78 protein-coding genes, 1 tRNA gene, 5 pseudogenes and 1 riboswitch are annotated in these 86,733 nt (G+C 64.1%); of the genes and pseudogenes, 40 read left to right on the plus strand and 44 right to left on the minus strand.

Annotated features, from left to right (window positions below; all coding sequences use genetic code 11):
• Window positions 1–277, plus strand: a 277-nt coding sequence (locus HDG37_RS38885; RefSeq protein WP_221312216.1) for a hypothetical protein, incomplete at its 5' end; no start/stop codon positions are given.
• A 136-nt stretch (window positions 278–413) separates the two neighbouring features.
• Here HDG37_RS38885 and HDG37_RS32320 read toward each other — a convergent pair.
• On the minus strand, window positions 414–1,154 hold the full coding sequence (locus tag HDG37_RS32320; RefSeq protein ID WP_184054773.1) for a CbtA family protein: 741 nt from the start codon (window positions 1,152–1,154) through the stop codon (window positions 414–416).
• Window positions 1,155–1,165: 11 nt separating this feature from the next.
• On the minus strand, window positions 1,166–1,387 hold the full coding sequence (locus tag HDG37_RS32325) for a CbtB-domain containing protein (protein ID WP_184011521.1): 222 nt from the start codon (window positions 1,385–1,387) through the stop codon (window positions 1,166–1,168).
• A 41-nt stretch (window positions 1,388–1,428) separates the two neighbouring features.
• Window positions 1,429–1,576: riboswitch (cobalamin riboswitch) on the minus strand.
• 70 nt (window positions 1,577–1,646) lie between these two features.
• On the opposite strand from HDG37_RS32325, the gene HDG37_RS32330 reads away from it, so the two are divergent.
• Entirely contained in the window at window positions 1,647–2,267 is a 621-nt protein-coding gene (locus tag HDG37_RS32330; RefSeq protein ID WP_184054775.1) for a histidine phosphatase family protein, read from the plus strand.
• Between the two features lie 13 nt (window positions 2,268–2,280).
• Here HDG37_RS32330 and HDG37_RS32335 read toward each other — a convergent pair whose 3' ends face one another.
• The gene (locus HDG37_RS32335) at window positions 2,281–2,721 is read right to left on the minus strand and encodes a hypothetical protein (protein WP_184054777.1); all 441 of its coding nucleotides are present in this window, start codon (window positions 2,719–2,721) and stop codon (window positions 2,281–2,283) included.
• 197 nt (window positions 2,722–2,918) lie between these two features.
• Between HDG37_RS32335 and HDG37_RS32340 the strand changes: the two genes are divergently transcribed.
• The 7 genes and pseudogenes from HDG37_RS32340 to HDG37_RS32370 all read left to right on the plus strand — a co-directional run bounded on the left by HDG37_RS32340 (window position 2,919) and on the right by HDG37_RS32370 (window position 11,966).
• Window positions 2,919–4,436 carry an ATPase domain-containing protein gene (locus HDG37_RS32340; RefSeq protein ID WP_184054779.1) on the plus strand — a complete coding sequence of 506 codons (1,518 nt, stop codon included), beginning with the start codon at window positions 2,919–2,921 and terminating at the stop codon, window positions 4,434–4,436.
• 3 nt (window positions 4,437–4,439) lie between these two features.
• Window positions 4,440–6,097 (plus strand): annotated as a pseudogene (locus HDG37_RS32345) (ATP-binding protein).
• Window positions 6,098–6,303: 206 nt separating this feature from the next.
• Entirely contained in the window at window positions 6,304–7,008 is a 705-nt protein-coding gene (locus HDG37_RS32350; protein ID WP_184054781.1) for a MarR family winged helix-turn-helix transcriptional regulator, read from the plus strand.
• A gap of 6 nt (window positions 7,009–7,014) precedes the next feature.
• Window positions 7,015–9,117 carry an FUSC family protein gene (locus HDG37_RS32355; protein ID WP_184054783.1) on the plus strand — a complete coding sequence of 701 codons (2,103 nt, stop codon included), beginning with the start codon at window positions 7,015–7,017 and terminating at the stop codon, window positions 9,115–9,117.
• Between the two features lie 70 nt (window positions 9,118–9,187).
• Window positions 9,188–9,397 (plus strand): DUF1656 domain-containing protein, encoded by a 210-nt coding sequence (locus tag HDG37_RS32360; RefSeq protein WP_090808477.1) that lies wholly within the window; start codon window positions 9,188–9,190, stop codon window positions 9,395–9,397.
• Window positions 9,394–10,401, plus strand: coding sequence for an HlyD family secretion protein (locus tag HDG37_RS32365; RefSeq protein WP_184054785.1), 1,008 nt, complete (start codon window positions 9,394–9,396; stop codon window positions 10,399–10,401). The genes HDG37_RS32360 and HDG37_RS32365 overlap by 4 nt, the downstream gene beginning before the upstream one ends.
• A complete protein-coding gene (locus HDG37_RS32370; protein WP_184054787.1) occupies window positions 10,398–11,966 on the plus strand; it encodes an efflux transporter outer membrane subunit in 1,569 nt (522 codons plus the stop codon). Before HDG37_RS32365 ends, HDG37_RS32370 begins: the two co-directional genes overlap by 4 nt.
• A gap of 214 nt (window positions 11,967–12,180) precedes the next feature.
• Here HDG37_RS32370 and HDG37_RS32375 read toward each other — a convergent pair whose 3' ends face one another.
• From HDG37_RS32375 to xylA, 6 genes are all read right to left on the minus strand, one after another.
• Window positions 12,181–12,642, minus strand: a complete 462-nt coding sequence (locus HDG37_RS32375) for a (2Fe-2S)-binding protein (RefSeq protein WP_090808471.1) — start codon at window positions 12,640–12,642, stop codon at window positions 12,181–12,183.
• A 55-nt stretch (window positions 12,643–12,697) separates the two neighbouring features.
• A complete protein-coding gene (locus tag HDG37_RS32380; RefSeq protein WP_184054789.1) occupies window positions 12,698–14,968 on the minus strand; it encodes a xanthine dehydrogenase family protein molybdopterin-binding subunit in 2,271 nt (756 codons plus the stop codon).
• Window positions 14,969–15,258: 290 nt separating this feature from the next.
• The gene (locus tag HDG37_RS32385) at window positions 15,259–16,458 is read right to left on the minus strand and encodes a sugar ABC transporter permease (protein WP_184054791.1); all 1,200 of its coding nucleotides are present in this window, start codon (window positions 16,456–16,458) and stop codon (window positions 15,259–15,261) included.
• Window positions 16,455–18,014, minus strand: coding sequence for a D-xylose ABC transporter ATP-binding protein (gene xylG, locus HDG37_RS32390; RefSeq protein WP_184054793.1), 1,560 nt, complete (start codon window positions 18,012–18,014; stop codon window positions 16,455–16,457). The genes HDG37_RS32385 and xylG overlap by 4 nt, the downstream gene beginning before the upstream one ends.
• Before the next feature lie 93 nt (window positions 18,015–18,107).
• The gene (gene xylF, locus HDG37_RS32395; protein ID WP_184054795.1) at window positions 18,108–19,136 is read right to left on the minus strand and encodes a D-xylose ABC transporter substrate-binding protein; all 1,029 of its coding nucleotides are present in this window, start codon (window positions 19,134–19,136) and stop codon (window positions 18,108–18,110) included.
• Between the two features lie 131 nt (window positions 19,137–19,267).
• Window positions 19,268–20,590 carry a xylose isomerase gene (xylA, locus tag HDG37_RS32400; protein WP_184054797.1) on the minus strand — a complete coding sequence of 441 codons (1,323 nt, stop codon included), beginning with the start codon at window positions 20,588–20,590 and terminating at the stop codon, window positions 19,268–19,270.
• A gap of 270 nt (window positions 20,591–20,860) precedes the next feature.
• On the opposite strand from xylA, the gene HDG37_RS32405 reads away from it, so the two are divergent.
• The 3 genes from HDG37_RS32405 to HDG37_RS32415 all read left to right on the plus strand — a co-directional run bounded on the left by HDG37_RS32405 (window position 20,861) and on the right by HDG37_RS32415 (window position 23,713).
• Window positions 20,861–22,081: a DNA-binding transcriptional regulator gene (locus tag HDG37_RS32405; RefSeq protein WP_184054799.1), complete on the plus strand. Its 1,221-nt coding sequence runs from the start codon at window positions 20,861–20,863 to the stop codon at window positions 22,079–22,081.
• 33 nt (window positions 22,082–22,114) lie between these two features.
• Window positions 22,115–23,209, plus strand: a complete 1,095-nt coding sequence (locus HDG37_RS32410) for an aldose epimerase family protein (RefSeq protein ID WP_184054801.1) — start codon at window positions 22,115–22,117, stop codon at window positions 23,207–23,209.
• 195 nt (window positions 23,210–23,404) lie between these two features.
• Window positions 23,405–23,713, plus strand: a complete 309-nt coding sequence (locus HDG37_RS32415; protein ID WP_018424216.1) for a DUF4148 domain-containing protein — start codon at window positions 23,405–23,407, stop codon at window positions 23,711–23,713.
• A gap of 187 nt (window positions 23,714–23,900) precedes the next feature.
• On the opposite strand, the gene HDG37_RS32420 is transcribed toward HDG37_RS32415, so the two are convergent.
• Window positions 23,901–24,212 (minus strand): hypothetical protein, encoded by a 312-nt coding sequence (locus tag HDG37_RS32420; RefSeq protein ID WP_184054803.1) that lies wholly within the window; start codon window positions 24,210–24,212, stop codon window positions 23,901–23,903.
• Between the two features lie 261 nt (window positions 24,213–24,473).
• Between HDG37_RS32420 and HDG37_RS32425 the strand changes: the two genes are divergently transcribed.
• A complete protein-coding gene (locus tag HDG37_RS32425; RefSeq protein ID WP_184054805.1) occupies window positions 24,474–25,295 on the plus strand; it encodes an oxaloacetate decarboxylase in 822 nt (273 codons plus the stop codon).
• Window positions 25,296–25,492: 197 nt separating this feature from the next.
• Window positions 25,493–26,128 (plus strand): helix-turn-helix domain-containing protein, encoded by a 636-nt coding sequence (locus tag HDG37_RS32430; RefSeq protein WP_090808454.1) that lies wholly within the window; start codon window positions 25,493–25,495, stop codon window positions 26,126–26,128.
• Between the two features lie 28 nt (window positions 26,129–26,156).
• Here the strand turns inward: HDG37_RS32430 and HDG37_RS32435 are convergent, their stop codons facing one another.
• Together HDG37_RS32435 and HDG37_RS32440 are read right to left on the minus strand one after the other, a co-directional pair.
• Window positions 26,157–29,078, minus strand: coding sequence for an FAD-binding and (Fe-S)-binding domain-containing protein (locus HDG37_RS32435; protein ID WP_260335186.1), 2,922 nt, complete (start codon window positions 29,076–29,078; stop codon window positions 26,157–26,159).
• A 123-nt stretch (window positions 29,079–29,201) separates the two neighbouring features.
• The gene (locus tag HDG37_RS32440) at window positions 29,202–30,239 is read right to left on the minus strand and encodes a DUF1338 domain-containing protein (protein ID WP_184054807.1); all 1,038 of its coding nucleotides are present in this window, start codon (window positions 30,237–30,239) and stop codon (window positions 29,202–29,204) included.
• 124 nt (window positions 30,240–30,363) lie between these two features.
• Between HDG37_RS32440 and HDG37_RS32445 the strand changes: the two genes are divergently transcribed.
• Window positions 30,364–31,296 (plus strand): LysR substrate-binding domain-containing protein, encoded by a 933-nt coding sequence (locus tag HDG37_RS32445; RefSeq protein WP_184054809.1) that lies wholly within the window; start codon window positions 30,364–30,366, stop codon window positions 31,294–31,296.
• Window positions 31,297–31,353: 57 nt separating this feature from the next.
• Here HDG37_RS32445 and HDG37_RS32450 read toward each other — a convergent pair whose 3' ends face one another.
• Window positions 31,354–32,481 carry a 4-hydroxyphenylpyruvate dioxygenase family protein gene (locus HDG37_RS32450; RefSeq protein WP_184054811.1) on the minus strand — a complete coding sequence of 376 codons (1,128 nt, stop codon included), beginning with the start codon at window positions 32,479–32,481 and terminating at the stop codon, window positions 31,354–31,356.
• Window positions 32,482–32,645: 164 nt separating this feature from the next.
• On the minus strand, window positions 32,646–33,599 hold the full coding sequence (gene pcaQ, locus HDG37_RS32455) for a pca operon transcription factor PcaQ (protein WP_090808443.1): 954 nt from the start codon (window positions 33,597–33,599) through the stop codon (window positions 32,646–32,648).
• Window positions 33,600–33,711: 112 nt separating this feature from the next.
• On the opposite strand from pcaQ, the gene pcaH reads away from it, so the two are divergent.
• Together pcaH and pcaG are read left to right on the plus strand one after the other, a co-directional pair.
• Window positions 33,712–34,416, plus strand: a complete 705-nt coding sequence (gene pcaH / locus HDG37_RS32460) for a protocatechuate 3,4-dioxygenase subunit beta (protein WP_184054813.1) — start codon at window positions 33,712–33,714, stop codon at window positions 34,414–34,416.
• 3 nt (window positions 34,417–34,419) lie between these two features.
• Window positions 34,420–35,007 (plus strand): protocatechuate 3,4-dioxygenase subunit alpha, encoded by a 588-nt coding sequence (gene pcaG, locus HDG37_RS32465; RefSeq protein WP_184054815.1) that lies wholly within the window; start codon window positions 34,420–34,422, stop codon window positions 35,005–35,007.
• 96 nt (window positions 35,008–35,103) lie between these two features.
• On the opposite strand, the gene HDG37_RS32470 is transcribed toward pcaG, so the two are convergent.
• Window positions 35,104–35,370: an H-NS family nucleoid-associated regulatory protein gene (locus HDG37_RS32470; protein ID WP_090808437.1), complete on the minus strand. Its 267-nt coding sequence runs from the start codon at window positions 35,368–35,370 to the stop codon at window positions 35,104–35,106.
• 489 nt (window positions 35,371–35,859) lie between these two features.
• Between HDG37_RS32470 and HDG37_RS32475 the strand changes: the two genes are divergently transcribed.
• A complete protein-coding gene (locus HDG37_RS32475; RefSeq protein WP_184054817.1) occupies window positions 35,860–36,498 on the plus strand; it encodes a LysE family translocator in 639 nt (212 codons plus the stop codon).
• A gap of 81 nt (window positions 36,499–36,579) precedes the next feature.
• On the opposite strand, the gene HDG37_RS32480 is transcribed toward HDG37_RS32475, so the two are convergent.
• Entirely contained in the window at window positions 36,580–38,214 is a 1,635-nt protein-coding gene (locus HDG37_RS32480; protein WP_184054819.1) for an acyl-CoA synthetase, read from the minus strand.
• Window positions 38,215–38,357: 143 nt separating this feature from the next.
• On the opposite strand from HDG37_RS32480, the gene HDG37_RS32485 reads away from it, so the two are divergent.
• On the plus strand, window positions 38,358–39,137 hold the full coding sequence (locus tag HDG37_RS32485; RefSeq protein ID WP_409260259.1) for a Crp/Fnr family transcriptional regulator: 780 nt from the start codon (window positions 38,358–38,360) through the stop codon (window positions 39,135–39,137).
• Between the two features lie 18 nt (window positions 39,138–39,155).
• On the opposite strand, the gene HDG37_RS32490 is transcribed toward HDG37_RS32485, so the two are convergent.
• Window positions 39,156–39,512, minus strand: coding sequence for a transposase (locus tag HDG37_RS32490; RefSeq protein ID WP_184054823.1), 357 nt, complete (start codon window positions 39,510–39,512; stop codon window positions 39,156–39,158).
• A 191-nt stretch (window positions 39,513–39,703) separates the two neighbouring features.
• Between HDG37_RS32490 and HDG37_RS32495 the strand changes: the two are divergent.
• Window positions 39,704–40,825, plus strand: a pseudogene (locus tag HDG37_RS32495) (porin).
• Window positions 40,826–40,977: 152 nt separating this feature from the next.
• Here HDG37_RS32495 and HDG37_RS32500 read toward each other — a convergent pair.
• The 7 genes from HDG37_RS32500 to HDG37_RS32530 form a co-directional block, all read right to left on the minus strand.
• Window positions 40,978–42,120 carry a porin gene (locus tag HDG37_RS32500; RefSeq protein WP_184054824.1) on the minus strand — a complete coding sequence of 381 codons (1,143 nt, stop codon included), beginning with the start codon at window positions 42,118–42,120 and terminating at the stop codon, window positions 40,978–40,980.
• Between the two features lie 1,099 nt (window positions 42,121–43,219).
• Window positions 43,220–43,307: transfer RNA gene (locus HDG37_RS32505), tRNA-Ile, on the minus strand.
• 153 nt (window positions 43,308–43,460) lie between these two features.
• A complete protein-coding gene (rpoD, locus tag HDG37_RS32510) occupies window positions 43,461–45,851 on the minus strand; it encodes an RNA polymerase sigma factor RpoD (RefSeq protein ID WP_184054826.1) in 2,391 nt (796 codons plus the stop codon).
• A gap of 91 nt (window positions 45,852–45,942) precedes the next feature.
• Window positions 45,943–47,826: a DNA primase gene (dnaG, locus tag HDG37_RS32515; protein WP_184054828.1), complete on the minus strand. Its 1,884-nt coding sequence runs from the start codon at window positions 47,824–47,826 to the stop codon at window positions 45,943–45,945.
• 117 nt (window positions 47,827–47,943) lie between these two features.
• A complete protein-coding gene (locus HDG37_RS32520) occupies window positions 47,944–48,390 on the minus strand; it encodes a GatB/YqeY domain-containing protein (RefSeq protein ID WP_090808418.1) in 447 nt (148 codons plus the stop codon).
• 235 nt (window positions 48,391–48,625) lie between these two features.
• Entirely contained in the window at window positions 48,626–48,838 is a 213-nt protein-coding gene (gene rpsU / locus HDG37_RS32525) for a 30S ribosomal protein S21 (protein WP_090808416.1), read from the minus strand.
• Window positions 48,839–48,887: 49 nt separating this feature from the next.
• Window positions 48,888–50,123 (minus strand): NAD(P)/FAD-dependent oxidoreductase, encoded by a 1,236-nt coding sequence (locus HDG37_RS32530; protein WP_184054830.1) that lies wholly within the window; start codon window positions 50,121–50,123, stop codon window positions 48,888–48,890.
• 145 nt (window positions 50,124–50,268) lie between these two features.
• On the opposite strand from HDG37_RS32530, the gene tsaD reads away from it, so the two are divergent.
• Entirely contained in the window at window positions 50,269–51,297 is a 1,029-nt protein-coding gene (gene tsaD, locus HDG37_RS32535; RefSeq protein WP_184054832.1) for a tRNA (adenosine(37)-N6)-threonylcarbamoyltransferase complex transferase subunit TsaD, read from the plus strand.
• Window positions 51,298–51,391: 94 nt separating this feature from the next.
• Here the strand turns inward: tsaD and folE2 are convergent, their stop codons facing one another.
• The 4 genes from folE2 to HDG37_RS32555 form a co-directional block, all read right to left on the minus strand.
• Window positions 51,392–52,198, minus strand: a complete 807-nt coding sequence (gene folE2, locus HDG37_RS32540) for a GTP cyclohydrolase FolE2 (protein WP_184054834.1) — start codon at window positions 52,196–52,198, stop codon at window positions 51,392–51,394.
• Between the two features lie 196 nt (window positions 52,199–52,394).
• Window positions 52,395–54,302, minus strand: a complete 1,908-nt coding sequence (gene dxs, locus HDG37_RS32545) for a 1-deoxy-D-xylulose-5-phosphate synthase (RefSeq protein ID WP_184054836.1) — start codon at window positions 54,300–54,302, stop codon at window positions 52,395–52,397.
• Between the two features lie 87 nt (window positions 54,303–54,389).
• Window positions 54,390–55,271 carry a polyprenyl synthetase family protein gene (locus HDG37_RS32550; protein WP_184054838.1) on the minus strand — a complete coding sequence of 294 codons (882 nt, stop codon included), beginning with the start codon at window positions 55,269–55,271 and terminating at the stop codon, window positions 54,390–54,392.
• Entirely contained in the window at window positions 55,268–55,576 is a 309-nt protein-coding gene (locus HDG37_RS32555; protein ID WP_184054840.1) for an exodeoxyribonuclease VII small subunit, read from the minus strand. Before HDG37_RS32555 ends, HDG37_RS32550 begins: the two co-directional genes overlap by 4 nt.
• A 320-nt stretch (window positions 55,577–55,896) precedes the next feature.
• Between HDG37_RS32555 and HDG37_RS32560 the strand changes: the two genes are divergently transcribed.
• Window positions 55,897–57,003: an aromatic ring-hydroxylating dioxygenase subunit alpha gene (locus HDG37_RS32560; protein WP_184054841.1), complete on the plus strand. Its 1,107-nt coding sequence runs from the start codon at window positions 55,897–55,899 to the stop codon at window positions 57,001–57,003.
• A 149-nt stretch (window positions 57,004–57,152) separates the two neighbouring features.
• Window positions 57,153–58,022 carry a sulfurtransferase gene (locus tag HDG37_RS32565; protein WP_184054843.1) on the plus strand — a complete coding sequence of 290 codons (870 nt, stop codon included), beginning with the start codon at window positions 57,153–57,155 and terminating at the stop codon, window positions 58,020–58,022.
• Between the two features lie 50 nt (window positions 58,023–58,072).
• Here HDG37_RS32565 and HDG37_RS32570 read toward each other — a convergent pair.
• The 3 genes and pseudogenes from HDG37_RS32570 to polA form a co-directional block, all read right to left on the minus strand.
• Window positions 58,073–58,946: pseudogene (locus HDG37_RS32570) on the minus strand (dienelactone hydrolase family protein).
• 90 nt (window positions 58,947–59,036) lie between these two features.
• Window positions 59,037–60,392: an NAD(P)/FAD-dependent oxidoreductase gene (locus HDG37_RS32575; RefSeq protein WP_184054845.1), complete on the minus strand. Its 1,356-nt coding sequence runs from the start codon at window positions 60,390–60,392 to the stop codon at window positions 59,037–59,039.
• 157 nt (window positions 60,393–60,549) lie between these two features.
• A complete protein-coding gene (gene polA, locus HDG37_RS32580) occupies window positions 60,550–63,291 on the minus strand; it encodes a DNA polymerase I (RefSeq protein WP_184054847.1) in 2,742 nt (913 codons plus the stop codon).
• A 1-nt stretch (window position 63,292) separates the two neighbouring features.
• Between polA and HDG37_RS32585 the strand changes: the two genes are divergently transcribed.
• Window positions 63,293–64,036 (plus strand): TIGR00730 family Rossman fold protein, encoded by a 744-nt coding sequence (locus HDG37_RS32585; protein WP_035471771.1) that lies wholly within the window; start codon window positions 63,293–63,295, stop codon window positions 64,034–64,036.
• Between the two features lie 276 nt (window positions 64,037–64,312).
• Window positions 64,313–64,825, plus strand: a pseudogene (locus tag HDG37_RS32590) (chromate transporter); the annotation flags it as partial.
• 137 nt (window positions 64,826–64,962) lie between these two features.
• Here HDG37_RS32590 and HDG37_RS32595 read toward each other — a convergent pair.
• Entirely contained in the window at window positions 64,963–66,489 is a 1,527-nt protein-coding gene (locus HDG37_RS32595) for an AMP nucleosidase (protein ID WP_409260260.1), read from the minus strand.
• Window positions 66,490–66,680: 191 nt separating this feature from the next.
• On the opposite strand from HDG37_RS32595, the gene HDG37_RS32600 reads away from it, so the two are divergent.
• From HDG37_RS32600 to HDG37_RS32630, 7 genes and pseudogenes are all read left to right on the plus strand, one after another.
• Window positions 66,681–67,076 carry a hypothetical protein gene (locus HDG37_RS32600; protein WP_184054849.1) on the plus strand — a complete coding sequence of 132 codons (396 nt, stop codon included), beginning with the start codon at window positions 66,681–66,683 and terminating at the stop codon, window positions 67,074–67,076.
• Window positions 67,077–67,290: 214 nt separating this feature from the next.
• Window positions 67,291–68,286: a homoserine kinase gene (locus tag HDG37_RS32605; RefSeq protein WP_184054851.1), complete on the plus strand. Its 996-nt coding sequence runs from the start codon at window positions 67,291–67,293 to the stop codon at window positions 68,284–68,286.
• Complete coding sequence (locus HDG37_RS32610; RefSeq protein ID WP_184054853.1) at window positions 68,277–69,083, plus strand: BPSS1780 family membrane protein; 807 nt, start codon at window positions 68,277–68,279, stop codon at window positions 69,081–69,083. Before HDG37_RS32605 ends, HDG37_RS32610 begins: the two co-directional genes overlap by 10 nt.
• 157 nt (window positions 69,084–69,240) lie before the next feature.
• Window positions 69,241–69,693 (plus strand): MarR family winged helix-turn-helix transcriptional regulator, encoded by a 453-nt coding sequence (locus HDG37_RS32615; RefSeq protein WP_090808388.1) that lies wholly within the window; start codon window positions 69,241–69,243, stop codon window positions 69,691–69,693.
• 171 nt (window positions 69,694–69,864) lie between these two features.
• Window positions 69,865–70,284, plus strand: coding sequence for an organic hydroperoxide resistance protein (locus tag HDG37_RS32620; RefSeq protein WP_184054855.1), 420 nt, complete (start codon window positions 69,865–69,867; stop codon window positions 70,282–70,284).
• Window positions 70,285–70,470: 186 nt separating this feature from the next.
• A pseudogene (locus HDG37_RS32625) lies at window positions 70,471–71,542 on the plus strand (cryptochrome/photolyase family protein).
• 28 nt (window positions 71,543–71,570) lie between these two features.
• Window positions 71,571–72,068, plus strand: a complete 498-nt coding sequence (locus HDG37_RS32630) for a TspO/MBR family protein (RefSeq protein WP_260335187.1) — start codon at window positions 71,571–71,573, stop codon at window positions 72,066–72,068.
• Between the two features lie 155 nt (window positions 72,069–72,223).
• On the opposite strand, the gene HDG37_RS32635 is transcribed toward HDG37_RS32630, so the two are convergent.
• A complete protein-coding gene (locus HDG37_RS32635) occupies window positions 72,224–72,403 on the minus strand; it encodes a DUF3563 family protein (RefSeq protein WP_184054857.1) in 180 nt (59 codons plus the stop codon).
• 109 nt (window positions 72,404–72,512) lie between these two features.
• Window positions 72,513–73,691 carry a PHB depolymerase family esterase gene (locus HDG37_RS32640; protein ID WP_184054860.1) on the minus strand — a complete coding sequence of 393 codons (1,179 nt, stop codon included), beginning with the start codon at window positions 73,689–73,691 and terminating at the stop codon, window positions 72,513–72,515.
• A 358-nt stretch (window positions 73,692–74,049) separates the two neighbouring features.
• Here HDG37_RS32640 and HDG37_RS32645 point away from each other — a divergent pair, with 358 nt between their 5' ends.
• From HDG37_RS32645 to HDG37_RS32660, 4 genes are all read left to right on the plus strand, one after another.
• Entirely contained in the window at window positions 74,050–74,751 is a 702-nt protein-coding gene (locus tag HDG37_RS32645; protein ID WP_184054862.1) for a phosphatase PAP2 family protein, read from the plus strand.
• Window positions 74,752–74,941: 190 nt separating this feature from the next.
• Window positions 74,942–75,715 carry a molybdate ABC transporter substrate-binding protein gene (gene modA, locus HDG37_RS32650; RefSeq protein WP_184054864.1) on the plus strand — a complete coding sequence of 258 codons (774 nt, stop codon included), beginning with the start codon at window positions 74,942–74,944 and terminating at the stop codon, window positions 75,713–75,715.
• Window positions 75,716–75,737: 22 nt separating this feature from the next.
• Window positions 75,738–76,412, plus strand: coding sequence for a molybdate ABC transporter permease subunit (modB, locus tag HDG37_RS32655; protein ID WP_184036157.1), 675 nt, complete (start codon window positions 75,738–75,740; stop codon window positions 76,410–76,412).
• A gap of 1 nt (window position 76,413) precedes the next feature.
• Entirely contained in the window at window positions 76,414–77,124 is a 711-nt protein-coding gene (locus HDG37_RS32660) for a sulfate/molybdate ABC transporter ATP-binding protein (RefSeq protein WP_184036143.1), read from the plus strand.
• A gap of 37 nt (window positions 77,125–77,161) precedes the next feature.
• Here the strand turns inward: HDG37_RS32660 and HDG37_RS32665 are convergent, their stop codons facing one another.
• Both HDG37_RS32665 and HDG37_RS32670 read right to left on the minus strand, forming a co-directional pair.
• Window positions 77,162–78,007 (minus strand): TOBE domain-containing protein, encoded by an 846-nt coding sequence (locus HDG37_RS32665; protein ID WP_184054866.1) that lies wholly within the window; start codon window positions 78,005–78,007, stop codon window positions 77,162–77,164.
• Between the two features lie 84 nt (window positions 78,008–78,091).
• A complete protein-coding gene (locus HDG37_RS32670; protein ID WP_184036122.1) occupies window positions 78,092–78,796 on the minus strand; it encodes an SDR family NAD(P)-dependent oxidoreductase in 705 nt (234 codons plus the stop codon).
• A gap of 144 nt (window positions 78,797–78,940) precedes the next feature.
• Between HDG37_RS32670 and HDG37_RS32675 the strand changes: the two genes are divergently transcribed.
• Window positions 78,941–79,189: a hypothetical protein gene (locus HDG37_RS32675; protein ID WP_184054868.1), complete on the plus strand. Its 249-nt coding sequence runs from the start codon at window positions 78,941–78,943 to the stop codon at window positions 79,187–79,189.
• A gap of 59 nt (window positions 79,190–79,248) precedes the next feature.
• On the opposite strand, the gene arsH is transcribed toward HDG37_RS32675, so the two are convergent.
• From arsH to HDG37_RS32705, 6 genes are all read right to left on the minus strand, one after another.
• A complete protein-coding gene (arsH, locus tag HDG37_RS32680; protein ID WP_184054870.1) occupies window positions 79,249–80,010 on the minus strand; it encodes an arsenical resistance protein ArsH in 762 nt (253 codons plus the stop codon).
• Window positions 80,007–81,104, minus strand: a complete 1,098-nt coding sequence (arsB, locus tag HDG37_RS32685) for an ACR3 family arsenite efflux transporter (protein ID WP_184054872.1) — start codon at window positions 81,102–81,104, stop codon at window positions 80,007–80,009. Before arsB ends, arsH begins: the two co-directional genes overlap by 4 nt.
• Complete coding sequence (locus HDG37_RS32690; RefSeq protein ID WP_184054873.1) at window positions 81,091–81,612, minus strand: arsenate reductase ArsC; 522 nt, start codon at window positions 81,610–81,612, stop codon at window positions 81,091–81,093. Before HDG37_RS32690 ends, arsB begins: the two co-directional genes overlap by 14 nt.
• Complete coding sequence (locus HDG37_RS32695) at window positions 81,609–82,079, minus strand: ArsI/CadI family heavy metal resistance metalloenzyme (protein ID WP_184054875.1); 471 nt, start codon at window positions 82,077–82,079, stop codon at window positions 81,609–81,611. Before HDG37_RS32695 ends, HDG37_RS32690 begins: the two co-directional genes overlap by 4 nt.
• Window positions 82,076–82,408: a helix-turn-helix transcriptional regulator gene (locus tag HDG37_RS32700; RefSeq protein WP_184054877.1), complete on the minus strand. Its 333-nt coding sequence runs from the start codon at window positions 82,406–82,408 to the stop codon at window positions 82,076–82,078. The genes HDG37_RS32695 and HDG37_RS32700 overlap by 4 nt, the downstream gene beginning before the upstream one ends.
• Window positions 82,409–82,499: 91 nt before the next feature.
• On the minus strand, window positions 82,500–82,892 hold the full coding sequence (locus tag HDG37_RS32705; protein WP_184054879.1) for a tautomerase family protein: 393 nt from the start codon (window positions 82,890–82,892) through the stop codon (window positions 82,500–82,502).
• Between the two features lie 99 nt (window positions 82,893–82,991).
• Here HDG37_RS32705 and HDG37_RS32710 point away from each other — a divergent pair, with 99 nt between their 5' ends.
• A complete protein-coding gene (locus HDG37_RS32710) occupies window positions 82,992–83,843 on the plus strand; it encodes a LysR substrate-binding domain-containing protein (RefSeq protein ID WP_184054881.1) in 852 nt (283 codons plus the stop codon).
• Window positions 83,844–83,887: 44 nt separating this feature from the next.
• Here the strand turns inward: HDG37_RS32710 and HDG37_RS32715 are convergent, their stop codons facing one another.
• Window positions 83,888–84,562, minus strand: coding sequence for a hypothetical protein (locus HDG37_RS32715; protein ID WP_184054883.1), 675 nt, complete (start codon window positions 84,560–84,562; stop codon window positions 83,888–83,890).
• Window positions 84,563–84,749: 187 nt separating this feature from the next.
• On the opposite strand from HDG37_RS32715, the gene HDG37_RS32720 reads away from it, so the two are divergent.
• Together HDG37_RS32720 and HDG37_RS32725 are read left to right on the plus strand one after the other, a co-directional pair.
• Window positions 84,750–85,112 carry an MbcA/ParS/Xre antitoxin family protein gene (locus HDG37_RS32720; protein ID WP_018424156.1) on the plus strand — a complete coding sequence of 121 codons (363 nt, stop codon included), beginning with the start codon at window positions 84,750–84,752 and terminating at the stop codon, window positions 85,110–85,112.
• On the plus strand, window positions 85,109–85,810 hold the full coding sequence (locus tag HDG37_RS32725) for an RES family NAD+ phosphorylase (RefSeq protein WP_090808353.1): 702 nt from the start codon (window positions 85,109–85,111) through the stop codon (window positions 85,808–85,810). Before HDG37_RS32720 ends, HDG37_RS32725 begins: the two co-directional genes overlap by 4 nt.
• A gap of 37 nt (window positions 85,811–85,847) precedes the next feature.
• On the opposite strand, the gene HDG37_RS32730 is transcribed toward HDG37_RS32725, so the two are convergent.
• Window positions 85,848–86,585 (minus strand): metallophosphoesterase, encoded by a 738-nt coding sequence (locus HDG37_RS32730; protein WP_184054885.1) that lies wholly within the window; start codon window positions 86,583–86,585, stop codon window positions 85,848–85,850.
• Between the last annotated feature and the right edge of the window lie 148 nt (window positions 86,586–86,733).

Here is an 86,733-nt window from a genome sequence, read left to right on the forward strand (position 1 = left end):
GTTAGTTTTTAAAGATCGGTCCGCCAAACCCGCCGCGCCTGAACCACCACTACCCGGCACTGCTTCGTTTGCGTCGCTGCGTCTGCAGCAGAGAAACGAGATTATGGAGAGCGGTCGACAACACGTCAATACCCGTCTCACAATTTATTTTAAAAAGTTGAAGAGCTTAAAAATTGAGCAGCGCCGCGTGCAACCTGAATTAGTTAGGCTTCCAATTGAATTCTCCGGAGCGCCGCGGCGAAAGGGAGAGATGAGTGGAGTTGCGAAAAGCCGTTAAGCAGCTTTTCCACAGAAAATGTTTGCAAGGCTGTGGATAACCGCTCCACAACCGCGGCAAGTGCTTGATCCAAAACCATTCTCGCGCGTTGCGCGCGAAGCATGGCCGCTTGCGCGGCCACGCGTCACCGTCACAATCAGGCGGACTTCATCGTCACCCGCGCATTCGTACGCATAAAAGCGCTGCGCTCGACCATCGCGCCGAACAGCAGCCCGATCGTCGTCCACATGACCACCTGCATGCCGATCGCCGCGACGCGGAACTTCCACAGCAGCACAGCCGGGAACGCGGCCGGCACTTCATTGATGACCGGCATCGACAGTTGCACGGCCGCGATGACCACGACGAACAAGAGCCCCGCGACGATCGAACCATTCCACGCACCCAGCTTCGCCGCCGCGCGACGCCGCACCTTCAGCGAAAACACCATCGTCGCGAGCGAAATCGCGATCATTAGAAAGAACAGGCCCGTGCGCGTGCCGATCGTCTCCGGATCACCGACCGACGGCGGATTGGCCGGATACTTGATATTCGGCACGATCACGAGCGTGATGAACGCGCCAAGCGCGAGCCACGCGGACAGCGCGCGCACGCTCAACGTACCCGCGCGTCCATACGCATACGCAAACACCAGCGAGAACAGGCCGCCAAATGCCGCGCCATACGTGACCACGCCAGTCAGCAGGCCGAGGCCAGCCTGCGTCTGACGGCTCACGATTTCGGGCTCGGGCGCCTCGCCGCGCGCGGCGGCCGCTTTTTCTTCGAATGAAATGGCCTGATCGACCTGTGGTTCGCCGACGATTCGCGCGAACGCGAACGTGAGCAAGCCCGCGACGATGCCCGCGAGCATCCCGCGCACCAACAATTTACCTACCATGTCGAACTCCGTTAGTGGCAGGGAAAGCCGAGCAGATGACGGCCGTCGTGCACGAACTCATGCACGTACATGCCGGGCACGAGCGACGTCGCGCCCTGTTCCGCACCAACGAAGTAAAGCGCGAGCAACAGCAGCAACCCACCGAACACGACCCACGGCAGCAGTTCGCGCAAAGGTATGGGAGTGGGCTGGGCCGCCGGTTGCGCGGCGCGATCAAGAACAGCTTCGGTCATGATGGACATCTCCTGGGGTGACGCGCCCCGAAAGTCGATTGCAGAGGAATGGTGCGAAGTTCAGGTCTGGCTTTCGGCTCTTGTGGATTGCAATGCCGATTACAGTGGCGCGACCGCGCCGGGCTCTCACCGGCTTCCGTGCTTCGCAGTGTCAGTATTCTACGCGCTAAACTGCGGCTTCCGTGACGGCGAGGGCTACCTCGCAACGCGCGCCGATGAAACCTCGCAGGCAAGTGCGAATGGAGCGCCAACGCAAAGAATGGATACGCGACTATTACTGCTGAGCCACGCGGCAACGGCCGCGCAGCGCGCGGGCCGCTTCCCTGCCGACGATCCGCTCGACGCGCGCGGTCGCGCCGAAGCCGAAGCGGCGCGACCGCGTCTCGCGCTTCCCGCCGACGGCGCCGTGTTCACCAGCCCCGCCGCCAGCGCGCGCGAAACGGCCGCCGCTCTCGGTCTGAGCGCCACGCCTGTCGACGCATTGGCGGATATCGACTATGGCAAATGGCGCGGCCAGCGCCTCGCTGACATTGCCGACGCAACGCCCCGCGAACTCGCCGCCTGGACACGCGAGCCCGACGCCGCGCCGCCCGGCGGCGAATCGTTCGGTCAACTCGTGCAGCGAGTTGGAGAGTGGCTCGACGCGCAGCAGGCAGACGTGCGTTCATGCAATGCCGTCAACGAAGCAAGCTTCGCGGCCTTTGCGCACAGTCGAACCATCGTCGCCATCACCCACACGACTCTGCTGCGAGCGGCAATCGTGCACGCCCTCGGCGCATCGCCAACCGTGTTCTGTCGCATCGAGATCGCGCCGCTGTCGGTCGTCGAATTACGCCACTCGCGACGCGGCTGGTCGTGGTGGCCGGCCGCCAGCGCCTGAACGGCACCGCCGCTTACCTGCCCGACACCACGAGCCGCAACCGGTTGGACCCCTCGGGCGTCAGGGCGATTTCGGTGCGTCGATCCTTCGCGCCGAGATAAAAGTGCTGACGTCCCGGCGAATTCTGATCGTGCGTTGCATCGGGCAGGCACGACGCGACGTCGGCCGCGACCGCTTCCAATGCATCCGCGTTCGAGCCCGCCGCCTGATGCGGCGTCCACGTGCACTGGAAACTTCGATGCGCGGCCGAACATTGCGCGTCATCGCCATCAGGTTGCGCAACGCCTTTGCCGTCGTCGGGTGTCAGCGAGGCGAAGCCGTCCGGCGCCGCGGCCACGATCCGTTTGAGCGCACCGCAAGGTGTGGGGCTATCGTCGGCGGATGCACTGACCGGCAGCAGCGCAACGAGCGATGCCGCGGTAAGCGCGATAGCGGAAAGTCGATAGGTTTTCATGGTGTGCGTGAAGCTTCCCAAGTGCTGCTGAAGAAAAACTCGCAGGGAGCCACCTTTAACAGCACGCTTCATGCCCATGCGCACGAGGCCCGAGCACGCAGGCAATGCACGACGGCACACAAATTGCGTAGCGCCATACCGGCCGCGACATCGCGCCCGTTTCGATCAAAGCCACTGCCGACGTCATTTCAACCATCATGTCGACCACTACCGCCGCCCCTACCCCCGCCCGCATATCGTCGGGCATCGAAGGCATCGACGACATCCTCGGCGGTGGCCTTACGCCGAACCGCATGTACCTCGTGGAGGGCGTGCCAGGCACGGGTAAGACCACCCTCGCGTTGCAATTCTTACTCAAGGGCCTGCACGAAGGGCAGACCGGCCTTTATGTCGCGCTGTCCGAAACCCGTGCTGAACTGCTCGCGATCGGCGCGAGCCATGGCTGGGATCTGAGCCGTTTCGCGATACTGGAGCAACTGCCCGAAAAAGGGCTCGAACCGCAATACGAACAGACCGTGCTGCACCCGGCCGAGGTCGAACTCGGCGAAAGCGTGCGCAACGTGATCGAGCACGTCGACGAACTGAAGCCGGCGCGCGTCGTCCTGGACAGCCTGTCCGAACTACGTCTGCTGGCGGAGAACCCATTGCGCTACCGTCGGCAGATTCTCGCGCTCAAGCACCATTTCTCGACGCGCGAATGCACGGTGCTGCTGCTCGACGACACGTCGGCCAGCACCTCCGGCATTCAGCTTCACAGCATCGTGCACGGCGTGATCAGCCTCGAAAACGTCGCTCATGATTACGGCGGCAATCGCCGCCGTCTGCGCATCGCGAAGATGCGCGGCATCAAGTTCCGCGAGGGCTATCACGACTTCACGCTGAACACCGGCGGTCTGCGCGTCTATCCGCGCCTGGTCGCCGCCGAGCATCACAGCGAATTCGGCACGAGCCCGATGAGCACCGGCACGCCCGGCCTCGACGCGCTGCTCGGCGGTGGCCTCGTCCCCGGCACCAATTCGCTGATCATCGGCCCGTCGGGGGTCGGCAAAACCACCACCGTCGTGTCGTGCCTGCTTGCCGCACTCGAACGCGGCGAGCGTTGCGCGTGCTACGTATTCGACGAAACGCTCAGCACGCTGTTCACACGCTGCGCGACGCTCGGCATGGATCTCGCGCCGCACGTCGAAAGCGGTCTGCTGATGCTGCGCCAGATCGATCCCGCGGAAATCTCGCCGGGCGAGCTGTCGAGCGACGTGCGCAACGCGGTCGAAAACGAGCACGTGCGCTATGTCGCGGTCGACAGCCTGAACGCCTATCTGCAGGCGATGCCCGGCGAGCGCTACCTGCTGCTGCACATGCACGAATTGCTCGGCTATCTGAATCAGCAGGGCGTGGTCACGATGCTCGTGCTCGGGCAGCACGGCATCATCGGCGAAGTGCAGACCGAGGTCGACGTCAGTTATCTGAGCGACGTGGTCGTGCTGTTCCGCTATTTCGAGCACCACGGCGAAGTGCTGACGGCAATAACCGCCGTCAAGAGCCGCGCGAACGATCATGAACGCACGATCCGCCAGTTCCGCCTCGGCACCGAAGGCGTCGAGGTCGGCGAAGCACTGCGCGACTTCGAGGGCGTGCTGTCGGGCCTGCCCTTGTATCGCGGCAGCACCGCGATGCTCGGCGCGACGAACCATCTGATCGATACGTCAGGACAGTGAGCGATGGAGCAGCGTGTCCTCATCCTCGCACCGTTCGGCCGCGACGCCGAAGTGATCACCGCCGTGCTGCACAATGACGCACGCGCCTGCGTGAGCTGCGACGACGCCGACGCGCTCACCACCGAGCTCGACGTCGGCGCGGGCACCGCGCTGCTCACCGAGGAAGCGCTCGCGAACGGCCACGGTTCGAGCCTCTATGCGTGGCTCGAACGGCAGCCCGCATGGTCCGACTTCCCGTTCATCCTGCTCGCCGCCCGCAGCATCGGCCATCGATCCGCGCGCGGGCTCGAAGTGCTCGAACGGCTCGGCAACGTAGTGGTGCTCGAACGTCCGCTCAATTCGGAAACGTTGCGGCGCGCGATCGCGTCGTCGTTGCGGGCCCGCGGACGGCAATATGAATCGCGAAGGCTGCTTGCCGAGCGCATCGAGGCACAGGACGCGCTGGAGCAGCTGAACGATTCGCTGGAAAGCCGCATCGCCGCGCGCACGCACGAACTTGCGTCAGCCAACGACCGGCTGATGGCCGAGATCCACGAACGCGCGAAGGTTCAGGCCGTGCTCGTGCAATCGCAGAAGATGGAGGCGCTCGGTCAGCTGACCGGCGGCATCGCGCACGACTTCAACAATCTGCTGAACGTGATCATGGTCAACGCGGAACTGATCGCGCGCGTGAGCGGCGACGAACGCCTGCGCGGCATGGCGGCCACCGTCAAGCGCGCGACCGAGCGCGGCGCGAAACTGACTGGCCAGTTGCTGACTTTCTCGCGCAACAGCAACCCGAATCTGCAAGCGATCGACGTGGTCGCGCTGCTGCAGGGCATGCGCGACATCATCGCGGTGTCGCTCGGCTCGAGCATCCGCTATGACAACCACTTCGAGCGCACCGAAATGTGGACCCAGGCCGACGCAAATCAGCTCGAGCTCGCGGTGCTCAATCTCGCGATCAATGCGCGCGACGCGATGCCGGCCAGCGGGCGCCTCGACATCCACGTGACCCTGCGCGACGCGCCCGACCAGACGCTGAAGCATGGCCGCTACGTCGTGATCGAAGTCGCCGACACGGGCGAGGGCATTCCGCCCGACGTCGTGTCGCGCGTGTTCGATCCGTTCTTCACGACCAAGCCGATCGGCAAGGGCACGGGGCTAGGCCTGAGCCAGGTGTATGGCATCGCGAGGCAGGCGGGCGGCGCCGCGCGCATCTTCAGCGAAGAAGGTACCGGCACCACGGTGCAGATCTGGCTGCCGATGCGCGAGCGAGTGGCCGCGCACAGCGAAGCGGAGTCCGATGCGGAAGCGAACGCGGTCGGCGACAAGCGCGTGCTCGTGGTCGAGGACGACAGCGAAGTGCGCGCGATGCTCGTTGAATCGTTGCGCATGCTCGGCTACACGGTGACCGAGGCCGCCGACGGCCAGGCCGGCCTTGACCGCCTCGTCGACGATCATCCCGATCTGCTGATGGTCGACTTCGCGATGCCGGGCATGAACGGCATCGACGTGATCGCCGCGGCGCGCAAGCTTCGTGCCGATCTACCGTGGTCCTGGCAACCGGTTATGCGGACGTCGACATTGCCGATCTCGCGGTCAAGCATTGCACGATCCTGCGCAAGCCGTTTCAGCTCGACGATCTGGCGCGCACGGTGCGGATCGGGCTGCTCGCGTGAATCAAGCTCAAGTGAATCAGGTAGACCACCTGCATCAAAATGCCCATTGAATCGCGGCGCACCGCACACCCAACGATTCTGTAAGCCCACCTCCTGGCCACCGATTTAATGCCGCTGTCGCATTCGCGCCGCAGACTCCTCCGGTTCGGCCACGATTTCCAATTCAATAGTTTGCTAACGAATATTTTGGAAATACAATACCGGCCATGTCGAATCTCGATGCCCTGCGCCGCACCGTCAGCAGCACGCTGGTCGTCGCCGCCAGAAAGTGGCGGCGCACGAGTCATGGCGTGCTCGCGGCCTTCAACGTATCCGAAGCGTGCGCGACGCCGCTTCTGACCGCGAGCCGGCTCGGCTCGGCGGTGCGTCAGGTCACGCTCGCCGATCACATCGGCATCGAGGGGCCGTCCCTCGTGCGGCTGCTCGACCAGTTGTGCGCGGCCGGCCTGATGCGCCGCGACGAAGATCCCGAAGACCGCCGCGCGAAGACCGTCGTACTGACCGACGAAGGCCGCGCCGTCACCGCGAAGATGGAAGAGGAGCTGGTCACGTTGCGCGCGCAGGCGCTCAAAGGCGTATCGCGCGACGATCTCGAAGCCGCCCTGCGCGTGCTCGGCGCATTCACGGCCGATGCCGCCGGACGCGCCGAAGCGGGAAGCGTCGAGCGCGACACGCGTCACGAACGCGCGCAGCCGGTGCGCCCGGAATCCGTCAGGCACGAGGCGACGAAGCGCACCTCGTCGGCGAAGCGCGAGCCCGCCAAAGGCGAGGCGCTTGCCAGCAAGGTCAAACGGACGAGCGGCAAAAGCGCTGCCAAAACGGCCGGCAAATCACGCGGCACCGCCAAGGCGCGCAAGTCCGCGAGGAGCGGCGCGCGAGCCACCGCGCCGCACAACGCCGATTCCGCGTAACGGTTCATGGTCTATCCCACTCTCCGCGACTGGCTGTTTTCCGTCAAAACGTTCGCCGCGGCCATGCTCGCGCTTTACATCGGCCTCGCGTTCGAACTGCCGCGGCCGTACTGGGCGATGGCGACCGTCTACATCGTGTCGAACCCGTTCGTCGGCGCGACCCGCTCGAAGGCGATCTATCGTGCGCTGGGCACTGCGCTCGGCGCGTCGGGCGCGGTGCTGCTGGTGCCGCCGTTCGTCGAATCGCCGTACCTGTTCAGCGTGGTCGTCGCGGCGTGGATCGGCACGATGCTCTACCTCGCGGTGTCCGACCGCACCGCGCGCAGCTACGTGTTCATGCTGGCCGCCTATACGATGCCGATCATCGCGCTGCCGTCGGTGACGAATCCGACCGGCGTCTTCGATCTCGCCGTGAGCCGGACCGAAGAGATCATTCTCGGCATCGTCTGCGCGAGCATCGTCGGCAGCGCGGTGTTTCCGAGCCGGCTCGCGCCGACGATCATCGAGCGCACCGACGCATGGTTTCGCGACGCCGCGTTCTACGCGACCGAAACGCTGTCGGGCCGCATCGCAAGCTCGGCGATTTCCGGCGCCCGGCAACGACTCGCGAGCACGATCAACGGTCTCGAACTGCTGCTGAGCCAGCTCGCCTACGATCACACGCGGCCCGACGTCCTCGCGCGCGCGCATGAACTACGTGGCCGCATGCAACTGCTGCTGCCGATCATGTCGTCGCTCGCCGATCCGCTGCTCGCGCTCTACAACAACGGCCCGCAACACTGGCCCGAAGGACTTCAGACGCTGATCGACGACGTCATCAAGTGGTTCAACCAACCGCTGCCCGCGCCGAGCGAGGGCTATCACGCGGACGAGACCGCCAACGCGCTGCGCGCGCGCGTCGCCGCGATGCATCCGCCCGCCGCCGCGCTCGCGCATTGGGACGGTGCGCTGCTGTCGAATGCACTGTGGCGCCTCGCGCAAGCGATCGACGTGTGGCAAGACTGCCGCTCGCTGCGCATCATCATCACGCGCGAGGAAGGTTCGTGGCGGCCGCATTTCCGTCACTGGCGGCTCGGCGGCACCGAGCGCTTCTACGATCGCGGCATGATGCTGTTCGCGACCGTGTCGGCGGCCGCGGCTGTGGTGCTCGCGTGCGCGCTTTGGATCGGCTCGGGCTGGAACGACGGCGCGAGCGCGGTCACGCTCGCGGCGGTCGCCTGCTGCTTCTTCGCCGCGCTCGACGAACCCGCGCCGTTCGTGTTCCGCTTCTTCCTCGCGACTGGCGTCGCCGTCGTGGCCGCGGGTCTCTATCTGTTCGTCGTGCTGCCGCAGGTGCACGACTTCGCGATGCTGGTGATCCTGTTCGCCGCGCCGTTCATTCTGGTCGGCACGCTGATTCCGCGCCCGCAGTTCAACATGGTGACGGTGCTGGTCGCGGTGAACACGGCCACCTTCATCAGCATTCAGGACGCGTACGACGCGAACTTCCTGACGTTCCTGAACGCCAACCTCGCGGGCCTCTCCGGCCTGCTCTATGCATACCTGTGGACCCGTGCAACGCGCCCATTCGGCGCCGAGCTGGCCGCGGCGCGCCTGTTGCGCTCGAGCTGGGCCGACGTCGCGCTGAGCGCGTCGACGCGGCCGATCGAAGATCCGCGCAATCTCGCCGCGCGCATGCTCGACCGGCTGATGCAATTGATCCCGCGCCTCGCGGCCACCGACGACCACCGCCACCCGTCGATCGAGAGCTTCCGCGATCTGCGCATCGGGTTCAACGCGCTGGACCTGCGCCGCCTCACACGCAAGCTCGGCGGCGAAGCGGCCGGCGCGATCGACCATGTTCTCGATGGAGTGCGTACATACTACGAGAGCTGCATCGATCGACGCCACCGCGTTCCGGTGCCGGACAGCCTGATGTCGTTGATCGACGTGGCCGTCGCGCGCGTCACCGCGCAGGGGCTCGCCAATGCCGCGGCGCCGACCGAGACCTCGCAGACCTCGGCGCGTCAGTTGCGCGATGCGCTGCACGCGCTGGTCGGCTTGCGTCTTTCGCTGTTTCCGGCGACCCTCACGAAACCAACGCCGACCGAACCGGAGGCCGCCGCGTGATGCACCCATTCTTGCGCCCCTGCTTGCGCCCGCCTGCGCGCCCCGCCTCCCCCTTTTCCCAGTTCCCGCGATGATCGGTGAAATCGATATCTTCGGCGTGTTCGTACCGTCCGTGCTGGTGCTGATGTTGATCGCGTATCTGATCAACCTCGGCATTCGCACCGCGCTCGATTACACCGGCTTTTACCGCTTCGTCTGGCATCGCTCCATCTTCGATCTCGGCGTCTATGTGCTGGTGCTGGGCCTTGTCGTCGTCGTTTCGCACAGACTAATAACGTGAAAAAAACCTGGTTCTCCGTCGGTCAGATCCTGCTGACCCTGATCGTCGTAGTGGTCGCAGCATTGGTGCTGTGGAAACTCGTCAACTACTACATGTTCGCGCCGTGGACCCGCGACGGGCGCGTACGCGCCGACGTGATCCAGGTCGCGCCCGACGTGTCGGGACTGATTTCGTCGGTCGAGGTCATGGACAACCAGCAGGTCAAGCAGGGCCAGGTGCTGTTCAGGATCGATCAGGCGCGCTACACGCTCGCGTTGCGTCAGGCCGAGGCAACGGCGCAGCAGCGCCGCGCGACGCTCGATCAGGCCCGCCGCGAATACGCGCGCAATCGTCAGCTCGGCAACCTCGTCGCCGCCGAAGTACTCGAAGAAAGCCGCTCGCGCGTCGAGGCGGGCGAAGCCGCGCTCGCCGACGCGAACGTCGCGATCGACACCGCGAAGCTGAACCTCGAACGCTCGACGATCAAAAGCCCGGTAGACGGCTATCTGAACGACCGCGCGCCGCGCGCCGGCGAATTCGTCGCGGCCGGTCGCGCGGTGGTCGCGGTGGTCGACATGCATTCGTTCCGCGTCGACGGCTACTTCGAGGAAACCAAGCTGCGCGGCATCGACATCGGCCAGCCGGTCGACATCATCGTGATGGGCGAGCCGAAGCCGCTGCGCGGGCACGTGCAGAGCATCGTCGCCGGTATCGAAGACCGCGACCGCACGCAAAGCGCCAATCTGCTGCCGAACGTGAACCCGGCGTTCAGCTGGGTGCGGCTCGCGCAGCGCATTCCGGTGCGGGTCGCGCTCGATGAAGTGCCCGCTGATTTCCGCCTGATCGCCGGGCGTACCGCGACGGTGTCGGTGCGTGACCTGTCGCCGCTCAGGAGACGAGCCGTGTCGGGCACGGGTGGCGCATCTGGCACGCTCGCCGCTTCGGCTGCGCCGGTGGCGCCGGGTTCGTCGGTGGCGTCCGGGTCCGCTGGGTCGGGCACCGCACCGTCGGGCGCGTCGCAATGAAGTTCGTGCGTACCTTGTCCTTGCTGGCGCCGCGCTTGCCGCTGCTGCCGCTGCTGCCGTTATTGCCGCTCACCATTGCGCTGAACGGCTGCATCAACGTCGGGCCGAACTACACGCTGCCGAAACAGGCGCTCGTCAATGCCCCGCTCGCGAACGGAGCGATCGAGGGCGCCGATCCGGCGCTGACGTCAACCCTCAATCTGCCGACCGTCTGGTGGAAGCTGTACGACGATCCGGTGCTGAACGGTCTGGTCGACCAGGCGTTGAAATCGAATACCGACCTGCGCGTCGCGACCGCGAATCTCGCGCGCTCGCGCGAGGCGCTGGGCATAGCGCAAGCGCAGGGCGGTTTTTCGGGCAACGCGTCGGTGGCGATCCAGCGCGCGCAGGAATCGGCCGAGCAATACCTGCTCTTCGAGAAACTGCCGGTCGCCAACCTGGGTGACATGGGCATCAACGTCTCGTACGAAATCGACCTGTTCGGCAAGCTGCGCCGCGGCGTCGAAGCGGCGGCGGCAGACACCGAGGCCGTGGAAGCCGCGGGCGACCTCGCGCGCATCACTGTCGTCGCGGACGTGGTGCGCTCGTACGTCGAACAATGCTCGGCGGCCGAGGAGCTGCGCATCGCGCAGCAATCGCTCGCGCTACAGAAGGAGCGCGTGGACGTGTCGCGCCGTCTGCGCGACGTGGGACGCGGAAACCAGACCGCGGTCACGAGCGGCCAGACTCAGGTCGAGACTCTGACGGCCGACATTCCGCGCTACACCGCGCGCCGCAAGATCGCACAATACCGGCTCGCGATGCTGCTCGCCCAGGCGCCGTCGCAATTGCCGCCGGCCGTGCTCGCCTGCGACCGGCTGCCGCAAATCCACCAGCCGATTCCGATCGGCGACGGCGCCGGGCTGCTGCGGCGACGCCCGGACGTGCACGAAGCCGAGCGTCGGCTCGCGGCATCGACGGCGCGCATCGGCGTCGCGACCGGGGCGCTCTATCCGAGCATCAGCATTGGCGCGTCGGCGGGCTTCACCGGCATTCTGGAAGACATTCCCACCTCGCCGACGGCGCGTTGGGCCTTCGGTCCGCTGATCAGCTGGACCTTCCCGGCCAATGGCGCGCGCCAACGGGTCCACGAAGCCGAAGCGTCGAGCCAGGTCGCGCTCGCGAAGTTCGACGGCGTGGTGCTGACCGCGCTGCGCGAAACCGAGACCAACCTCGCGACCTACGCGTCCGATTACGCGCGCGCCGAATCGCTGCGCGCGGCGCTGAAGTCGGCGGCGCAATCGGCGGATGAAACGCATCGGCTGTATCGCGCCGGGCGCGAGTCGTTCATCTCCGATCTCGACGCGACGCGCACGCTGACGGCCGCGAAGTCGCAGCTCGCGGCGGCGGAGGGCCAGGTGGCGATCGATCAGGTCAATCTGTTCCTGTCGCTGGGCGGCGGGTGGGAAGTTGGCGGGCAAAGCACGCCGGGTGAAACGCGGCCGCAGTTGAAGGCAACACCTGTCGCGGCCAAGCCGTCCGCGAAGTCGGGAGCGTCGACGGCCGCAACTGCGAAAGCGCCTTGATCGGCCGTCTTACGATTTATTTTTGACAATCTTTCTTTTTTCTTTCACTTTCGGTTAAATACGTGACACCACTTCACGCTACGGGGTCTCGTATGTCGCCATTCATGCAGGGTGCAGTCACGTTGGGCGGATGCATCGGTATCTTCACCGCGGTGGTCGCGGTGGTCGAAATGTTGGCGAATTGAGTTGGGCGGGCGGCGGACCGAAAGAGTGGCTAGCTGTTCCGCACTTTCGCCGCCGCCTGATGTATCGCCGCCCGTACCCGCGGATACGTGCCGCAACGGCACACCACCGGCGTCATCGCCTCGTCGATGTCGGCATCGGTCGGATCGGGCTTGTGCTTCAGCAACGCGCAAGCCGCCATCAATTGCGCGCTCTGGCAATAACCGCACTGCACCACATCGAGTTCGATCCACGCGGCCTTCAGCGCCTGCGCCTCGCGTCCCTGCAAACCCTCGATCGTCGTGATCTTCTGCGTATGCAGGCTCGACATCAACGTTTGGCACGCGAAGCACGCGGCATCGTCGAGATTGATCGTGCACGCGCCGCAGATGCCCACGCCGCAGCCGAACTTGGTGCCGGTCATGCCGAGATCGCAGCGCAGCACCCATAGCAGCGGCATGTCCGGGTCGGCATCGACCTTCACCTTGCGTCCGTTGATATTCAGTACCGCCATGCTTGCCTCCTGAGTCGCCGCGCTACACCGCAAGCTGTTGTTCATCCACCGTCCGTCATGCAAGCCGCAACGGCAGGGTCCGCAAACGCTGCCCCGTCAGTGCGAACACCGCATTGCCCACCGCCGGCGCGATCGGCGGCACGCCCGGCTCGCCGACACCTTGCGGGTGCAGCTGGCTCGGCATGATGTCGACTTCGATCGCAGGGCACCCGTTCATCCGCACGACCGGAAAGTCCACGAAGTTCTTCTGCTGCACCTGGCCGTTGACGATCGTGATCTCGTTCTGCAACGCGCTCGACAGCCCGAACACGATGCCGCCTTCCATCTGCTGACGGATCAAGTTCGGATTCACCGGCAAGCCGCAATCGATCACGCACACCACCCGATGCACGCGAATCTGCCGGTTCGCGCCGATCGACACCTCCGCGACCTGCGCGACCACGCTGCCGAACGCCTCGTGCAACGCGACGCCACGAGCGCAACGCGCGCCATCGGCGGCGGGTTTTAGCGGACGCCCCCAGTCGGACAACTTCTCGACACGCTTCAGGACCGCCAGATGACGCGGATGCTGCGCGAGCAGCATCGCGCGAAACGCGATCGGGTCCTGGCCGGCCGCGGCGGCGGCTTCGTCGGTGAAGCTCTCGGTGAAGAAGGCCTGATGCGAGTGGCCGACCGAGCGCCAGAAGCCGATCGGCACCGGTAATTCGACTATCTTGTGCGACACGCGCGCGGCCGGCCACTCGTAGGGCTGATCGAACGCGCCTTCGCAGGTGGTCTTGTCGATCGGGATGTGCGGCACGCCGTAGTAACGCGCGAGCGCATCCGGCACGATCGCCTGACCCGCCGACTTCGCGTGCCAGGCGACCAGCTTGCCGTGCTCGTCGAAGCCGGCCTGAAGCCGTGCCGCGCATGCGGGCCGGTAGAAGTCGTGCGTGAAGTCCTGCGCGCGCGACCAGATGGTTTGCACCGGACGGCCATCGGCCTCGCGCGCGATCGCCGCGGCCTGCGCGACGAAATCGAGTTCGAGGCGCCGGCCGAACGCGCCGCCCAACAACTGCGTCTGTACATCGACGAGATCGACGTCGAGGCCGAGCACTTTCGCCGCATGATGCCGCGCGAGCCGCGGCATCTGCGTCGACACCCAGACGGTCGCTGCGCCGTCCGCGACCTGCACCGTGCAGTTCAGCGGCTCGACCGCGCCATGCGCGAGATACGGTGCGTGATAGACCGCTTCGATCGTGCGCGCCGCGCGACTCATCGCGTTGTCGACGTTGCCGACGTGGTAATACACGTGGCCATCCGTATGGTCGAGCGCTTCGACGAGGCGGCAGTCCACCGCAGCGCTCGACACCTTCGCGGCCGCGCCGTCATGCCAGGTCACGTTGATCGCCTCGACCGCGCTCATCGCGCGAAACGCGTTGTCCGCGATCACGGCCACGCCGCCGGTGCCGCCCGCGTACGGCGGCACGGCGAACGCCTTGATGAAGCCCCGTATCTTTTGCGCGGGCGTCGCGTCGAAATGCGCGACCGTGCCGCCGAGCGTCGGACACATCACGACGCTTGCATAGACCAAACCGTCGGGCAACACGTCGATGCCGAAGCGCGCCGCACCGTCGATTTTCGACGCGGCTTCGATGCGCCGCACGGACTGGCCGATCAGCCTGAAGTCGGCCGGCTGCTTCAGGACGACGCTGCGCGGCAGCGGCTGGCGCGCGGCCATCGACGACAACTCGCCGAACGTCGCCTTGTGCCCCGACGGGTGCAGCACGTAGCCCTTTTCCGCGCGGCATTCGCGGACCGGCACGTCCCAGCGCTCGGCCGCCGCCGCGATCAGCATCACACGCGCCGACGCGCCGGCCTCGCGCATCGGCGTCCAGAGATCGTTCATGCTCGAGGAGCCGCCCGTCATCATCGTGCCGATCTCACGCACTGCCTTGCTCGTGATCCACACGGTGCCGCGGCGGATGTAGCTGTCGTCGTCGGGGCGAAACGGCAGATCGTCGACGATGCTCTGCACCGCGTTGTAGATCCGGTCGATCGGCGCCTCTTCGACTTTCACCTGCGGCCAATCGGCGTCGAGTTCCTCGGCGAGCAGCATCGCAAGCCCCGTATGGATGCCCTGCCCCATTTCGGCCTTCGGCACCATGATCGTCACGCGGTTGTCGGCGTCGATCTTGACCCAGCCGTTCAGCGCGACCTGCGTGCCTTGCGTCGGCAGCGGCGTCGACGTCATCAGGCGCTGGCGCGGCGGCACCACGGCCCAGCCGACCAGCAGCCCGCCCAACGCACTGGCGCCGCCAAGCAGAAAGGTTCTGCGCGTCAACATGGCATGGCTCGCTCGGCTGGCTCGATGGTAGGAAAACGGCGACAGCGCCGATGCACCCGTCTTTGTCTGCGAATAGTAATAAGACGAATCGGCGAGCGTGAGACTTAAATGCGCGCGTGAACCTCGAGCGGCCGTGCGGCGTGGGAAGGCGGGGACTGAAAGCGGCGGGGGAAAGTCGTGGGGTGTTTCATTAACTGCGACCGCGCAGAGGCGGCGGTGTGCCGGCGTAAGTCACCGCCGGCACACCGCGAACCCTGCGCTTGATTCAATCAGGCGATCATGCGACCGGATCAACGGCGGTTCGAACCCGACACCACGTCGATCCACACGGCCAGCACGAGGATGCCGCCCTTCACGATCATCTGCCAGTACGCGTCGACGTCGAGCATGGACATGCCGTTGTCGAGGCTCGCCATGACGAGCGCGCCGATCAGCGCGCCATACACGGTGCCGGAGCCGCCGCGCATCGAGGTGCCGCCGATAAAGCACGCGGCGATCGCGTCGAGTTCGCCCATCGAGCCCGCCGACGGCGAACCCGCCGCGAGCCGCGCCGTGTTGACGATGCCGGCAAACGCGCACATCAGCCCCATCAGCGCGAAGATCGCGAGCTTCACGCGGTCGGTGTTGACACCCGACAGCCGCGTCGCTTCGAGGTTCGAGCCGACCGCGTAGATGCGGCGTCCGAACACGGTCTGCGTCGCGATCCATGTGAAGACGCCGAGCAGCGCGAGCAGCAGCAACACCGGCACCGGAATGCCGCCGTAACTGTCGAGCATCGCGATGAAGCCGGCGAGAATCGCGCCTGCGACGATCACCTTCGCGACGTCCTGCCAGAAAGGCACGACGCGCAACTGATAACGCTGCCGATTGGCGCGCTGGCGGATCGTCAGGAATGCCAGCAGCAGGAACAGCACGACGGCGAGCGTGTCGCCGGCGAGCCGCGGGAGGTAGCCCTGGCCGACGAACACGAAGCTGTCCGACACCGGCGCGATCGTCGACCCTCCGGTAATGCCGAGCAGAATGCCGCGATACGCGAGCATGCCGCCGAGCCCGACGATAAACGACGGCACGCGCCGATACGTCGACCACCAGCCGTTGAACACGCCGACCGCGATGCCGAGCAGCAGCACGACCGGAATCGTCACGCCGATCGGCCAGTGCCGGTTCACGTCGAGAATCGCCGCGACGCCGCCGAGCAAACCGAGCAGCGAACCGACCGACAGATCGATTTCACCGGCGATGATCACGAACACCATGCCGCATGCGAGCATGCCGGTAATCGACATCTGCCGCAGCAGATTCGACAGATTGCGCGGCGTGACGAACGCGCCGTGCGTGAGCGTCGAAAAGAAAATCCAGATCACGGCGACGGCGATCAGCAGCGCGAGAATCTTGTAGCGCGCGAACAGTTGCTGGATCCGTTGCGTGCCGCCGAATGCGCCTCGCGGCGCGGCGTTGTCGGTGCGTTGGGAAGTTACTTCGGGAGTCATGCGGCACTCGCTGCGGTTGGGTTCGAAGATAGATGCACGGGGCGGATCGCGGCGCCGAGAATGTCTTCCTGCGTGAGACCGTCGTTGATGAAGTCGCCGCGCAACTCGCCTTCGCCGATCACGAGCACTCGGTCGCTGATGCCGAGCACTTCCGGCAATTCGGACGACACCATCACGATCGACATGCCGCGCTGCGCAAGCTGGAAGATCAGCTTGTAGATCTCGTATTTGGCGCCGACGTCGACGCCGCGTGTCGGTTCGTCGAGAATCAGCACGGTCGGGTTGGTCAGCAGCATGCGCGTGAGCACGGCCTTCTGCTGATTGCCGCCCGACAGACTTGCAATCGATAACATCGGATTCGCGGCGCGCACCGAAAGCCGCTTCATTTCCGTCTGAATCGTGTCGAGTTCGGCCGCGGCATCGATACGTCCGCCCGACGCGAAACGCTGCAGCACCGCAAGCGTGATGTTATGACCGACGCTCATGCCGGGCACGATGCCGTGGCGTTTGCGATCCTCGGGAACCATCGCGATGCCGGCGCGAATCGCGTCGATCGGCGCGCGAATTTTCAGCGGCTTGCCGTCGAGCACGACGTGCGCCTCGCTGATGCCCGCATACGCGCCGAAGATCGCCTGCATCAGCTCGGTGCGGCCCGCGCCGACGAGCCCGGCGACACCGAGAATTTCGCCGCGCCGCAACGAGAACGACACGTCGTCCACGCGCTTGCGGCGCGGATTCGTCACGTCGAAACAGGTCACGTTGCGCGCTTCGAAGATCACGTCGCCGATCGGATGCGGCTCGCGCGGAAACAGGTTCTTGATCTCCCGGCCGACCATCAGCGAGATGATCCGCTCGGTCGTCAGCGCGTGCATCGGCTCGGTCGCGACATGGCGGCCGTCGCGAATCACGCTGATCGTGTCGCAGACGGCCGCGACTTCGTCGAGCTTGTGCGAAATGTACACGCAGGCAATGCCGCGCCGTTTCAGATCGCGCACGATATCGAGCAGAATCGCGATTTCGGAGGCGGTCAGCGACGACGACGGTTCGTCGAGGATCAGCAGCTTTGCGCGCTTGTTCAGCGCCTTCGCGATTTCGATCAGCTGCTGATGGCCGCCCCCGTAGTTCATCACGGGCTGCGCGGCGTTGATGCCGCTGATGCCGAGTTCGCGCAACAGTTCGTCGGCGCGCTGATACATCGCCGCGTAGTTCATGCGGCCGCCGGGCAGCGTGATTTCGTTGCCGAGAAAGATGTTTTCCGCGACCGACAACTCCGGCACGAGCATCAGTTCCTGGTGAATGATGATGATGCCCGCGCGTTCGGTGTCGCGTACGCTCGCGGCCTTCAGCGTCTGGCCTTCCCAGGTTATTTCGCCATCCCACGTACCGTGCGGATACACGCCGGACAGCACCTTCATCAGCGTCGATTTGCCCGCGCCGTTTTCGCCGCACAGGCCCACGCATTCACCCGGCGATACGGTCAGATCGATGCCGTCGAGCGCCTTCACGCCGGAAAAAGCTTTGACGATGCCGCGCATCGTCAGAACAGGTTGCGTCATTCGCTATGCCTCGCTGCAAGTTGGGCCAATGTTCGATCACGCTCCCGGGCGCGATGACCCGGGAGCGTGGCGTTCACATAGCCCGTCTCTGTGTTATTTGCTCGCGAGTTGCTCTTGCGTGTAGAAGCCGTCCTTCACGACGGTGTCGAGGTTCGCCTTGGTCAGCTTGGTCGGCTGCAGCAGCACCGTATCGACCTTCTTCTTGCCGTTGTCGTATTGCGCGTTGAACGCCGGCTTGTCACCCCTGGCAAGCGCGACCGACAGCTTCGCCGCTTCGCTCGCGATCAGCTTCAGCGGCTTGTAGACCGTCATCGTCTGCGTGCCGGCCGCCACGCGCTTCACGGCTGCGAGGTCGGCATCCTGACCCGAGATCGGTACCTTGCCCGCGAGGCCCTGCGCGGCGAGCGCCTGGATCGCGCCGCCCGCGGTGCCGTCATTCGACGCGACGACTGCGTCGATCTTGTTGTTGTTCGCGGTCAGCGCGTCTTCCATGATGCGCAGCGCGGTCGATGCGCTCCACTCCGGCACCCACTGCTGGCCGACCACCTTGATGTCACCCTTGTCGATCGCCGGTTGCAGCACCTTCAACTGGCCCTTGCGCAGCATCTTCGCGTTGTTGTCGGTCGGTGCGCCGCCGAGCAGGAAGTAGTTGCCCTTCGGCCGCACGTCATAGACGCCCTGCGCCTGCATCTCGCCGACCTTCTCGTTGTCGAACGAGATATAGGCGTCGATATCGGCGTCGAGAATCAGGCGGTCATACGACACGACCTTGATACCCGCTTTGCGTGCTTCGGCCACGACGTTGCCGAGCGTCTTCGAGTTGAACGGCACGATCACAATCACGTCGACGCCGCGCGAGATCAGGTTTTCGATCTGCGAGATCTGGCGCTCTTCGCTCGCATCGGCCGATTGCACCGACACCTTCGCGCCGAGCTTTTCCGCCGCGGCGACGAAATAGTCGCGATCGCGCGACCAGCGCTCGACGCGCAGATCGTCGATACAGAAGCCGATTTCCGGATGAGCCTTGCTGGCGTGCGCGAGCGGCGCGGCGAGCGACAGGCTGGCGAGTACCGCGCCGCACAACAGCGAACTCAGGACGTTACGACGCATTGCGAATTTCATTGATGTCTCCTTTTGTGTAGTGATAGCCGGAATACCGGACGTATCGGTCTGCGCTGCGAGCCGCAGACTCGGACAAGCGACAACCCACAGCTTGCTGGTGCGCGCGGTCGACGTGGCCGCGCGATCTTTATTCAACGTCCGCTATAAATCGCCTGATTTACGATGTTTTCCATGTGTTCCTGTTGCCCGCTCACATGCCGCGGATTCAGATCGCGCGCCAGCGTGTCCGCCGCAAGCGTCGACAGCGAGTAGTCGCCGGACAGGATCTTGCGGCCGAACTCGCCATCCCAGCCCGCGTAGCGTTGCCGCTTGAACTGCTCGAGGCGCTCGTTTTCGACCAGCACGGCGGCGCGTTCGAGGCCTAGCGCGAGGTTGTCGATCGCGCCGACGTGGCCATAAAACAGGTCTTCCGCATCGACACTCTGGCGCCGCACTTTCGCATCGAAGTTCATGCCGCCGCTCGTGAAACCGCCGTGGCGCAGGATCTCGTAGAAGGCCAGCGTGAGTTCCTCGACGCTGTTGGGAAATTGGTCGGTGTCCCAGCCATTTTGCGGATCGCCGCGATTCGCATCGACGCTACCGAAGATGCCGAGCGCAAATGCGGTCGCAATCTCGTGATGGAACGAGTGCCCCGCGAGCGTCGCGTGATTCGCCTCGATGTTGACGCGAATCTCCTTGTCGAGGCCGTGCTGCAGCAGAAAGCCGTGCACGGTCGCGACGTCGTGGTCGTATTGATGCTTGGTGGGCTCCTGCGGCTTCGGCTCGATCAGCAGCGCGCCCTTGAAACCGATCCGGTGCTTGTGTTCGACGACCATGTGCAGGAAGCGCGCGAACTGCTCGCGCTCGCGCACGAGGTCGGTGTTCAGCAGCGTGTCGTAGCCTTCGCGGCCACCCCACAACACGTAGTTTTCACCGCCGAGGCGCAGCGTCGCGTCGAGCGCATGACGCACCTGGGTCGCCGCAAAGGCGAAAACCTCCGGATTCGGATTGGTCGCGGCGCCGGCCGCGTAACGCGGATGCGAAAACAGATTCGCGGTGCCCCACAGCAATTTGACACCGGTATCCTGCTGCTTGCGCGCGAGGTAGTCGGACACGCGCAGGAAGTTCTCGCTGTATTCCTTCACGCTCGCGCCTTCGGGTGCGACGTCGGTATCGTGGAACGTGTAGTACGGCGTGCCGAGCTTCGAGAAGAATTCGAACGCGGCGTCGGCCTTTTGCAGCGCCCGCTCCATTGCGTCGCCGGGTTGCTGCCACGGCCGCCGGAACGTGCCCTGACCGAAGATATCGACACCGGGCCATACGAAGGTATGCCAGTAGCAGACGGCGATACGCAGATGTTCCTCGAGCGTCTTGCCGAGTACCTTCCTCGTTTTGTCGTAGTGACGGTACGCGAGCGGGTTGTCCGATTGCGGGCCTTCGTAACGGATCTCTGGAATGTGTTCGAAGTAGGACATCGGCGTCTCCAATGTATGGTGCATTGCAACCCACGCGAGAAGCCGCGCAGGCCGACAAAGTGACGCCATGCTGCCGCTTGCACGATGTGCCGGCAATTGCGAAATTGCGCAGCGCGCTTGATGTTTCTCACCGCCCGCGCGTTTGTTTACTGCCGTCGCGCGATTCGGCGCCTAGAATAACCAGACGCTTAAAAACGGGGTTGCTCCCAGGCACCCGACACAATGGAGACAAAGGCGCGTGGTCTATCGAGCCACCCGCCGCTCACCGCCATGACCCGTCCACAAGCACCTCAGACAACCCATCGCATTGCGCTGCTGTTCAACGCGAACAAGGTCTACGATCGCGAGATCATCACCGGCATCGGCAACTACCTGCTGTCGACGCGCGTCGCATGGGATCTCTTCCTCGAAGAAGACTTCCGCTGCCGGCTCGCGGGTATCCAGCGCTTCGACGGCGACGGCATCATCGCGGACTTCGACGATCCCGCCGTCGACGAAGCCCTGCGCGACTGTCCACTGCCGGTGGTCGCGGTCGGTTCGTCGTACGAGGAGCCGACGCAGTACCCCCCGGATTTACCCTATATCGCGACCGACAACAGCAAGCTCGTGTCGCTCGCGTACACGCACCTGATCGGCGCGGGCCTCGAAAACTTCGCGCTGTACAGCCTGCCGCAGGCGCAGGAAAACCGTTGGGCGCAACAGCGCGAACTCGCCTTCGCGAATCTGCGCAGCGCGGACGGACGCAGCGCGGCGCAGATCGATAGCGAGATCTATCGCGGTCTGTCGACGAGCGCGCCGTCCTGGAACCAGGCCATCGAACAGCTGACCACCTGGCTGCGGCAACTGCCGAAGCCGGTCGGCATCATCGCGGTGACCGACGCACGTGCGCGGCATTTGCTGCAGGCATGTCTGATCGCGGGCATTCCGGTGCCCGAGGAAGTCGCGATCATCGGCATCGACAACGATCCGCTCACGCGGACGCTGACGCGCATTCCGCTGTCGTCGGTGATCCAGGGCACCGAGGAAATGGGCCGTACCGCCGCGCATATCCTGCATCAGATGCTGCACGGCGCGCGCTTTCCGGGGCGCCGCATTCTGGTGCCGCCGGTCGGCATCAACGTGCTCGAATCGACGCGGCATCAGCCGCTCGCGAGTCCTTACGTGATGCGCGCCCGCCATTTCATTCGCCAGTACGCGTGCCAAGGCATCCGCACCGAGCAGGTGGCCGACTATGTGGGCGTGTCGCGTTCGTCGCTCGAAGAGTATTTCCGGCGCGAGCGTCAGTGCACCGTGCATCAGGAGATCCTGCGCCACAAGCTCGACGTCGCGAAGTCGCTGCTCGCGAAACGCGATGCGTCGAGCGCGGAAGTCGCGATCCGTTGCGGCTTCACGTCGCTGCAATACATGTACGCGGTATTTCGCCGCGAACTCGGCTGCACGCCGCGCGAATACCAGGAGCGCGTGGGCCCGAAGACCAAAACCGCTGGCTGAGCATGCTTTCCATTTTTTCTTCGCACTGACCACATGATCAGCATCGCACAACTCTCTTCCGAGCCGTGGGGCACGCTGCAGGGCGGCGATCGCGTACGGCTTTACACGTTGCGCAACGCGCACGGCATGAAAGTCGCCATCAGCGACCTCGGCGCGACGCTGGTTTCGTGGCACGCACCGGATCGCGCCGGACGTCTCGGCGATATTCTGCTCGGTCACGACACGCCCGCCGAATACGTGGCGGCCTCGACCTACATGGGCGGACTGATCGGCCGCTGGGCGAATCGCATTGCGGGCGCGCGCTTTTCGCTCGACGGCATCGAGTACACGCTCGATCGCAACGAAGGTCCGAATCTGCTGCACGGCGGCACGGTCGGTTTTCATCGGGCGTTGTGGGAGGTCGCCGAGGACGACGGCGCGTTGCTGATGCGGCTCGAGTCGCCCGAAGGCGATGCCGGTTTTCCGGGCAACGTGACGGTGCAAGTACGCTATTCGCTCGACGACGACGGCACGCTGACGATCGGCTACGAAGCGATCACCGACGCGCCGACGCCGCTCAATCTGACGAGCCATCCGTACTTCAACCTGACCGGGCGCGCGGGCACCGACATTCGCGGCCACGTGCTGTCGATCGACGCCGAGCGCTTTTTCGAAGTCGACGCGACGATGATTCCATGCAAGCTCGCCGACGTCGCGGGCAACGCATTCGACTTCCGGCAGAGTGCGCCGATCGGCGGCCGGCTCGACTGGCCGCACGCGCAACTCGCGCGCGCCGGCGGCTTCGATCATTGCTACGTGCTGCGCGAGGCGCCGGCAAACGCGATGAAGGGCAACGACGGCCACGCGCCGCCGCTGCGCGAAGTCGCCTGTGCATACGATCCGGGCAGCGGACGCGAACTGACCGTCGCGACCGATCAGCGGGGCTTGCAGTTTTACACGGGCAACGCGTTGAACGGCAACCCGGGACGCGGCGGTGTCCGCTATCAACGGCACGCCGGCTTGTGCCTCGAGGCGGGCGGTTTCCCGAACGAGGTCAATATGACCGGGCAGAACGAAGTGATCGTGCGACCCGGAGATACTTATCGGCAAATCACGAGTTATCGCGTCGATGTGCGCAAAGGTGTGTGACCAGATTTACGGCCGCTTTTGCGCTGTTGTTTTAGGAGAACCCGCGACGGCGAGATTACAGCTCGCCGACTACCCGTTCTTTGCAATACTGAATTAGTCGGCTAGTGGTTTTCCCCAAGTTCCCCCCCCTCTAGACTGCGCTTATGGCATCGGTATCGCTGCGGTGCCGGACAGACAACTACGGAGGGAAACATCATGAAATCGCTTATCCAGGCAGTTGCGCTTACGGCCCTGATCGCTGCGCCGGTCGCGTCGTTCGCGCAATCGGAACAGCCGATCACGCGGGCCGAAGTCAAGGCACAGGTGCAGCAACTCGAACAGATTGGCTATAACCCGGCCATCGTGCTCGATGCCCAGTATCCCGCGGACATCCAGGCGGCCGAGGCACGCGTCTCCGCGATGAACGCGAAGGGCCAAGGCGACACGTCTGGCTATGGGTCGTCGATGGGCGGATCATCGCAAGCGGGCCATCATCCGATGTGGGTCAATCCGGACGGTCAGTGACGAGTCGCGAACGTATAGCGAATGTCCGTAGCGAGGAAAGATTCTCGAGTTAACGGCCCTTTCCCCTCTTTGCGGTTTCGCCGTTTCGAACCGATATGAAGCGGGCGCATGTTTTCAAGGCATGCGCCCGCTCTTTACGTTTATGCGGCACTAACAACGTACCGCCAATTCTGGCGCCGCGGCAGATTCACCCAGCCCGTGCCTGCGGGCATTCCGCCTGATACCAGATGTCCACCTGCCTCTGCGCGCGCTCGAGACTCGCCGGATAGTCAGGATCAAAGCGTCGTTCAGGATGGTAGCCCGCCTGCTGCAGCGCTGTCAGTTCGCTCATGCTCCGCTGGTGCGTGGCCGGTGCCTTGTTCCTGAGGTCGGTCAGATCGCGGCATTGCGTTGCACTCAGATGCGTTTGCGCGCCGCCATTCCCGCCGCCCGCGGCGCAGCCAACGAGCGTGAGCACCAACACGGCAGGGATCGACCGCATCCGGGTCGCGATGTTCATGTTGTGCCTCCTTTGGGGAAATGACCTCGTCGCGAATGCCGACTTCCCATGCGGCCCTTCGCATCTCTGAACCGGCTTCTTCGCCTGTCGTCATTTTGAATTATTGGAGACGTCTGTGAAAGTCGCCACCCATTTCATCAACCACGATTTCGATACCGACATAGACTTTCCCCTGGGGAATGCCGATTCGCCTGCGCAACAGTTGGCCCGGCGTTTTCCTTTCAACGAGGGAGCCGCTCCCTCACACCAAGGAGACATGCGATGCCCCGCACCGCCGCTGAAAAACGCGCTGCTTTCCGCGCGCTGCACTCGTCTGGCTGTTTCGTGCTGCCCAATCCGTGGGACGCGGGCAGCGCCCGTTATCTGCATACACTCGGCTTCAAGGCGCTCGCGACGACGAGTTCCGGTTTTGCGTGGTCGACCGGACATGCGGACAACACATTGCCGCGCGAAACGATCCTCGCGCACCTGCGCGCAATCGTCGACGCGACCGATCTGCCGGTCAACGCCGACTTCGAGAACGGCTTCGGCCGCGACCCGGAAGAAGTCGCCGAGAGCGTGACGCTCGCGGTGGAAACGGGCGTCGCGGGCCTGTCGATCGAGGACTCGACCGGCAACCCCGCCGCGCCGCTGTTTCCGGTCGACGTCGCCGTGCAACGGCTCAGCGCGGCGCGACGTGCAATCGATCAGAACGGCGGCGACACGCTGCTCGTCGGCCGCGCGGAGAATTTCTTCGCCGGCAAGCCCGATCTCGGCGATGCCATTGCCCGCCTGAAGGCCTATGCGGCGGCGGGCGCCGACTGCCTGTATGCGCCCGGCATCCAGACGCGCGAGCAGATCGAAGCGGTGGTCGCGGCCGTTGCGCCGAAGCCTGTCAATCTGCTGATCGGCTCGACATCGACCCTGACGTTGCAGGACGTGGCCGCGCTCGGCGTGCGGCGGATCAGCGTCGGCGGCGGGCTCGCGCGCGCGGCGTGGGGTGGCTTCATGCACGCCGCTCAGGCGCTGGCCGATGGCCGCTTCGACTTCACCGGCGCGACGGCGGGCACGCAGCTCAATGAGCTTTTCAATCGCAGCGCGTGAAAAACGCCGCGCAAAGGACGCCTCATCAACGTGAGATCGCCACGCTGCGTCGAACTCATCGGAAAAGCCGCGGCGTTTCCGATGAGAAAAGCGCACGAACGCTTGAATCGGCGCACAAAGGCCCGGGTCACGCCAAATGTTATGATCGGAAACATTATTCGCCCGATCAAGCGCATACCCGACCAGCAGCAAGCCTCATGGACACCCACCTCACCAAATCCGCCGACACGTCCTCCACCGATCTCGGCCGGCGCGTGCGCGCCGCCCGTCAAGCGCAGGATCTGACGCTCGAAACCGCGAGCCGCCTGTGCGGTGTCTCGCGCTCGACGCTGTCGAAGGTCGAAAACGGCCTGATGTCCCCCACGTTCGACGTGCTGCAAAAAATCGTGCTGGGCCTGAAGATCGAAATTGGCGAACTGTTCGGCTCGACGCCGAAAGTCAGCGCGAGCGGCCGGCGCGCGCTGACGCGCAAGAACGAAGGCCAGCGCCACGCTTATCGCGGCTATCAGATGGAGTTGCTCGCCACCGACCTGGCACACAAGGCGATGCTGCCGTTTCGCATCCGTATCTCGGCGCACACGCTCGATGCATTCGACGACTGGGGCCGCCACGAAGGCGAGGAGTTTCTCTACGTGATCAGCGGCAGCGTGTGCCTCTATTCGGAGCTGTACGCGCCGACACATCTGAACACGGGCGACAGTCTCTACTTCGACAGCCGCACGGGTCACGCGGCGGTGTCGACCAGCGAGGAAGACGCCGAAGTGTTGTGGATGGCGACCAATGCGGACCTTCCGCATACACCGCCTGCCGCGAACGAGTCAGCGAAGAAATAAAATAGCGCGCCCTGCACGGCGCGCGCACTCAGCGCGCCGCCAGCGCCCGTTGCGCGAGTTGCGCGATATGCAATGCGTGTCGCCCTGTGCCGTGCTCGATCTGCTCGCGACAACTGAAGCCGTTGGTCAGCACGATCGTTTCCGCATTCGCCGCCATAGCGTCGCGCACGGCCTCAAACATGTCCTCGCCGATCTTTTCCGACAACGCGTGATGCTCGATGTTGAAGCCGAACGATCCCGCCATCCCGCAGCAGCCGGTATCGAGCAGCTTCCATTTGACGCCGAGCTTGTTCAGCAACGCCGTGTCGCCCTGCATGCCGAATAGCGCCTTCTGATGACAATGGCCATGCACGATCACATCGGCCGCGAGCGTCGGCCACTCGAACGGCTGACGCGCGACGAAATCGGCAAACAGATATGTTTGCGCGGACAGCTTCTTCGCCAACGCATGATCGGGGAGTTGCTTCAGCAACTCGTCCTTGAACACCGATAGACAGCCAGGTTCCAGACCGACCAGCGGCACGCCGGCGGCGATGTCGTCCGCGAGGTCGTCGACGATATGCGTGAGCAGCTCGCGCGCGCGTTCGAGCAGGCCGAAGTCGTACAGCGGACGCCCGCAACACAAACGTTTCTTCGGTAACACGACGTGCCAGCCGAGTTGCGTGAGCACATCAGCGGCGGCGTGCGCGATCTCGGGCGTGAAGTGGTCGTTGAATGTATCGACCCACAGGATCACCTTCTTTGCGTCGCCGCCGAGCGCATGAATCGCGGATGCTTGCGACGACACGCTCCGTCTATAAGTTGCAGCGGCGAACCGCGGCAACGCACGCGTCTGCGCCACACCCGCGATCCATTTGCCGAGCGCGGACAAACCGGGCGCCGTCGTCAGAAAGTTCGTCACGCGCGGAAAACGCGCGGCCCACGGTGCCCATTCGCCGATCCGCCCCATGAACAGCGCCTGACGCGGCCGACGATTGTTCTCGTAGTAGTGAGAAAGGAACTCCGCCTTGTACGACGCCATGTCCGTATGCGTCGGGCAATCGGACTTGCAGCCCTTGCATGCGAGGCAGGTATCGAGCGCTTCTTTCACTTCGCGGCTGTTCCAGCCATCGGCGATCACGTCGCCTTGCAGCATTTCCCAGAACAGATGCGCGCGCCCGCGCGTCGAGTACTTTTCCTCGCGGGTGCCGCGATAGCTCGGACACATCGTGCCGCCTTCGAGCGAGCGGCATTTGCCCATGCCGATGCAGCGTTCGATCGCACGCTGAAAGCCGTCGCCTTCCTGGCTCGCGAACGCGAGCTTCGTATGCAGCGTCACCGGCTTGTACGCAGGGCCCATGCGCAGGTTTTCGTCGGCGCGGTACGCATGCACGACTTTGCCCGGATTCAGACGATTCGCCGGGTCCCAGATCGCCTTGAACTGCTCCATCGCCTGCATCAGCTCGGGGCCGTACATGATCGGCAGAAACTCGGCCTTCGCCTGGCCATCGCCGTGTTCGCCCGACAGCGAGCCGCCGAATTGGACCACCAGTTCCGCCGCTTCGCGCAAGAACCCGCGCCACCTCGCGATACCTTCCGCGCTGCGCAGATCGAACGTGATGCGCGCGTGCACGCAGCCGTCGCCGAAATGGCCGTACAGGCTCGTCTCGTAGCCATGGCGATCGACGAGCGCCTGAAACGCACGCAGATAATCGCCGAGCCGCAGCGGATCGACCGCCGCGTCTTCCCAGCCGACCACCGGATCGGGCTTGTCGCGATCCACTGACAACGCGACCGCCGACGCCCCCGTCTCGCGAATCGACCACACCTTCGCCTGCAAGGCGCGATCTTCGACGAGCATCGTCGAGATTTGCGGCCCGGCCGCGCCCGATTGGAAATACGCGGCGGCGTCGCGTGCCTGTTGCAGCACCTCGTCCTGCGTATCCGCGCCGAATTCGAGCACGACCCACGCATCGCCTTCGGGCAGCAGCGCGATCTCGTCCTTCTTCAGGCCGCGCGCCTGCAAGCCGCGAATGATCGCGCGGTCGAGTCCCTCGACTGCGATCGGCCCGCAGCGCATGAAATGCGGCACCGCGTCCGCCGCCGTATAGATGTCGGTGAAGCCGACCACGACGATCACGCGCCTGGCCGGGCTCTTCACGAGCCTCACTTTCGCCTGCAACGTGACCGCGCACGTGCCTTCGCTGCCGACGAGCGCACGCGCGACGTTGAAGCCGTTTTCCGGCAGCAGTTGATCGAGATTGAAGCCCGACACGCGCCGCTTGATCTGCGGAAATTTCGCGCGAATCCGTTCGGCGTACGTGTCGCGCAGTTGCTTGAGCGCCGCGTAGATTTCGCCTTGACGGCCACCCGCCGCGATGATGCGTTCGAGTTCTTCCGCGGAGGTCGGGCCGACCCAGAAACGCGCGCCGTCGAAGGTCGCGATTTCGAGCGCTTCGATGTTCTCGACGGTCTTACCGGCCATCACCGAATGCGCGCCGCACGAGTTGTTCGCGATCATGCCGCCGAGCGTGCAGCGGCTATGCGTGGCGGGATCGGGTGCGAACGTGAGGCCGTGCTGTTCGGCGGCATCGCGCAAGGAGTCGCACACGACGCCCGGCTCGACGACCGCGACGCCCGCGACGCCCGCGAGCGGATCGATCGAGACGACGCGGTTCAGATACTTGCTCGCGTCGGCCACGACCGCGACGTTCACGCATTGGCCGTTCTGCGACGTGCCGCCACCGCGCGCGAGAAACGGCACGTCGTTGCGACGGCATGCGGCGAGCGTTGCGAGCAGATCGTCGATATCGGCCGGCACCACGACACCGAGCGGGACTTGCCGATAGTTCGACGCATCCGATGCGTACAATGCTTTGGAACCCTGATCGAATCGCACCTCGCCGCGCACATCCTGGCGCAGGTCGCTTTCGAGCGCCTGCAATAGCTCCGCGCTGGCCGAGAAAGGCATGGCGACACGCGATTCATGCAAAGCGCCCCGCTGCGCGCCAAGCCGCTGCTCTTCATCCAATGACAATGACGCCCCCACTGCGCACCTCGTCTGCGATGCCGGCGCTCGCGCCGCCGTATGCGCTCAGGCCGCCTGGCTCGCGGTCATCCGGAAGATGCCCTGTGCGTTGCCCGCGTCGAAACGCAGGTCCGTTTCCCAGCGGCGCGCGTCCTGATCGAAACTGCGCTTGCACGTAATGAATTCGTAGAACGAGCCCGGCACGTCGCGCGTGACGACGCTGCCGTCGGCCGCGCGAAATTCACGCTGCACGACATCCGCGCGATACGCGGTCTGGAACACGCGGCCGGAACGCGAATGCTCGACTTCGGGCTTCATCGGCCGACCCTTCGCCTTCTGTTCGTCCGACAGCTTGAAGACGTCCGCGACGCGATCGGTCGCGTGATTGAACGCGTTACCTTCGGTAGCGATCCACGCCATCTCCGCCGATTCCTTCAACAATACTTCGTAATCGGCTTCGCGTGGCATCTCGTGCTGACGCGCGAACGCACCGACGATCACCGGTAGCAACTCCTGCGCCGCATCGAACGGCAGCAAGCCATCGCGTTCGAGTTCCCACAAAAGGCCATGGGCGCGCGGCGTCAACGGATCGCGCGAGGCACCGATCACGTTCGTCACCGCCTGCTGGAACGCCGCGGAAAAACGCTCCGGGTGCAGTTCGCTGACGAAGAACTGCGCGATCTCGTCGGCGGCGTCGTCATGCGCCCACGCGCGGCCGGTCATGCCGAGACGATCGAGCGGGTAACGGCCGTTGATCCGAAAGCCGAGCGGCCGCAGGATGCGCGCGAACGCGGCCTCGCCGGGCGGCAGCGCGCCGCTGTGCGGCCAGCGCACGGTGCGCAGCGCGCCATGATCGAAGTACACGCTGCCGCCGGCGGCGACGGTTTCCTCCGTATAGCGGCGGCCGTTTTCCGAGCGCGCGAGCAGATCGTCGAACAGCGCCATGTTCATCGCCTGTGCGAGTTCGGCGCGCGTGACGCTGCCGCTTTCCCACTCGTTCAACACACGCGGATGATTCAGCGTCGCAAAAAGGCGCGCGGCTTTCTGCGCGCCCAGCAGCTTCACCAGCAGTTGTTCGACATTGGCATTCTTCAGGTTTCGCATCCGGCTTCTCCACGCTATACGTTGAGCGCTGCACGAGCGCCTCATAACGGGCGAGATTATTCAAAATGCGCTGCGCCCCGTAAAGCGAGATAAACTCGCCACTTGATGCGTTTTTGGAATTAACGTGCGAAAGTTCAAGATTCCCAACATGGGCGCGCTGCTCGCGTTCGAAGCCGCCGCGCGCCACCAGAGCTTCACGCATGCGGCGCGCGAACTGTTCCTCACCGAAAGCGCGGTGTCGCGACAGATCAATACGCTCGAAAGCAATCTCGGCGTGCGGCTGTTCGTGCGCGTCAAGCAACGCGTGGTGCTGACGCGCGCGGGCAAGGTCTACAGCGCGCAGGTGAGACGCTCGCTCGAACACCTCGATCGCGACACGCTATCGATCATCGCGCACGGCAGCGGCGGCGGCTATCTGGAACTCGCGGTATTGCCGACGTTCGCATCGCAATGGCTGATTCCGCGCATGGCCTCGTTCAATGAACAATACCCCGAGGTGCGCGTGAACATGGGCGTGCGTACCGCGACGTTTCCGTTCGCCGAGACGCATTTCGAAGCGGCAATTCATTACGGCAAGCCGACGTGGCCGGGTACGTCGGCCGATTTTCTGTTCTGCGAGGAAGTGGTGCCGGTCTGCGCGGCGAATCTGCTGAAGCGGCCGGTCCGCAACGTCGCCGAACTACTCAACTATCCGCTGCTGCATTCGACGACGCGACCCGACGGCTGGGCGAGCTGGTTCTCGAATCTCGGCGTCGACGACAACCGCACGATGCAGGGCGTGCGCTACGAACTGCACACGATGCTGATCAGTGCTGCCGCGGCCGGACTCGGCATCGCGCTGGTGCCGCGCTTTTTCGTCGACACGCAGTTGCAGCAGTTCGGTCTCGTGATTCCGTTCGACACGCCCGCGCTCGCCGAGGCCGCGTACTACCTTGTCTATCCGACCGAGTTGAGTCACGGCAAGCCGATCGCGAGTTTCCGCGAGTGGCTGCTGCGGGAGGCCGCCGCATACGGTGCGATTTATCCGGAGTTGGTGGAGCGCCCCGAGGGGGCGTGAGGTGACGAAAGCCGCATGCGTGAGTGATCCAATCACGCATGCGACTACGCGCAGTGTTCAGCTGCCGGTGCGCGCCTGGGCCAATGCGGCGAGATTGCCTTCGCCGAAGCCATGATGTCCCTGGCGTTGCACGATCTCGAAGAAAATCTCGCCGGCGCGACGCCGCACGAAGGTCTGGAAAAACAGCAGCGGCACGCCGTCCGCGCCGATCTCGCCATCAACGAGCACATGCGTGCGCCGCAGTCGCTCGACATCGAGCCCGTGGCCCGGCAAACGTGCATCGAACTGCTCGTAGTAGCGCGGCGGCGGCTCGACGAATTCGACGCCGTTCGCGAGCAGACGCTCGACGCACGCGAAGATGTCGTCGGTGGCGAGCGCGATGTGCTGCACGCCTTCGCCCGGATGATCGGGCAAATACTCGTGCATCAGGTTGGTCCGGCCCGTGCCTTCCTCGTACAGCGGCACGCGGATCGCGCCGCACGGCGACACCATCACGCGCGATTCCGCCGACACATGCCAGTTGGCGTGCAGCTCGCGGATCTCGCGGAAATTCAGCAGGTCGCGATAGAAGTCGATCCACTCCTGCATGCGGCCTTCGCCAACCGTTTGCGTCAGATGGTCGACCGCGATCAGGCCGCTGCCCGCGTGATTCAGATCGGCTGCGGCCGTGTCGATTTCGATGGGCCGGAAGTCGATGTCGAAGATCGAGATATCGCCGAGGCCGCCGCGCTGACCGCCTCGCCCGCGCCAACGATCGACGAAATAGATGTGCGAATCGCCGATGCCTTGAATGGCCGGAATCAGCAGTTCGCCGGCACCGAGGCGTTCGCCTTCGAACGCCCACGCGCCGAGTTCCACCGCGCGTTCGAACGCGCGCTGTGCGTCGGCGACGCGAATCCCGATCGCGCAGATGCCGACCCCGTATTCTTCCGCGTAGCGCGCTGCGAACGAATCGGGCTCCGCGTTGATCAGGAAATTCATCTCGCCCTGGCGATACAGCGTCACATCCTTGCTGATATGACGCGCGATCGCCTTGAAGCCGAGCCGCGTGAAGGTCTCGCCGAGCGCCTGCGGATCGCGCGCGGCGAACTCGACGAACTCGAGGCCGGCCGTGCCGAGCGGATTGTGCTGCGGCGCCAATACGGCGCGCTGCGCGGCCTCTGGAGTGGGCAAGTCGCTGGGCATGGCAATCTCCTTGTACGGTCTTTCGACGCGGGGCCGGTCTCTTTCCGGGTTCGGCGCGAAGTGTTTCAGTCGTTCGCGAGGGGCTGCGTGGTGCGTGCTCGCTCGTGGCGCGCACGCGGCGTGCCGCAGGAACAACGGTCTGCGGCGGCTTTCGCACCGTGTTTTTACACCGGGTCGCGGGGCGTTCGCAACCGTCTGCCCCGCGCGACCTCGCGCACCGCCTCGATGAACGCGCGTCCCACCGTCGACGGCTGCGTATCCGAGCGACGAATCAGCCCCACCGGCTCGCCGGTGCCCGCAAACGGCAGCGGCAAGCGCACCAGCATGCCGTGCGCGAGTTCGTATTCGACCGCGCTTTGCGGCACGAACCACACCGCGCCGTTTTCGAGCGTCAGCGCGCGCCCCGTCGATACCGACAACACCTCGACGAACGCCGACAACGGCGGCACGCCCCACGCGCCGAGCAGGCTCTCGGCCGATTGGCGGATCAGCGTGCCGAACGGCGGCAGCACGATCGGAAATTCCTCCAGCGACGTGGCGGGCAAGGCCTTCCCTTGCGCCAGCGGATGCCCGGCGCGCACGACCGCGATCAGCGGCTCGGTAAACAGTTGCTCGAAACTCAGGCCGACCATCCGCTCCGGGTCCGCGAGGCGGCCGATCGCGAATTCGATCGACCCCGCTTTCAGGCGTTCGAGCAATTCCGGATTTGCGCCGGTCGCGAGGCGCACGATCACGCGCGGCCACTGCGTCGCGAACTGTCTCAGCACGGGCGGTACCAGCACCGCGGCGACAGTGGGCAGCACACCGACTTCGAGCGTCGCGGCGGCCGCGCCCTCGGCCCGCGCAAGCAGATCGACGCCCTGGCGCAGCGCGCTCACGCAGGCGCTCGCGTGCGGCATGAAAAGCTGCCCCTCGCGCGTCGGCACCGCGCCGTGACGGCCGCGCTCGAACAGCTTCACGCCGAGAATGGTCTCCAGCTCGGCGACCGTCTTCGATACCGCCGGCTGCGTGATGGACAAACTGTCCGCCGCCCGCTGGACGCTGCCGAACTGCGCGACGGCCAGAAAGCACTGGAGATGACGGAATTTGACGCGGCTATCCGCGAGACTGCGTTGCATAACGGAAGGTTATACGAAACGGGCAAAAACGTCATTTTTCATAACCGCACGCTTTGTATAAAGTGCAAGTCATAACGTCGCATCCCCCCGATTCCTCCAACGGAGACAGCTCATGGAAGATTCAATTCTTTCGCCGCGAGATTTCGCGTCCCATCCCGAGTACATCTATCCGCCGTACGGTTCGTCGGTCAAACGCGGTCCGTCGCGTCCGCTGATTCCGCTGAAGGAACGGCTGCGCGACCAGCGCGTGCCGGTCTACGGCACCGACGACCTCGACCCGCTCGACAGCGACCTGACCCGCAACGCGGTGCGCAATGGCGAACCGCTCGGCGAGCGCATCATCGTGACGGGCCGTGTGCTCGACGAAGGCGGCCGCCCGGTGCGCAACACGCTGGTGGAAGTCTGGCAAGCGAACGCCGCCGGCCGCTATGTGCACAAGGCCGACCAGCACGACGCGCCGCTCGACCCGAACTTCCTCGGCGCGGGCCGCTGCATCACCGACAACGAAGGCCGTTACCGCTTCATGACCATCAAGCCGGGCGCGTATCCGTGGGGCAACCATCCGAACGCCTGGCGTCCGCAGCACATCCATTTCTCGCTGTTCGGCGACCACTTCGGCTCGCGTCTCGTCACGCAGATGTACTTTCCCGGCGATCCGCTGCTCGCATTCGACCCGATCTACCAGGGCACGCCGGAGCTCGCCCGTGAGCGCATGATCTCGAAGTTCTCGCTCGACACCACGCAAGAGGCCTACGCGCTCGGCTACGATTTCGACATCGTGCTGCGCGGCCCGAACGAAACCCCGATGGAGCGCTAAGCCATGACGACCCTCAAGCAAACGCCTTCGCAAACCGTTGGTCCGTACTTCGCCTACGGTCTTTGCCCGCAGCAATACGATTTCGACTTCAAGAGCCTGTTCACGAACGTTCTGGCCGACATGGAAGCGGCCGGCGAGCACATCACGATCGTCGGTCAGGTGTTCGACGGCGACGGCAAGGTGATCGGCGACGCGATGATCGAGATGTCGCAAGTCGACTCGAACGGCCACTATCCGGAATCGCGCGAAGAAATTTTGAAGACCGGCTTTCACGGCTTTGCGCGCGTCGGTACGGGCACGGATCCGCACAAGCGCTTCATCGTCGAGACGGTGAAGCCGGGCCGCGCGAATCCCGACGAAGCGCCGCACATCGACGTAATCCTGACGATGCGCGGCATGCTGCTGCACACGTTCACGCGCATCTATTTCGAAGACGAAGCGCAGGCGAACGAGCAGGACACCGTGCTGGCGTCGGTGCCGGCCGAGCGCCGTAGCACGCTGATCGCGCGCCGCGTTGCCGGTACGGCCAACGTGTATCGCTTCGACATCCACATGCAGGGCGATCAGGAAACCGTGTTTTTCGACCTGTGATGCGCGATTCGTCGCGAGACTCCGAGCAGTAAAGATCGAGCCCGCCTTGCGCGGGCTTTTTTTCGCGCGGGCGTTTCGCGGTGCGCCTGCGCGCGCTCAGCAGCGGAAATGATCGATGCTTTGTCCGGCGTGAATCGCGCGCGCGAGCCACGCCGGTTTATCGCCGCGACCGTCCCACGTGTTACCGAATGCGTCGCGATACAGCACCGCGGCCACGGCGTTCGCATCGGCTTCGAGCGATTCGGCCAGCGCTTCGAATGTGATGCCGTGGTCGTCCATGCGTCGGCGGATCCACGCGATCATGCGCTCGCGCAGGTTCTCGTCGCGTTCGAACAGTCGTTGTTGTCCTTCTCGTTGTTTCATAACGTATTGGTGTCGCAGCTCTTGCTGGCATTAGACAAACGGGCAACTCGCATAGCAACGCGAGGCTCGTGCGTAATTCAATTTGAATGGAAGCAATTCGACGAATTCACGCGATCCATGCAAACGCGTGAAAACCCGCATTTGCAAGTGATGCCTGTCAGATCCTGAATTAAAGCGCCTGAAGTAAAGCGCCTGAGTTGAAACGCCGGGATCAAGCGAATCGGCTACTCGAAAAATCAGCGTGGCTCGAATTGCGCCCGTGTTTCGCGTCGTGCGTCGCCTCGTCGTGACGAGGGAGCTTCCGCGTATGGAAAGTCATTCTAGCATTCGATGTATTTTGGCCGCAGCAAAGAACTTTTTCTAATTTCACTGATTGCGCGACTTCCGAGTTTTCGGTATCCGTGGCTTCCGCCGCGCGATTGGCGGACAATGCGAGACTCTGTATTCGCCAGAACTTCTGGCATCGGCCCGACATCAGGAGACACGACCATGCCCGCCTCGACCGCCATCCTCACGATCCTCGCCGCGCTGCTATTGGGCGCGATGAGTCCGGGGCCCAGCTTCGTCATCGTCGCACGCAATGCGATCGGTCTGTCGCGCGGCGACGGTCTCGCGACAGCGCTCGGCATGGGTATCGGCGGTGTGTTTTTTAGCGGCATCGCGCTGCTCGGGCTCTATACGCTGCTCGCGACGGTCGAATGGCTCTACGTCGGGCTGAAAGTGGCCGGCGGCGTCTACCTGGTCTATCTGGCGTCGAAAATCTGGCGCGGCGCCGCGAAGCCGCTCGCGTTCAGCGAAACGCGAACCGGCAGCGGCGGCAATCCGCGCAAGTCGTTCTGGATCGGCTTGAGCACGCAGCTCAGCAATCCGAAAACGGCTGTCTATTACGGCAGTATCTTCGCTGCGCTGCTGCCGCAGCATCCGCCAGTGTGGTGCTATTTCGCGCTGCCGCCGGCGATCTTCGCGATCGAGGCGGGCTGGTACACGATCGTCGCACTGTGCTTTTCGAGCCAACGGCCGCGCGAAATCTATCTGCGCTGGAAGGCGTGGATCGATCGCATCGCCGCGAGCGCGGTGACCGCGCTGGGCCTGCGGCTGATTTTTAACGCGCACAAGGTGGGAATTTGACGGCAACACGAAGCGGCGCGCACCGTCGTGACTCGTTGCGCGCCACTCGCGCCGCCCTGAATCAGCGGTAATCGCGGCGCGTTACCCTTTCCCCTCCGCCTTGATCCGCGCGCGCAACTCAAACTTCTGGATCTTCCCCGTCGACGTCTTGGGCAACTCGCCAAAGCGCACCGCCTTCGGCAACTTGTAGCTGGCCAGAAACAGCCGGCAGTGCGCGATGATTTCCTCCTCGGTCACCTGCGCGCCTTCCTTCAACTCGATGAACGCGCACGGTACCTCGCCCCACTTCGGATCGGCCATCGCGACCACCGCCGCCACCGACACCGCGGGGTGCCGGTACAGCGTGTCCTCGACCTCGATGCTCGAAATGTTCTCTCCGCCCGAAATGATGATGTCCTTGCTGCGGTCGCGGATGCGGATATAGCCGTCGGCCGTGCGCACGCCGAGATCGCCGGTATGGAACCAGCCGCCTTCGAAAGCCGCTTCGGTCGCGCGCTCGTTCTTCAGATAGCCCTTCATGCAGATGTTGCCGCGAAACATGATCTCGCCGATCGTTTCGCCGTCGTCCGGCACCGGCGCGAGCGTGTCCGCATCGAGCACCGCGACCGCCGCCTGCAGGTGATAACGCACGCCCTGGCGCGCGGTCAGGTCGGCGCGGATTTGATCGTCGAGCGCGTCCCATTCGTCCTGCTTCGCGCAGACGGCCGCCGGCCCGTAGGTTTCGGTGAGCCCGTACACGTGCGTCAGATCGAAGCCGATCTGCTTCATCTTCGCGATCACCGCGGGCGGCGGCGCGGCGCCCGCGACCATCGTCGACACGCGATGCGTGATGCCCCCGCGCCATTCGGCCGGCGCATTCACGAGCGAACTCTGTACGATCGGCGCTCCGCAGTAATGCGTGATGTGTTCGCGGCGAATCAACTCGAACACGGTCTTCGCGTCGAACTTGCGCAGACAGACGTTGACGCCCGCGCGGGCGGCCACCGTCCACGGAAAGCACCAGCCGTTGCAGTGGAACAGCGGCAACGTCCACAGATAGACCGCGTGCTTCGGCATGTCCCATTCGAGGATGTTGCTCAGCGCGTTCAGATATGCGCCACGGTGATGGTAGACGACGCCCTTCGGGTCACCGGTCGTGCCCGATGTGTAGTTCAGCGCGATCGCGTCCCATTCGTCGGCGGGCGGAGTCCACTCGAAGGAAGGGTCGGCGGTTTGCAGGAACTGCTCGTAGTCCGTCGCGCGAATGAACTGCGCGGCGTCGGCGGGCTGCGCGTCGGCCACGCTGATCACGCGGAGCTCCGGGAATTCTAGCGCCACGCGATGCGCGAACTCGCCGTATTCGGTGTCGACGATCAGCGCCTTCGCCTCACCGTGGCGCAGCATGAACAGCAGCGTCGCGACGTCGAGCCGCGTGTTCAGTGTATTCAGCACGGCGCCAGCCATCGGCACGCCGAAGTGCGCCTCGACCATCGGCGGGATGTTCGGCAGCAGCGCGGCGACCGTGTCGCCGCGGCCGATGCCGGCCTCGTGCAGCGCGCTCGCGAGCCGCCGCGCACGCTCATAGGTCTCGCGCCAGTTGCGGCGGATCTCCCCATGGACGATCGCGAGCCGCTCGCCATACACTTGCGCTGCGCGCACGAGGAAATCGATCGGCGTCAACGGGACATAATTGGCCTCGCGCCGCCCGAGGCCTTCGTCGAACATGTGCTGTGTCATTGCTTCGTCTCCTGAGGCGCGAGCCGCGCCGCCGATTGTTGTGACCGTGTTCTATGAATGAACCAGGGCCTAGCCTAGCAATTGTCGTCATGAACTGTCTGTCATTCAAATGACAGAGTGGCGCCACTGACGCCCGCCTCGACCTGGCTCAGCCGGCACCGCTCCCGAACCGCTTATCGCCGATGACCGACGCTCCGCTGACTGACCGCGCCGACACCCGGCCGCCCCAACGTGTCGCGCCCGCCGACCTCGCGCGGCTGTTCGTCGCGTGCGCGTGGTTTCGCGCGCTCGCCGCCGATCATCAGGCGATGGTGCTCGCCAGCGCACACGCCGAGCACTTTGAAGGCGGTGCGTGGATCGCCCGCCGCCAGCAACCGTCCGACGATTGGATCGGCGTGCACTCGGGGCTCGTCAAGCTCGCTATCTACAACGCGTCGGGCCGCAGCTGCACGCTGTCGGGCGTGCCGCCGGGCGGCTGGTTCGGCGAAGGCAGCGTGATCAAGCGCGAATTGCGCAAATACGACGTGGCCGCGATCCAGCCGTCGCTCGTGATGTTCGTGCCGTCCGCGACCTTCCATGCGTTGCTCGAATCGAGTCTGCCGTTCACGGGCTTCGTGATCCGGCAATTGAACAACCGGATGGGGGAATTCATCGCGTCGATCCAGAACACCCGGCTGCTCGACGTGGACGCACGCGTCGCGCAATCGCTCGCGCAGCTGTTCAATCCGGATCTGTATCCGGACACGGGTCGCACACTGGCGATTTCACAGGAAGAAGTCGGTCTGCTCGCGGGAGTGTCGCGGCAGCGCATCAATCAGGCGCTGCAGAACCTCGAGAAGCTGCGGATTTTGCGACTGTCGTATAACCGGATCGAGGTGCTCGATCTCGAGCGGCTGGCCGCGTACGGGCGGGAACAGATCTAGCGACGCGACTGGCGCTCGCTACCGGGCGCGCACGCCGCCCTTGCGCGTCGCGCGCGTTTCGAGAGCGTCGTCGGTCTTGAACAGCGCGAGCATGATCGCGCTCAACACGCCCGTTTTTTTCCAGCGCAGATAGTAGCGATGCGCGGTCTGGTACGGGACGTAGTGCTCGGGCATTGCGCTCCACGGTGCGCGCGCGTGCAGCACCCACATCACGCTGTTGAGCACGTGGCGAATTTCGAGCGGCGGACGACCACGGCGCGGGCCGTCATCCTGCAAGGTTTCAGGTAACAGCGGCGCGACCCGCTGCCATTGCTCGTCGGTCAGCTCCTGAACGACCGGCGAGGTCGCGATGGACTCGGAAGATGGACTATTCATGCGTGAGAGCGCACGCGTAAAACGCGTGCTGGCGTCGCCCCGAAAGTCGTGTCGATACGTCAATTCGCTCGAGACTACTCGAAGCTTGCCCGGGAGAAAGTCAACTTTTTGTCACCAGGAACGGCGCATTGTCAAAAATGGCAATCGGTCATTGCGCGAGAGCGGCGATGGCGCCGCGCGGACGGTGATCTATCATCGGCGCGCCCGGCGGCGCCGCCCTTGCCGTGACGTCCGAACAAGCTTCGGCACAAAGCTCGATCACGCTGTATGGCGTCGCCGACGTCAGCGTGCGCTATCTGACGAACTCGAACGCCAAAAACGACGATCGTCTCTAGATGACGAACGGCGCGATCACCAACAGCCGCTGGGGTCTGCGCGGCTCGGAAGACCTCGGCGGCGGTCTCAAGGCGATCTTCGATCTGGAAAGCGGCATCAACCTGCAGGACGGCTCGGCCTCGGATAGCCGGCGCATTTTCAACCGCAACGCGTACCTCGGCGTCAGGAGTCCGTACGGCACGCTGACGCTCGGTCGCCAGAAGACGCCGCTGTTCGACCTGCTCGGCGACTCCTACGACCCGCTCACGGTCGGCAACTACAACGAGAACTCGTGGCTGCCTGGCGCGCTCGGCGCGGGGCTTTACGCCGATAACGCGATCAGGTACACGGGCACGTTCAAAGGCCTGACGGTGGCCGCGATGTACTGATTCGGCACGAACTCGGAATCGACCGGCGACGGCGGCTTCTCGGGCCAGGTGCCAGGCCATCTCGGCGCGGGCAACATGTACGGCTTCACGCTGTCGTACGTGGCGGGTCCGCTATCGGTCGCGGCCGGCGTGCAGCAGAACAGCGACAACAGCAATCACAAGCAGACCATCTTCAACGCGAACGCGGTCTATGCGTTCAGCTCGACGGAGCTGTACGTCGGCGATCTGCATTCGAAGGACGACACCGGCTTCGTCGACAGCGCGCTCGCGCAGCAGACGCTCGTGCCGGGCGTCGATATCGTCAAGGGCTCGGGCCGCATCGACAACGGACCGTTCGCCGGCGTCACGTGGCAGGCCACGCGGGCGCTGACGCTGACGCTGACGGGCGCCGCGTACTACGACCACATGTCGAACGCGGCGATCAGCGCTGGTCAGCTCGGCAGTGGCTATCGCTACACGTTCGTCGCACTGGCCGAGTACGCGCCGTCGAAGCGCACCGAGGTGTACGGCACCGTCGATTTCGACAAGGTGTCGGGCGCGGCGTCGGTCGAACTGCCGGGCCGCGACAACCAGACCGGCGTTGCGCTCGGTTTGCGGACAATTTTCTGAATCGTTTCACGTCGTCATGGCAAAACGGGCGTCCCCAGGGACGCCCGTTTTTTTCGCCTCGCATACGGAAACCGGCTCACCGGTCTGCCGCGCGCATAAAAAAGGTGCCGCGAACGGCACCTTTCTGTACTACAGGCAGCTTCTGCTGAAGCTTAGAAGCGGTGACGCAGACCGACCGTAGCAGCCGTCTGGTTCTTCGACGACGAGGTCGGAACCGTGTTGTCGCCGCTGTAGATCGAAGCCACGCCGCCGTCACCCATTGCGTGCTGGTACACAGCCTGAGCGTAGACGTCGGTGCGACGCGACAGCGAGTAGTCAGCCTGCAGGCCGATCTGGTGGTAACGGGTCTTCATGTCGTTACCGTCGGCGTTGATGCCGTAGCCGCGCGCGTCGGTGAACGTGTACGCGACGCCGAGAGCCATAGCCGGGGTCACGTTGTACTTGCCGTTGATTTCGTAGTTGTTGGTGTGGCCTTGACGCTGACCAGGAGCTGCACCAACCAGGTTGTCGACGCGCGATTGCGTCCATGCCACGCCAACCAGCGCCGGGCCGAAGCCGTACGAAGCGCCTGCGCCGAACTGACGCTGACGGAAGTCGCCTTGCAGCACGCCCGCGGTGTTCGCCAGAACGCCGTCCGATGCGCCGCTTGCGTTAGCAGCCGGGTTGTTTTGCTGAGCGTAGGCAGCACCGAGGTGCAGGCCTTGCCACTGGTATGCGGCGCCCAAGCTGTACTGACGGTTGTTTGCGAAGCCGCCAGCCTGGTTCGAGAAGCCGTACGTGCCGCCGAACGTGAAGCCAGCGTAGTTAGCGCTCGAGTACTTGACCGAGTTGTTGACCGACAGACCACCGTTGGTGTTCAGGTTGTCGTTGTTGAACGGGTGCGCGAAGTACGTGCCGCCCCAGCTGCCCGTTGCGGTCAGCGGTGCGAGGTAGTCCTGCGCTGCGTCGTACTGGCGACCCAGCGTGACCGTACCGAATTGCGAGCTCGACAGACCGACGAAGGCCTGGCGGTTGAACATGCCGGTGTTGTTAGCGTATTTGCCGTTGTTGATGTTGAAGCCGCTTTCCAACGTGAAGATTGCCTTCAGACCGCCGCCCAGATCTTCCGAACCACGCAGGCCGAACATGCTCTGGTTGATCCCGCCGCTACCTGCTGCCCACTTGGAGTTGTGGGCAACGTTGCTGGTGTACGTCAGACCTGCGTCGAGCAGACCGTACAGGGTCACGCTGCTTTGTGCGTGAGCGACCGAAGCGAACGATGCGGCAGCCGCAACGACGATGAGACTCTTTTTCATGGGAACTCCAATTCGAAAAATTTATACGGGGAGCAGGACCTGCTTCAGCAGCCGATGCATCGCATTTGCCGCCGCCCGCTTGGCCGAACCGTGGGGATCGACCGGGCACCCTTGAAGCGAAGCGTGAGTGTAGGGGGACACCCTGGTATCGACGCAGGCAATTCACGCAACAGGATTTTTCGAAATTCGCAACAATGTTGGAGCCGATGGGGATAACTTCTTGTTTTTCCACCGTTTATTGCAAGATCGAGGTGCCGGATCGATAGCCCCAGCCAAAACGAATTTGCAACGCGTCAATATTCTAAGTTGTGCGTTTGCAACAGTGCTTTAATACGCGTGACGTAATCGGGTCGGAGCAAATTGACGAAAAGACCGTCGATATTTTTTGTAATCGAATGGTTGAACTGACGGTTTTCCGCGTTGTTTGAGATTTATTTTTGGAGCGCCGGAACTTAATAGAGTTAAATGCAGTCTCCCTGGCGCATCCGTCAATTAATGGTTTCGGCGGGGCGATTAACTCGTCGAATCACCAAGACGGCTTATTCACCTAATCTTTATTGACCGACGCAAGCGATCGCTGCCGCCCCGGGCGGCGCAACGGTTCGAGCCCACCGCGTCGAATCAGCATTCACTATTGAGACACTGCCATTGCGGCGGTCTTCTGATTTCTCGCTTTAGTGAGCACCCTCTGTCACGTCTCTATAAGGTGCGCGCGCGATTCGAAAAAGCCTTCAGCACGGGCGTTGCCCGGAGGTGAATTGCGAGGCCGGCCGCTGCATGACAAGACCCGCGCTGAAAGCGGACGGCATGCATCAACAAGCCTTCCGCATTCAATTAACGGCGGGGTTGCGCCCGCTTTTACACGGAGTTTCCCTGATTACGCGTGATCACCGCTTATGGCTGGCGCGGAACGCGCTTAAGTGCCTCCTCGTCCTCAGGCGAGGAGCCTGGCGCGAGCGGGTCGGTGTCGGGCGGTGTGTGGGGCAACGGACGCCGCTCGCCGGGTTGAGGCTGGCACTGGGTCGCCCAGCTGAGGCAGCCGAAGGCCGCCCAAAAACAAAAAAGGGTTCCGGAATTCGGAACCCTTTTTTCGATACTTTGGTGGGCCGGGTGGGATTCGAACCCACGATGTCCTTTCGGAGGTGGATTATGAGTCCACTGCCTGCAACCAACACGGCGTCCAGCCCAAGAAAAAAGACCCGGTCGTGAAGGCCGGGCCCGTTTCGTCGATTGGCCGACATACTACACGAAAAAGGAGCCTCCGCAACCGCTTCGCTGCGGCGAAACGACTGGGAGGCCCCTTTGATCACATCATTTGCGGCCAACCGCGGCCGTCGCCGTCAATTCCCCTCGAGGAATGACTTCAGCTTGTCCGAACGGCTCGGATGACGCAGCTTGCGCAGCGCCTTCGCCTCGATCTGGCGAATCCGCTCACGCGTCACGTCGAACTGCTTACCGACTTCTTCGAGCGTGTGATCCGTGCTCATCTCGATACCGAAACGCATGCGCAACACCTTCGCTTCGCGCGGCGTCAGCGAATCGAGCACGTCCTTCACGACGTCGCGCATACTCGCGTGCAACGCCGCATCCGCCGGGGCGACCGTGTTCGTATCTTCGATGAAGTCGCCCAGATGAGAATCGTCGTCGTCACCGATCGGCGTTTCCATCGAGATCGGCTCCTTCGCGATCTTCATGATCTTGCGGATCTTGTCTTCCGGCATTTCCATCTTCTCGGCCAGCGTCGCCGGATCCGGTTCGAGACCGGTTTCCTGCAGGATCTGACGCGAGATGCGGTTCATCTTGTTGATCGTTTCGATCATGTGAACCGGAATCCGGATCGTGCGCGCCTGGTCGGCGATCGAACGCGTAATGGCCTGGCGGATCCACCACGTCGCATACGTGGAGAACTTGTAGCCACGACGGTATTCGAACTTGTCCACCGCCTTCATCAGGCCGATGTTGCCTTCCTGAATCAGGTCGAGGAACTGCAGACCGCGGTTCGTGTACTTCTTCGCGATCGAGATCACGAGACGCAGGTTGGCCTCGGTCATTTCGCGCTTCGCCTGGCGCGCCTTAAGCTCGCCGGCCGCCATCTGACGGTTGGTTTCCTTCAGGTCCTTCAGCGGCAGCACCACGCGCGCCTGCAGATCGAGCAGACGTTGCTGCTGTTCGCGGATCGCCGGAATGTTGCGCGTGAGGATCGCGCTATACGCGTGACCTTCGGCGACGATCTTGCCGGCCCATTCGAGGTCCGTCTCGCTGCCCGGGAAACGCGCGATGAATTCCGCACGCGGCATGCCGCACTTGTCAACGACCGTATGCAGGATCTGACGCTCGACCTGACGCACTTCATCCACCTGCGCGCGCAGCGTGTCGCACAGACGCTCGACGGTACGCGCGGTGAAGCGGATCGTCATCAGCTCGTTCTGGATGGTTTCCTGCGCCTTCAGATACGACTTGGACTTGTAGCCTTCCTTCTCGAACGCGCGACGCATCTTGTCGAACCATTCGCTGATCGACGCGAATTTTTCGAGCGACGCGCGCCGCAGCGCTTCGAGCTGCGCGGCGTTGGCGGTGGCTTGCGCCGCGCCATCGTCTTCTTCCTCGTCCTCTTCGTCCTCTTCCTCGGCTTCCTCGTCTTCATTCTCGATCGCTTCCGCCTCCTGCGCGGAGAAGCCGTCGGCGTCCGCCGCGTCGGCGTCGATCAGACCGTCGACGAGTTCGTCGATGCGCGCTTCGTCGTTGGCGACGCGTTCGGCCATCGCGAGAATGTCGGCGATCGTGGTCGGGCATGCGGAGATGGCCATCACCATGTGCTTCAGGCCGTCTTCGATGCGCTTCGCGATTTCGATTTCGCCTTCACGCGTAAGCAGCTCGACCGTGCCCATTTCGCGCATGTACATACGCACGGGATCGGTGGTGCGGCCAAATTCGGAGTCGACGGTGGACAGCGCGACTTCAGCTTCCTCTTCGACTTCGTCGTCTGACGAAGCCGCGGGCGCGTTGTCGTTGAGCAGCAGCGTTTCAGCGTCCGGGGCCTGTTCGTAGACCGCGACGCCCATGTCGTTGAACGTGCTGATGATGCCTTCGATCGCCTCGGTCTCGGTGAAGTTGTCCGGCAGGTGATCGTTGATTTCAGCGTACGTGAGGAAGCCGCGCTCCTTGCCGAGCTTGATCAGGGCGCGCAGCTTGGAACGACGCTCCTCGAGTTCCTCCACCGTGCCAGGCTGCGACGACGCGAACGCATCCTTCAGCAGCGCTTTTTCCTTTGCACGACGGTCGCGAGCCTTGACCTTCTCCGGCTTGCCCGGTGCGGCGGCAGCGGTTTCTTCGGTCTGGGTTGCATCGTCATCGACGGGTACTTCATTCAGCTTTTTCGTCATGGAGTTCGCCGTACCGGCTGTAGTCTCGACCCCCGGCTGTTGGACAACAGCCGGTTGAGCCGTGGATACTGAAGTCACGCGCGCTACCGCATCGTCCTGAACGGCAGCCGCTTCCCTTGCGCTTCTGACACCCGCCCGCTTGGCAGCCGGCGGTGCTACAGCTTTCGCCGCCCGAACCGGTGCGGCCTGCGCGGCCGCAGTGGTCGACGACTTCTTCCCGGCAGCCGGTGCAACGCTGACAGCAGACGTTCTTCTGGCGGATGCAGTCAGCCTGGCTTCGGTAACTTTTCCGGTGCGCTCTTTAGCGCGTGAGCCCGTTGCATGATTTCCGCCTGTCGTCTTTGCCATCGCATCGCCTTTCGCCTTTGCTAGGAAAACCCTTGAAAAAACAAACCGCTAGAAACTTTTGATTATACCATCCGAGGTTTCGGCCTCGGCGCTACAGCCCGAGTTGACGCTTCATGTCGGCCCGTTTCCGGTTGAGCTCCGAAAACTCGGCAAATTCTTCCGGCGTATGCCGCGACTGTCGCGAAAGCTGTTCGAGACGATCGCAATAAGCGTCGTATCGCATCTTCAAAATCGCGGCTTTCAGCTCCTCGCCGACAATTCGTTCCTGCTCGCGCCGTTCCTCGATCACGGCCGCGTCCTGCGGGTCTTTCAGCAGCAAATCCCGGACGTTTTCATCATAGTCTAGAATTTTGCGAAAGATTTCCTCGAAAGTTGGGGCGTTCGCGCCATTTCGCAAGAGATCGGACAACAACTGGAACGCTGCCGAATCGCCTAGGGCTCGCGCGTGCGTCGTCACTTCCGCGAACAGTTCGCCGTGCCGGGTCACGGTGAGCAGCGCCTCTTCGGCCGCTTCGTCGAGCATCGCGACCGTGCGCGGATACATCACCAGATTGCGCAGCGTCTTTTCCTCGATGCCGGTCACGCTGCGCCGGTCCTTGCGGGCCGGCGCCTTGCGCGACGCGGCCGCGATCCGCGCGTCGACTTCGCAAAGCGCCGCGACTTCGCTGAATGGCACATCGAGCCGGTCTGCGAACATATGCATGATCTGCGCGCGCAGCGCATTGGCCGGCAACGCCTGCAGCAGCGGTTTCGCGTCGAACAGCGCGCGGGCCTTGCCTTCGGGCTGATCGAGCTCCTTGCCGGTCAACACCTCGTTGAGCATGAACTGCGACAACGGCATCGCCCGTTCGACCTGCTCGGCGAAAGCCTCGGTGCCGAACTCGCGCACGTAGCTGTCGGGATCATGCTCGCTGGGCAGGAACAGGAAACGGATCGTCCGGTTGTCGGCGGCGTGCGGCAGGCACGCATCGAGCGCGCGACGCGCGGCGCGCCGGCCGGCCGCGTCGCCGTCGAAACTGAAGATGACCGTATCGGTCTGGCGCATCAGTTTCTGCACATGAATCGGCGTGCAAGCGGTGCCGAGGGTCGCGACGGCGTTCTGGAAGCCCAATTGGGCCAGCGCGACCACGTCCATATAACCTTCGACGACCAGCACGTAATGTTGCTCTCGAATCGCAAGACGCGCCTCGAACAGCCCGTACAGCTCGCTGCCCTTGTTAAATAGCGGCGTTTCCGGTGAATTCAAATACTTTGGCTCGCCGCCGTCGAGCACGCGGCCGCCGAAGCCGATCACCTGCCCTTTGACATTGCGGATCGGGAACATGATCCGCTCGCGAAAGCGGTCGTAGCGGCGGTTCTGACCCTGCGCGTCCGACTTTTCGCTGACGATCACGAGACCCGCTTCGACCAAGGCGTCGTCGCGATAGTTCGGGAACGCCGCCTCGAGGTTTTGCCACCCGTCCGGCGCATAGCCGAGACCGAAGCGCGCGGCGACTTCGCCGGTCAGGCCGCGCTTCTTCAAATATTGGATCGCGCCCGGCGCACCGCGCAGTTGCTTACGGTAGTAGTCGCAGGCGGTCTGCATGAGATCGGACAGCGCGGTTGTCACGGCCTTCGATGCCGCCGGCGCGTAGCCGCCGCCAGCTCCGCCACCACCGCCGCCGCCGCCATATCCGGGAGAAGGCTCGTGCGGTACGGTGAGACCCACCGATTGCGCGAGCTCGTTGACCGCTTCGGGAAACGACGCGCCCACGTGTTCCATCAGGAAACCGATGGCCGTACCATGCGCACCGCAGCCGAAGCAGTGATAAAACTGTTTAGTCGGACTGACCGTAAACGAGGGGCTCTTCTCGTTGTGAAACGGGCACAGCCCCATGAAGTTCGCGCCGCCCTTTTTCAGCTGCACATACCGGCCGACCACGTCGATGATATCGACGCGGTTGAGCAGGTCCTGCAGGAATGACGGTGGGATCACAGTAAATGACGCTGCCTGGAAAGCTTCAAAATCCAAGCCCGGAGCGCGGGCTCGACACCGCGCCCGGGTCCCGCGCCTCGCCTTCAGGAGGCGCGCGACCCGGACAAATCGACAGAGTTACTTAGCGAGCGCGGCCTTGACCTGTGCGGAGACGGCGGTCATGTCGGCGCGGCCGGCCAGCTTCGGCTTCAGCACGCCCATCACCTTGCCCATGTCCTGCGGGCCGGCAGCGCCGGTTTGCGCGACCGCCGCCTGCACCTCGGCAACGATTTCCGCTTCGGACATCTGCTCAGGCATGTACGCGGAAAGAATGGCCAACTCGGCCTTTTCCTTGTCCGCAAGATCCGTACGCCCTGCGGCCTCGAACTGGCTGATCGAATCCTTGCGCTGCTTGATCATCTTGTCGACGACGGAGGTTATGGCGGCATCGTCGAGCGTGACCCGCTCATCGACTTCACGCTGCTTGATCGCGGCGAGCAGCAGGCGGATCGTCCCGAGACGTTCGGTCTCGCGCGCCCGCATGGCAGCTTTCATATCGTCGTTGATCCGGTCCTTGAGACTCATCACTCACCTGAATTGCGTTGAAAAGTTGAAAAACCGGCCGGTCGACGGCGGCGATACCGCCGCATCAGCACAAAAACCCGCTTGGGACTTCTTCCTCAAGCGGGTTGGCGCAATTTTGCGTAGTGGATGCGACCCTGCCGGTTGGCCCGATGGGCCGGGTTTGCCATGATGACACCTGTCGTGCCGCCATCGGCTTGGATGCTGCCGCGCCGTGTACAGCGGGGCAGCGCCAGAATCAGTAGAGCTTCCTTGGCAGCATCTGGCCACGCAGACGCTTGAAATGACGCTTCACTGCCGCCGCTTTCTTGCGCTTGCGTTCGGCTGTGGGTTTCTCGTAAAACTCGCGAGCGCGAAGTTCCGTCAGTAAGCCGTTTTTCTCCATGGTGCGCTTGAAACGGCGCATGGCGACTTCGAACGGCTCATTGTCTTTTACGCGGACGGTCGTCATTTTTCAATAACGGAACTTTGTAAAGGTTCAGGAGTATAGCAGAGCTTTCTCACAAAGCCATTGCGCCGTCAAGCCCCCGGGCATATTCGGCCGCCGCCTCGCCCGCCGCGACACCCGACGCCCACGCCCACTGGAAGTTGTAGCCGCCGAGCCAACCGGTCACATCGACCGCCTCGCCGATGAAGTAGAGGCCCGGCACCCGCGCGCTCATCATCGTGGTCGATGACAAACCGCGCGTATCGACCCCGCCGCGCGTCACTTCGGCCTTGCGATAACCCTCGGTGCCGTTCGGCGTGAGGGTCCAGCGCGACAGCGCCTCACCGATGCCGCGCAGCGCCTTGTCCGGCAGATCGGCGACGCGGGCCTCGGCGGCCACCTGGTGAGTGTCGAGCCACACATGCGCGAGCCGCTGCGGCACCCATTCCGATAGCAGATTGGCGATCTGCCGCTTCGTGCCGTTTTTCGCGTCGATGAGCGCAGTCGCGGCGTCGCGCTCCGGCAGCAGATTGATGTGAATCGGCTCGCCGGGCTGCCAGTAGCTCGAGATCTGCAGCACGCCTGGGCCCGACAGGCCGCGGTGCGTGAGCAGCAGATCTTCGGTGAATTCGGCGCCGGTCTTCGTATTGCCAGTCGACAGCTGTACTTCAAGCGACACGCCCGATAGCGCCGCGAACGGCTCCCAGTCGGCCGGAGCGAAGCTCAGCGGAACCAGCCCGGGACGCGTGTCGATCAACTTGTGGCCGAACTGCCTGGCGATCCGGTACGCGAAATCGGTCGCGCCGATCTTCGGGATCGACAGACCGCCCGTCGCGATCACGAGCGCACGGGCGGCGATCGTGCCCGCCGTCGTGCCGAGCAGGAACTGTCCTTCGGCGTCCTGGCGCACCTCTTCGACCGACAGCGGCGTGCGCCATGCAACCCCACCGGCGTCGCACTCGTTCTTCAGCACGTCGATGACCGCGTCGCTCGACTGATCGCAGAACAGCTGGCCCTTGTGCTTCTCGTGCCATGTCACGCGATGCTGCTTCAGCAACGCCATGAAGTCGCGCGGCGTATAGCGCGCGAGCGCCGAGCGGCAAAAATGCGGATTCGCCGACAGATAATTGGCCGGCCCCGCATACAGATTCGTGAAGTTGCACCGGCCACCGCCGGAAATGCGGATTTTTTCCGCGAGACGCTGCGAGTGGTCGATCAGCGCCACACGCCGGCCGAGTTGACCGGCCACGGCCGCGCACATCATGCCGGCCGCGCCCGCGCCGATCACCGCGATATCGAAGGATTCCATGGGGCCGCATTGTACCTGCCGGGCCCGCGCGTCCATGCCCGTGCTCAGCCGGCCGCCTGCGGCCGCCTGTCCGCGCTGGTATACTTTCAGGCTTACCTTTCACTTCCGGACGCGCGTCGCGCGCGCCCGTCTCAAGCGATTCATCATGCTCGTTCTCGGAATCGAAAGCTCCTGCGACGAAACCGGTCTCGCGCTCTACGACACGGAGCGCGGCCTGCTCGCGCACGCGCTGCATTCGCAGATTGCGATGCATCGGGAGTACGGCGGCGTCGTGCCGGAGCTTGCATCGCGCGACCATATCCGCCGCGCGCTGCCGCTGCTCGAAGAGGTGATGGAGCGCGCCGGCGTCGCGCGCGGCGACATCGACGCGATCGCTTACACGCAAGGGCCCGGGCTCGCGGGCGCGCTGCTGGTCGGCGCGAGCGTCGCGAATTCGCTGGCGATGGCGTGGAACAAGCCGACCGTGGGCATTCACCATCTCGAAGGGCATCTGCTGTCGCCGCTGCTCGTCGACGAGCCGCCGCCGTTCCCGTTCGTCGCGCTGCTGGTCTCGGGCGGCCACACGCAGTTGATGCGCGTGACGGACGTCGGCTTCTACGAGACGCTCGGCGAGACGCTCGACGACGCCGCCGGCGAAGCCTTCGACAAAACCGCCAAGCTGCTGGGCCTTGGCTATCCGGGCGGCCCCGAAGTCTCGCGCATGGCCGAGTTCGGTACACCCGGCGCCGTCGTGCTGCCGCGCCCGATGCTGCATTCCGGCGACCTCGATTTCAGCTTCAGCGGCCTGAAGACCGCCGTGCTCACGCACGCGAACCGGCTGGGCGGCGCGAACATCTGCGAGCAGGCCAAGGCCGACCTCGCGCGCGGTTTCGTCGATGCCGCCGTCGACGTGCTGGCCGCGAAATCTCTAGCGGCGCTCAAGCGCACGAAGCTGAACCGGCTGGTAGTGGCGGGCGGCGTCGGCGCGAACCGGCAATTGCGCGAAGCGCTGTCGGCCGCCGCGCAGAAGCGCAATTTCTACGTCCACTACCCGGACCTGTCGCTGTGCACGGACAACGGGGCGATGATCGCGCTGGCCGGCGCGCTGCGTTTGCAACGCTGGCCCGAACAGGCCGGCCACGACTACGCGTTCACCGTGAAGCCGCGTTGGGATCTGACGTCGCTCGCGCACTGAACCGCCGCCCCAAGAGGACAAAAAGCCGCTTTACAAGCGGCTTTTTTGCTTCAATGCTTTCGCAACGAACCGGCGTGGAGCGATCAGGAACGTATCAGGCGAGGCGCTTGTCCCACTCGATCACCGCATACGCGCTGTGATTGTGAATCGACTCGAAGTTCTCCGCTTCGAGCACATACGCGACGATGCGCTCGTCGGCATTCAGACGCTGGGCAACGTCGCGCACGAGGTCTTCGACGAACTTCGGATTCTCATACGCGCGCTCGGTGACGAACTTCTCGTCCGGGCGCTTGAGCAGGCCCCACAGTTCACACGACGCTTCTTCCTCGGCGATACGGATCAACTCTTCGACAGCGACGTCGCCGTTCAGCTCGGCATCGATCGTCACATGCGAACGCTGATTGTGCGCGCCGTACTGCGAGATCTTCTTCGAGCACGGGCACAGGCTCGTGACCGGCACCAGCACCTTCAGGAACACCCGCGTCGCGCCATGGCGGGTCTCGCCGGTCAGCGTGACTTCATAATCGAGCAAGCTCTGCACGCCCGACACCGGCGCGGTCTTGTTCACGAAGTACGGGAACGACACTTCGATGCGGCCCGCCTCCGCCTCGAGTTTTTCGAGCATAGCCGCGAGCATCGTGCGGAACGTGGCCGGTTCGAGCGGCGCCTTGTTCTCTTCGAGCAACGCGACGAAGCGCGACATGTGGGTGCCCTTCTGCTCGGCCGGCAGATGCACGTCGAGATTCCACGTGCCGACCGACGGCTGCACTTCGCCACCTTGCGTGCGAATCGTCAACGGATGACGCACGCCCCTCACGCCGACCCGCTGGATCGGAATCTGGCGCGTGTCGGGGGTGCTTTGCACGTCGGGCATCACGAAAGCGGGATTCATCTGATTCATTCTTTTGTCCTTTCTGGAAAGCGCCGGGCTGCGCCAAGGTCTCGCTGCATCGGCGACTATCGCGCAGCGAGTTCGAGGCGCCCAGCGGCCATGCGGATCAGCGCGCGCAACGGCGAACGCCGGCTCGCGCCGGCGTTGGGTGACGGGCCGCAACACCCGCCGGTTCAAACTGGAGATTGCCGAAGCCGACAGCGCTTTACGCGACGCGCTTCACTGACGACTGACCGCCGACCGCGCCGCTCGCAAGGAAGCGTTCGCGGATCGACCGGGCGATACCCGCGGCGTCGAGACCGCACGCGGCGAGCAGCTTGGCCGGGTCCCCGTGATCGATGAACCGATCGGGGAGCCCCAATTGTAGTACGGGACGCATAACCCCACGTGCGAGCAGGGCTTCGACGCACGCCGAACCCGCGCCACCCATGATGGAGCCTTCCTCGACGGTGACGATCGCGTCGTGCGTCTCGGCCAGCTTGCGCACGAGTTCGGTGTCGAGCGGCTTCACGAAGCGCATGTTCGCGACGGTGGCGTCGAGTTGCTCGGCGGCCGCGAGCGACGGCGCGACCATCGTGCCGAACGCGAGAATCGCGATGCGCTTGCCGGCCGGCGCCGACGTTTCGCGACGCACTTCGCCCTTGCCGAGCGGCAGCGCGGCCATCTGCTTGACCGTTGCGACCCCGGTACCCGCGCCGCGCGGGTAGCGCACAGCGGTCGGATGCGACTGCTGCAACGCGGTGTACAGCATCTGGCGGCACTCGTTTTCGTCCGACGGCGCCATCACGGTCATGTTCGGAATACAACGCATGAACGCGAGGTCGTACGCGCCCGCATGCGTCGCGCCGTCCGCACCAACAAGACCCGCGCGATCGATTGCGAACACCACCGGCAGGTTTTGCAGCGCGACATCGTGAATCAGCTGATCATATGCGCGTTGCAGAAAGGTCGAATAGATCGCGACGACAGGCTTCATGCCGTCCGCGGCAAGGCCGCCCGCGAACGTCACCGCGTGCTGCTCGGCGATGCCGACGTCGAAGTAACGATCCGGGAAGCGCTTTTCGAACTCGACCATGCCCGAGCCTTCACGCATTGCCGGCGTAATGCCGATCACGCGCGAGTCGAGCTCGGCCGCGTCGCACAGCCACTCGCCGAACACCTGCGTGTAGGTCTTTTTCGACGGCGTCGCGGCCGGTTTGATACCCTCGGCCGGATTGAACTTGCCGGGGCCGTGGTACAGCACCGGATCAGCCTCGGCCAGCTTGTAGCCCTGGCCTTTCTTCGTGACCACGTGCAGGAATTGCGGCCCGCGCAGTTCCTTGATGTTTTGCAGCGTCGGAATCAGCGAATCGAGATCGTGACCGTCGATCGGTCCGATGTAGTTGAAGCCGAACTCTTCGAACAGCGTCGCCGGCACGATCATGCCCTTCGCGTGCTCCTCGAGCTTGCGCGCGAGATCGAGCACCGGCGGCGCGACGCGCAGCACGCGCTCGACGCCCGCGCGCGCGGCCGCATAGAAGCGCCCGGACATCAGACGCGCGAGATGGCGATTCAGCGCGCCGACCGGCGGCGAGATCGACATGTCGTTGTCGTTGAGGATCACGAGCAGCGGCACGTCGTCTTCGACGCCCGCGTTGTTCATTGCCTCGAAGGCCATGCCGGCCGTCATCGCGCCGTCGCCGATCACGGCGATGCCCATGCGGTTGTCGCCTTGCAGCTTGCTCGCGATCGCCATGCCGAGCGCGGCCGAAATCGACGTGCTCGAGTGCGCGGTCCCAAAGGTGTCGTATTCCGATTCGTCGCGCTTCGGGAAGCCCGAGATGCCGCCCAACTGACGCAGCGTGTGCATCTGGTCGCGACGACCGGTCAGGATTTTGTGCGGATAGGTCTGATGGCCGACGTCCCAGACGATCCGGTCGTGCGGCGTATCGAAGACGTAGTGCAGCGCGATGGTCAACTCGACCGTGCCGAGGTTGGACGAGAGATGGCCGCCCGTCTGCGATACGCTGTCGAGCACGAAGGCACGCAACTCGTCGGCAAGCGGTTGCAATTGGCGGCGATCGAGGCGGCGCAGGGCTGCCGGGTCGTCGATGGTTTTCAGCAAGTCGTACATCGTCGTTCCATTGTAGGAAAACTTACGCGCCCGCACTTCATACATGCACCCCGGGGATGGACGGTGCGCGGCGGCGGGCTTTCGCGTTCAGCTGACGCGGTTCACCACCAGGTCGGCCAGTTCGGCAAGACGCTGCGCGCGCGCGCCGAACGGCGCGAGCGCGGCGTGCGCGTCGCTGCGCAGTTGCGCCGCGAGCGCGCGCGACGCGTCGAGCCCAATAATCGACACGTAGGTCGGCTTGCCATCCTTCGCGTCCTTGCCGGCGGTCTTGCCGAGCGTTGCGGAGTCGGTCGTGACGTCGAGAATGTCGTCGACGACCTGAAACGCGAGACCGACCGCGGCGGCGTAGGCGTCGAGAGACGCCAGAGCCTGCGCGTGCGGCGTCTCGCCGGCCAATGCGCCCATGCGCACGGCCGCGCGCAGCAGCGCGCCGGTCTTCATGCGATGCATGGTCTCGAGCTGCGGGCGGGTCAGCGTGTGGCCGACGCTCGCCAGATCGATGGCCTGGCCGCCGCACATGCCGATCGAGCCGCTTGCGAGCGCGAGTTCGCGTACGAGCGAGGCCTGCTGCGGCCGGCCGAGTACGTCGGACGTGAGCACGATGAATGCCTGCGACTGCAGCGCGTCGCCGACCAGCAGCGCGGTCGCTTCGTCATACTTGACGTGGACCGTCGGCTTGCCGCGGCGTAGTTCGTCGTCGTCCATGCAGGGCATGTCGTCGTGCACGAGCGAGTACACGTGAATCATTTCCAGCGCGGCCGCCGCCGCATCGAGGCATTCGGCACGCGCGCCGGTCAGCTCGCCGGCCGCGTGGCACAGGAGCGGCCGCACCCTCTTGCCGCCGCCGAGCACCGCATAGCGCATCGCCTCGTGCAGCCTGGCGGGTTCGGTCGTCTCGGCCGGCAGATAGTGTTCCAGAGCCGTTTCGACGCGTTCGAGCACCGAGCGCGTCCATTGTTCGAATGTCATAGGTCGTCCCCGCTCTCAGTCGCGGCTGTTCCTGCGGTATTCATGGGCAGCGGCTTGAGGGTCTCGCCATCGAGGACCCGCACCTGCTGCTCGACCTTTTCGAGCTGCTGTTGACAGAATGCGACAAGTGCCGCCCCGCGACGGTAAGCGGCCAGCGATTCCTCGAGGCTCAGACTGCCGCCTTCCATGCGCGCGACGAGCTCTTCCAGTTCGGTCTGCGCGGCCTCGTAGCTCTCCGGCAGCGGCGCGCTATCACCGCTTTCGGCTGGTGCGGCGGTGGAATCGTTCGATGCGGTCTTCGCCATGAATAGTCGCAAAATTAAAACAAGTCGGACATTCTACGGCAAAAGCGACATTTTCGATCCGCTCGCCGGCCTGCGCCCCGCCGTGCTGTCTCGCTTCGAGCCTGTCCGATGCACACCCTTGCCGCGCTTCGACCCTGAAGTCTCGCAGAAAAAAAGCTCGAGGTCTGCGGCGAAAATGCCGAACTTTCTTGACATTTTTAACCCAAATCAGGGACTTAAGTGCCCCTGTCACAGGGAAACGGGTATAATTGCGGGCTCCCTAAATCGAATCTTCGATGGTTGGGTTGTTCACTGCTTTCACGTCTTCATCGGGAGTGGGAATGTCCAATCTGAGCAATGCATTGCAGTTGCGGTCTGTTCATAGCCAGCTGCCAGTCACGGCTTACTTTGACGAAGCGCTTCTTACGCGCGAAATCGACACCCTTTTCAAGAAAGGTCCGCGCTACATCGGCCACGATCTCATGGTGCCCGAAGCGGGGGATTATTTTGCCTTGCCCAGCGAACGCGAGGGGCGGGTACTCGTCCGTAACCAGCAGTCGCAAGTCGAGTTGCTGTCGAACGTGTGCCGCCACCGGCAAGCCATCATGCTCAATGGCCGCGGCCAGACGCAGAACATCGTCTGTCCGCTGCATCGCTGGACGTACGACCTGAAGGGGGCGCTGCTCGGCGCGCCCCATTTCGCCGACAACCCGTGCCTGAATCTCGGCGCCACGCCACTGCGGAACTGGCAGGGGCTGCTGTTCGAGGCCCAAGGTCGGGACGTCGCGAAAGATCTCGCACGCCTCGGCACCAAGCGCCATTTCGATTTCTCGGGCTTCATGTTCGATCACGTCGAAGTCCATGAGTGCAATTACAACTGGAAGACCTTCATCGAGGTCTATCTGGAGGACTATCACGTCGCACCGTTCCATCCGGGCCTCGGCAGCTTCGTCAATTGCGACGATCTGACGTGGGAGTTCGGCGACTGGTACAGCGTGCAGACGGTCGGCGTGCACAAGGCGCTCGAGCAACCGGGCAGCCCGACGTATCGCAAGTGGCACGACGAAGTGCTGCGCTTTCGCGACGGCAATCCGCCCGAATTCGGCGCGATCTGGATGGTGTACTACCCGGGCATCATGATCGAGTGGTATCCGCACGTGCTGGTCGTGTCGTGGCTGATTCCGCGCGGTCCGCAGAAGACCACCAACGTGGTGGAGTTCTATTACCCCGAGGAAATCGCGCTGTTCGAGCGCGACTTCGTCGAAGCCGAGCGCGCCGCCTATATGGAGACAGCCCGCGAAGACGACGAGATCGCCGAGCGCATGGACGCCGGCCGCCTCGCGTTGATGGAGCGCGGCGAATCACAGGTCGGACCGTATCAGAGCCCGATGGAAGACGGTATGCAGCACTTCCACGAGTTTCTGCGGCGCGAACTCGGCACGATCTGATCCGCGCCGCGTGGCGCATCGATCGACTCAAGGAAAGACGGGCTTCGACCCGTCTTTTTTTGTTTAGACTACCGATATAGACCGGCCATGCGCCAGCCGCGTGAACGACGCGGCCCGCAGCCGCCATCGCCCGTATCGAGGAGACGCTCATGCCCCACACTCATTACACCACCCTGATCTCCGCGACCAATCTTGCCGAGCGGCTCACGGCCGCGCCGGGCAGCGTGTTCGTGATCGACTGCCGGTTCGACCTCGCCGATACCGACGCGGGCGAGAAAGCCTGGCTGGCCGGCCATCTGCCGGGCGCGCACTATCTGCATCTCGATCGCGATCTGTCCGGGCCGAAGAACGGCTCGAACGGCCGGCATCCGCTGCCCGATCGCGCGCGGCTCGTCGAAACGCTGGAGTCGCGGGGACTGAAGCAAGGTCAACAGGTCGTCGCATATGACGCACAAGGCGGCATGTACGCGGCGCGCGTCTGGTGGCTGTTGCGCTGGCTCGGTCACGACGCGGTCGCGCTGCTCGACGGCGGGCTCCAGGCATGGGAAGCGGCCGGCCAACCGCTGACGCAGGACGTGCCCGCGCAGAACACCGGCGACTTCAAGGCGGCCGCGCCGCTCGCCGTGACTATCGATACCCAGGCGGTCGAGCGCAACCTCGGTTCGAAGGAGCGAATCGTCGTCGATGCGCGCGCGGCCGATCGCTATCGCGGCGAAAACGAGACGCTCGACCGCATCGGCGGCCATATCCCGGGCGCGCTGAACCGCTTCTTCAAGGACAACCTGACCCCCGACGGCCGCTTCAAGCCGGCGCACACACTGCGTGAGGAATTCCACGCGCTGCTCGGCGACACGCCGCCCGAACACGTGGTGCTGCAATGCGGCTCGGGCGTGACCGCCTGCATCAATTCGCTTGCGATGGAGGTTGCCGGCCTGCATGGTTCAGCGTTGTACGCGGGCTCCTGGAGCGAATGGAGTTCCGACCCGAAACGGCCGGTGGCGACGGGGGCGAAACCTTGAGCGCGAGCCGCCGCAAGTCGTAACCAGACGCGAGGAATTCGAGCAGCGCTTCAAGCCACGCCGTGCTGCTTGAACCACACGAGCGCGCGACGCCAGCCATCCTCGGCATCGGCCTTCTTGTAGCTCGGATGGTAATCGGCGAAAAACGCGTGACCTGCGTCGTCATATACGACGAACTGCGAGCCGCGTCCCGCTCGCGGCCCTTGCGCGATCGCCTGCTTCATCTGCTCGAGCGTGTCCTGCGGAATGCTTTGATCCTGGCGTCCATACAAGCCGAGCACAGGCGCATGCAGGTCGGCGACGAGATCGAGCGGATTGGCCGGCGTCATCGCGTTCTTCGCGCCGGTCACGCGACCATACCAGGCGACGCCTGCCTTCACGCGCGGATTGTGCTCGGCATACAGCCACGAGATGCGCCCGCCCCAGCAGAAGCCGTTCACGCCGAGCCGGTCGAGGTCGCCGCCATTCTCGCCGGCCCACGCGGCGGCCGCGTCGAGGTCGGCCAGCACCTGCTCGTCTGGCACCTTGCTGACCAGTTGCTCGTCGAGTTGCTGCATGCTCGTGTAGACAGTCGGATCGCCCTCGCGCTCGTACAGGTTCGGCGCGATCGCCAGATAGCCCTGCTTCGCGAAGCGCCGGCAGACGTCGGCGATATGCTCGTGCACGCCGAAGATTTCATGCACGACGAGGATCACCGGCAGATGCGTCTTTGCCCTTCGGCTGCGCGCGATAAGCCGGTATCAGCGTACCGCCCGAATGGAACGCCACTTCCCCTGCTTCGAGACCGTCGCTATCGGTATGGATGGTTTGCGCCGAGACTGGCAACACCGCCGCCGCGAAGCCGGAGCCCAGCGTCGCCTTGATGAAGGAGCGCCGATCGAAAGGAACGTGCGGGATCAGACAGTCGACTTCAGGCTTCAGCACGGGGCGCTCCTCGAAGTATTGTTAGAGGGAACAGGATACGCCTTGCGCGCATCCCGTTGCACATTCAACTGAGGAGATCGTCTGCGCGCGTCAGTGCAGCTTGACGCGCGGCAGCGTGGTACGGCGCAACCAATGCGCGAAGGTGTCGAGCACCATGCGCGGATAGCCGTGCAGCGCCGCGATATGCAGCCGGTACAGCGACATGTACATGAAGCGCGCGAACAGCCCTTCGATCAGCATATTGCCGCCAATCACCCCGCCCATCAGATTGCCGACCGCGCTGAAGTGGCCGAGCGAGACCAGCGAGCCGAAGTCGCGATAAGTGAATTCCGGTTGTGGCCTGTTGTCGAGGCGCGCCGCCAGTCCTTTCATCAGAAAGCTCGCCTGCTGATGCGCGGCCTGCGCGCGCGGCGGCACGTTGCGCTCGTTGCCCGGCCACTCGCACGCCGCGCAGTCGCCGAGCGCGAAGATGTTGTCGTCGATCCCGGTTTGCAGCGTACGGCGCACGACCAGCTGGCCGAGCCGGTTGACCGGCAAGCCGTCGAGCTGACCGAGTACCGCCGGCGCCTTGATGCCCGCCGCCCACACGGTCAGATCGGCCCGCACGGTGTGACCGCTCGCGGTGCGGATGTAGCCCGGCGCGACCTCGGCCACCGTCTCGCCGATCATCAGCTTCACGCCGAGCTTGGTCAGCAATTCGGAGGTGGCCGTGGAAACGCGCTCCTGCAACGCGGGCAGGATGCGCGGCCCCGCCTCGATCAGCACGATGCCGACGTCATGTCGCGGATCGAGCTTGTGCAAGCCATACGCGGACAAAACCTGCGCGGTATTGCGCAACTCCGCCGACAACTCGACCCCCGTCGCGCCGCCGCCGACGATCGCCACCTGAATGCGCGGCTCGCTGGACGTCCACGTGCCGGGTCCCGGTCTCGACTCGACGGGTTCGTGCGCCTGATGTTCGGCGCGCATGCATGCGGCGATCAGGCGCTTGCGGAAACGCTCTGCCTCGCTAACCGTATCCAGTGCGAAGGAGAATTCGGCCGCTCCCTTGACGCCGAAGAAGGCCGTGGTACTGCCAATCGCGATGATCAGCGTGTCGTACTCGAGCTCGCGTTCGGGCAGCAGTTCAGCGCCGTCGTCGTCCAGCACGGTGCCGAGCGTAATGCGTCGGTTCGTGCGGTCGAGTGCGGTCAGGTCCCCTTGCTGGAATGCGAAGCCATGCCAGCGCGCCTGCGCCGCGTACGGGAGTTCCTGCGTGAACGGGTCCATGCTGCCCGCCGCCACCTCGTGCAGCAGCGGCTTCCAGATATGCGTCGGATAGCGGTCGACCAGCGTGACCTGGGCCTGCGCGCTGCGCCCCTTCTTGTCGGCCCCATAGCGATCGCCAAGACGCGTCGCCAGTTCCAATCCTCCCGCACCTCCGCCAACGACGATAAATCGATGCATTGCACTTCTCCGTGTAGCCGATGAATTATCTGTCGCGACGCTGCGCATGAATGCGCCGTCCTGAACCGATTGTCCTCGACCCGCCTGGCAAGTCACAAGTCGCCAAAACCCATGTGTGACATGCGCACGACGTTATCGTGCGCATGTCACGGGCATGTCAATGCGCTTCCTCCCAGTTCCGGCCCGCACCGACCTCGGCGACGAGCGGCACCTTCAGCGCGGCGACGCCGCACATCAGTTCCGGCAGGCGCTTGCGGACTTCGGACAACTCAGCGTCGGGCACTTCGAGAATCAGTTCGTCATGCACCTGCATGATCATCCGCGTGCCGATCTTCGAGTCTTCGATCCAGTTCTGCACGGCGATCATCGACATCTTGATCAGGTCGGCCGCGGTGCCCTGCATCGGCGCGTTGATCGCGGCACGCTCCGCGGCCTGGCGGCGCGGACCGTTGCCGCCGTTGATCTCGGGCAGCCACAGACGACGGCCGAACACCGTTTCGACGTAGCCCTTCGCCTTCGCGCTCAAACGCGTCTCGTCCATATAGCGCGCGACGCCGGGATAGCGCGCGAAGTAGCGGTCGATATAAATCTTCGCCGCATCGCGCGTGATGCCGAGGTTCGACGCCAGTCCGAACGCGCTCATGCCGTAGATGAGCCCAAAGTTGATGACCTTCGCGACGCGCCGCTGATCGCTCGACACTTCGAGCGGCGTCACGCTGAAGATTTCCGACGCGGTCGCGCGGTGAATGTCCTCGCCCTGCGAAAACGCGCGCAACAACGATTCGTCGCCCGAGATGTGGGCCATGATGCGCAATTCGATCTGCGAATAATCGGCGGAGACGAGCTTGTGCCCGGGCGGCGCGATGAACGCCTCGCGGATGCGCCGACCTTCGCCGGTACGCACCGGAATGTTCTGCAGGTTTGGATCGTTCGATGCGAGCCGCCCCGTCACCGCGACGGCCTGCGCGTAGTTCGTATGCACGCGGCCGGTGTGCGGATTGACCATGCGCGGCAGCTTGTCGGTATAGGTCGACTTCAGTTTCGACAGGCCGCGATGTTCGAGCAGAATCTTCGGCAGCGGATAGTCTTCGGCGAGCTTCTGCAACACCTCTTCGTCGGTGGAAGGCGCACCGCTCGGCGTCTTCTTGATGACCGGCAGTTCGAGCTTCTCGAAGAAAATCTGACCAATCTGCTTTGGCGAGCCGAGGTTGAATTCGCCGCCGGCCAGTTCGTACGCCTTGCCTTCGAGTTCGATCAGACGCGTGGCGATCTCAGTGCTCTGCTGACGCAGCTTCTCCGCGTCGATCAGCACGCCGGTCCGCTCCATCTTGCGCAGTACGCGCGAAGTCGGCACTTCGATCTCGCGATACACGTGGTCGAGCGACTTCTCCGCGGCGATCTGCGGATACAAGGCCTGATGCAAACGCAGCGTGATGTCTGCGTCTTCGGCCGCATATTCGGCGGCTTTGTCGAGCGCGACTTCGTCGAAGCCGATCTGCTGCGCGCCCTTGCCCGCGACCTCTTCGTACTTGATCGTCTTCACGCCGAGATGACGCAGCGCGAGGCTGTCCATGTCGTGCGTGCGATGCGATTCGAGCACGTACGACTCGAGCAGCGTGTCATGCTCGACGCCGCGCATTTCGATGCCGTAATTCGCGAGCACCTGTTCGTCGTACTTCAGATGCTGGCCGACCTTTTTGTGGTCGGCGCTTTCGAGCCACGGCTTGAGCTTCGCGAGCACTTCGTCGCGCGGCAGCTGCACTGGCGCGTCGGGGCCGCGATGCGCGAGCGGCACATACGCGGCGCGGCCCGCTTCGACCGACAGCGACAAGCCGACGATCTGCGCGATCATCGGATCGAGCGACGTGGTCTCGGTATCGAACGAGGTCAGCTCGGCCGCATCGATCCTGTCGAGCCACGCCTCGAGCTGCTCCCATGTTTGCACGGTCTCGTAGTGACGCTCGTGATCGACGGACAACGCGGGGGGCACGTCGGTTTCCGGACCTTCGACCGCATCGGCGATTTCGACTTCGCGCAGCCACGTCTTGAAGCCGTGGCGCGTGAACACCTCGCGCAACTCTTCGCGCGATTCGGGAAGGCTCGGCAAACTCTCCTCGATCGACACGATGTGCCCGGTCAGATCGCAATGACGCTCGACTGTGACGAGCTTGCGCGCCATCGGCAAAAAGTCCAGCGCGCGGCGCAGATTCTCGCCGACCGCGCCCTTGATCTCGCTCGCATGCCCGACGATGCCATCTAGCGACTCATATTGCGTCAGCCATTTGACCGCGGTTTTCGGACCGCACTTCTCGACGCCCGGCACGTTGTCGACGGTATCGCCGATCAGCGACAGATAATCGACGATGCGCTCCGGCGGCACACCGAACTTCGCGACCACGCCGTCGCGGTCGAGCGTTTCGTTGGTCATCGTATTGACGAGCGTCACGCGGTTCGACACGAGCTGCGCGAGGTCCTTGTCGCCGGTCGACACGACCACGTTCATGCCGAGCTTTTCCGCTTCGGTGCACAGCGTGCCGATCACGTCGTCCGCTTCGACGCGATCGATCATCAGCAGCGGCCACCCGAGCGCCCGCACCGCGACGTGAATCGGCTCGATCTGACGAGCAAGATCTTCCGGCATCGACGGACGGTTCGCCTTGTATTCCGGATACCAGTCGTCGCGAAACGTTTTGCCCTTGGCGTCGAACACGCACGCGCTATACTCTGCTGTGACTTCCTTGCGCATGCGCCGCAGCATGTTGATCATCCCGTAGAGCGCACCCGTCGGGCCACCCTCGGGACCGCGCAGATCAGGCATCGCATGGTAGGCCCGGTACAGATAACTCGAACCGTCGACCAACAGCAGGGTCTTACCTTCAAGGCTTCGTTCTTCAGGCATTATGACTAAGAGAAAAGTGATTCCGAGTCTGCGATCGCTCGCAGATCAAGAGCGCGCAACGGCCAAGAAAGCCCGCGCATCGTGGCAGATGTTCACGATTATGGCAGAGTTTATCGAGGCGACCGAGTACCTGTCGGAGATTCGCCCGGCGGTCAGCATCTACGGTTCGGCGCGCCTGAAACCGAACTCGCCGTACTACAAACTCGCCACGCAGATCGCGCGCAAATTGTCGGATGCCGGCTTCGCGGTGATCTCCGGCGGCGGCCCCGGCATCATGGAAGCGGCCAACAAGGGCGCGCATGCGGGCAAGGCGCCTTCGGTCGGTCTGAACATCGAGTTGCCGCACGAGCAGTCGGGCAACCAGTGGCAGGACATCTCGCTGCGCTTCCGCCATTTCTTCACGCGCAAGGTCACGTTCGTAAAGAACTCGGACGCGGTGATCGTGATGCCCGGCGGCTTCGGCACGCTCGACGAACTGGCCGAAGTGCTCACGCTGATCCAGACCAAGAAGTCGCGCCATGTGCCGATCATTCTGGTCGGCGCCGAGTTCTGGGAAGGTCTGCTCGCGTGGTTCAAGAGCGCTCTGATTCCGATGGGTTTGATCAATCCGACCGACATCGATCTGATGCAGGTGATCGACAATCCGGACCAGGTGCTCGAAGCGGTGCTCAAGTTCTACGAAGACCGCGAGGAAGGCGAAGTTCATCCGGTCAAGTCGGAAGAAGACCGGATGTTCTACCTGTGATGGCAAGAGGCTGCGCGTTTCGCATTGCGCGTAGCACGATGCCTATCGTCGCGCACATGGCGGGCAGCCTTCGGGCTGCCCGCTTTCGTTTTGCAGGCCAGTTTGCGGCGCGCTGACTGTCAACCGGATTGGCGAACAAATCGTTTGCACGCTTGCCGTCCGGCGCTAACGTGCTCAGCTGGTACTCGAAGCTCGCAATCTGAACGAACTCACCTCACCCGAAGCCGCGCTCGCGCTCACGCCGCTCAGCATTTATCTTGCCGCAAGGAGCGCACGCTGAACGACACGCTCGTTTCCCTTGCGGCGATTTTTAGTCAGCTGTCGCTGCTCGCGTTCGGCGGCGGCAATACGATCATTCCGGAGATGCAGCGGCAGGTGGTCGACGTGCATCACTGGATGCCGGCCAGCGAGTTCAGCGCGCTGTTCGCGCTCGCTCAAGCCGCGCCCGGCCCGAACCAGATGATCGTCACGCTGATCGGCTGGCATGTGGCCGGCTGGGCCGGCATGCTCGTCACGTCGATTGCGAAGTTCGGGCCGTCGTCGCTCCTGACGATCCTCGCGCTGCATGCGTGGGACCGCTTCAAGGACCGTCCGTGGCGCCGCTTTGCGCAGCTTGGACTCGTGCCGGTGACGGCCGGCCTCGTCGCAGCGAGCGCGGCGCTGATCGCACGCGCTTCGAATCCGACCGCGATAGCGTGGGCGATTACTGCGTTCACGGCCGTGATGGCGACGAAGACGCGGATTCATCCGCTGTGGCTGCTGGCGGCGGGAAGCTTGATCGGGTTGACCCGGTTTCGGGCAGGGTTGAGCCGGCGAGCGTCACCTCGACAACCAACGAAGCCGATTGGGTCCGACGTCGCTCGCGAGCCATCTTCAAAGCGGCACATCCAGCGTAAGCGGGCTGTTTATCAGTGCCTCGGCCTGAGTTACTGAAACGCGACTTCCGCGAAACTGCGCAGCTTGCGGCTATGCAATCGATGCAGCCCATTCGTCCGCAGCAGTTCCATCGCCTTCACGCCGATCTGCAGATGCTGATCGACCTGCGCGCGATAAAACTGATCGGCCATGCCCGGCAGCTTCAACTCGCCGTGCAGCGGCTTGTCCGACACGCACAGCAACGTGCCGTAAGGCACGCGGAAGCGGAAGCCGTTCGCGGCGATCGTCGCGCTTTCCATATCGAGCGCGATTGCACGGCTTTGCGACAGCCGCTGCACCGGCTCGCGATGATCGCGCAGCTCCCAGTTGCGATTGTCGACGCTCGCCACCGTGCCCGTGCGCATCACGCGCTTCAGCTCGACGCCGTCGAGCTGCGTGACCTGCGCGACCGCGCGCTCGAGCGCGACCTGCACTTCGGCGAGCGCCGGAATCGGCACCCACAGCGGCAGATCGGCATCGAGCACATGATCTTCGCGCACATAGCCGTGCGCGAGCACGTAGTCGCCGAGACGCTGCGTGTTGCGCAGTCCTGCGCAGTGGCCGAGCATGATCCACGCATGCGGACGCAGCACCGCGATGTGATCGGTGATGGTCTTCGCATTCGACGGCCCGACCCCAATGTTGATCATCGTGATGCCGCTGCCGTCCGCGCGTTTCAGGTGATAGGCCGGCATCTGCGGCAGACGTGGCGGCAGCGTGCCCTCCTGCGCCTGCTCGCCGAGATTCTCGTTGTAGGTGATGACGTCGCCGGGCTCGACGAACGACGTGTATTCGCTGCGATAGGCGCGCAACTCCTCGTCGTCGGTACGGGCCATCATGCCCCGGCCGAGCTTGACGAATTCGTCGATATAGAACTGGTAGTTGGTGTACAGCACGTAGTTCTGCACATGCGTCGGCGAGGTCGACGTGTAGTGCTTCAGCCGATGCAGTGAAAAATCGACGCGCGCCGCCGTGAACAACGCGAGCGGATGCGGCTCGCCCGGCAGCGGCTCGTACGTGCCGTTGACGATGCGGTCGTCGAGCAGCGCGAGGTCCGGTATATCGAAGATGTCGCGCATCAGGAACAGGCGCTCGCGGTCCAGATCGCCTTCGAGGTGGATGCCCTCGGCGAACGCGAAATGAATCGGAATCGGCTGGTCCGACACACCGACCTCGATCTGCACGTGATGATTCTTCGCCAGCAGCCGCAGTTGCTCGCGATAGTAGTTGCCGAACAGGTCTGGCCGCGTGACGGTCGTCTCGAACACGCCCGGCCCCGCGACGAAACCGTACGAGCGGCGTGAATCGACGTGCGTGTTGACCTCGGTACGCACGCGCACGAACGGGTAGCAGGCGCGCACGCGATGGTCGAACTGCTCGTTGCGGCGATAGCGCGCGAACGCATCGCGCAGGAACGACGTGTTCGCCTCGTAGATCGCGGCGAGGCGGGTGACGGCCTCGGCCGCGTCGTCGAAGCCTTCGGTTGGGAAGCTGTTGGCGGGAGTCTGCACCGTGCGCTGATTGATATCGTTGTTGATCATCATCGTTTACCCTTTTTGATGAGACGACATTACCACGGAACCCGCTGTTGCCAAATGTCGGCGGCGACGCTTGCAACAGCGCCCGCGAGAACGCGCGCAGCTCGCGCGAAAGCGGCGCAAAATAAGGCTTGGCGCCCGTGCGTCAGGCCGGATTTGCTAGAATCCGGGCACCCAATCGGAGAATCACCATGAAGCTGCTCCTTCCCATCGCTGTTGCACTGGCTCTGGCCTTCGGCAACGCCGCGATGGCTGCCCAGCCCGTCGACGAATCGCCGGCCGCCGGCGTGCCCCAGTCCGCCAATGAACGGGCCGGTCTGCCGGACCTGGACAAGATCAATCGTCCGGGCGCAGAGGTCAGCTCGAAGGTCGACATCAACGTTCCGCGCACGCCGAGCTTTCACGAAGTCAGCCCGAACGGCACCGAAATCACCGAATTCCGCGACAAGGGCAAGCCGGTCGAAATCGACGTGCATTCGAATTTCGGCACCCGCTACCAGATGAGCGCGTCGCCCGACACGTCGCCCACCGTCCACGACAGCGGCAAGCCCAGTACGCGCTTGCCATCGGTGAATCTCCACTATTGATCGTTACGCAAGCGGCACGCCGGCAACGGCGGCCGCGGCGCGACCGCGCCCCCGCTCAACCCGATCGCGGCCGCTGCGCGATGAACCCGCGCTGAATGCGGCGACGCTTGCACTTCGCCGTTCCGCATTCGTCGCCCGCTCCGCCACATTCGTTTGTCTCACCTCGCACTGGCCGCACCGCGCCAGCCCGAACAACCTGATCCGACGTTTCCGCATGGCCGTCTTCACCGCTGTCAACAAATCCCAACTCGCAGAATGGATGAGTCACTACGATCTCGGCGATGTCGTCGAGTTTCGCGGCATTTCGTCCGGCATTGAAAACAGCAACTTCTTTCTGACGACGACGCGCGGCGAATACGTGCTGACGATTTTCGAAAAGCTGACAGCTGAACAACTGCCGTTCTATCTGAACCTGATGCGGCATCTTGCCGGGCATCGCGTGCCGGTACCGGATCCGATGCCGCGTCTCGACGGCGCGCTGTTCGGCATGCTGCTCGGCAAACCCGCGACCATCGTGACGAAGCTCGAAGGCGCACCCGAACTCTCGCCGGGCGTCGAGCATTGCGTCGAGGTCGGCCAGATGCTCGCGCGCCTGCACCTCGCGGGCCGCGACTATCCGCGCTATCAGCCGAACCTGCGCAGCCTGCCGTGGTGGCGCGAAACCGTGCCGACGATCCTGCCGTATCTGGAAGGCGAGCAGCGCGATCTGCTGGCGTCCGAGCTTGCGCATCAGGAAGCGTTCTTCGCCTCCGCCGATTACGCGGCAATGCCCGCGGGCCCGTGCCACGCCGACCTGTTCCGCGACAACGCGATGTTCGCTCACGCGGCGCCCGACACCGGCCACGAAGTGCGGCTCGGTGGTTTCTTCGATTTCTATTTCGCCGGCTGCGACAAGTGGCTGTTCGACGTCGCGGTGACGGTCAACGACTGGTGCGTCGACCTCGCGACCGGCAAGCTCGACGCCGAGCGCACCGAGGCGCTGTTGCGCGCGTATCAGACGGTGCGGCCGTTCACCGTCGAGGAAAACCATCACTGGGGCGACATGCTGCGTGCGGGCGCATACCGTTTCTGGGTCTCGCGCCTGTATGATTTTCATTTGCCGCGCGCGGCCGAACTGCTGAAGCCGCACGACCCCGGTCATTTCGAACGCATTCTGCGCGAGCGCCTGCAGGGCGTCGCGAATCCAGGCATCCATACCTCATGCAACTGATCGAAGTCCCCGCGAAAACCGGCTATGTGTGGTTCCGCCAGGGTATCTGGCTGTTCCGCAAGAATCCGCTCGCCTTTCTGACGCTGTTCTTCACCTATTTGCTGGTGATGACGCTCGTGTCACAGATTCCGGTGGTCGGCGGCGTGTTGCCGCTATTGTTCATTCCCGGTGTCGCGGTCGGCTTCATGGCCGCATGCCGCAACACGATCGCGGGCAAACCGGTGTTTCCGACCATCCTTGTCGACGGCTTTCATTCGTATGGCCCGGTGGTCGCGCGGCGGCTGCTCGTGCTCGGCGTGCTGTATGTCATCGCCATGGCGCTCGTGCTGGCCGGCTCGGCGCTCGCCGACGGCGGCATGCTGCTGAAGGTGATGCTCGGCAACGCGTCGATGGACGAGAACACGATCGCCAACAGCAATATCCCGCTCGCGGTGATCACCGCGCTCGCGTTCTACATACCGGTCGCGATGCTGTTCTGGTTCTCGCCCATCCTCGCCGCCTGGCACGACGTGCCGCCCGTCAAGGCGATGTTCTTCAGCGTCGTCAGTTGCTGGCGCAATCGCGGCGCTTTCGTCGTATTCGCGGCGCTGTGGTTCGCAGTCGCAACGGTCGTGTCGATCGGGCTGTCCCTGCTGATGCAGGCGCTCGGCGCGGCCGACTTCGCGTTCGCGATCCTGATGCCCGCGACGATGATCGTCACGACCATGCTGTACTGCTCGTTCTACGCGACCTATCGCGGCTGCTTCGGCGTGCAGACGCCGCAAACGCCGGATCTGCCGACCACGCCGGCGGCCTGATCCGTCGTTCCCGCGCGGGAGCCGTTCTGGCACCCGCGCGCGCCTTCCCCACGTCTCTGTCGAGACACCTGTTCCCGACGCTCGGCATCCTGAAGCGACTTGCGGCACAATGGTTTGCGTTCAATCCATTTGCACGCTCTTTTTGCCGAGATGAATCATGACCCAGCGCCCCGCTCTCCCCTTCACGCTCGACGAGCAACTGTGCTTCGCGCTCTACTCGACCTCGCTCGCGATGACGAAAGCGTACAAGCCGCTGCTCGAAAAGCTCGGACTCACGTATCCACAGTATCTGGCGATGCTCGTGCTGTGGGAAACCGACGACGTCACCGTCAAGGACATGGCCGCGCGCCTGAATCTCGATCCGGCGACGGTCACGCCGCTGCTCAAGCGCCTCGAAGCGCAGGGACTCGTCGAGCGCGCGCGCGGCACCGACGATGAGCGCCTCGTCTACATTCGCCTGACGGGCGCGGGCAAGGCGCTCAAGCGTCAGGCGCGCGACGTGCCCGGCGAAATCTTCTGCGCGACGCAGCAGACGGCGGACTTCCTGCTGCGTCTGCGCGACGACCTCACACGCCTGCGCACGACGCTCAACGACTTCATGGACCAGTAGGGCGATAACTGAAAAGGACTAGTTCCGGTTCCATCGCCAAATTCATTTGCATACAAATTATTTGTGTACTATCTTGATCACCTGCCGCTTCGCTAGCGCTTCGCCAGACCGGCGAACCGGCAGCCAGCGGCAAACAAGCCAACCCTGACACCCCACACTAGGAACCGCACCATGAACATCCTCTACAAGGCAAGCGCAACGAGCACCGGCGGCCGCGACGGCCGCGCCGTATCGTCGGACGATGCATTGGACGTGAAGCTGGCGGCACCGCGTGAACTCGGCGGAAATGGCGCAGCAGGCACGAATCCCGAACAGCTGTTTGCAGCCGGCTACTCGGCCTGTTTCCTGAGCGCCATGAAGTTTGTCGCCGGCCAGCGCAAACAGGCCCTGCCGGCCGACACGCAGGTTTCCGCCGACGTCGGCATCGGTCCGAACGACAAGGGCGGCTTCGCGCTCGACATCGACCTGCGTGTCACTCTGCCGGGTCTGGCTGCGGACGCTGCCGGGGAACTGGTGGATGCAGCGCACCAGGTCTGCCCGTACTCGAACGCTACGCGTAACAACGTCGCGGTTCGTCTGCACGTCGCTTGAGGTCAGGTCGGCCGTTGCGCCGATCAGCAATGCTCAAGAAGAACCGCTCACGGCGCATTACCCTGCGCCGTCGCGAGCAGCGCCCGCACCCTGCACGATAGGGCCGGGCGCTGATTGTTTTCGCGCGCACGGCACGCGTCCTGCATAGCCGGTCCTCGACCACCTTCAGCCCGACTGCCTCTCCCGATGACACGCGCCCGCCGCCTGCACGACAGCTTCGACTCCGGCCTCGTCTGGTTCCGCCGCGTTCTGCGCAGCACCGATCATGCCGCGCTGTACTACGCGTCCAAGCATTGCGAGCGTATCTGGTGCGTGTTCGTGTTCGACACGACGATCCTGCAGCCGATTGTCGATGCCAGGCAGACGCGCCACCCAGGCGAGCCGGTGCAGGATCGTCACACTCGACCAGCTCGGCTTCGCGCCTGGCAACCTGACGGACTTGCAACTGCCCGCCGGCATGAGCGGCGCCCAACAGCGGCTCGACGATTTCCTCACGCGCATCGACAGCTACGCGGAACGGCGCGATTTCCCCGCTGCGAAAAGCCGAGCTATCTGTCGGTGCATCTGCGCTTCGGCACGGTGTCGATCCGCACATTGGCGCGGCTCGCGTACGAGATGTCGCTGCAACCCGACGGCAAAGGCGCCGCGACGTGGCTGTCGGGACCGATCTGGTGGGATTTTTACTTCATGGTGCTCGCGCACCACCCGCGCCTCGCGAAAAGCGCGCCGTTCAAGCCGGAATACGAGCAGTTGCACTGGGAAAAAGGCCGCTCGGCCGACGTAGCGTTCGCCGCCTGGTGCGACGGCCGCACCGGCTATCCGCTCGTCGATGCCGCGATGCTGCGGTTGAACCAGACCGGCTATAAGCACAACCGTCTGCGGATGGCCACGGCAAGCTTCCTCGCGAAGGATCTCGGCATCGACTGGCGGCTCGGCGAGCGATACTTCGCCGATTTGCTGAACGACTTCGATTTCCCGGCGAACAACGGCGGCTGGCAGTGGGCCGCCTCGACCGGCTACGGCGCGCAACCTTACTCCCGTATTTTCAATCCGGTCACGCGATCCGAAAAATTCGACCCCGACGGCGCTTTATCAAACGATATCTACCGCAGCTCGCGAACTTGCCGGCAAAATGGATTCACGCGCGGTGGTTGGCCGGCGCGGAGCGGCTCGCGGAATTCGGTGCATGGTACTGGGCGGGAATTATCCCGAACGGATCGTCGACCAGGCACAGGTCCGCGAGTGCACACTGGCCTGATACGGAAAGTGAGTGCCTGCTCACATTATTGAACAAGATTGAACAAGAAGATCTGAAGGGGGCGAAGATGCGCCGTCTGCCGTCGCTGCTCGTGTTTTTGATCCTGACGCTGGCGGCCGGCTGGGCCGCGAGTCTGTCTCTGCCGGACGCGTGGTACACGGGCCTGCAAAAGCCTGTGTTCAATCCGCCGAACTGGGTTTTCCCACCGGTCTGGACCGTACTTTACGTGCTGATGGCGTTTTCCGCGTGGCGCGTGTGGAAGCGCGACGGCCTGACCGCGGCGATCGTACTGTGGGTCGTTCAGCTGGTGTTCAACGCCGCGTGGATGTGGCTGTTTTTCGGCCTGCATCGCCCGGAGACGGCGCTGATCGACATCCTGATTCTGCTGCTACTGATCGTGATGCTGACGTATGTGTTCTGGCGGCGCGATCGCCTCGCGGGCATTCTGCTCGTGCCGTATGTCGTGTGGGTCGCGTACGCCGCGCTTTTGAACTACGCGTTGTGGCAGCTGAATCCGGCTGCTTGAGTGAAGTCTGCCAACCGGGCACGAAGGCCGCGCGATGAGTAAAGGGGAATGCGCGATACGGGCATGGCCTTGATGGCCAACCCCAAACACCAGCGCCTCACCACGCGCCGATGTTCCGATTGCTGACGGCCTGATGCCGATTACAGGCAGTCGGCTTAGCCGTAGTGCTGGCTCATCCACGACGGACGCACGTTCGTCTCTTGATCGAGCTTGCTCATGCGGAATTCGAGATCGTAGAGATCGGTCGCTTCAGCGAGATAGGCGTCAGCGCGCTCCTTCGCGAGCTGGTCCGGCGACTTGGTCAGAAACAGGAACAGGCGGCTGATCAGATACATGGTTCACCTCGGCAATGATAGCTAGGCGGTTACGCCTAAGGGATAACCCGTATTATAGGGAAAACCCTAATTACATGCCACTACTCATTTTCGAGGTGTTGCTCGGACGTCACCGCCCGACCGATGATGCTGCCAATCCTTCCGCGATGCGGCCCGCGTCCGCACGACGCTGATGCCGGAAAAACTCCCACAGCATGGCGCTCGCGTCCGGGCCCTTGGACGAATGGAAGGGCAGCGCATCGTCGCCGCCGGCCCATGCGTGGCCCAGCCCCTGCACACGACAAACCCGTACCACGCGCCGCCCGCCGCGCAGATAATCGCGCATCACGACGCCATTTTTGCGGTCCTCGCGCGTCTCGCCGGCTTTGCGCGCGCCGTTTGCGTCAATGAGGCGGTTCAGACGCAGAAACTGTGTCGCCAACTGATCCGCGTTGACCGGCGCCACCACATGGTCGGCATCGCCGTGGACGATCAATGCCGGCATGCCCGGGTATTGCGCGACGTTGGTGGTTTCGTCGACGAGTTCCGCCGGCTCGCGACGCGCGCCGCGCCGCATCACGTCCATCGCGGTAATGCCGGAGCGCGCCTCTCCGAAAGCGGGGCCGGAATGCAGCGCGACCGCGGCGAAATGCCCGGGGTACTTGACGGCCAATAGCGCGGCCAGCCCCGCGCCCGCCGAAATCCCCGCCACGTAGACACGCGCGCGGTCAAAGCCGTGCTGCTCGACCAGCGAATCCACCAGCGACACGACCGCGCGCGCTTCCGCGCCGCCCGCGTTGTCGCCGGCATCGTACCAATGCCAGCAGCGGTGCGAGTGCGCGTGCTTCGATTGCTCCGGATACACGACCGCGAAGCCGTAGCGGTCGGCGAGCAGGTTCATGCGCGTACCCTCGGCGAATTCGTCGATCGACTGCGTGCAGCCGTGCAGCATCACGACCAGCGGCATCGCCTCATGTGCGTGCCCGGACGGGATATAGAGCCCGTACTGCAGGTGATTGACCAGCCGGCCCGGCGCGGCCGGCGCGGAATGGAACGAGCGCGTCCACGCGCCGCTCGCCCACGCGGCCGCGCGTGGACGCACGCGCGACTCGCGCGGCGCTTCGCGTTTCATCGGCGTGCGTAGCGCGGCAGCCGGCTTCAGTGGATGAGCCTTGCTCGACGGTTTGGTGGTGGCGGCGCGAACCGGTCGCGCCTGCGCTCGCTTGGCGGTTTTTTGCGCGTGTTCGGTTTGGATCGCGAGCAGGCGCTTGAAACCACGCAGCCAGATTTTCGACAGGCTTTTTGCCATCGGCGATAACCTCGCAAAAAGGGACAAATGCGGACCCCAAAACTGCGGATCAGATGAAGTTGTGCAATGCACAATAACATCATTTTTCCTGCGGTGCTGAACACAGCGCCGCTCTTCGTGCCCCATTTCGATAGTCGCGAACCTTGCCGGGGCCCTGTCGTCAAACCACGTCGATAGCCGTTCGGCAGCCAACATTCGGCGTGCAAAAGCGCTGTGCGCCGCAAGACCGTCGCGCGACACCCGACTATACTGGCGGTTGATCTCCCGACGTGTGATCCGGGCCGCATCGGCGTTTCGTGCCGGCCGCGCGCCGATTTCCACCAACCCGATTTCACGCGACCCGCGTCGCGCTCCCGCCATGCCCGATTTACCGATCCACCTGTGGTATTCGATCACCAGCCTCGGCGGCGCCGGCTTGACGCTGCCGCTCGCGCTCGCCATCGCGCTATGGTTGGCGCTCGGCTACTCGTGGCGGCTCGCGGCCTGCTGGCTCGCGCTGCTCGGTACGGCGATCGGCGTCGTGACCGTGACCAAGCTCGCCTTCCTCGGCTGGGGCGTCGGCGTGCGCGAGCTCGATTTCACCGGCGTCAGCGGTCACTCCATGCTGTCCACGGCCGTCTATCCGGTTGCGCTGTTTTTGATGCTATTGCCCGCGCGCCGCGCCGTCCGGCTGCTCGGCGTGCTCGGGGGGCTTGCCGCCGGCCTGGCGGTGGGCTTGTCGCGCGTCGTGCTGAGCGCGCATTCGCCGTCCGAAGCCGTGACTGGCTGCCTCGTCGGCGCGCTCGCCGCGCTCGTGTTCGTGCGCATCGCGTGGAATGCGGAACCGGGCCGGCTGTCGGCGCTCCCGGTCACCGTCAGCCTGATGGTGCTGGCAATCCTGATGCACGGCGTGCACGTACCCACGCAGCGCTGGGTCACGCATATCGCATTGAAGGTGTCCGGTCACGACCGGCCGTTCATTCGCGCGAAATGGCTGTCCCCACGCGACATTCGACCGTCGGCCGCGCCGCTGTCGCAAACACGCAATACGCTCGAGCCGATGCGCGCGTCGGACATCTGAGCACGCTGCGCCGGCGCTTCCGCCGCGTTTTCAAGCTTCCTTTTACAGTTTCGTAGCACTTCCCTCGCTTCACGCCATACGTGAAGCGCTACGCCGAATCGACCGTTTTGCGCACCGCTATAACCGCGCATATATTACGATAGCGTTTTTAAGCCACTGCTTCCCGTTCACGTCAGACTCCAGGTCCTTCATGACGCTCTCTTGCCATCTGAAGCAGTACGCGCTGTGCGTCGCAGCCGCCGTCGCCGTCGTGGTCAGCGTGAACGCCCACGCCGATGAACTGGTGGTCTCGGCCGCCGCCAGCCTGACCAATGCGTTCAAGGCGGTCGGCGACGCGTTCGAGCAACAGCATCCGGGCACCAAGGTTCTGTTGAACTTCGGCGCGTCCGACGTGCTGATGCAACAGATCGTCAAAGGCGCGCCCGCCGACGTATTCGCGTCCGCGGATCAGAAGGCAATGGACAAGGCCGCCGCCGAAAAGGTGATCGTGCCGTCGACGCGGCGCGACTTCGCCGCCAACTCGCTGGTGCTGATCGTGCCAGCCGACAGTCATTTCGCGCCCGCCAACCTCGACGCGCTGACGACCGCGAACGTCAAGCGCGTCGCGTTCGGCGATCCGGCCTCGGTGCCGGTTGGCCGCTACACGCAAGGCGCGCTTCAGGCCGCCGGCGTATGGGACGCGGTCAGCGCGAAGGCGGTGCTCGCGTCGAACGTGCGTCAGAGCCTTGATTACGTCGCGCGCGGCGAAGTCGACGCCGGCTTCGTGTTCGGCACCGATGCCGCGATCATGCCCGACAAGGTCAAGGTCGCGCTGAACCTGCCGACGCAAACGCCGATCAGCTATCCGATCGCGCAGGTCGAAGGCAGCCATGACGCGGCCGACGCGCAAGCCTTCATCGACTTCGTGCTGTCGCCGGCCGGCCAGGCGGTGCTCGCGAAGTATGGCTTCAAGCCGGCGCATTGATTCACGGGGAGAGCACACGCTCATGCAACAGGCCTGGGTTCCGCTGCTGCTATCGCTGAAGGTCGCAGGCTGGGCCACCGCGCTCACTCTCGTGCTCGGCGTCGCGGCCGCGTTCGGCCTGTCGCGCTGGCGCTCCGGCGCGCGCGACGTGATCGATTCGCTGCTGATGCTGCCGCTCGTGCTGCCGCCCACCGTGCTCGGCTATTACCTGCTCGTGCTGCTCGGCCGACGCGGCGTGATCGGCGCGTGGCTCGACCGCTTCGACATCCAGCTCGTCTTCACGTGGCAGGGCGCGGTGATCGCGTCGACGGTGGTCGCGTTTCCGCTCGTGCTGAAGTCCGCGCGCGCCGCCTTTGAGGGCGTCGATCCGCAGTTGGAGCGCGCGGCGCGCACGCTCGGCGTCAGCGAAGCCGCGGTGTTTTTCCGCGTGACGCTGCCGCTCGCCGCGCGCGGCATCCTCGCGGGCGGCCTGCTCGCGTTCGCGCGCGCGCTCGGCGAATTCGGCGCGACGCTGATGATCGCGGGCAATCTGCCAGGCCGCACGCAGACACTGTCGGTCGCGGTCTATTCGGCGGTGCAGGCCGGCGACGACAGCACCGCCAACTTCCTCGTGCTCGTGACATCGGTCGCGTGCGTGACGATCCTGCTGCTCGCGGGGCGTCTCGTGCCGCAGCACACGCTTCTGAGAGCCCGCTGACATGCCGCTCAACGTCGCCATCCGCAAGACCTTCGAGACCGCCGAGCGGCGCTTCACGCTCGACGTCGCGTTTAGCGCGAGCACGCAGCGGCTCGTGCTGTTCGGGCCGTCGGGCGCGGGCAAGAGCCTGACCTTGCAGGCGATCGCCGGCTTGCTGCGTCCCGATGAAGGGACCATCACGCTGCACGGCACCACCTTGTTCGATAGCGCGGTCGGCATCGATCAGAAGCCGCAGGCGCGCAAGATCGCGTATCTGTTTCAGGACTACGCGCTGTTTCCGCATCTGAACGTGCGGCAGAACATCGGCTTCGGGCTGCACCGGGGCTGGCTCAATCCGCGTGCGCGCGGCGCGCATGCGCAGGTCGATTACTGGCTCGATGCGCTCGAATTGAGGGGCGTGGCGGGCAATCACCCGGCGCAGCTGTCGGGCGGGCAGAAGCAGCGTGTGGCGCTCGCGCGCGCGCTGGTTTCGCAGCCGCGCCTGCTGCTGCTCGACGAGCCGTTTTCCGCACTGGATAGTGAGTTGCGCCAGCGCATGCGACGCGAGCTATCGGACCTGCAAACGCGGCTCGATATTCCGATGGTGCTTATCACGCACGATCCGGACGACGTCGCCGCATTCGGCGATCAGGTCGTGCAGGTCAGCGACGGCCGCGTGCGCGAGGATCACCCGTTCGCAGGATATGCGCGCAGCGAGGCGTCGCCTCGTTGAGCGGGTGGCATTGCGCCTTCGTTACGCCCCGGCAACCTCAATCCTTCACGCCAAGTATCACGCTCGACGCCTTGAACACCGCGACCGCGCTCGCGCCTTCCTGCAAACCGAGCATCTCGACGCTGCCATTGGTGACGACCGCCGTGACCACCGCGCCGCCGTCGAGCCCGAGCGACACTTCCGCGTTCACCGCGCCGCGCTTCACGCTGTGCACGGTGCCAGACAACTGATTGCGCGCCGACAGGTTCAACGGCGCATCGCGATCGCCATCACCCGGTACGAGCAAAACGACCCACGACGCCTTGATCAGCGCAAACGCCGCCACGCCGACCGCGAGCCCGAGGGCTTCGGTGCTCTCGTGCGTGAGCACGGCGACGATCGTGTGGCCGCCGGGCAGCGCGAGCGACACTTCGTCGTTGACGGTGCCGCGCTCGATCGCCGACACCGTGCCGAAGAACTGATTGCGCGCGCTCGTCTTCACGCCGATGCGGCCGATCAGGTCCCAGTCCGTCGCGAAGCCCTCGCCGATCGCCGCGCCCGCGCGTTCGAGAAAGCGCCGATGCTCGCGCTCGACCGCGCGAAACGTCTCGATCAGCTTCACCGCGCGCGGCGTCAGCGTCGTGCCGCCGCCGCCCTTGCCGCCGGTCAAACGTACGACGAGCGGCTCGCCGGCGAGGTTGTTCATCGTATCGATGGCATCCCACGCGCCTTTATAGCTGATGCCGACCGCCTTCGCCGCGCTCGTGATCGAGCCGGTCTCGCCAATCGCCGCAAGCAGCGCGATGCGGGCCGCGCCGCCGAGCGTCTGCGTGCCCGCCTGAAACCAGACGGAGCCGCCGAGTTCGAGAGCATCGCGGGGAGGATCGGGGCGGTCGACGGTCATGGCAAAGAGTGGTTGAGGGTACGTGTAGGGCGGCGAATCATTATAGCGACGCGCTCTTCCGCCGCTGGCCCCTACGCTTGCCGCTCACCATGGCACGACTCTGCCGAGGTAGTCGAGGTAATGCAAACCGGCACGGCCCTCGTAAGCGTCGATCGTGCTGACCAGGTTCGGGATGCTTTCGTCGATGCTCAGACGCGCGTCCGGCCCGCCCATGTCGGTTCGCACCCAGCCGGGCGCCATCAGCAGCAGGGTTCTGGTATCGCTTCGGTGACGCGCGGCAAAGCTTCGCATGAACATGTTGAGCGCGGCCTTGCTGCCGCGATAGACCTCGTAGTTGCCATTCTCGTTGTTGGCGACGCTGCCCTGCCCCGACGACATCACGCCGATCGTGCCAGTCGGCCGAACGAGATCCTGCAGCGCCTCGACGACCCGCATCGGACTCAACGCGTTCGTCACCATCACGCGCACGAATTCGTCGGTCGATACATCCGCGATCGTTTCACTATCGTCGTTCTTGACGCCGGCGTTGACGAACAGCAGGTCGATCGGACGTCCTTCGAGGCGGCCCCGCAACGCGGCGACCTGTTCGGGCATCGTGATGTCGACCGTTTCGACTTCGAGTGCGTCATGTGACGCCGTCGCAAGCTGAAGGAGCCTGGTCGTGGAATTTTGCCTGCCGGTCGCGATGACTCGCCAGCCGCGCTTCAGATACTCCTCGACCATCGCGAAGCCGAGGCCGCGCGAGGCGCCGATCAGAAGCACGGTTTTTTGCTGGTTTGCGGGTTGCATGGAACGTTTCCTGTCGATGGACTCGGGTTGAAGCCGGTCCAGGAAATATAGTCCCGCGTGATACAGCGCGGAAGATGCAATGCTTGCACTTGCCGACCGTGAATTGTCGACAATGAGCAAGCGCACGAATCAGGAGACCGCGCGATGTCACCCTCTCGTGAATACTGGTTCCCAGCCAAACGCTATGGCTGGGGTTGGGGCCTTCCCGTGCGCTGGCAAGGATGGGTGACGCTGCTCGCGTATTTCGTGTTGCTCGGGGTGGTCGTTTTCCGGTTTCAACCCGCGGGTCATCCGCTCACGTTCGCCTTGCTGGTCGCGCTATTAACCGTGGCTCTCGTGGTCGTGTGCTGGCTGAAGGGCGAGCCGCCGCGCTGGCGGTGGGGTAAGGACTAGCAAGTCCGCTCAGCCACGCCAGCACCCACGTCTCTAGCCGGGTATGCAGGTGGTCGGGTTCATTCGGTTTCGCTGTCGTCGGTGTCGGCATTGGAGTTGATTTCGTGTCGCATCGCCGAGCCTGCAAGTACGCTCGCTTGCAGGGGCGCGGCCTCCTTGCGCTCGCTGTATCGATCGGTCAGATAGTCCGAACGGTCCCGCACGAGCAGCGTGAACTTGAACAACTCTTCCATCACGTCGACCACGCGATCATAGTAGGACGAGGGCTTCATACGGCCATCGGAATCGAATTCCTGGTATGCCTTTGCGACCGACGACTGATTGGGGATGGTCACCATCCGCATCCAGCGGCCAAGCACGCGCAGCGCGTTTACCGCATTGAACGATTGCGAGCCTCCGCACACCTGCATCACAGCCAGCGTGCGCCCCTGGGTCGGCCGTATTCCCGCGCTTTCGAGCGGCAGCCAGTCGATCTGATTCTTGAATACGGCCGCGAGATTGCCGTGGCGTTCCACGCTCCACCAAACCTGCCCCTCCGACCACTCGGACAGCTTGCGCAGTTCGACGACCTTCGGGTGATCTACCGGGACGCTATCGGCGAGCGGCAGGCCGTGCGGGTCGAATACCCGCGTTTGCGCTCCGAAATGCCGGAGGATGCGCTCGGCTTCGAGCGTCAGCAGCCGGCTATACGACGTTGCTCGCAGCGACCCGTAAAGCAGCAGGATGCGTGGCGGATGCGTTGAAGTGGTCACCGGTGCCAGCTTGTCCACGTTCGGTATATCGAGGTGAATAGGGCTGACGTTCGGCAGATCACTCATCACGATCCGTTTCTCCCCAGGTTGGGCGCGACTTTCCGCTGCCCTGATTCGTACCATGCTTGCGAACGGTTCACGACCCCCACGACGAGCAGCATCACGGGGACCTCGATCAGAACCCCAACCACCGTCGCCAGTGCGGCACCCGAATGAAAACCGAACAGGCTGATTGCCGTGGCCACGGCGAGTTCGAAGAAGTTGCTTGCGCCAATCAGACTCGACGGGCCAGCGACGCAATGTGCGACGCCCAGCTGGCGGTTCAGCAGGTAGGCCAGTCCCGAGTTCAGAAACACCTGAATGAGGATTGGCACGGCGAGCATCGCGATCACCAGCGGCTGCTCAACGATCTGCTGACCCTGAAACGCAAACAGCAGGACCAGCGTCACGAGCAAGGCGCAGATGGACCAGGGACCGAGACGGGCAACGACGCTACGGAAATGCTCTTCGCCCTTTCGAAGAAAGCGTTGGCGCAGCAGTTGCGCGAGGACGACCGGGATCACTATGTAAAGGCCAACCGAAGCGATCAGTGTGTCCCAAGGCACTGTGATCGCGGACAGCCCGAGCAGCAACGCGACGAGTGGCGCGAACGCCACGACCATGATCGAGTCGTTCAGCGCGACCTGCGACAGAGTGAAATACGGGTCGCCCTTGCACAGCTGCGACCACACGAAGACCATTGCCGTGCACGGCGCGGCGGCGAGCAGGATGAGACCTGCGAGGTAGCTGTCGAGTTGCTCGACGGGCAGCCACGGCCTGAACACGTGACGAATGAACACCCAGCCCAACACGGCCATCGAGAACGGTTTGACGAGCCAGTTGACCGCGAGCGTCACGCCGATGCCGCGCCATTGGCTGCCGACCTGCTTCATCGCCGAGAAGTCGATCTTGATGAGCATCGGGATGATCATCACCCAGATCAGCACGCCGACGGGCAGGTTGACGTGCGCGACTTCCATGCGCCCGAGCGCCTGAAATGCGCCCGGCAACAACTGGCCGAGTATCACGCCTGCCACGATGCACAGCGCGACCCACACCGTCAGATAGCGCTCGAAGAAGCCGATAGCCGGGCGCGCGGCTGCACGAGCCTCAGCGCGACTCATTGGTTTCCTCTGCCGGACGCTCGCCAATGGCACGCATTTCGCGCCGGATTGCGTCGTGGTTGAGCGCGTGCAGCGGCAGGTTCACGAACTGGCTCACGCGATTCATGATCTGTCGATAGACCTTGTCGAAAACTTCGCGCTTCTCGTCGTCGGTTCCCTGGCAGGCTGCGGGATCTTCAAAGCCCCAGTGTGCGCTGATCGGCTTGCCGGGCCAGATCGGGCAGACCTCGCCCGCGGCCTGATCGCATACGGTAATGACGAAGTCCATCTGCGGCGCGTCGGGCGTTGCGAACTCGTCCCAGCTCTTACTGCGCATCCTGGCGGTGTCGTAGCCCAGTGCCGCGCATTTCTCGATCGCGAACGGATTGACTGCGCCGGATGGATGGCTGCCCGCGCTGTACGCGCGAAACTGTCCTTTGCCGAGCACGTTGAACAGCGCCTCGGCCATGATGCTGCGTGCGCTGTTGCCGGTGCAGAGAATCAGTACGGAATACGGTTTGCCGCTCATGTGCGGCTCCGAAATGAAATGCTTGTCTGGGACGGAGCGCAGCAGGCTGCCGCGGATTCGTTTGCTGCCAATGCCTCCTGGGTATGAGATTGCCCATAGATGGGAGCCGATTCGAGCGTCAGGAAGGTTTCCCAGGCCACGCCTTGCGGATCGACGGTCCACGCCTTGTCCGACTTCGCGTAACAGCATGTCGTGCCGCTCTGGTGCTGCACGGGAACTTCAGCGGCGGCGAAGCGCGCGTTCATCTCTGCCAGTTCCTCATCGGTTTCGACCTGGATGCCAATGTGATCGACGCCAGGTTTCGCGCCGCGTTGCGAGATCGCGAAGTTCACGACGGGGTCGCTCAACTCCCACTTGCAGTAATCGCTCTTGATGACCGTCGGCTCGACGCTGCCAAACATCGCGCTGTAGAAGCGGATGCTGTCGGCAAGATTGTCCACAGCCACGTGAATGTGCATGCGTTTCATGTTTCGTCTCGGCAGCAGTTGGAAAGGTCGCTCGCGGCGCACGATGTACCGGAGCAGCAGTTCTCTGTGAGGAAGCCGATCAGCGACGTCATCGCGTCGAAGTTTGCGGTGTAGATGACGAAGCGCCCTTCCTGTCGCGGACTCACCAGTCCGGCGTGTGTCAGGTCTTTCAGGTGGAATGAAAGGCCGGAAGGCGAAATGCCTAACTGCTGCGCTATTTCGCCAGCCGCCATGCCTTCGGGGCCGGCAACGACGAGCTGGCGAAAGATCGCGAGACGGGATTCGTGAGCGAGCGCGCCGAGCGCGCGTACGGCATTGATCGTGTCCATAAAGACACTATATCCACTTCATCGTTATATTTCAATATTTGTTGAAATATCGCAATTTGGTCGGTGGTTCGCTCTTTGATGACGCATTTCGCTAGTCGGGACGGCTTGCGTACTGCGCAATCCCATTCCCAAACGACCAGTTCTCCTTCTCGACCTCGACGAGATTGATGAACACATCCTCGGGCCGCACGCCCGGCGACTTCCCGAGTTCATCGACGATGCGCCGGTAGAGCGCCTTCTTCTGCTCGACCGAACGCGTGTTGCTGACGGTCAGTTGGATCACGACGAGATCGTCGCCGCGCTCGATATTCTGGTACTGCCGGTCATAGATCATGTTGTCGGCCGTGTGCTCGGTGATCAGCATGAACATGTCGTCCTTCGGCACGTTGAACGTGTCCACCAGCGAGCGCTGGATGCCGGCGCTCAGCGCCTGGCGGTAATCGGCCGGCTTGCCGGCGCGCAGTGAGATCCGGGTGAGCGGCATGATGGGCTCCTTGTTTGCGGTGTTGGGTTGAACACAGCTTAGGCGCGCTCAGTCATAATAAACAGATATCTCTATCTATTTCATCCATTTTCATCCGAAATGAAAGTCCTCGATCTCGATGCGGTGCGCGCCTTCGTGCTGGTCGCCGATCTGCGCAGCTTCACGCGCGCCGCGGACGCGCTCGATACCACCCAACCGGCCGTCAGCCTGAAGCTGAAGCGACTGGAGGCGCATCTGGGCAAGCAATTGCTGGAGCGCACGCCGCGCATCGTGCGTCTGTCCGCCGACGGCCACGCGTTTCTCGGCGCCGCGCGCGAGTTGCTGAACGCGCACGAGCGCGCGCTCGGCGCGCTGTCGGTGGAGCGGCGACGGCTCGTGCTCGGGCTCAGCGAGCACGTTGCGGGCTCCGATCTGCCGCACCTGCTCGGCCGGCTCAACGCACACGATCCGGGACTCGTGGTCGAGTTGCATATGGGCACGTCGGCGGCGTTGCTCGCGCAGTTCGACGAACGCCGGCTCGATGCGGCCATCGTCCGCTACGGCGCCGACGAACCGCCGCGCGATGACGCGCAGACGCTGTTCAGCGAACCGCTCGGTTGGCTCGCGACGCCGACATGGCTGCCGCGAGTCGGTGAGCCGCTAGCGCTCGCGCTATTGAGCCCGCCGTGCAACGTGCGTGACGTCGCGTTGCGCACGCTGACGGCGGCGGGCATCGCCTGGCAGGAGGTGTTTGTGGGTGGTGGCGTCGCGGCAGTGGGCGCGGCTGTGGCCGCTGGGCTCGCCGTGTCGCCGCTCGCGCGTCGGGTTGCGCCGCGCGGTCTGATCGACGTCGGCGCGCGGCTCAGCTTGCCGGCGCTGCCGGAATCGCGTGTGACGCTGCATTCGCGCGTGCGCGAGGCCCGCTCGGCGGAAACGCTGCGGCTGCTTGCAAACGGCCTCGCCACGGCGTGACGCCACGACCGATGCCACACCGCGCCGCGCCGCTCGAAGCAGCCTTAGTGGATGATCGGCGGCAGCGAACCGCTGCTGGCGGTCGCCGGATTGGGCACGGAGCCCATCGGCGCGATGTCGCTAACGTTTGCGGACGCGTCCGACGAAGTCCGCACGGGCGGTTTGATCAGATTCGCACGGGAAATCGCGGGCTTCGCCGCGACCTTGTCCACATGCGGACGCGCGGTGTGAGCCGCCGCGAAATCGGCGTGCACGACCTTGCCCTGAGCCGGCTTCGCGTGCGCCAGTTGCACATGTGGCTGCGCGTGCTTCGCGGTCTGCGCGGTCACGCTGGCGTGCGACCGGTTCGGGCCCGACGCCGCGACTTTCGTACCGCCTTTCACGTTCCCGCCCGCCACGAGATGTTTCACGCCGTTCCCATGCGCCGCGAGTTTGCCGCCGTGGGCCGCGCCGGCCGACGTGACATGGGTTGCCGCGTGCCGGGCGCTCGCCGTCTGCCGTGCATGCGCACCAGCTTTGGTCTTGATTCCGCCCTTGGCGCCCGCCTTCACTTTCACCGCCTCGGGTTTTTTCCGCGCGTGCGCCTGCCGGGTAACGTGTCCGCTCGCGAGATGCCCGCTCACCTCCGGCGGATTCCACACTTCCGCATAACCGGCAGCCAACGCCACCTCCGACACACACCATACGGCCAGCGCCGCTGCTACTACTCGAACCCGCATCTGCTGCTTCTCCTGATCGACGACTGCCAAAACGAGCCGGGATTATATTCTCTTGCAAAAATCCACTTTTGGACTAATATCATTAAAAAGTACACATAGGGACTTACCCGCAATGACTCACGCTGCCCGAATTTCCTCGCCCGAGGCATCGCCGCGACGATCGCTTTCGGAACCCACGCTGACGCAGATGTCCGCGGCCGGTCTGCGTGCGTTCTTCAACATCGCGCGCGACTGGGACCTGAGCGCCGACGAGCAGATCGTGCTGCTCGGCAAGCCGGGCCGCTCGACGTTCTTCAAGTGGAGGGCGACGCCCGAGACCGCGCGCCTCAGCCACGACACGCTGGAGCGACTGTCGCTGCTGCTCGGCATCTACAAGGCGCTGCAGATTCTGCTGCCGCAGCCGAGCGCCGCCGACACCTGGGTCAAACGCCCCAACAGCGCGCCGCCGTTCGGCGGCAAACGCGCGCTGGACCGCATGCTGGCGGGCAACATCAGCGATCTCGTGGCCGTGCGCCAGTATCTCGACGCAATGCGAGGCGGCTGGGCGTGACACAACCGCAATGGCAGGACCGCTGGACCAGCGCAGCGCTCGATTGGTCGCCCGCGTATCGCGTGATTCCGACGCGCTTTCCGGCCATCAACCTGTTCGATCGGGTCGCATCGCCGGAGGATTTCGACGCGCTGTACGCGCTCGAAGCGATGACCAACGACCGTCTGCGCACCGAAATCGGCGAACTCGATCTGGTGCCGCGCGAGGAGCGCCGTTTCGGGCCCGGCTACGGGCCGATCATGGCCGCGCTCACGCATCTGAATCCGCTCGGCAGCCGCTTTTCCGACGGCACCTACGGCGTGTTCTATTGCGCGCGTTCACGCGCGACTGCGATCGCGGAAACACGCTATCACACGGGTCAGTTTCTCCAGGCGACCGCCGAGCCGCCGATGCGTCAACAGATGCGTCTCTACACGGTAGTCGCACAAGGCAGCGTGGTCGACTTGCGTCGCGACCCCGAGTTCGATCCCGCCGTGCTGTCGCCCGACGACTACCTTCCCGGACAGGCGCTCGGGCGCGCGGTACGCGCGGCGGGCGCGCCGGGCATCGTGTATCCGTCGGTGCGCGACAGCGCTGGCGAATGCCTCGCGGCATTCCGCACGATGCTGCTGCGCGATTGCCATCACGCGGCATACCTCGAATACAACTGGAACGGCAGGAGCGTCGATATGGTGTTCGAGTTGAATCAGGTCGGGTGACAAAAGAGCGGCGAAGCAGCGCGGGGGCTTCAGCCGTTCAAGGCAAGGCCAATTCCGCCGCCCCTTCCGCGCGCGCGGCCTCGACCGAGATCGACCAACGACGCAACGCCTGCGGCTGCACGATCGTCAACGTGCCGTCCGGCCCGAACGCACCCGTATCGATGAACACTTGCGAGCCGATCTGCGTGATGTCGCGCACCGGCGTATGGCCGCAATAAGTCAGCGACAGCCCGCGCTGCCGCAGCGGATCGCCGTTGCCCAGCGCGAGCTCGCGACCCCACAGCAATTGCTGGCGCGTTTCGGCCGAATAATTGCCCGCGTCGAGCTCGGCGTCGGAGCCGAAAAATTCGGCGTGCAGAACGTTGAAGCGCGCCTTGCCGCTGCCGATCACGCGCACGAGCGGCAGCGTGCGCAGATGCTCGGCGTAATAGCGCAGACGCTCGTCGGGCACGTCGGCCGCCCACGCGCCGCCGATGCCGTACCACCACTGCCGCCGCAAGCGGCCGTCGGCGACCGCGCACAGCGCGTCCTCGTGATTGCCGAGCACCGCATGGAACCACGGCTTCGCGAGCAGCGCGAGCGCCTGCTCCGAGTGCTCGCCCCGATCGACCAGATCGCCGACGGAAAACAGCCGGTCGCACGTCGGATCGAACGCGATCTGACGCAGCAGGTAGCGCAAAGCGTCGACGCAGCCGTGCAGATCGCCGACCACGAAATCGCGGCCGGCCTCGTTGGCGTCGTGATGCTGAACGAAGTTGGCGGGGGTGGAATTCATCCCACCATGATAATGCGGCCGGCGCGCACGCGTATGCGGGGTGCCTATCGTATCAGGGCTTCCGCATGAAGGCCCGTATCAGGCAAGGCCGAGGACGGAGTCCCGCATAGCGGTATCCCATGCAGCGAGGTTACGGATATTTTTCAGA

This window comes from Paraburkholderia sp. MM5384-R2 (genome assembly GCF_014201025.1).
Classification (GTDB): Bacteria; Pseudomonadota; Gammaproteobacteria; order Burkholderiales; family Burkholderiaceae; genus Paraburkholderia; species Paraburkholderia tuberum.

Bases quoted from the DNA above. Each gene is read 5' to 3' on its own strand.
- HDG37_RS32320 (WP_184054773.1), bottom strand. From the start codon at position 1,154: ATGGTAGGTAAATTGTTGGTGCGCGGGATGCTCGCGGGCATCGTCGCG.
- HDG37_RS32325 (WP_184011521.1), bottom strand. From the start codon at position 1,387: ATGACCGAAGCTGTTCTTGATCGCGCCGCGCAACCGGCGGCCCAGCCC.
- HDG37_RS32330 (WP_184054775.1), top strand. From the start codon at position 1,647: ATGGATACGCGACTATTACTGCTGAGCCACGCGGCAACGGCCGCGCAG.
- HDG37_RS32335 (WP_184054777.1), bottom strand. From the start codon at position 2,721: ATGAAAACCTATCGACTTTCCGCTATCGCGCTTACCGCGGCATCGCTC.
- HDG37_RS32340 (WP_184054779.1), top strand. From the start codon at position 2,919: ATGTCGACCACTACCGCCGCCCCTACCCCCGCCCGCATATCGTCGGGC.
- HDG37_RS32350 (WP_184054781.1), top strand. From the start codon at position 6,304: ATGTCGAATCTCGATGCCCTGCGCCGCACCGTCAGCAGCACGCTGGTC.
- HDG37_RS32355 (WP_184054783.1), top strand. From the start codon at position 7,015: ATGGTCTATCCCACTCTCCGCGACTGGCTGTTTTCCGTCAAAACGTTC.
- HDG37_RS32360 (WP_090808477.1), top strand. From the start codon at position 9,188: ATGATCGGTGAAATCGATATCTTCGGCGTGTTCGTACCGTCCGTGCTG.
- HDG37_RS32370 (WP_184054787.1), top strand. From the start codon at position 10,398: ATGAAGTTCGTGCGTACCTTGTCCTTGCTGGCGCCGCGCTTGCCGCTG.
- HDG37_RS32375 (WP_090808471.1), bottom strand. From the start codon at position 12,642: ATGGCGGTACTGAATATCAACGGACGCAAGGTGAAGGTCGATGCCGAC.
- HDG37_RS32380 (WP_184054789.1), bottom strand. From the start codon at position 14,968: ATGTTGACGCGCAGAACCTTTCTGCTTGGCGGCGCCAGTGCGTTGGGC.
- HDG37_RS32385 (WP_184054791.1), bottom strand. From the start codon at position 16,458: ATGACTCCCGAAGTAACTTCCCAACGCACCGACAACGCCGCGCCGCGA.
- xylG (WP_184054793.1), bottom strand. From the start codon at position 18,014: ATGACGCAACCTGTTCTGACGATGCGCGGCATCGTCAAAGCTTTTTCC.
- xylF (WP_184054795.1), bottom strand. From the start codon at position 19,136: ATGAAATTCGCAATGCGTCGTAACGTCCTGAGTTCGCTGTTGTGCGGC.
- xylA (WP_184054797.1), bottom strand. From the start codon at position 20,590: ATGTCCTACTTCGAACACATTCCAGAGATCCGTTACGAAGGCCCGCAA.
- HDG37_RS32405 (WP_184054799.1), top strand. From the start codon at position 20,861: ATGACCCGTCCACAAGCACCTCAGACAACCCATCGCATTGCGCTGCTG.
- HDG37_RS32410 (WP_184054801.1), top strand. From the start codon at position 22,115: ATGATCAGCATCGCACAACTCTCTTCCGAGCCGTGGGGCACGCTGCAG.
- HDG37_RS32415 (WP_018424216.1), top strand. From the start codon at position 23,405: ATGAAATCGCTTATCCAGGCAGTTGCGCTTACGGCCCTGATCGCTGCG.
- HDG37_RS32420 (WP_184054803.1), bottom strand. From the start codon at position 24,212: ATGAACATCGCGACCCGGATGCGGTCGATCCCTGCCGTGTTGGTGCTC.
- HDG37_RS32425 (WP_184054805.1), top strand. From the start codon at position 24,474: ATGCCCCGCACCGCCGCTGAAAAACGCGCTGCTTTCCGCGCGCTGCAC.
- HDG37_RS32430 (WP_090808454.1), top strand. From the start codon at position 25,493: ATGGACACCCACCTCACCAAATCCGCCGACACGTCCTCCACCGATCTC.
- HDG37_RS32435 (WP_260335186.1), bottom strand. From the start codon at position 29,078: ATGCCTTTCTCGGCCAGCGCGGAGCTATTGCAGGCGCTCGAAAGCGAC.
- HDG37_RS32440 (WP_184054807.1), bottom strand. From the start codon at position 30,239: ATGCGAAACCTGAAGAATGCCAATGTCGAACAACTGCTGGTGAAGCTG.
- HDG37_RS32450 (WP_184054811.1), bottom strand. From the start codon at position 32,481: ATGCCCAGCGACTTGCCCACTCCAGAGGCCGCGCAGCGCGCCGTATTG.
- pcaQ (WP_090808443.1), bottom strand. From the start codon at position 33,599: ATGCAACGCAGTCTCGCGGATAGCCGCGTCAAATTCCGTCATCTCCAG.
- pcaH (WP_184054813.1), top strand. From the start codon at position 33,712: ATGGAAGATTCAATTCTTTCGCCGCGAGATTTCGCGTCCCATCCCGAG.
- pcaG (WP_184054815.1), top strand. From the start codon at position 34,420: ATGACGACCCTCAAGCAAACGCCTTCGCAAACCGTTGGTCCGTACTTC.
- HDG37_RS32470 (WP_090808437.1), bottom strand. From the start codon at position 35,370: ATGAAACAACGAGAAGGACAACAACGACTGTTCGAACGCGACGAGAAC.
- HDG37_RS32475 (WP_184054817.1), top strand. From the start codon at position 35,860: ATGCCCGCCTCGACCGCCATCCTCACGATCCTCGCCGCGCTGCTATTG.
- HDG37_RS32480 (WP_184054819.1), bottom strand. From the start codon at position 38,214: ATGACACAGCACATGTTCGACGAAGGCCTCGGGCGGCGCGAGGCCAAT.
- HDG37_RS32490 (WP_184054823.1), bottom strand. From the start codon at position 39,512: ATGAATAGTCCATCTTCCGAGTCCATCGCGACCTCGCCGGTCGTTCAG.
- HDG37_RS32500 (WP_184054824.1), bottom strand. From the start codon at position 42,120: ATGAAAAAGAGTCTCATCGTCGTTGCGGCTGCCGCATCGTTCGCTTCG.
- rpoD (WP_184054826.1), bottom strand. From the start codon at position 45,851: ATGGCAAAGACGACAGGCGGAAATCATGCAACGGGCTCACGCGCTAAA.
- HDG37_RS32520 (WP_090808418.1), bottom strand. From the start codon at position 48,390: ATGAGTCTCAAGGACCGGATCAACGACGATATGAAAGCTGCCATGCGG.
- rpsU (WP_090808416.1), bottom strand. From the start codon at position 48,838: ATGACGACCGTCCGCGTAAAAGACAATGAGCCGTTCGAAGTCGCCATG.
- HDG37_RS32530 (WP_184054830.1), bottom strand. From the start codon at position 50,123: ATGGAATCCTTCGATATCGCGGTGATCGGCGCGGGCGCGGCCGGCATG.
- tsaD (WP_184054832.1), top strand. From the start codon at position 50,269: ATGCTCGTTCTCGGAATCGAAAGCTCCTGCGACGAAACCGGTCTCGCG.
- folE2 (WP_184054834.1), bottom strand. From the start codon at position 52,198: ATGAATCAGATGAATCCCGCTTTCGTGATGCCCGACGTGCAAAGCACC.
- dxs (WP_184054836.1), bottom strand. From the start codon at position 54,302: ATGTACGACTTGCTGAAAACCATCGACGACCCGGCAGCCCTGCGCCGC.
- HDG37_RS32550 (WP_184054838.1), bottom strand. From the start codon at position 55,271: ATGACATTCGAACAATGGACGCGCTCGGTGCTCGAACGCGTCGAAACG.
- HDG37_RS32555 (WP_184054840.1), bottom strand. From the start codon at position 55,576: ATGGCGAAGACCGCATCGAACGATTCCACCGCCGCACCAGCCGAAAGC.
- HDG37_RS32560 (WP_184054841.1), top strand. From the start codon at position 55,897: ATGTCCAATCTGAGCAATGCATTGCAGTTGCGGTCTGTTCATAGCCAG.
- HDG37_RS32565 (WP_184054843.1), top strand. From the start codon at position 57,153: ATGCCCCACACTCATTACACCACCCTGATCTCCGCGACCAATCTTGCC.
- HDG37_RS32575 (WP_184054845.1), bottom strand. From the start codon at position 60,392: ATGCATCGATTTATCGTCGTTGGCGGAGGTGCGGGAGGATTGGAACTG.
- polA (WP_184054847.1), bottom strand. From the start codon at position 63,291: ATGCCTGAAGAACGAAGCCTTGAAGGTAAGACCCTGCTGTTGGTCGAC.
- HDG37_RS32585 (WP_035471771.1), top strand. From the start codon at position 63,293: ATGACTAAGAGAAAAGTGATTCCGAGTCTGCGATCGCTCGCAGATCAA.
- HDG37_RS32600 (WP_184054849.1), top strand. From the start codon at position 66,681: ATGAAGCTGCTCCTTCCCATCGCTGTTGCACTGGCTCTGGCCTTCGGC.
- HDG37_RS32605 (WP_184054851.1), top strand. From the start codon at position 67,291: ATGGCCGTCTTCACCGCTGTCAACAAATCCCAACTCGCAGAATGGATG.
- HDG37_RS32610 (WP_184054853.1), top strand. From the start codon at position 68,277: ATGCAACTGATCGAAGTCCCCGCGAAAACCGGCTATGTGTGGTTCCGC.
- HDG37_RS32615 (WP_090808388.1), top strand. From the start codon at position 69,241: ATGACCCAGCGCCCCGCTCTCCCCTTCACGCTCGACGAGCAACTGTGC.
- HDG37_RS32620 (WP_184054855.1), top strand. From the start codon at position 69,865: ATGAACATCCTCTACAAGGCAAGCGCAACGAGCACCGGCGGCCGCGAC.
- HDG37_RS32635 (WP_184054857.1), bottom strand. From the start codon at position 72,403: ATGTATCTGATCAGCCGCCTGTTCCTGTTTCTGACCAAGTCGCCGGAC.
- HDG37_RS32640 (WP_184054860.1), bottom strand. From the start codon at position 73,691: ATGGCAAAAAGCCTGTCGAAAATCTGGCTGCGTGGTTTCAAGCGCCTG.
- HDG37_RS32645 (WP_184054862.1), top strand. From the start codon at position 74,050: ATGCCCGATTTACCGATCCACCTGTGGTATTCGATCACCAGCCTCGGC.
- modA (WP_184054864.1), top strand. From the start codon at position 74,942: ATGACGCTCTCTTGCCATCTGAAGCAGTACGCGCTGTGCGTCGCAGCC.
- modB (WP_184036157.1), top strand. From the start codon at position 75,738: ATGCAACAGGCCTGGGTTCCGCTGCTGCTATCGCTGAAGGTCGCAGGC.
- HDG37_RS32660 (WP_184036143.1), top strand. From the start codon at position 76,414: ATGCCGCTCAACGTCGCCATCCGCAAGACCTTCGAGACCGCCGAGCGG.
- HDG37_RS32665 (WP_184054866.1), bottom strand. From the start codon at position 78,007: ATGACCGTCGACCGCCCCGATCCTCCCCGCGATGCTCTCGAACTCGGC.
- HDG37_RS32670 (WP_184036122.1), bottom strand. From the start codon at position 78,796: ATGCAACCCGCAAACCAGCAAAAAACCGTGCTTCTGATCGGCGCCTCG.
- HDG37_RS32675 (WP_184054868.1), top strand. From the start codon at position 78,941: ATGTCACCCTCTCGTGAATACTGGTTCCCAGCCAAACGCTATGGCTGG.
- arsB (WP_184054872.1), bottom strand. From the start codon at position 81,104: ATGAGTCGCGCTGAGGCTCGTGCAGCCGCGCGCCCGGCTATCGGCTTC.
- HDG37_RS32690 (WP_184054873.1), bottom strand. From the start codon at position 81,612: ATGAGCGGCAAACCGTATTCCGTACTGATTCTCTGCACCGGCAACAGC.
- HDG37_RS32695 (WP_184054875.1), bottom strand. From the start codon at position 82,079: ATGAAACGCATGCACATTCACGTGGCTGTGGACAATCTTGCCGACAGC.
- HDG37_RS32700 (WP_184054877.1), bottom strand. From the start codon at position 82,408: ATGGACACGATCAATGCCGTACGCGCGCTCGGCGCGCTCGCTCACGAA.
- HDG37_RS32705 (WP_184054879.1), bottom strand. From the start codon at position 82,892: ATGCCGCTCACCCGGATCTCACTGCGCGCCGGCAAGCCGGCCGATTAC.
- HDG37_RS32710 (WP_184054881.1), top strand. From the start codon at position 82,992: ATGAAAGTCCTCGATCTCGATGCGGTGCGCGCCTTCGTGCTGGTCGCC.
- HDG37_RS32715 (WP_184054883.1), bottom strand. From the start codon at position 84,562: ATGCGGGTTCGAGTAGTAGCAGCGGCGCTGGCCGTATGGTGTGTGTCG.
- HDG37_RS32720 (WP_018424156.1), top strand. From the start codon at position 84,750: ATGTCCGCGGCCGGTCTGCGTGCGTTCTTCAACATCGCGCGCGACTGG.
- HDG37_RS32730 (WP_184054885.1), bottom strand. From the start codon at position 86,585: ATGAATTCCACCCCCGCCAACTTCGTTCAGCATCACGACGCCAACGAG.